We start from the raw sequence: 111,050 nt of genomic DNA on the forward strand, positions 1-111,050 counted from the left end.
AGACCCTGCGGCCGGAGAACCGGGCCAAGCTGGAAGGGCTGCTTGAGCCTCACCGGCGCTTCATGGCGCAGGCGGCGGCGTACGCCGGAACGACCATCGTGGTCCCGGACGTCGACATGCTGCACGCGCTGGGGAACGGCTTTGACGGCGCTCCGATGAGGCAGTCGTTCCGGGGGCGAAACAACATCGGCGTCATCGCCTTCGAAGACACGCGGTTCGACGCGGCGGTTCTGGAGCGGGCACGCTCCTTCGACCGTCTGGTGGTTCATTCCACCTACAACCGCGACCTGCTGGTCGAACAGGGTTTCACCGACGTCGGTCTGGCGTTCCAGGGCATCGACCCGACCGAGATCCGGCCGCTGCCGCCGACCGGGCGTTTCGGCGACCGTTTCGTCGTGTTCTCCGGTGGCAAGCTGGAGTTCCGCAAGGGGCAGGACATCGTCCTGTCCGCCTTCCGCGCGTTCCAGCAACGCCATCCGGAGGCGCTGCTGGTCACCGCGTGGCAAAGCCCGTGGCCCGGCCTGGCCGAGAGCATCGCGGAATCGCCGTTGACCCGCGTCCCGCCGGACATCGGGCCCGACGGGCGCCTGGACGTCGTCGGCTGGGCGACCCGCTACGGCATCCCGCCCGACGCCGTGGTCGACCTGGGCATGCTCGGCCGTGGCGACATCGCGTCGGTGCTGGCCGACTGCAACGCGGCGGTGTTCCCCAACCGGTGCGAGGGGGCGACCAACCTCGTCGCGATGGAGGCGATGGGCTGCGGCGTGCCGGTCGTGCTGTCGGCCAACACCGGCCATCTCGACCTGATCGGCCCGGCCGACGCCCCACATTGCTGGCCGCTGACCCGGCAGACCCAGCTGTTCAGCCCGCAGGGGCGGCGCAAGGGCTGGAAGGAGTCCTCGGTCAACGAGACGGTGGCCCATCTGGAGACCATCCACGCCGACCGCGAGGAGGCGAAGCGCCGCGCCCAGCGCGCGCTGGCCTTCATCCACGGCCAGCGCACCTGGAGCCGGTTCGCAGAAACCTTCATCGAGGCGTGCAGCGTCTGACCCGGCCACAGCCGGCCAGTCGGCGGGAGACTACGTTGCCGGCCGCTCCACCACGAACAGCAGGCCGGCGACCGGCACGCCCTTTTCCCGGCGCGGCGCGCAAGGCTCGATCAGCCGGATGGTGAATCCGGCCGCCGCGGCGGTGTCGCGCACATAAGCCTGGGTGTGGGCGTAGCGGCGGGTCGCCCCCAGGATGATGGGGTCCGGCGACTCGTCGGGCAGACGCTCCACCGTGGCGGCGAAGCGGCCACCCGGCACCAGCGCCCGCGCCGCCGCCGCGAAGACCGGCGCAAGGTCGCCGATGTAGACCAGCACGTCGGCCGCCACCAGCAGGTCCCAGGCGCCCAGCGCATCGCCGGACCCAGGGGCCATCGCGTCCACCACGTCGCCGACGCCCAGCGCGTCGTAGAGGCCACGTTGCCGGGCCTTCTCCACCATGCGTGGCGACAGGTCGACACCGGCCAGATGCCCGGCCAGCGACCGGAACACGACACCGGCCAGCCCGGTGCCGCAGCCGAGGTCGAGCACCCGCGAGCCCGCCGCTGGCGCAGGACCGCCGAGCCGGTCCACCGCCGCCCGCAGCAACTCCGGCGCGGCGTATCCCAGCTTGCCGACCAGATCCTGGTCGAAGCGGTCGGCGTAGCGGTCGAACAGGGCACGGACATAGGCGGCGGACAGGTCGGCACCCTCCCCGGCTTCCAGCGCCGTGATCAGCCGTTCAATGGCGAAGGCGTCATCTCCGTCGGCCAGCGCGCGGGCGTGCCGCAACGCCGCCAGCGCCTTCACCGGCTCCTGCAGCGCCAGCCAGCCGCGGCCCAGCGCCTGATGGACCGCCGCGTCGTCATCGAACCGGTGCGCCAGCGGTTGCAGCAGTTCAACCGCCGCCAGCGCGTCGCCGGCCTCGGTCAGCGCCTCGGCCAGAGCCAGGGCGGCGTCGCGGTCGTCGGGACGCAGGGCCACCGCCTCCCGGAACTCATCCAGCGCCTCTTCTTTATGGCCGGTGGCGGACAGGCAGCGCGCCAGCCCGAGTCGGGCCGGGGCCGAATCGCTCCGCTCGGCCGTCAGCGCCGCGTAGATCGCGTGCGCAGCATCAAAATTTCCGCAACGCAGCAGCGCTTCGGCATGGCTGAGCCGCCACGACCAGCCGGTGGGATCCAGGGCGACGGCGCGTCCGAAAGCCAACGCCGAAGCCGCTGCGGCGGTGCCGTCGGCAATCCCGCCGAAAGCGTCGGCCAGCGCGGCCCAGGCCTCGCCGTTCGTCGGATCGGCGGCGACGACCGCCTGGAATCCACGAGCGGCTGCGGTGAAATCCCCGGCATAGAGCCGGTCGTAACCCAACCGGAACAGTTGATCGAGATCGGGGGCGGACGGCACTCCCGCAATGGACGGCTCCGCGGACACGGATGTGATCCCTCAAAGATCGGGCTTCGGCCGGAGGAAAGCCGTCGGCCCGGAGATCCCGCATCCGCCCGTCGCCGGGGCCATCCCGGCCGTCCCTGCGGCACCACCCACGCCGCCGGCATCGAGTCCGGGGCAATGGGGCGGCAAATCTTACTGCCCCAACATGCTGCGCTGCGCAAGGGGGTGGTGAAAATCGTCCGAACGTGTGATTCCGGCGACACGCGGTCGCAGTAGCCCCTTTTTCATAGGGTCTCCGGCCGACGTCCATGGCCGATCGAGCCACCCCTTTCGAATGTGTCGGCGACCGAGGGGATTCAAAGGCTTACCAGCCGGTCCCATGGGCCTAGACCGTCCGTCCTGCACCCCCGGGTGACATCGGTCGGACGAAAGCTGTGGTATTACCAGGGTGCAATCGTGTTGACGATGGATCAAATTTTTGGAAGTGTGGCCCCGGCGCCCGATTGGGAGGCGCTGAACACTTGGGTAGGAGGCGGTCACCGTAAGCGACTCGGTGACCGGAACAACGGCCCCGCGCAGGGGGTCAAACAGCTGCCGTGACAGCCGATTGGGCAACGGGGCGACACACAGAAGGAGATCAGGGATGCAGGGACGAAAACAGCGCGTGAGCACCACAAGGGGTGGACGCTTCGCACTGGCTGCCGGACTGCTGACGGCTCCGCTGGTGACCCTGGCGGTCGCGACGCCCGCGATGGCCCAGTCGAAGGAAAGCTGCGTCACCCACGCCGTCGAGGCCGAACAGCAACTCGGCATTCCCTCCGGCATGCTGGTGGCGATCGCGCTGGTCGAAAGCGGTCAGGACGGTGCCCCCCATCCCTTCGCCATGAGCCTTCAGGGCCGCGCCTATTACGCCCGCAGCGTCAGCGACGCCGCACGCCATCTGCGCGACCAGCGCGGCCAGATCCGCTCCAACACCTTCGTCGGCTGCATGCAGCTGTCGGTGGCCAGCCACCGCGGCGAGTTCCAGCCGGTGGAACGCATCGTGGAGCCGCGCGACAACGTCTTCTACGCCGGCCAGATGCTGGTCCGCTTCCATGGCGAGGAAGGCAACTGGAAGACCGCGCTGGCGCGCTACAACGGCGGTTCCGGCCGTCGTGCCCAGGCCTATGTTTGCAAGATCTGGCAGAGCCTGTCCGAGCTCGACCCGCAGAGCGCCAAGCTGCTCGCCTCGTCCCGTTGCGAGGACACCGATCCCGTCAGCGTCGCCCCGCGCACCCGCCGCAGCTTCCGCAACGCGCAGCAGGTCGCCGCGATCAACTGAGCACACCGTCCGAGCACTCCCCAAGAGCCCCGTCCCGCCGCTGCCGGTTCATCCGGCAGTCATCGCCCGCACCGTGGGGCTGGCGCCGTGGGGCTTGATCGGGTAGATCCCGGCGTATGAACTACCGCCACATCTTCCACGCCGGCAACCCGGCCGACGTGATGAAGCACGCCGTCCTGGCGCTGATCCTCGATCACCTGCGCGCCAAGCCGGCGCCCTTCTGCGTGATCGACACCCATGCCGGGATCGGCCGCTACGACCTGACCTCCGACGCGGCCCGCAAGACCGGGGAGCATGAGGACGGCATCGGCCGGCTGTTCGGCAGGACGCCGCCGCACGCGGCGCTGACGCCCTATCTGGACGCCGTCGGCGCCCTCAATCCCGATGGCTCACTGCGCTGGTATCCCGGCTCCCCCCGCATCGCCCGCGCCGCCTTGCGCCCGCAGGACCGTCTGGTGCTGGTCGAACTGCACCCGGAAGACGCCCGCAGCCTGAAGGCGGAGTTCGCCGACGACCGGGCGGTCGCCGTGCACCAGGGCGACGCCTACACCGCGCTGAAGGCGCATCTGCCGCCCAAGGAGAAGCGCGGGCTGGTGCTGATCGACCCGCCGTTCGAGCAACCGGATGAGTTCACGCGCATGGCCGAGGGGCTGGCCCTGGCCCACCGGCGCTGGTCCAACGGCATCTTCGCCCTGTGGTACCCGATCAAGGAGCGGGCGGCCGTCTGGCGTTTCCAGGACGCGGTCGAGAAGACCGGCATTCCCAAGATCCTGATCGCCGAACTGACCTGGCACCCCGAAGACACCCATCTGCGCCTGAACGGCTCCGGCCTGCTGATCGTCAACCCGCCCTGGCGGCTGGACGAGACGCTGCGCGCGATGCTGCCGGCCCTGCACGATGCCCTGCCGTCGACCGGCGGCGGCAGCGCGGTGAGTTGGCTGACGCCGGAGGCGCCGTAGAGGGCGGCCGCCCGGCCACAGAAAAACCGGCGACAGAAAAACCCCGGCCGTTGCCGGCCGGGGTCCAGGTCAGGATGGAAGTCGTTGCCGCCCGGCCCGCTGCCGGGCGGCCAAGCGATCAAACGGGGCGGTCGGCCTGCTGTGCGGCCGCGTCAACGCCGGCGTTCAGCTTGCTGACGGCATCGCTGGCGGTGCGGGCCGACATCTCGGAAATCTTCACGCTGCGGTTCAGCACCATCTGGACGCTGTCCTTCAGCATGCTGCTCTGCGCGGCGTAAAAATCGGGGACGGTACGGCTGCGCATCAGCGCGCCGACCCCCTCGGCGTTGCGGGTGGCGACGTCCTGCGCCAGCCCCAACCATTCGCGCACGGCGCTCTGCCAGCCACCGGCCAGCACGCTGCCGCACTGGACCATCACGTCCATGGTTTCGCGCGCCTTGCTGGCGACCTCCCCCTGGGCGTCACGGGACAGACCCAGCGCGCGCTGAAGCTGCCCGGACTGGCGGCCGGCCGCCTCGGTCATGGTGTCCGCAACCGATCGCGCGGTGTCGGCTCCCTGATCGGCGGCGCGGCGCCCGGCGTCGGCCGCCTCGTTGCCGATGGAGCGCGCCGCGTCGGCGGCCCGGTAGGTCGTGGCCTCGCCGTCCCGGGCCATCTGGTCGACCGCCCCCTGGGTGCGGGCAACGCCCTCACGGACGATGGAAGGCATGTCTTTGTCGGTAGCCATGCGGGATGCTCCTTGAATTGCTTCGTCCAGTTGGACGCTTCTTTCCAACGCTCGCGCCGGTCATTTTGCTGCACCGCCACACGAGATGCATCCTATAACACCGCATAAGCAGAACGTTCCAGAACGCAAAATAATAGGTTGCATACTTTCTTGCGAGGTACATGACGACTTGCAACCATTGTGTCGTCGATCTGCAATGAGTTTCGCGACATCTGCCGAAGGCTATTAAGACTCTTAATTACTTCGCCTTTTGCTGCCCCATCCGCGCCAGAACCTCGCCCGCGATGCCGCGGCGGAACAGCAGGACGCAGACGACGAAGATGACGCCGATGACCACCGGCACCGGCAGGCTGGTCGCCGCCAGATAGTTCTCCAGCGCCACCACCAGCCCGGCACCGACCACCGGGCCGAACAACGTGCCCATGCCGCCCAGCAGCGTCATCAGCACCACCTCGCCCGACATCTGCCACGTCACGTCGGTCAACGTCGCCAACTGGAAGACGATGGCCTTGGTCCCGCCGGCCAGGCCGGTCAGCGTCGCCGACAGCACGAAGGCCAGCAGCTTGTAGCGGTCGGTGCGGTAGCCAAGCGAGATGGCGCGCGGTTCGTTCTCGCGGATCGCCTTCAGCACCTGCCCGAACGGCGAATGCACCGTCCGCCAGATGATGGCGAACCCGATCAGGAACACCGCCAGCACGGTGTAGTACATCGCCAGCGGGTCGTTTAGATTGAACAAGCCGAACAGCGTGCCGCGCGGCACCGCCTGGATGCCGTCCTCGCCGTGGGTGAAGGGCAGTTGCAGCGCCAGGAAGAACACCATCTGGCTCAGCGCCAGCGTGATCATGGCGAAATAGATCCCCTGCCGGCGGATGGCGATGGCGCCGAAGGCGAGCCCCAGCACGGCGGCGGCGGCGGTGCCGAGCAGGATGCCCAGCTCCGGCGGCAGCCCCCATTCCTTCACCACATGGGCGGTGACGTAGGCGGCCGAGCCGAAGAAGGCGGCGTGGCCGAAACTGAGCAGTCCACCGAAGCCGATCAGCAGGTTGAAGGCGCAGGCGAACAGGGCGAAACACAGCACCTTCATCAGGAAGACGGGGTACAGCAGGAAGGGTGCGCCCAGCAGGACCGCCAGTGCGACCAGCGCCGCCAGCCGCCCGACCGTCGCTCCACCACGTCCGGCCGCCTCGCCAGCCGCCCTGCCGGCCGCGGCACCGGTCGCGGCGGGGGGCGCGCCCCGGGTGCCGCGCTGCGCGCCGCTTTGCGAATGAAGGCTCATGACGTCACCTCTCGCGTCCGAACAGGCCGGCGGGCTTGATCATCAGCACCACCGCCATGATGACGAAGACCACGATGTTCGAGGCCTCCGGATAGAACACCTTGGTCAGCCCCTCCAGCAGGCCCAGCCCATAGCCGGTCAGCACTGCCCCCAGGATCGAGCCCATGCCGCCGATCACCACCACCGCGAAGACGACGATGATCAGGTTGGAGCCCATCAGCGGCGACACCTGGTAGATGGGGGCCGCCAGCACGCCGGCCAGCCCGGCCAGGGCGACGCCGAAGGCGTAGGTCAGGGTCACCATCCGGGGCACGTTGATGCCGAACGCCTGGACCAGAACCGGATTTTCGGTCGCCGCGCGCAGGTACGCGCCGAGCTTGGTCTTCTCGATGGCGAGCCAAGTGCCGAGGCAGACAACCAGAGAGGCGACCACGACCCAGCCGCGGTAGTTCGGCAGGAACATGAAGCCCAGATTCTGGCCGCCGCGCAGCATCTCCGGGATCGGGTAGGGCTGGCCCGACACGCCGTACTGGTGACGGAACGCCCCCTCCACGATCAGCGCCAGCCCGAAGGTCAGCAGCAGCCCATAGAGATGGTCGAGCTGATAGAGCCGCGACAGCAGGGTCTTTTCCAGGATCACCCCGAACAGCCCGACGATCAGCGGCGCCAGCAGCAGCGCCCACCAATAGCCGATGCCCAACTGCGTCAGCAGCAGCCAGGACACGAAGGCGCCCATCATGTACAGCGCACCGTGCGCGAAGTTGATGACGTTCAACATGCCGAAGATCACCGCCAGCCCAAGGCTGAGCAGCGCGTAGAACGACCCGTTGATCAGCCCCAGCAACAGCTGTCCGAACAGCGCCTGGGGCGGAATACCGAAAATCGTCGCCATCATGAGCGTCGCTCTCCCCAACGGCATCGCCACCGTCCCGCGTCAGCAGCGCGGAAGCGGCGACGACGCCGTGTCCTCACGTCCGTCAGGCCCGCGCTTTACTTGGCGGCCAGCTTGCAGCCGCTTTCCTCCAAGGACGCGAAGGCCTCCTTGCCGGGAATGGTGCGCAGGATCTGGTAGTAGTCCCACGCCCCCTTCGATTCGGACGGCTTCTTGACGCGGGCCAGATACACGTCGTGGACCATGCGGCCGTTCGGCAGGATGGTGCCGTTCTTGGCGAACATGTCGTTGACCGGCATCTCCTTCATCTTCGCGGCGACGGTGGGGCCATCGTCGGTTCCAGCCGCCTCGACCGCCTTCAGGTAGTGGCGGACGGCGGAGTAGCTGCCGGCCTGCACCATCGTCGGCATCTTGCCGAAGCGGTCGAAGAACTTCTTGGACCAGGCGCGGGTCTCGTCGTCACGATCCCAGTAGAAGCCGGTGGTCAGCACCAGATCCTGCGCCACCGGCAGCCCAAGCGCGTGCACGTCGGACAGGAAGATCAGCAATCCCGCCAGCTTCTGCTGCCCGCTCTGGGTCAGGCCGAATTCCGACGCCTGCTTGATCGAGGTGATGGTGTCGCCGCCGGCGTTGGCCAGCCCGATGATCTTGGCACCCGACGACTGGGCCTGCAGCAGGAAGGAGGAGAAGTCGGCGGTGTTCAGCGGCGCCTTCACCGACCCGACCACCTTGCCGCCGGCCTTCTTCACTTCGGCCGATGTGTCGGCCTCCAGCTGATGGCCGAAGGCGTAGTCGGCGGTGATGAAGAACCAGCTGTCGCCACCCTCCTTCACGATGGCCTGACCCGTGCCGACGGCCAGCGCGTGGGTGTCGTAGGCCCAATGGAAACCGGTGGGCGAGCAGGCATCGCCGGTCAGGCGCGAGGTCGCCGGCCCTTCCATCAGGAAGATCGTCTTCTTCGCCTTCGTCACTTCCTGCACCGCCAGCGCGACGCCGGAGTTCGGCACGTCGACGATGGCATCGACCCCATCCTGGTCGATCCACTGCCGGGCGAGGTTGGAGCCGATGTCCGGCTTGTTCTGGTGGTCGGCGGTGATGATCTCGATCGGCTTGCCCAGGATCTTGTTGCCGAATTCCTCCGCCGCCATGCGGGAGGCGACGACCGATCCCTCACCGCCAAGGTCGGCGTAGAGGCCCGAACGGTCGTTCAACACACCGATCTTGACCGTGTCGCCGGACAGCTTGCCCTGCTGGGCCGCGGCCGGCCCGACGGACAGGGCACCGATGGTCAAAGCGGTCAGGGCGGCACCGGTCAGAAGACGTGCGATCATGCGTGATTTCCTCCCCCTCAGCGTTGCGTTGCGCGTGGTTGCGGGTGATCGGACAGCGATCCCCGGACGGTCGCGTCGACGCACGGCAAAGGTTTCATCGGAAACCGTTGCGGCGTCCGCGCCGCCCCTTCCCATTCACTATGCAGGCGCAGCGCCTTGTAAGCGAAGCGGAATTTCAGCTTCACGAACAATTTTCATCAAGGGTCGGGCGAAACGCGGGCTTTTTCCATTCGGGGGTGTATGGCGCGGCCGGGCGGCGCGTCGACGGCGCGACGGCGCTGGTCGACTCGGCGCATCACCGGGGTCACGGTGGTGCCGTGGACGATGATCGACAGCAGCACGATCACCCCCGTCACCGCCCAAAGCGCGTTCGGAACGTCGAATTCAGCCGCGTTCAGCGCATAGGCGATGTAATAGACGCTGCCGATGCCGCGGATGCCGAAAAAGCCGATCGCGAGCTTCTCCCCCAGCGGCATGCGGACACCGGCCAAGCCGGCCAAGCCGGCCAGCGGACGCACGACGAACAGGATCACGACGGCCGCGCCGATCGCGCCCCAGGACAGCGGGTCGATCAACCCGTGGGCCAGCGTGCCGCCGAACAGCACCAGCATCAGCATCATCAGGAGCCGTTCGGTCTGTTCGATGAAGTCGTGCAGGCGCTCGTGATAGTGGCTGTTGCGCTCCGCGTCGCGCAGGGCCAGCGCCGCCACGAACACCGCCAGGAAGCCATAGCCGCCGACCAGTTCGGTGATGCCATAGGCGATCAGCGTGATGCCCAGCGACACGAACCCGTCGCCGGTGCGCGACAGGTTGGCTCGATTCGGAACGCGGAAGGTGACGAAGGCCAGGAGCTTGCCCACCAGCCACCCCATCCCGATCCCGGCCGCCAGCTTCCACACCACGTCCAAGCCGAACCAGTGCAGCAGCGCCCCCCAGGGCTGGTTGCCGTTCAGCAGCGCCACCGCAATGGCGAGATGCACGAAGGGAAAGGCCAACCCGTCGTTCAGCCCCGCTTCGGAGGTCAGGCTGAAGCGGATCTCGTCCTCCTCGCCCGAACGCGGCGGGCCGACCTGGATGTCGGAGGCGAGGACCGGATCGGTCGGGGCCAGCGCCGCACCCAGCAGGATCGCCGCCGCCGGCGGAAAGTCCAGCCACAGCCAGCCGATCAGCGCGATGGCCAGGATCGACAGCGGCATGGTGATGCCCAGCAGCCGCCAGGTTATCATCCAGGTCCGCCAGCCGATGCGGCGGTCCAGCTTCAACCCGGCGCCCATCAGCGCGACGATGACGATCAGTTCGGTCAGCCGCTCGGTCGCGTCGGGGAAGGCCAGCGGTTCGGGGTTTTCCAGCGGGAAGAAGGTGAAGGCCGCGTATCCCAGCCCGACGCAGATGATCGGCAGCGAGAGCGGCAGTTCCTTCAGCACCATCGGCAGCCACGCCACCAACAGCACCAGGACCCCGACCCCCACCAGCATGACGACGTAAGACATGCACCATCCGTTTCCTTGGCGCCCCTTGCGCACTGGTCGGACGCGCAAGCAGGCAAACCCTTCTCAACAGGCGATCACACCGGATGGTTCACCAATGGGATGCACCGGAGGGTGATGGGCCGTCGGATGCGGATTTTGAGAAACGGAAAGGCCGGCTCGGTTGGCGCTGCCCCTTCGTCTTGCGACCACCCGAACAGCAGGGCGTTGCAGGAGTCGGATGAAGAGGCGTTGCCAGAGATGCCGCCCGCGGGAGCCGGAAACCGCGGGGGCCGTCTGACGGTGAAACGAGAACGCGGCGTCAGGCCGCGGAGGTCATCGGAAAGCCGCTGTAATCGAGCGAAGCCGACCAGAAGCGCTCCAGCTTGCGCAGGGTTTCGTTCGCCTTGGTCAGTTCCTCGTCGCTGAAACCGGCCTTTTCCAGGGCGGTCAGGTGACGTTCGAACATGATGCTGATCTTTTCGCGCAGATCGAGACCCTTCTCCGACAGGCGGACGCGCACCGACCGACGGTCGTGCGGCGAACGTTCCTGGCCGAGATAGCCGTTCTCGACCATCTTCTTGACGTTGTAGGAGACGTTGGAGCCCAGATAGTAACCACGCGCGGTCAGTTCGCCGACCGTCATCTCATCTTCGCCGATGTTGTACAGGATCAGGCTTTGGACGTTGTTTATGTCCTGGATCCCCAACCGGTCCAACTCGGTCTTAAGCACCTCGAGAAAATGGCGGTGAAGCCGTTCAATCAACAGGATGCTTTCGTAATAGGGTTTGCGCACCGCGGTCTCCTTTGGCTCTAACCGGCCGTTCCCCGCGCAAGGACGTTACCGGGACCTTAGGGCGAGATTAACCGATCATTCGTCGGCAATCATCCTAATAATTCCGGAAAAAGCCATGCACAACCGGTGTTTCCTTGCAGATTTATAGGTTTCCCCCACCCGAACGTTCAGGAACGGGTGGGGTGGTATTAACTTACGACCTATGCGGGACTGGCCGGCGGTGTGATTCAGTCGCGGAACACCAGGTCGCCGCCCGCCGGCTCGGCGAAATGACGCTCCACGTCGGACGGGCCGACATCGGCCAGACTGGCCGGCTTCCATGCCGGATTCTTGTCCTTGTCGACCAGAACCGCACGGATGCCCTCGTAGAAGTCGTCGCCGGCCAAGCAGGCGAGACTGAGGCGCAGTTCCTGGACCATGCAGCCTTCGAAATCCAGCTTGGCCCCGCGGCGCAGCGCCGCCAGCGTGATCTTCAGGCTGGTCGGCGACACCCGGCGCAGCGTGGCGAGCTGGCCGGCGGCCCAGTCGGTGCCCTCCGCCTCCAGCGCCGTGACGATGGCCTCCACGCTGTCGAAGGCGTAGCAGCGGTCGACCGCCGCGCGGACCGCGGTCACCGCCGCCTCGCCGGCGTCGCCGCGCCGGGCCGCGACCACCTCGTCCGCCGGGGTGCCGGCGGCCAGATCGTCGATCAGCGCGTCGAGTCCGGCGCTGGGCACGAAGGCGTCGGCGGCGCCGATCGCCAGCATGTCCGCCGCCTTCAGCCGGTCGCCGGTCAGGCCGAGCCAGACGCCGACCTGCCCCGGCAGGCGCGGCAGGAAGTAGGTGCCGCCGACGTCGGGATAGAGGCCGATCCCGGTTTCCGGCATGGCGAACAGCGTGCGTTCGGTGACGATGCGGTGGGTGCCGTGCTCCGACAGGCCGACGCCGCCGCCCATGGAGATGCCGTCGATCAGCGCGACATAGGGCTTGGACAACCGCTTGATCCGGCGGTTCAGCACATACTCCTCGCTGAAGAAGGCGCGGATCGGCGCCCCGTCGCCCGTCCCCTGCTTGGCCGCCTTGCCGGCCTCGTACAGGCTGACGACGTCGCCGCCGGCGCAGAAGGCCTTCTCGCCCGCGCCGCGAATCACCACGGCCTTGACCGCCGGATCGGCGTCCCAGGCCCGCAGCTGCGGATCGAACAGCCGGATCATGCCGAGGGTGAGCGCGTTCAGCGCCTTCGGCCGGTTGAGCGTGACGAGGCCGATGGCGCCCCGACGTTCGAACAGAATCTCAGCAGCGTCGCTCATCGTCTTGGTTTTTCTCGGTTATCGTTGTGGCTTCGGGCGGTGGCGGGCCGGTCCCCGATCGCAAGCGCCCACAAGGGGCCTTGCGGCGGCACGGGAGCCGACCGGCGCCGATGATACGGGACCGTGCGGCGCTGTCAAACCAACCATACGGATGCGGATGTTCAGGCGCTGCGCAACCATCGGGCCGCGCCGGCAAAAGGAACATCGCGCCTCTTGGACCGTTGCGCCCACGCTCACATCTGTTGTCGATCCATCCCAACGAAAGCCCGACGCCGATGCCTGTTTCCCTGACGCCGCGGCCCCGATCATGAAGGTCGGCATCATCCTGAACCAACAGGCCGGATCGCTGGTCGGTCGGCCGATCGACGCGGCCAAGGAGACGATCCGCACCGCCTTCGAACGCCACGGCGCCACGGTGGATCTGCACGCGGTCGACGGACCGCAATGCACCGAGACGATTCGCCGGGTGCTGGACTCGGACGCCGAGATGGTCGTGGTTGGCGGCGGCGACGGGACGCTGCACAGTGCGGTCACGCTGGCGCTGCCGACCGGCAAGGCGCTGGGCGTCCTTCCCCTGGGAAGCCTCAACCTGTTGGCGCGTGATCTTCATATTCCACTTGAGCTTGAGGCCGCGGCCCAGGCGCTGGCGGAGGGGCGGTTGCGTGCCATCGACATCGCCGAGGTGAATGGCGAGCCCTACACCAACAGCTCGATCCTCGGTTTCTACCCGTCGGTCGTCCAGGAGCGCGAACGCCAGCGCAAGCAGCACCGGCTGCTGAAATGGCCGGGCGCGGCGCTGGCACTGGCCAAGACGCTCTATCGGCTGCCGATGCTCGACGTCCGGCTCGATTGGGGCGACGGGCCGCGCCGCATGCGGACGCCGATCCTGGTGGTGTCCAACAACGTCTATGACGACGGATTCGGGCTGATCCTGAGCCGGCAGGCGCTGGACGCCGGAAAACTGGGCGTCTATGTGGCGCGGGAACGGAACGCCTTGGCGATGCTGCGGTTGATGGGGCGTCTGGTCGCCGGGTCCTGGAAGCAGGACGAGGCGCTGGACACTTACGCGGTCACCAGCCTGACCGTCCACAGCCGCCGCCATCATCTGCGGATGGTCAACGACGGCGAGGTCCGGAAGATGGTGGCACCGCTGCATTACCGGATTCGTCCGGGAGCACTGAAGGTTCTGGCGCCCTCTTGAGACAACGGATGAGGTTGGCGTGAAACGGCTCGCTCACATCTCCGACCTGCATTTCGGGCGGATCGACCAACGCGTCGTCGATGGGCTGCTGGCCGACCTGACGGCGCAGAGCCCCGACATGATCGTCATCTCCGGCGATCTCGTGCAGCGCGCCAAACCGCGCCACTTCGAGGAGGCGCGGGCCTTTCTCGACCGATTGCCCTTTCCTTACATGGTCGTACCGGGAAATCATGACATCCCGGTTTACAATGTGTTCCGCCGCTTCACCAACCCGTTCGGCCATTACCGCCGCTACATCAGCAGCGATTTCAGCCCGCTGCACGTCGACGATGAGCTGGCGGTGCTGGGCATCAACACGGCGCGGCCGGTGATCATGGACTTCTCCGAAGGGCGGATGAACCACCGGCAGATCGAACGGGTGCGCGAGGTGTTCTGCGACATGCCCGACACCGTGTTCAAGGTGCTGTTCACCCACCACCCGTTCCTGCCGCCACCCGACCTGCCCCGCACCCGGCTGGTCGGCCGGCATAAGCTGGTGCTGCCGGCGTTGGAGCATTGCGGCGTCGATCTGCTGCTGGCCGGCCACCTGCACAAGGCCTACTCCGGCGACATCATGAGCTTCCACACCCAGGTCGCCCGGTCGATCCTGGTCGCCCAGGCCTCCACCGCCACCTCGACCCGCCTGCGCAACGAGGCCAACGCCTACAACCTGATCACCGTCGACCAGCCGCAGGTGACCTTCGAGGTGCGGTCGTGGGAGGGGGCCTTCTTCACCGGCGGGCTGGTGTCGACCTACCGCAAGCACGGGCAGCGCTGGGCGCTGCAGGCGCAGGACACCGGATTCCGTCCGGTCGCCGGACGGTCCCTGGGCGCAGTGGCGGGCGCAGCCGGGGGCGCGGCGGAAAGTCCGGCGGCATGAGACGCATGCAACGCAGCAGCCGGTGGTCCGAAGGTGCCGGGCACGGCCCAACGGCTTGAGTTCCCTCTGCGGGAAGGCGTAGGATCGCCGCACTCGTACTAAGTGCATGGTTTCCGCGATGCCGATCTCCCTGCCCGCCTCCTTCCCGCGCACCCGTCTGCGGCGCAACCGTGCCGACGCCTGGACGCGCCGTCTGGTCGCCGAGAACACCCTGACCGTCGACGACCTGATCTGGCCGGTCTTCGTGATCGAAGGCGAAAACCGGCGGGAGCCGGTGGCTTCCATGCCCGGCGTCGAGCGCCTGACCATCGACCTGCTGTGCGAAGCGGTGGCGCAGGCCGGCTCGCTCGGGATTCCCTGCGTCGCGCTGTTCCCGGTCGTCGGCTCCGACTGCAAGTCTGAGGACGCGGCCGAAGCCTATCGCCGGGACAACCTGATGAACCGCGCCATCCGCGCGGTGAAGGCGGCGGCGCCCGACGTCGGCATCCTGGGCGACGTGGCGCTCGACCCCTACACCAGCCACGGCCATGATGGCATCCTGCGCGACGGCTACATCCAGAACGACGAGACGGTCGAGGTCCTGGTCCGCCAAGCGCTGTCGCAGGCGGAAGCCGGCGTCGACATCATCGCCCCGTCCGACATGATGGACGGCCGCATCGGCGCGATCCGCGACCGGCTGGACGCCGAAGGGCACCAGCTCGTCCGCATCTGCTCCTACGCCGCCAAATACGCGTCGGCCTTCTACGGCCCGTTCCGCGACGCGGTGAACTCCGGCGGGTTCCTGAAGGGCGACAAGACGACCTACCAGATGAACCCGGCCAACACCGACGAGGCGCTGCGCGAAGTCGCCTGCGACCTGCAGGAGGGCGCCGACATGGTGATGGTGAAGCCCGGCCTGCCCTATCTCGACATCATCCGCCGGGTGAAGGACGCCTTTGCGGTGCCGACCTTCGCCTACCATGTCTCGGGGGAATACGCGATGCTGCGCGCCGCCGCCGGCAACGGCTGGCTGAACTACGACAAGGCGCTGCTGGAGACCCTGATGGGCTTCAAGCGCGCCGGCTGCGACGCCATCCTGACCTACGGCGCCGTCGACGCGGCCAAGCTGTTGCGGCAGGGCTGAGCCGGGCGGAACTGAACAGTTCCGGATCGTCTTTGAGCAGATCGGGGCCGCGGAGCGATCCGCGGCCCCGTATCGTTCGGCCATCCCGTCATGGATGGAGACCTTCCCGATGGCCCCGATTCGCACCGCCCTGCTGACCGCCGCCCTGCTGTCGGCCGCCACGCCCGCGATGGCGTTCGAGCTGCGCAGCCCCGACTTCACCGCCAACACCCCGATCCCGGAGCGCAATGTCTTCGCCGGATTTGGCTGCACCGGCGGCAACCAGTCGCCGACCCTGAGTTGGAGCGAGCCGCCCGCCGGCACCCGCAGCCTCGCCGCCACCGTCTACGACCCCGACGCGCCGACCGGCAGCGGCTGGTGGCATTGGGTGGTGTTCAACCTGCCGGTCCAGACCCGCGCTCTGCCGGCCGGCGCCGGCGACCCGGCCAAGCCGGCCCTGCCGGCTGGCGCGGTGCAGAGCCGCACCGATTTCGGCGGCCCCGGCTATGGCGGCCCCTGCCCGCCGCAGGGCGACACGCCGCACCGCTACATCGTCACCGTCCATGCCCTCAAGGTCGAGTCGCTGCCGCTGCCGGCCGACGCCTCCGGCGCCATGGTCGGCTTCAACCTGAACGCTGCCACCATCGCCAAGGCGACGCTGACCGCCCGCTATGGCCGTTGATCGCGCCGCGGCGGCGACCGTAGAGTGATCGCCATGGGTCCCGACCTCCTCGCTCGCCTGTCCCGCTTCGCCGCCCGCGACCATCGCCCGGACGGAAGCGACCGGCCGCAGCGCCCGGCGCTGTGGTCCTTCGTCGCCCACGACCGCGAGCGGATGGCCGACGTGCGGATCGAGCGCACCGCCCTGATCGCCGTGCTGGAGGGCACCAAGGAGGTCGTCGATCCCTCCGGCACGCTGCGGCGCTTTCCCACCGGCACGGCCATGCTGCTGCCGCCGGGCTGGTTGGGATCGGTGGTGAACGAGCCCAGCGACGGCGGCCGCTACCGCGCCCTGGTGCTGGAGTTTCCCGCCGACATGGTGCGCCGGCTGCTGCGGGCCCATGGCACCGAGGGCTTGGGCCCGCGCGCCCGGCCGGGGGAATGGCGGGTCACCCTCACGCCGGGGCTGACCGACGCCATCGACCACGCCGCCGCCGGCCTGACCGCCGACCCGGCCCTGCCGCCCAAGCTGGCCCAGCATCGCTGCATGGAGGTGCTGCTCGCCCTGCTGGAGGATGGCGTGTGGTGGCTCGGCCCCATCGCGCCGACCGGCGCCGCCGACGCCGTGCGCCAGTTGGTGCGCACCCGACCCGACCACGCCTGGACGGCGGAGGGGGTGGCCGGCGCGCTGAATCTCAGCACCGGCACGCTGCGCCGCCGCCTGTCGGACGAGGGCAGTTCCGTCCGCCGCATCCTGACGGAGGAACGGGTCGCCCACGCCCGCGACCTGCTGGAACGCGAGGGTCTCAGCGTGCAGGAGGCGGCGGAAGCCTGCGGCTACGCCAACCGTTCCCACTTCGCGCGGCGGATCCGGGAATCGACCGGGGTCAATCCGTCGGGTCTGCGGGGCGGCTGACCACGCCACCACCGGCGGCGGTGCCATGGGCGCGCAGCAGCGCCGCGACCGAGTCGGCGACCACCCGCTCCGGGTCGGCGGTCACCGGCAGGCCGAGCATGGTCGGCCAGAACAGCACCTCCTTGATGCCACCCAGCAGTTGGGTCGCCACCACATGCGGGTCGGGCGCGTTCAGCCGGCCGCGCGCGTGCTGCGCCGCCAGATAGCCGTCGAGCAGCGCGTAGGCGTGGCTCTTGCCGCCCTCCAGATAGTCCTGCGCCAGTTCGGGAAAGCGCTGGTGCTCGGCGATCACCAGCCGCAGCAGCCCGCGCACCTCCGGCCGGCGCATGTGGATGAGCAGCGACCGCAGGAAGGCCGGCAACGCCTGCTCCGGCGGCTGGTCCGGCGGCATGGTCAGTCCGCCGTCGGTGTAGAAGCCTTCATAGAGGCGGGACACCACGGCCTGGAACAGGTCGCGCTTGCCAGGGAAATGGTTGTAGACGGTGCGTTTCGACACCCCGGCGTCGGCGGCGATGGCGTCCATCGACGACGCCTCGTACCCGTGCGTCAGGAAGGCGCTGGTCGCCGCCTCCACCACCGCGTCCCGTTTGGCCGATCCGCGCGCACCCGCCTGAGCTGTTGACATTCCCCATCCCCGAAGTACACTGCACAGTGTAGTGTATTTGTTGCCGACGGCTCCCAGGGTAATGCGCCCGGCCGCGGCACGGGAGAGGGAAAGCGATGAAACAGCGCAACATCGGTGGAGTTTTGCCCGTCGCGGAGATCGGTCTCGGCTGCATGGGCATGTCGGAGTTCTACGGCCCGACCGACGACGCCCAGTCCCTGGCGACTCTGGAACGGGCGTTGGAGCTGGGGGTGTCGCTGTACGACACCGCCGACATGTACGGCGCCGGCCACAACGAGACGCTGCTCGGCCGTTTCCTGGCCGGCAAGCGCGACCGGGTGGTGGTCGCCACCAAGTTCGGCATCGTCCGCCAGCCCGGTGACTACGCCCGGCGCATCGACACCAGCGCCGCCTATGTGCGGCAGGCCTGCGACGCGTCGCTGAAGCGGCTGGGGGTGGAGACCATCGACCTCTATTACGCCCACCGCCTGAACCCCGACACCCCAGTCGAAGAAACCGTCGGCGCGATGGCGGATCTGGTCAAGGCCGGCAAGGTCCGGGCGCTCGGCCTGTCGGAGGTGTCGGCCGCCACGCTCCGCCGCGCCCACGCGGTCCATCCGATCGCCGCGGTGCAGAGCGAATATTCGTTGTGGACCCGCGACGTCGAGGAGTCGGTGTTGCCGGCCTGCCGGGAGTTGGGGGTGTCGCTGGTCGCCTACGCGCCGCTCGGCCGCGGCATGCTGACCGGGACGGTGAGCAACCGCGACCAGCTCGCCGAAAACGACTTCCGCCGCATCTCTCCCCGCTTCGCCGAGGGCAACCTCGACCGCAATCTTCACCTGGTCGAGTCGGTGAAGGCGCTCGCGGCGCAGAAGAGCTGCACCCCCGGTCAGGTCGCGCTGGCTTGGCTGCTGGCCCAGGGCCCGGACATCCTGCCGATCCCCGGCACCAAGCGGATCAAGTATCTGGAGGAGAATGTCGGTGCCGCCGCGGTGACACTGACCGATGCGGAGGTGAAGGCGCTGAGCGACGCCCTGCCGCCGGGCGCCGCGGCCGGCGACCGCTACACGGCGGAGGGGATGAAGGGGTTGAACGCGTAAGTCGCCAATAGGCTGACGTTAGACCCCCACCTATCCTCCCCCGCTGGGCGGGGGAGGGATTGCCGCCACTCTCCCGAACAAGCACTTGCTCCCTCCCCTGCGAAGCGGGGGAGGGTTGGGGTGGGGGCAGTGTCGGCGCTTACTTCGGCGTCCCCGACCACACCTGGAACTGCGGGGTTTCCAGCAGCATCTCGCTGTGGCCGAAGGCGGTCTTGAACAGCTTGCCGACGCCCGCGGTGCGCTGGGTCACCGCGACCAGCGCGCCGCGCAGCTTCAGGTACTGCTTGGTCCCCGTCACCAGCGCGTCGAGCATGCCGAAATCCTCGTCCTTGCCACGGTGGAGCGGCGGGTTGGACAGGATCAGGCCGAAGCGTTCGCGGGCGCCCAGACCCGACAGGCCGTCGCTCAGCACCAGTTCGGCGCCGGGGACGTTCTGGCGGGCGGCGTGCAGCGCCACCGCGTCGATGTCCAGCAGGGTCAGCGGCGCGTCGGGCTGGCGTTCCTGCACCGCGCGGGCGATCACCCCGGCGCCGCAGCCGAAATCCAGCACGCGGGTGCCGGCCGCGACCTCCGGCAGCACCCGCAGCAGGCACTCCGTGCCGGCGTCGAGGTGGCCGTGGGCGAACAGGCCGGGGTAGGACACCAGCTCCAGCGTCCGGTCCGGCAGCGTCACCGTGACGGTCTGCCGCCAGTCCTCCAACTCGCCCTTCGCCGGCGCGTTGGTCCGGCCGGTCTGGAGCAGGCGGGCGCGGCGCTTGATGATCAGCGTTTCCGGATCGGTGACCAGCCCGTCGAGATGCTTCGACGCGCTGGTGATCCCCTCGTCGTTGCCGCCGGCGATCCACAGCGGCGCTCCCGGCGACAGTCGCGACGCCAGCGCGTGCAGCGCCATGTCGAAGCCGGCCCAGCCGCGCGGCAGCCGCAGGACGGCGCCGTCGAAGGCACCCTCCGCCGGCCAGGGCGTGGCGTACTGCCCACCGGTGGCCAGCCGGTTCCAGGCGACCACCTCCGCCCCGCCGTCGCGCAGCGCCTCGGCGATGACGCCGTCGCTGTCGAAGGCGACCAGGATGCGGCCCTGCGGACGGATGTCGGACAGGGCTTCGGCGGCCACGGCGGCGACGGTGGAGTCGCGGTCCGTGGCCCGGTTGTCGAGACGTGCCACCCGGGTCAGCCCTTGTCGCGCATCAGCCGCGCCTTGTCGCGCTGCCAACTGCGTTCTTTCTCGGTTTCACGCTTGTCGTGCTTCTTCTTGCCGGTGGCGACGCCGATCTCGACCTTGGCCATGCCGCGGTCGTTGAAATAGACCGACATCGGGATCAGCGTCACGCCCTTCTGCTTGATGCCGGCCGCCAGCTTGTCGAGTTCGCGGCGACGGATCAGCAGCTTGCGCGGGCGTTTCGGCTCGTGCTGCAGCCAGCGGCCGGCCTGGAGATATTCGGGGATGTACGCGTTGAACAGGTACAGCTCCCCACCCTTCAGGCCGGCATAGGCCTCGTTCACGCTGGCGCGGCCGCCCCGCAGCGATTTCACCTCGGTCCCGGTCAGCATGATGCCGGCCTCCAGGACGTCGTCGATGAAGAAGTCGAACCGCGCGCGGCGGTTCTGCGCCGCGTATTTCTTAACTTCCTGGTCGCGCGGGGACAATGCTCTCTCCTTAAGGACCTGGGCCGTGCCTTACGACAACAGGCCGGCTTTGGTCAGGGCACCGCGCACGGTGGCGCGGGCGGCGTCGGACGCGGCGACCAGCGGCAGCCGCACCTCGTCGCTGCACAGGCCCAACAGGCTGGCGGCGAACTTCACCGGGACCGGGTTGCTCTCCACGAACATGGAATCATGCAGCGGGGTCAGCAGGTCGCGCAGGCGATAGGCTTCGGTCAGGTTGCCCGCCGCCCAGGCGTTCTGCATTGCCGAGCACAGGCCCGGCGCGATGTTGGCGGTGACCGAGATGCAGCCGACGCCGCCCTGGGCGTTGAACGCCAGCGCGGTCACGTCCTCGCCCGACAGCTGGATGAAGTCCGGGCCGGCTTCCACCGCCATGCGGGCCGGGCGGGCCAGATCGGCGGTCGCGTCCTTCACGCCGACGATGTTCGGCAGCTTCGCCAGCCGGGCCATCGTCGCCACAGACATATCCACGACACTGCGGCCCGGAATGTTGTAAATGAAGATCGGCAAGTCCGCCGCGTCATGGATCGCCTTGAAATGCTGGTACAGACCCTCTTGAGTTGGCTTGTTGTAGTAGGGCGTGACCACGAGCGCCGCCTGCGCGCCCGCTTGGCGGGCGTGGCGGGTCAGCGCGATCGCCTCCTCGGTCGAGTTGGAGCCGGTGCCGGCCATCACCGGCACCTTGCCGCCGGCCGCCTCGATGCACAGCTCGACGACACGGTTGTGCTCGTCGTGGGACAGCGTCGGCGACTCGCCGGTGGTGCCGCAGGGGACCAGACCGTGGGTGCCCTGGGCGACCTGCCACTCCACAAAGGACTGGAAGGCCTTCTCGTCCACTTTCCCGCCCTTGAACGGAGTCACGAGGGCGACGATGGAACCGTGGAACATGGCTGCCTCCTCAGTCGGCTTAGCTGGAAAAAAGAGTTGCGCACATTATCCCTCCCCGCCGCCCTGGGCAAGAGCGCCCGGACCACTGTTTTCGCGGGTCTCCTGACCCTTTTCGCCGGCCTGCCCGGCGCGCTTCCCGCCACGGCGGCGCTGCTCAGCCCGCAGGACATCGCGATCTACCGCGACGCCTTCAAGCTGGCCGATGACGAAAGGCTGGTCGACGCGCAGGCCGCGGCGGCCCAGGCCCGCGACCCGCTGCCGGCCAAGGTGATCCGCTGGATGGCGCTGGCCAGCCCCGGCGGCGGCAGCTTCGCCGACATCGCCGCCTTCCTGCGCGACAACCCGGACTGGCCCAACCAGAACGGCCTGCGCAAGCAGGCCGAGATGGCGATGCCCGACCTGCCGCCGGCCGAGGTGACGGAGTGGTTCCGGCTGTACCCGCCGCTGACCAACGACGGCTTCGTCCGCTACGCCGACGCGCTGATCGCCACCGGCAGCGCCGAGCGCGCCACCCCGCTGATCCGCAAGCAGTGGGCCGACGCCACCTTCACCCCGGACGAGGAGGCGACCTTCCTCGCCCACTACACGCCCTACCTGCGCCAGCAGGACCACAAGGCGCGCATCGACCGGCTGCTGTGGGCCAGGCAGGACGGGCCGGTCCGCCGGATGCTGCCCTTCTTCGACGACGCCTACGACACGCTGATCGAAGCGCGCATCGCGCTGGATGGCGACAGCGCCGGGGCCGAGGCGGCGCTGTCGCGCGTCACCCCGTCGCTGCGCGACGATCCCGGCCTGATGTTCGACCGTGCCCGCTACCTGCGGCGCAAGGGCGACGATTCGGGCGCGCTGGAGATCATCGCCCGGGCCGGCCAGGACATGGGCCGTCCGCAATCCTGGTGGTCGGAACGCCACCTGCTGGCCCGGCGCGCCATGGAGCGCGGTGACCACAACCTCGCCTACCGGCTGGTCAGCGCCAACGGCATGAGCGAGGGCAGCGCCTTCGCCGACGCCGAGTTCCTGTCGGGCTTCCTGGCGCTGCGCTTCCTCGACAAGCCGTCGGAAGCCTTCGCGCATTTCCACAAGCTCTACCGCTCGGTCACCGCGCCGATCAGCAAGGCCCGCGGCGCCTATTGGTGCGGCCGCGCGGCCGAGGCGCTCGGCCAGTCCGCGCCGGCGCGCGAGTGGTACGGCAAGGCGGCGACCTACCCGACGACCTTCTACGGTCAGCTCGCCGCCCGCCATGTCTCCGGGGGCGCCGTCACCCTGCCCGCGCCGCCCGCCGTTCCCCAATCGGAGGCGGCGGCCTTCGACCGGCGCGAGCTGGTGCGCGTCGCCCGCCTGCTGGCGGAGATCGGCGGCGGCGACGACCGGGTGACCAGCTTCGTCCGCCGCATCAGCCTGAGCGCCAAGACGCCGGCCGATTACGCGCTGGCCGCCCGGCTGGGCAGCGAACTGGGGCGCCGCGACCTCGCCGTCGCCGCGGCCAAGGACGCCGCCCAGAACGACGTGTTCCTGGTCGAGGCCGGCTACCCGATGATCGACTTCCGCCCGCCGTCGCCGGAATTGGCGCTGGTCCACGGCATCATCCGGCAGGAGAGCACCTTCAACCCGCAGATCGTCTCGTCGGCCGGGGCGCGCGGACTGATGCAGCTGATGCCGACGACGGCGCAGCTGGTGGCGACCAAGCTGGGGCTGAAGCACACCAACGCCCGGCTGACCGCCGACCCCGGCTACAACGTCACGCTCGGCTCGGCCTATCTGGCCGAGCTGATCGACCGCTTCAACGGATCGTGGGTGCTGGCCATCGCCGGCTACAACGCCGGGCCCAACCGGGTGCGCCAATGGATTCAGACCTACGGCGACCCGCGCACCGAGGCGGTCGACGTGGTCGACTGGATCGAGCTGATCCCGATCTCCGAAACGCGCAACTACGTCCAGCGCGTGATGGAGGCCGTGCAGGTCTATCGCGTTCGGCTGACCAGCGAGCGGGCAGAGCCGAACCTCGACCGCGACCTGCGGCGGTAGGGGGACGGCGTAGGGGCGGTCGCCGCCGCCCCCTTCCCCATCAGCCCTTCGGCCGTTCCGACCGGCTGTAGTTGCTGAAATGCCCCTCCCGCGCCGCCATCTTGCGGGCGCCCTGGATGATGGCGCCCGACTTGCCCTCCGCTGCCACATTGGACAGCAGGCGGGCCAGCTCGGCGCTGCCGCAGGACGGGCAGACCGGCGTGTCGGTGGAGCGGACCAGGGTTTCGAAGCCGTGGTCGCAGGCTTTGCAGCGGAAGGAATAGAGCGGCATCGGGACCTCGCGGGACGGTGCGGACAAGGGGCTGGTCCGCCGAGTATCCCGCAATAGCCCTACCAGGAAAACGGTTTTGTTGCACCGCACCAGAAACCGGTCGGCGGCTTCGGTCAGGCGGGGCCGCCGAAATCGAAGCCGGCGGCCTCGACCGCCGCGCGGACGGTGTCGGCGGCGATGTCGCCTTTCACCATCACCGTGCCGGCGGCCAGATCCACCGTCACCACGGCGTCGGGCGCCGCCTTGGTGATCGCGTTGGAGACCGATCGGGCGCAGCCGCCGCAGGTCATCCCGTCCACCCTGTACGCATCCGCCTTATACGCATCCGCCATCGTCACGACTCCCTCAGACCCGGAATTCGGGCCCCGGGATCAACCGCCGGCGTGGTGCGTGCGCACCACCGCGCTGACCGGGACCAGAACGAAGCCACGCTTTTGCACCTCCGGCAGCCAGGATGCCAGGGCTTCGATTGTCGCATCGTGCGGATGACCGATGGCGACGGCGTAACCCTGGTGCTTGGCGACCTGCTCCACCTTGGCCAACTGGGCGCGGACGGCGGCCACCGTCTCCTCGTTGTCGAGGAAGACGTCGCGGCCGACCCAGGGCATCTTCAACTCCTGGGCAAGGCCAAGGCCGGCGCTGTTGGGCGTCGTCCGGCTGTCGAGCCACAGCAGGCCGCGGCGATGGAGTTCCGCCAGCACCGGCGCCAGTTGCGCCCGGTCGGCGGTGAAGCGGCTGCCCATGTGGTTGTTCACCCCGACATAGCCGTCGAAGCTGTCCAGCGCGGCGCGGAACCGCCGCATCACCTCGCCCTTGTCCAGCGAGACCAGCAGCGCGTTGGGCCCCGGATCGGCGTGGACGCTGGGCTCCATCGGCATGTGCAGCATCAGTTCGTGCCCGTTGGCGCGGGCGGCGCGGCTCTGCGCCGACAGGTCGCGGGCGTAGGGCAGCCAGGACAGGGTCAGCGGCCCGTGCAGCCCGGCCATCCGCGTCGAGCGTTTGCGGTCCAGCCCCATGTCGTCGACGACGATGGCGATCATCGGCTTGCCCGGCGGCACCGTCATCGGCAGGGCGTTCCGGCGCCACAGCGCGGCGTTGCCGGCGGGCGGCTGCACCGGCGCGATGGCGGGCGGCACCGGCGGTGGCAGCATCGCGACGGTCGTCGCGGCCGGGCGCTGGGCCGGTCCGTCCGGCACCACCGTCGCCGCCTCCGGCCCGGTTCCCCCCGCGGCGGACGGCGGGGACGCCGGTTGCGCGGCCGCCGGGGCCGCCGGGGCCGGGGCGTCGGTCTTCGCCGCCGGCAGCGGCGGGACCGCGGGCGACTGGACCGCAGCCTGCTGGGTGGCCTGCGGAACGCGCGCCGTCTCACCCCCACGGCCGCTGCGACCGCCGGTCAGCGTCGACACGCCGATGGCCACGGCGAACACCGCGACGACCGCGGCGAGCGCCAGGACGAAGGGGTTGGAGAGAAGGGGCGGAATGCGCGGCTTGCTGGCCTTCGAAGGCGCCTTGCGGGCCATGGTGACGACGTCCATCCTGCGACACGGGGCGGCGCACAGTGGCACCCTGCCGTCCGGGCCGCAATCGCCCAAACGGTCCAAAGCGCCGCGGCCGGCGGCGCCGACGCCCGTCCCTCAAGCCTGCCGCACCGCCTTCCTGCCGCACCGCCTTCCTGCCGCACCGCCTTCCGAGGAGCCTGCCATGCGTCCCATCCTTGTCACCGCCGCGCTCACGCTGGGCCTGACCTCCGGCGTCGCGACTCCGGCGCTCGCCGCCGCGCTGCAATGCCCGCAGACCCTGACGGTGCAGGCGCAGCCGGAGGCCCCCGGCGGCTGGTCGCCCTACCCCGGCAAGGACACCCACAGCCTGACCGGCATCACGCTGGTGGAAGGCGACCGCGCCACCCAGATGACCAGCGCCGCCCCCGCCACGCTCGCCCCCGACCACGAGACGCCGCGCGGGCGCAGCCTGGTCCAGGTCTGGACCTTCGACGCGGCCCGGCGCGAGAACATCATCCTGGTCTGCCGCTACCGCAACACCCAGGCGACGCTGGCCATCGACCTGCCGCGCCACGCCCGCCGCTGCACCCTGACGCTGGAAACCGACCCGCGCGGCCGGGTGATCGAGGAACCGAAGACACCGCTCCAGCTCGACTGCCGGTGAAACCATTGAAGAACGTCGCGGAGGCTGGAAATCCGCCCCCTCAGCCGCTAGGGTGTCGGGCGTTGGAACAGGGCCGGAACGGCCGGCGGGCTTTCCGTCCCGCCGCAGCCCGACCGATCAGGACGAAGGCGGAAGGCGCATGCTGCTGCTCATCGACAACTACGACAGCTTTACCTACAACCTCGTCCATTACCTGGGCGAGTTGGGCGCCGACGTGCAGGTCCGCCGCAACGACGCCCTGACGGTGGAGGAGGCGCTGGGCCTGCGCCCCGACGGCATCGTGCTGTCGCCCGGCCCCTGCGACCCCGACCGCGCCGGCATCTGCCTGCCCCTGATCGACGCCGCCGCCAAGACCGGCCTGCCGCTGCTGGGCGTGTGCCTGGGCCACCAGTCGATCGGCCAGGCTTTCGGCGGCCGGGTGATCCGCGCGCCGGTCCCGATGCACGGCAAGGTCGACAACATCCGCCACGGCGGGCGCGGCGTGCTCGCCGGCCTGCCCTCGCCCTTCCGCGCCACGCGCTACCACTCGCTGATCGTCGAGCGCGACACGCTGCCGGCCTGCCTTGAGGTGACGGGGGAGACCGCCGACGGCCTGATCATGGCGCTTGCCCACCGCGAGCTGCCGATCCACGGCGTGCAGTTCCATCCCGAGAGCATCGAGAGCGAGCACGGCCACCAGATCCTGCGAAACTTCCTGGACCTGACCGGTCCGCGCCAGGAGAGTGCGGCGGCATGAGCGGCGATCTGACCGATATGAAGGCGATCCTCGGCAAGGTGGCCACCGGCGCCGCGCTGACCGAGGCGGAGGCCGGCTTCGCCTTCGACATCATCATGTCCGGCAACGCCACCCCGTCGCAGATGGGCGGCTTCCTGATGGCGCTGCGCGTGCGCGGCGAGACGGTGGACGAGATCGCCGGCGCCGCCCGCGTCATGCGCGCCAAGGCGATCCCGGTCGAGGCCCCTCCCGGCACCATCGACACCTGCGGCACCGGCGGCGACGGCGTCGGCACCTACAACATCTCCACCGCGGCGGCGCTGGTGGTGTCGGCCTGCGGCGTGCCGGTCGCCAAGCACGGCAACCGCGCCATCTCGTCCAAATCCGGCGCCGCCGACGTGCTCGGCTCGCTGGGCGTCAACCTGGACTGCGACTTCGCGCTGGTGCGCGAGGCGCTGTGGGAGGCCGGCATCGCCTTTCTGATGGCGCCGCGCCACCATCTGGCGATGCGCAACGTCGGCCCGACGCGGGTGGAGCTGGGCACCCGCACCGTGTTCAACCTGCTGGGCCCGCTGTCCAACCCGGCGACCGCCAAGCGGCAGGTGCTGGGCGTCTTCGCCCGCCAGTGGGTGGAGCCGCTGGCCCAGGTGCTGAAGCGCCTCGGCTCCGACGCCGCCTGGATCGTCCACGGCTCCGACGGGCTGGACGAGATCACCACCACCGGCCCGACCACCGTCGCCCAGTTGAAGGACGGCGCGGTCACGGTGTTCGAGGTGACGCCGGAGGACGCCGGCCTGCCGCGCGCCCGCATCGAGGACCTGAAGGGCGGCGACGCCCAGGTCAACGCCGCGGCGATCCACGCCCTGTTCGACGGGGTGCGCAGCCCCTACCGCGACATCGTCCTGCTGAACGCCGCCGCCGCCCTGATCGTCGCCGGCAAGGCCGACACGCTGAGGGACGGCGTGGCGCTGGCCGCCGAGGCGATCGACAGCGGCGGCGCCCGCGACCGCCTGCGCCGGCTGGTCGCCATCACCAACGAGGCCCCCGCCGAATGAGCGACGTCCTGACCCGCATCAACGCCGACAAGCGCGCCCTGGTCGCCGCCCGCAAGGCCGCCCGCCCGCTGTCGGAGGTCGAGGCCGCCGCCAAGGCCGCCAACGAGAGCAACCCGCCGCGCGGCTTCATCCGCGCGTTGAGCGCGGCGGTGGAGGCCGGGCGCTACGGTCTGATCGCCGAGATCAAGAAGGCCAGCCCGTCCAAGGGCCTGATCCGCGCCGACTTCGACCCGCCGGCGCTCGCCCGCGCCTACCGCGACGGGGGGGCGAGCTGCCTGTCGGTGCTGACCGACGAGCCCTATTTCCAGGGCAAGGACGAGTATCTGGTCGCTGCCCGCGCCGCCGTCGATCTGCCGGTCCTACGCAAGGACTTCATGGTCGATCCCTACCAGATCGCCGAGGCGCGCGCGCTGGGCGCCGACTGCATCCTGATCATCATGGCCTCGCTGTCCGACGCCCAGGCGGCGGAAATCGAGGACGCGGCCATCGCCCAGGGGCTGGACGTGCTGGTCGAGGTGCATGACCGGGCCGAGCTGGAGCGGGCGCTGCTGCTGCGCACCCCGCTGCTGGGCATCAACAACCGCAACCTGAAGACGCTCGCCGTCGACATCGCGACGACGGAGGAACTGGCGCGCGACGTTCCGGCCGATCGCATGCTGGTCGCCGAAAGCGGTCTCTACAGCCCGGCCGACCTTGCCCGCATGGCGAAGGTCGGGGCGCGCTGCTTCCTGGTCGGCGAATCGCTGATGCGGCAGGACGACGTCGCCGCGGCGACCCGAACCCTGCTGGCCCCAGCGTAACGACGGGCGCAACGCCGATGCCGGACATCACCATCGCCGCGGAAAGCCCACGCCAGGAGGCGGTGACCGCGCTGATCGCGGCGCTGGACGACTATCTGCGCGAACGCTACCCGGACGACGCCTGCCACCTGCTGGACGTGGACACGCTGGCGGCGCCCGATGTGCGCTTCTTCGTCGCCCGCAAGGGCGGCCACCCGGTCGGCTGTGCCGCGCTGCGCATCGACCCGGCCGGCTACGGCGAGGTGAAGCGCATGTTCGTCAGCCCCGGCGTCCGCGGCGGCGGCATCGCCCGCCGCCTGCTCGACCGGCTGACCGAGCAGGCCCGCGCCGAAGGAATCGGCACACTGATGCTGGAAACCGGAATCCACCAGCCGGAAGCCGTCGCGATGTACCGCAAGGCCGGTTTCACCGACCGCGGCCCCTACGCCTGCTACGCCGACCATCCGCTCAGCCTTTTCATGGAGAAGACCCTGTGACCGGCTTCACCCATTTCGACGCCGAAGGGCGGGCCGTCATGGTCGACGTTTCCGACAAGGCGGACACCGAACGCACGGCGACGGCCGCCGCCACGGTCCTGATGCGGCCGGAAACGCTGGCTCTCATCATGCAAGGCGGCATGAAGAAGGGCGACGTCCTATCGGTCGCCCGGCTGGCCGGCATCATGGGGGCCAAGCGCACGCCGGACCTGATCCCGCTGTGCCACCCGCTGGCCCTGACCTCGGTCAAGGTCGACCTGACCTGCGACCCGGCGCGCCACGCCGTGGACGTCACCGCCACCTGCAAGCTGAAGGGCCAGACCGGCGTGGAGATGGAGGCGCTGACCGCTGTCTCGGTCGCGGCGCTCACTGTCTACGACATGTGCAAGGCGGTCGACCGCGGCATGACGATCACCGACGTCCGCCTGCTGCACAAGGCCGGCGGCAAGAGCGGCGAATGGAACGCCACCAAGCCCGAAACCCCGGCGGAGCCGGCCGATGATCTCGGTCGCTGAGGCGCGCGCCCGCATCCTGTCGGCCTTCGCGCCGCTGCCGGCGGAAACCGTCGCGCTGCCCGACGCGCTGGGCCGGGTGCTGGCCGAGCCGGTGGTGGCGCGGCTGACCCAGCCGCCCTTCCACGCCGCCGCGATGGATGGCTGGGCGGTCCGCGCCGCCGACATCGCCGCGGCCACCGCCTTGGCTCCGGTGCCGCTGCGCCGCGTGGGGGAGTCCGCCGCCGGCCACGCCTTCGACGGTACGGTCGGGCCGGGCGAAGCGGCGCGCATCTTCACCGGCGCGCCGCTGCCCGACGGCGCCGACGCCGTGGTGATGCAGGAGGACTGCAGCGCCGACGACCGATTTGTCCGCGTCGGCCGCGCCGTCGTCGCCGGCCGCTTCATCCGACAGGCCGGCTTCGACTTCGCCCTCGGCGACGAACTGCTGCCGAAAGGGCGGCGGCTGACCGCGCGCGACGTGGCGCTGGCTGCCGGCGGCAACGTGCCCTGGCTGTCGGTGCACCGCCGGCCGCGCGTCGCCATCCTCGCCACCGGCGACGAGATCGCCCTGCCCGGCGACCCGCTGGGACCGAGCCAGATCGTCAGCACCAACGCGCTGGGCCTGTGCGCCCTGGTCACCACCCAGGGCGGCATCGCCCACAATCTGGGCATCGCCAGGGACACCGCCGACAGCGTCGCCGCCATGGCGGCCGGCGCGGCGGGCTGCGACCTGCTGGTGACCACCGGCGGCGCGGCGCACGGCGACTACGACCTCGTGCGCGACGTGCTGGCCGGCAAGGGCGTGACGCTGGACGTGCAGACGGTGGCGATGCGGCCGGGCAAGGCGCTGATGTTCGGCCGGGCCGGCGCGGTGCCGCTGCTGGGGCTGCCCGGCAACCCGGTGTCCACCGGCGTCACCGGGCTGCTGTTCCTCCGCCCGATCCTGCGCCGGCTGCAGGGGCTGCCGCCGGAGGACGAGCGCGCGCCGACCCGCGCCCGCCTGACCACCGCGTTGCGGGCCAACGACCGCCGCGAGGATTATCTGCGCGCCACCCTGGCGACCGACACCGACGGCGTTGCCACGGTGACGCCCTTCGCCCGCCAGGACAGCGCCATCACCTCGCTCTACGCCCAGGCCGATTGCCTGATCCACCGGCCGCCGAACGCCCCGCCGGAACCCGTCGGCGCCATGGTGCCGGTCATCCCGCTGTCGGACGGCGCGCTCAGCCTTTAGCGCATTACCTTTGGTGTAGCGACACCGCAGGGGCTTGACGCGTGGCGGGAACCAAACTAGAACATGGGACAACGTTTTGTATTTGTTCCATCTCCAGTGTGGCGACCGCCGGGAGGCATCAATGCTCACGCGCAAGCAGCATGAACTGCTGCTGTTCATCCACGAGCGGCTCGGCCAGGGTGGTGTTTCGCCGTCGTTCGACGAGATGAAGGACGCCCTCGGCCTGAAGTCGAAGTCGGGCATTCACCGGCTCATCACCGGGCTCGAGGAGCGCGGCTTCATCCGCCGCCTGCCCCACCGTGCCCGCGCGCTGGAGGTGCTGCGCCTGCCGGAGGGGCTGGAGGCGGCCCGCACGCGCGCCGCTGCCGCCGCTGCCGCCGCTACGACCAAGCCGAAGTTCCAGCCCAGCGTCATCAAGGGTGACTTCGCCTTCGGTGGCCGCGAGATCGCGGCACCGGTCGCGGCGCCCAAGGCGCCGGCCGCGGCGAACGAGACGATCCAGCTTCCGCTTTATGGCCGCATCGCCGCCGGCACGCCGATCGAGGCGTTGCGCGACAACAGCGCCTTCGTCGACATCCCCGCCTCGATGCTGACCGCCGGTGACCATTACGCCCTGGAGGTCGCGGGCGATTCGATGGTGGAGGCCGGTATCCTCGACCACGACACCGTCATCATCCAGCGCTGCGACGCGGCGGAAAACGGCAGCATCGTCGTCGCCCTGGTCGACGACGGCGAGGTGACGCTGAAACGCCTGCGGCGCAAGGGCAACACCGTCGCTCTGGAGCCGGCCAACGCCGCCTACGAGACGCGCATCTTCGGCGCCGACCGCGTGCGGGTGCAGGGCAAGCTGGTCGGTCTGGTCCGCAAATACTGAGTCGGCAAGGCGGGCTGCGGCTCATGGCCGTCCGCCCGCTGGTCCGCCGGTCCAAGGCCGGTCGCCGCGGCGGTCACGCACCGTCTCCACCCGTATGCTGTCCGGCGTCACCGTCAGCGCGTGCGCGCCCTCTCGGCGCAGGCGCCAGCGGTCGATCACCAGCGGCGCCCGGCAGCCGCGTGCGACGGCCGCGGTCACCACCGCATCGACGACTCCGCAATCCTCGTCCAGCGCATCGCCCAGGCGCGGCAAAGCCACCGTGCGTCCCTTGACGCGGTACAGACAGCCCCAGGCGTCGCAACTCAGTTGCGGACCATCGCCCGACCCAGGATCGGACCAGGCGCCCACCAGTGGCCAGGGGTCGCCCGGCGTCGGATCGCCGTCGCGTTCGCGCCAGATCTCGGCCGCCCGGCCGCCGCTCTTCGCCGAGACGCTGAGGCGCCCGTCGGCGGCGCGCACCGCCATCACCGCTCCGTCGCCGGCAACCAGCAGATCGGGCCGCGCCACCAGCGCCGGGGTGGCAAGACCGACCAGAATCGGCACCATCCCCAGCCATCGCCAGCGTTGCGTCCAGACGCACAGCCAGAGTCCGCCCAGCACCACCGCGGCGAACCCTTCCGCCGGCATCGCCGGCACGGTCAGCGAGGCCCAGGGCAGACCACCGAAGAACTCGGCGGTCCAGATCACCGCGCGGTCGCCCCAGTTCATGGCGATGACCGCCGGCGCCTCCAGCCCCAGGGGCAGCAGCGCGTAGGCGATCAGGCTCCACGGCATCACCCAGAAGGAGGTGATCGGGATGGCGATCAGGTTGGACAGCACGCCGTAGAAGGCGATCTGCTGAAAATGGTAGAGCGCGAAGGGCAGCGTCGCCAGCGTCGCCACCACGCTGGTCAGCACGATGCCGCCGACATAGAACAGCCCGCCGATGATCCAGCCGGAGTCGCGCCGCCACGCCGCCAGCCGGCGGCTGCCGCGTTCGAAGGCGGCGATCAGCGACGCCACCGCGGCGAAGGACATCTGGAAACTGGGGCCGAGCATCCCCTCCGGATCCATGGCGGTGGTGACCAACCCGGCGAAGGCGACCAGCCGCATGCTCAACGGGTCGCGGTCCAGCATGATCGCCCCCATCACCAGCCCGGTCATCAGCACCGACCGCACCGTCGGCAGCGGTGCGCCGACCAGCAGCGTGTAGGCCAGCGCCGACAGGATGCCGAACAGCGCCGCGATCTTCTTGATCGGCCAGCGCAGCGCGATGAAGGGCACCGCCGCCAGCAGCGCCCGCACGACATAGAACAGGATGCCGGCGGCGATGCCGACATGCAGGCCGGAGATCGACAACAGATGGGCCAGCCCGCTGTAGCGGAAGGCGTCGAGCGTCGAGTCGGGAATGCCGAACTCCTCGCCGTTCAGCAGCGCGGTGGTCACGCTGGCCTCGACCGGGTCGGTGATGGTCGCGGCGACCCGTCGGGCGATGTAGCCGCGCGCCTGCTCGAAGGCGACGGCGACGATGCGCCAACCGGTGACCGGCGGCGCCTCCACCAGTTCGGCGGCGCCGATGGCGAAACCGGTGCCGCCCAGCCCCATGAACCAGGCGCGACGCTGGAAATCGAAGGCCCCTGGCTCGGCCGGCGGCTGTGGCGGCGACAGGGAGGCGCGCAGCCGGACGACCGATCCCGGCTCCGGCGGCGGGTGGCGGTCGGACAGGCGGATGCGCAACGCCGCCGGGGTTTCCGCCGCGGCCAAGCGGCTGACAGTGACGTCGTTCAGCGTCAGCCGAGCCGAGCCGGGCCGCCGTTCCACCGCCATCACCCGCCCGGTGACCGTCGCCGCGATGCTGCGGGTCAACACAGGCGCCGCGATGTGGGCGGCCTGCCCCTGCGCGACCAGGAAGCCGGCGGCCATGAACAGCAGCCCGGCGACCACCATTGCCACGGCGAACCAGCGGCGGACGACCAGCGCCACCGCCAGACACCCCGCCACCGCGGCCGGCCCGACCCACCAGGGCGGTTCCTGCCGCAGCGCGAAATACAGCGACGCGCCGCCGCCGAAGGCGACCGGCGCCCACAACACCCAACGCCCGCGCTCCGCCTCCGCCAGGGTGGCGATTCGTCGCCCGGCCCAGCCCAGCGCCCGCCGAAGCGGCCCGCCGGCCACCACCGGACCCTCGGCCTCCTCCTCCCGCCAGCCGGCGGCCGTCACCGGTAACGGATTCCGACGGCGGCACCATTCGGTTTAACTCGTGCCTCTACATCCGCCCATGCGCGCATGGCATTGCCTCCCAACCGGGTGGCTGTGTTAAACCACCCTTGTCGATACCCCGGCGCATCATACCAGCGCCGAACCGAAAATTGAGAGACCGATGACCGTCGTCACCCGCTTCGCTCCGTCGCCGACCGGCTTTCTCCACATCGGCGGCGGCCGTACCGCACTGTTCAACTGGCTGTACGCCCGCCGCATGGGCGGCAAGTTCCTGCTGCGGATCGAAGACACCGACCGGCAACGGTCGACCCAGGCGGCGGTCGACGCCATCCTCGACGGCCTGTCCTGGCTGGGCCTGGACTGGGACGGCGAGGCGGTCAGCCAGTTCGAGCGCAAGGACCGCCACGCCGAGGTCGCGCACCAGATGCTTGCGGCCGGCAAGGCCTACCGCTGCTATTGCAGCCCGGAAGAGCTGGAGCAGATGCGCGCCGCCCAGAAGGCCGCCGGCCAGCCGATGCGCTACGACGGCCGCTGGCGTGACCGCCCCGACTCCGACGCGCCCGCCGGCGTCGCCCCGGTGATCCGCCTGAAGGCCCCGCAGGAGGGGCAGACGGTGCTGAAGGATCTGGTGCAGGGCGAGGTGACGGTGCAGAACGCCCAGCTCGACGACCTGATCCTGCTGCGCGCCGACGGCACCCCGACCTATCTGCTGGCGGTGGTGGTGGACGACCACGACATGGGCGTGACCCACGTCGTGCGCGGCGACGACCATCTGACCAACACCTTCCGCCAGATCCAGATCTTCAACGCCATGGGCTGGGACCTGCCGCAGTTCGGCCACATCCCGCTGATCCACGGCGCCGACGGCGCCAAGCTGTCGAAGCGGCATGGTGCGCTCGGCGTCGACGCCTACCGCGACATGGGCTACCTGCCGGAAGCGCTGCGCAACTACCTGCTGCGGCTCGGCTGGTCGCACGGCGACGAGGAGATCATCTCGACCGAACAGGCGATCGAGTGGTTTGACTTGGAGAGCATCGGCCGCTCGCCGTCGCGCTTCGACTTCGCCAAGCTCGACAGCCTGAACGCCCACTACATGCGGCAGGCCGACGACGCCCGGTTGGTCGATCTGGTGGTGCCGCGGCTGGAAGCCGACCTCGGCCGCGGCCTGACCGACGCCGACCGCGACCTTCTGACGCGGGCGATGAGCGGGCTGAAGCAACGCGCCCGCACGCTGGTCGATCTGGCGCAGAGCGCGCGCTTCTACGTTGCGCCGCAGCCGCTCAGCTATGACGAAAAAGCCGCCGCGCTGCTGGATGAAAAAGGCCGCGGCCTGTTGAAGGAGCTGGCGACGATGTTCGCCGAGGAGCCGGCGTTCACCGCCGCCGCGCTGGAGGGCCGCGTCCGTGCCTTCGCCGAATCGCGTGGCGAGAAGCTTGGCAAGGTGGCACAACCGTTGCGCGCCGCACTGACCGGCTCGACGGTATCGCCGCCGATATTCGAGGTGGCGGAACTGCTGGGCCGCGAGGCGACGCTTTCCCGCATGCGCGACGCAGCGGGTGCAGCATAAAGGTCATTTCCGTGCGTTGCCATCGGGCGGGCATGGAACTATGCTGCGGCGACGAAAAAAGGGCACCAAGCCCGACCCTCAACGATAAGGACGTGCCGAGATGACCCAGACCGAGGACGGCAAGGATACCGTAACCCTCATCGACAACAAGACGGGCAAGCAGGTCACGATGCCGATCCTGCACGGCAGCGTCGGGCCGAGCGTGATCGACATCCGCAAGCTCTACGCCGCGACCGGCTATTTCACCTACGATCCGGGCTTCACCTCCACGGGCAGCTGCGAGTCGGGCATCACCTACATCGACGGCGACGAGGGTGTCCTGCTGCACCGCGGCTACGCCATCGACGAGCTGGCCGAGAACTCGACCTTCCCGGAAGTCTGCTTCCTGCTGCTGAACAACCATCTGCCGACCGCGGCCGAGCGCACGGATTTCGAAAACATCCTGCGCCGCCACTCGATGGTTCACGAGCAGCTGACCAAGTTCTACAGCGGCTTCCGTCGCGACGCCCACCCGATGGCGATCATGTGCGGCGTGGTCGGCGCCCTGTCGGCCTTCTACCATGATTCGACCGACATCGACGATCCGAAGGAGCGCACCATCGCGGCGCACCGCCTGATCGCCAAGATGCCGACCATCGCGGCGATGGCCTACAAGTACTCGATGGGCCAGCCCTTCATGTACCCGCGCAACGACCTGTCGTACGCGGAAAACTTCCTGTACATGACCTTCGGCACGCCGTGCGAGCCGTACAAGGTCAACCCGGTCCTGTCCGCGGCGATGGACAAGATCTTCATCCTGCACGCCGACCACGAGCAGAACGCCTCGACCTCCACCGTCCGTCTGGCCGGTTCGTCGGGCGCGAACCCGTTCGCCTGCATCGCCGCCGGCATCGCCTCGCTGTGGGGTCCGGCCCATGGCGGCGCGAACGAGGCGGTGCTGAAGATGCTGGAAGAGATCGGCTCGGTCGATCGCATCCCGGAATTCGTCCGCCGCGCCAAGGACAAGAACGACAACTTCCGCCTGATGGGCTTCGGCCACCGGGTCTACAAGAACTACGACCCGCGCGCCCAGGTCATGCGCCAGACCTGCCACGAGGTCCTCGGCGAACTCGGCATCAAGAACGAGCCGCTGCTGGACATCGCGATGGAGCTGGAGAAGATCGCCCTGTCGGACGAGTACTTCATCGAGAAGAAGCTCTACCCGAACGTCGACTTCTATTCGGGCATCATCCTGAAGGCGATGGGCTTCCCGACCAGCATGTTCACCGTGCTGTTCGCGCTGGCCCGCACCGTCGGCTGGATCAGCCAGTGGAAGGAGATGATCGAGGATCCGGTGCAGAAGATCGGCCGTCCGCGTCAGCTCTACACCGGTCATTCCAAGCGGCACTTCGTGCCGCTGGCCGAGCGTGGCTAACCGGCCCACAGCCCATAAGGGAACGGGCGGCTCCAACGGGGCCGCCCAGGACCCGACTGCGTACATCGTTCCGGCCCGGCGGGTGCGTCTGCGCCCGCCGGCCAACGACAACCGGGCGCCGTTCGGTTGGCGCCTCCGCCGTCTGGTCGTCTATCTGCTGATCCTGGCGCTGATCGCCGGGATCGTCCTGATCTGAGCCGCACCGTCAGCCGCCGCCAACGGTCCGCTCCAGCGCGAAGCCTTCGTCGATCCAGCCCGTTACGCCGCCGATCATCAGCTTGACCGGCCGCCCGATCCGCGCCAGGCGCAACGCCGCGCGATCCGCCCCGTTGCAGTGGGGCCCGGCGCAATAGACGACGAACAGCGTCCCCTCCGGCCACTCCGCCATCTTCCGTTCCGTGATCTTGCCATGCGGCAGGTTCAGCGCGCCGGGCACATGCCCCGCCGCGAACGCCGCCGGTCCACGCACGTCGAGCAGGACGAAATCCGGGGCAGCGGCCTTCAACGAGTCGTGGACATCCCAACAGTCGGTTTCCAGCGCCAGCCGGCGGGCGAAATGGGCAGCGGCATCCGCCGACGGCGCAGCGGGGATCTCGGTGACGAGGCTGGGCATGGTGCTCTCCAATGGCAAGGCGGGTTTCGCTCGGCCATCACTCTCCCGTTTGGCGAGGCCACTGGAAAGTGGCGCGATGGACAGCTACCGTGCAGTTCATGCCAAACGTCACGCCCCCGCTCGTCGTCGCCCTCGCCTATGACGGACTCTGCACCTTCGAATTCGGCGTCGCCGTCGAGGTGTTCGGGTTGCCACGGCCGGAACTCGGTCCCGGCTGGTACCGCTTCGCCGTCGCCGCGGTGGAACCCGGGCCGCTGCGCGCGGTCGGCGGTCTTCGGGTCGAGGTCGATGGCGGTCTGGAGCGGATCGACGAGGCCGACATCGTCATCGTCCCCGGCTGGCGCGGCGCGCGCGAACCGGTGCCGGCGCCCTTGACGGCGGCGCTGCGCCGGGCCGACGCCCGCGGCGCCCGCATCCTGTCGATCTGCTCCGGCGCCTTCGTTCTGGCCGCCGCCGGGCTGCTGAACGGACGGCGCGCCACCACCCACTGGCGCTATGCCGCCCTGCTCGGCGAGCTTTACCCGAACATCCGGGTGCAGCCGGACGTGCTGTATGTCGACGAGGGCAGCATTCTGACCTCCGCCGGCAGCGCCGCCGGGATCGACCTCTGCCTGCATCTGGTGCGCCGTGACTTCGGGGCGGAGGCCGCCAACAGCGTCGCCCGCCGTCTGGTGGTCCAGCCGCACCGCGAGGGCGGGCAGGCGCAGTTCATCGAAACCCCGGTGCCGACCGCCCGGGAGGGCGCGCGTCTGGGGCCCCTGCTCGACCGGCTGCGGGACACGCTGACCGAGGAGCACACGCTGGCGTCCATGGCCGCGACCGCCGGCATGAGTCTTCGCACCTTCCTGCGCCGCTTCCAGGCGCTGACCGGCATGACGCCCGGCGAGTGGCTGCTGACCGAACGGCTGTCGCGCGCCCGCGACCTGCTGGAAGGCAGCGCCCTGCCGGTGGAGGAGATCGCGACCCGCGCCGGTTTCGGCTCCGCCGCCACGCTGCGTCACCATTTCCGCCAACGCCTCGGCCTCAGCCCGGTGCGCTACCGCGCGCGATTCCACCGCGGCGTCAGCGTTCCGGCAACCGGATAAGGAAAAGGCGCGGACCGTCGCCGGCCGCGCCTTTCTCGTCACCGGTCCCGCCGGTGGATGTCTACTTCCGCTCGATCAGTTCGACCTTGTAGCCGTCCGGATCCTCGATGAAGGCGATGACGGTGCTGCCATGCTTCATCGGGCCGGGCGCGCGCGGGATCTTGACGCCCTCGGCGGCCAGCTTCTCGCAGGTCGCGTAAATGTCCGGCACGCCCAGCGCGATGTGGCCATAACCGGTGCCGATCTCGTACGGCTCCTTCTGATCCCAGTTGTGGGTCAGTTCCAGAACCGCGGTGTCGGATTCGTCGCCGTAGCCGACGAAGGCCAGCGTGAAGCGCCCGCCCTCGTAGTCGTTGCGGCGCAGCAGCTTCATGCCGAGCAGCCGGGTGTAGAAGTCGATGGATTTGTCCAGGTCCAGCACGCGCAGCATGGTGTGCAGCAGGCGGAATTCGCTCATGGTCTCAGTTCTCCCGCATTTGGGTGTTTGGCGCGGTTGTCCGCGATGACGGCGAGGATGGCACGGGCCGCGCGTTCGCTGGGTGGCGTGTCGCCCTGCCCCAGCCAGCGCGCGACCTCCGCAACGCCGTCGATCTGCTCCCGCCGCGCCGTCGGGTCGTCCAGCAGGCGCCCGAGTTCGGCCGCCAGTCTATCGGGCCGGCAATCCTGTTGCAGCAGTTCCGGCACCAGCATCCGATCGAGCATCAGATTGACGAGGTTGACGTACTTCACCCGGATCAGCCGGCGGTACAGTGCGACGGTCACCGGGTTCAGCCGGTAGGCGATCACCGTCGGCAGACGGGCGAGCGCCAGTTCCAGCGCCACGGTCCCCGATGCGGCGAGCGCCACCTCGGCCGCGGCGAAAGCGTCGTATTTCTCCGCATCGCCCTCGACCAGCAGCGTGCGCACCGGCCAGTCGGCGATGGACGCGGCCACGCGGTCGCGCACCGTCGCCACCGTCGGCACCACCGCCACCAGGGTCGGGTGGCCGGGCCGCAACCGCTCCAGAGTCGCGCGGAAGTCCGGCAGCAGCCGCGACACCTCGCCCTTGCGGCTGCCGGGCAGCACCGCGACGATGCGGTCGGCAGGGGCGAGCCCGTGCCGCGCGCGGAAGGCCGCGCCGTCGCCCTTGCCCGCCCCACCCTCGACCACCGAATGGCCGACGAAGGTGCAGGCCAGCCCTTCACGTTCGAAATAGGGCGGCTCGAAGGGCAGGATCGCCAGCAGATGGTCGTAGATCGCGGCGTATTTCGCCGCCCGCTTCGGCTTCCAGGCCCAGACGGTCGGCGCCACATAATGGATCAGCGGAATGCCGGGGTCGGCGGCGCGGACCTTGGTCGCCACCCGGACGGTGAAGCCGGGCGAGTCGATGCCGATCACCGCATCCGGGCGCAGGCGCCGGATCTCGGCCACCGTCTGGTCGATCCGGCGGATCAGGTTTGGCAGGTGCGGCAGCAGCTCGAAGATGCCGAACAGCGTCAGTTCGCCCATCGGGAACAGGCTGACCAGCCCTTCCGCGATCATCTTCTCGCCGCCGATCCCGACGAAACGCACCCGGCCGCCGGTCAGCCGCCGCGCCGCCGCCATCAGCCGGGCGCCAAGCGCATCGCCCGACGGCTCCCCGGCGATCAGGAACAGGGTCGGGCCGTCGCCGGCCGGGTCCGAGTGCGTCATGACGGGATCTCGATGCCGACCACGAACAGGCCGAGCCGGTCGGCCGTCGCGGCCACCGCCTCGCGGTCGACCAGCAGGCTGCCGCCGGCCTCCACCGCGATGCCGCGCAGACCGGCGGCGGCGGCGTTCTCCACCGTGGTGACGCCCATGGTCGGCAGGTCGATTCGGCGGTCCTGCTTCGGCTTCTTCACCTTGACCAGCACGCCGCCGGGTCCAGGCCGCGCCAGAGCGGCGCAGCGGGCGAGCATGGCGTCGGTGCCCTCCACCGCCTCGACCGCCAGGACGATGCCCTGCTGGACCACAGCACCCTGGCCGACGTCGAGCGCCCCCGCCGCACGGGCGACCTCCACCGCGCGGGTGATGTCGCGTTCCGCCTCGGCGTCCGGGGTCAACCGGCCGACCGGGCCGGGCAGCGTCAGCAGATCCTTGAGCAACTCGTGCAGGCCGACGACGCGGAAACCGTCCTCCTCAACCTCGCGGACCACGGCGCGCAGCAGGCCGTCGTCCCCCAGCGCGCGGGTGCCGACGCGGGCGAGAAAGCGCGTGGTGCGCCAGTCCGGCATCAGTTCGGTGAAGGATGGGCGTCGGACCGGGCCGGCCAGCACGACCTCGGTCACGCCCTCATCGTGCAGGCGGCGCAGGATGGTGCCGGCGGCGCCGAAACGGCTCCACACATGCGGCAGCCCGGCCACCGTCTCCGGGTCGGTGTGGCCGTCGAAGGCGACGACGAACACCTCGCGCCCCTGCCCGCGCACCGCGGCGGCGATGCGGGCGGGCAGCGTGCCGCCGCCCGCCATGATCGCCAGCTTTGGGCCGGCCGCTGTCCGGCTTGCCGCCTCTGGGGAATCGGCCATCGGCCGGCCGCCTCAGCCTTCGCGCGGCTGGCAGAGGGAGCGGGCTTCCTTGGCGCGGATGAAGCCAAGCACGTCGGAGATCAGCGCCCGGTCGCCAAAATCGCGACCGACCTCCTCGACCCGCTCGGCAAAGGTGCCTTCCGGACCGAACAACATGCGGTAGGCGGCACGCAGGGCGTGGATGTCGTCCTTCTTGAAACCGCGGCGCTCCAGCCCGACCAGATTGAGCCCGGCCAGACGCGCGCGGTCGCCCATCACCAGACCGAAGGGGATGACGTCGTTCTCGACGCCCGACATGCCGCCGATCATGGCGTGGGAGCCGATGCGCACGAACTGGCGCACCGCCGACAGCCCGCCGATGATGACGTAGTCGCCCAGGGTGACGTGGCCGCCCAGCGTCGCGTTGTTCGCCATGATGATGTGGTTGCCAACGACGCAGTCGTGCGCGACGTGCGAGCCCATCATGAACAGCCCGTCGTCACCGACGCGGGTGATCATGCCGCCGCCCTCGGTGCCGGGGTTCATCGTCACATGCTCGCGGATCTGGTTGCGGGCACCGATGACCAGTTCCGACGGCTCGCCGTGGAACTTCAGGTCCTGCGGGCGATGGCCGATCGACGCGAAGGGGTAGATGACGGTTTCGGCGCCGATGCTGGTGCGCCCGTCGACCGCCACATGCGACACCAGCCGAACGCCGTCGCCCAGCGTGACGTCGGGCCCGACGACGCAGAAGGGACCGATGGCGACCCCCTCACCCAGCTTGGCGGCGGGATCGACGATGGCGGACGGATGGATCGTGACGGTCATTTTTCGTCCAGAATCATGGCGGAATAGACGGCTTCGGCGACGAGGACGCCGTTGACCTTGGCCTCGCCCTTGAACTTCCACACGTTGGCGCGCTGGCGCTGCTTGGTGACGTGGATGTGGATGGTGTCGCCGGGGGTGACCGGGCGGCGGAAACGGCCCTCGTCGACCGTCATGAAATAGACCAGCTTGCCTTCGGCCTCCGCCCCCAGGGTGGCGACCACCAGCACGGCCGAGGTCTGGGCCATCGCCTCGATGATGAGGACGCCGGGCATCACCGGGCGCGACGGGAAATGGCCCTGGAAGAAGGGTTCGTTGCTCGTCACGTTCTTGACGCCGGTGGCGCTGTCGCCCAGCGTCACGTCGATGACCCGGTCGATCATCAGCATCGGGTAGCGATGCGGGATCATCTGCATGATCCGCATGACATCGATGTCGTCGATCTTCTTGCCTTGCGCGTTGTTGTCCGCCGTCACGTCCATAGTCCGGCCGCCCGCCTTTCCAAACACAAACCGAGAGGGTTCAGCGTTCCCGTTGAATCGGGAACGGGCACCGATGCCCCGATGGGGCCCGGCGCCTGTTGATTTACACCGCCTTCTTGCCCCATTTCCGCGGCGACCGCAACCGCCGCAACCCCGAACGGACAAAGCCGCCGCCATCCCGCGCGGGATGGCGACGGCCCTGCCCCAAGTCGGGATTACTGCTTCGGAACGTTCAGCGCAACCTGGGGCAACTTCTTGTTCACCCGCTCCATCACCGTGTCGGTGACGTCGAGCTGGGTGTCGACCAGGACGAACTGCTGGCGCGCCAGCACCAGGTTGGCCCCGCGTTCGCGCGAGATGTCGGCAACCACCTCGACCATCGTCTTGTGGACGACGGCCATCGCCTCGTTCAGCGCCGTTTCCAGAACGCGCTTGCGGTTCTGGACGGTCTTCTGGACGTCGGCGACCTGCTTTTCGAAGTCGCGGCGCTTGGCGGCAAGGGCCTCCGGCGCCAGAACGGTCTGCTGCTTGCGCAGCTCGTCCTCGTTCTTGCGCAGCTTGTCCTCAAGCGACGAGATTTCCTTCTGATAGGAATCGCGCAACGCTTCAAAGGACTTGGTGATGCCCTTCGACGCGCTGGATTCCTGCATGATCTTCTGGACGTCGATCACCGCGATGACCGGAGCCTTCAGATCGGTGTGCACCGCGTCGGCCGCCTTGGGGGCGTCGGCCTTCGGAGCCTCGGCCTTGGGCGCGGTCTGCGCCTGGACCGACGTCGCGGCGAAGAGAAGACCGGCGGTCATGGCGACCGACAGGGCGGCGACGCGGAGCGACGCCTTGGACTTGATGGGTTGCATCTTAGAACCTGGTTCCAAAGCTGAAGCGGATGAGTTCTTTCTTGTCGTAGCTTTCCTTGCGCAGCGGCAGCGCAACGTCCAGCCGGATCGGGCCGAACGGGGACTTCCACGACACACCGGTGCCGACCGACACACGGATGGACTCGTCGTCCTTCACGTTCGGGTCGTTGATGTCGGCCTTGCCGAGGGTGCCGACGTCGGTGAAGGCATGACCGAGCAGACCGAACTCCTCCGGCAGGCCGAAGGGGAAGCTCATCTCGACCGACGCACGGGCGTAGCGCGTACCGCCCAGCGCGTCGCCGGTCGAGGTGTCGCGCGGGCCGATGCCGGCGGTGTTGAAGCCGCGCAGCGTGTCGCCGCCGATGAAGAAGCGGTCGCCGAGCGCGACCTTCTGGCCGAGGCCGAAGATGTAGCCGACCTCGCCCGTGGTGCTCAGCACCCAGCTGTCGGCGCCCAGCGGCAGGTAGTAGCCACCGGCCAGCTTGTTGCGCAGGAAGCGGACCGAGCCGCCCAGACCGGCGATGTCGTTAGTCAGGCGGATGAAATAGCCTTCGGTCGGCGTCAGCTTGCTGTTGCGGGCGTCGTAGGTCAGCTCCTGGCCGATCAGCGAGGTCAGGCGCTCACCGCGCTGCTCCTGGATGTACTTCGACGCGGTGGTCGGCACTTCCTCGATCAGCGTGTCCTGCAGCTGGTAATAGACGCGCTGGCGCAGGCGTTCGGTCAACGGGAAGCCCAGGCGCAGCGCGAAGCCGGTGTTCTTCTCGTTGAACGAGCTTTCGTCCTGGTAGTTGTAGCGCGTCCGGAACACGTCCACGCCCGCCGACAGGTCGCGGTCCATGAAGTACGGTTCCGTGAAGGAGAGGTCGTACAGCTGGCGCCGACCGGACAGGGTCGCACCCAGGCGCAGATCCTGGCCGCGGCCGAGCAGGTTGCGCTCGCGGATCGAGAAGTCGCCCAACGGGCCGTCGGAGGTCGAGAAACCGGCACCGATCGAGATTTCACCGGTCGACTGCTCGGCCACGTCGACGTTCACGACGGTGCGGTCGGGGGCGGCGCTCTCCGCGGTCGTGATGTTCACGCGCTCGAAGAAGCCAAGATCCTTGATGCGCTGTTCGGAGCGCTTCAGCTTCGACGCGTTGAAGGGGTCGCCTTCCGACAGCAGCATCTCGCGACGGATCACCTTGTCCAGCGTGCGGACGTTGCCGGTGATGTCGATGCGGTCGACGAAGGTGCGCGGCCCCTCGTTGATCTCGTAGGTGATGTCGATCGAGTGGTTTTCACGGTTGCGCGTGATGCGCGGCCGGACGTCGACGAAGGCGTATTGCAGGTCGCCGACGGCGGTCGTCAGCTTGGTGATGGTGTTCTCCACCTCCTGCGCGTTGTACCAGTCGCCCTCGCTGGTGGTGACGCTGTTCTGCAGCACCGCGGGGTCGAGCTGCTTCAGCGAGGTCTTGATGTCGACCTTGCCGAACTTGTAGCGCTCGCCTTCCTCGATGGTGAAGGTGATGAAGAAGTCCTCGCGGTCCGGCGTCAGCTCCGCCACGGCGGACACGACGCGGAAATCGGCGTAGCCCTCCTTCAGGTAGAAGCGGCGCAGCAGGTCGCGGTCGAAATTCAGGCGGTCGGGGTCGTAGTTGTCGTCCGACGTCAGGAAGCGCCACCACGCCGATTCCTTGGTCTGGATCGACTCGCGCAGCGTGCCGTCGGAAAAATGCTCGTTGCCGATGAAGGTGATGCCACGCACGCCGGTGCGCACACCCTCGTTGATCTCGAACACCAGATCGACGCGGTTCTGGTCGAGCTGGATGATCTTGGGCTCCACCGTCGCCGCGAATCGGCCCTGGCGGCGGTAGATGTCCTGGATGCGCTGCACATCGCTCTGGACGCGGGTCCGGGTGTAGACGACGCGGGGACGAAGCTGGATTTCCTTTTCCAGATTCTCCTTGTCGATGCGCCGGTTCCCTTCGAACGCGATGCGGTTGATGATCGGGTTCTCCGCCACCGTCACCACCAGCGTGTCGCCCTCGCGCTTCAGCACCACGTCGGCGAACAGCCCGGTGTTGAACAGCGCCTTCAGCGACTGGTCGACCCGGTCGGTTTCGAACGGGTCGCCGGGCTGGATCGTGAGGTAGGAGCGGACCGTGGAGGGTTCGATTCGCTGGGTGCCCTCGACCCGGATGTCCCGCACCGTGCCGCCGTTGAACACCTGGGCGATGCCGGAGCTGGCAGCGGCCATCGGCGCCTTCCCGGGCGGCGTGGATTGGGCGTGGGCGACAGACACCGTCGTCATGGCGCAGCCGGCCAGCAGGCCCGCCACCAGAACTTTGCTCGACACCGGCAAATCACGCTCCCTGGCAAGGGGCTGGCTTAGGACACCAGTCCCCGGAAGAAATCGACCACGCGCAATTGAACAAGGTCGTTCCACGTGGCGAAGACCATGAGCGTTAATACCAAGGCCAATCCAATTCGGAAACCGTATTCTTGCGCTCGCGCTCCAAGCGGCCGACCGAGCAGCTTTTCGATGCCGTAGAACAGCAGGTGCCCGCCGTCCAGCATCGGCACCGGAAACAGGTTGATCAGGCCCAGGTTCACTGACAGGAAGGTCATGAACCAGACCAGCGGATACCAGCCGGATTGCGCCACCTCGCCCGACATCTGGGCGATGCGCAACGGCCCGCCCAGCTCCTCCGTCCCGCGCGATCCCTGGACCATCTGGCCCAGCGCGGTGAAGGTGCCGGTGACCATGCCTGCGACTTCACGTCCCGCCTGCCAGACCGCGGTCAGCGGGTCGTGACGCTTCATTCCGACGCTGCCGCGGCTGATGCCGAGCAGCCCGACCTGGTGCGCGTTGCCGAGTCGGTCGGTGATGGTCTGCGACTCCGGCGTCGCGGTGACCGTCATCAGGCGGTCGTCGCGCTTCAGCTCGATCGCCAGCGGCTCGCCCGGACGGATCGAGACGATCTGCCGGATCTCCTCGAAGCGCTGCACGGCGGTGCCGTCGACGGTGACGATCAGGTCGCCCGGCCTGATCCCCGCGCGCTCCGCCGCGCTGCCCGGCTGCACGCCGCCGACGTCGGCGGGCGTGAAGGACTGGCCGGCGGTGGCGAACAGCAGCGACAGGACGACGATGGAAAAGACGAAATTGGCGATCGGCCCGGCGGCGACGATGGCCGCGCGCTGCCCCAGCCGCTTGTGATGGAAGGAGACGGCCCGCTCGTCGGCGGTCATGCCGGTCAGGTGCGCGCCGGGCGTGCTGGCCGGGTCGGCGTCGCCGAACATCTTGACGTAGCCGCCGAGCGGAAGGGCGCTGAGCTTCCAACGGGTGCCGACGCGGTCGGTGAAACCGAACAGCTCCGGCCCGAAGCCGATGGAGAAGGTTTCGATCCGCACGCCGTTGCGCCGGGCCACCAGGTAATGGCCAAGCTCGTGCACGAAGACGAGCACGGTGAGGACCAGCAAGAAGGCCAGCACCGAGGTCCAGAAACCGCCGATAACGTCCATACTACCCTTTGCGCCTTCCAGCGCCTCGAACGCGGATCATCGGCTGCCAACCGCCGTCGCACCGCCGGCCAGGACGCGCCCGGCGGCGTCGCGCCGGGCCTCCGCGTCGGCCTCCCGCACGGCGGCGAGATCGCGCAGCGGGCGGTGGGGCAATGCCGTCAACGTCTCCTCGACGATGCGTTCGATGTCGAGGAAGCCGATCCGGCGGTCGAGAAACGCCTGAACGGCCACCTCGTTGGCGGCACTCAGAATAGTAGGGGCGCCACCCCCGCTTTGCAAGGCGGCGCGGGCCAGCCGCAGGGCGGGAAAGCGGACGGGATCCGGCGCCTCGAAGGTCAGGGTGGCGGCCTTGGTCAGGTCCAGCCGCTCCGTCGGGGTGGCGATGCGGGCCGGCCAGCCCAGCGCGTAGGCGATCGGCGTGCGCATGTCGGGCGTGCCGAGCTGCGCCAGCACCGAACCGTCGACATACTCGACCAGCGAATGGATGACCGACTGCGGGTGGACCAGCACGTCGATCCGGTCCTCCGGGATGGCGAACAGGAAATGAGCCTCGATCAGCTCCAGCCCCTTGTTCATCATCGTGGCGCTGTCGACGGAAATCTTGGCGCCCATGTCCCAGGTCGGATGCGCCACCGCCTGCTCGCGCGTCGCCGTCGCCATGAAGGCGCGGTCGCGGGTGCGGAACGGGCCGCCCGACGCGGTCAGGATCAGACGCGCCACGCTGTCGATCCGGTCGAAATCAAAGACCTGATAGATCGCCGAATGTTCGCTGTCCACCGGCAGCAGCGTCGCGCCATGGGCGCGGACCTCCTCCATCATCAAGGCGCCGGCGCAGACCAGCACCTCCTTGTTGGCGAAGGCGACGATGGCGCCGCGGCGCACCGCGGCCAGCGTCGGCTCAAGCCCGGCGGCACCGACGATGGCGGCCATCACCCAGTCGGCCGGCCGCTCCGCCGCCGCGGCGACGGCCTCCGCCCCGGCGGCGACCTCGATGCCGGTGCCGGACAGCCGGTCCTTCAACTCCGCATAGGCGGTCGGATCGGCCACCACCGCCAGACGGGCGTTGAGCCGCCGGGCCTGGTCGGCCAGCAGGACGGCGTTGCGGTTGGCGGTCAGCGCCTCAACCGGGAAACGCTCCGGATCGCGGGCGACGAGGTCCACCGTCTGGGTCCCGACCGAGCCGGTCGACCCGAGGATCGTCACGCTGCGCGGCGTGTCCGACCCCACTCCCGCCTTTACCACCATGAGAGAACCGTTCCGAGGGTCGCGTGGAACAAGGCCAGCACCGGAGCCGCGACCAGAAGCCCGTCGATGCGGTCGAGAATGCCGCCATGCCCAGGGATGAGCTGGCCGCTGTCCTTCACGTTGTAGCGCCGTTTGACCGCCGATTCGAAGAGGTCGCCGATCTGCCCCACCACCGCGATCGCGGCGCCGACCGGCAGGGCGATGTCCGGGCGGGCCGCACCGGAGACCAGCGCCACCAACCAGCCGACCAGCGCCGCCGACAGCATGCCGCCGATCAGGCCGGCCCAGGTCTTTTTCGGGCTGATGCGCGGCGCCAGCTTCGGCCCGCCGATGCTGCGGCCGGCGGCGTAGGCGCCAATGTCGGTCGCCCAGACCGCCAGCATGGCGAACAGGAACAGCGCCAATCCGATAGTGGGCAGGTCGCGCAGCCACATCAGGCCGACGATGCCGGCCGCGACATAGACAACGCCGAAGCCCAGCAGACCGCGGTCGTTGCCGCCGCCGGCGATCGCGGTGATGACGGAAAAGGCGATGGCAAGCCCGATCGCCGCGGCGGGGCCGGCGGCGATCTGCGCCATCAAAGCAAGAAGGATGCCGAAGGTCGACATCAGCCGCGCCGGCAGCCGGCGCGCGCTGGGAACGAGGTTGCCCCACTCCGACACGGCGACCACGGCGCCGAAGGCGATCAGGGCGTGGAAGACCCAGCCGCCGGCCCAGACGGCGCCCAACACGATGGGCGCCATGACCAGGGCGGACAGCACGCGGACCTTGAGGTCGCCGGCCTTCGACGGCGCCTTGGACGCGGTTGCCGCCGGGTCGCCCGGCGGCGTCGCCTCAGCGGCTGCCGGCTGTGGTGGCGCCGAAGCGGCGTTCCCGTCGGTGGAACTCTTCAATCGCCGCCTCCAGGTCGCGCTTGGTGAAATCGGGCCAGAGGGTGTCCACGAAGACCAGCTCGGCGTAGGCCGCCTGCCACAGCAGGAAGTTGCTGATCCGCTTCTCGCCGCTGGTGCGGATGATCAGGTCGGGATCGGGGATGTCGGCGGTGTAGAGCCGCCCCGACAGCGCCGCCTCGTCGATGGCGTCGGGCGACAGCCGGCCGGCCGCCACCTCCTCGGCCAGCCGCCGGGCGGCGTGCACGATCTCCTGCCGGGAACCGTAGCTGAGCGCCACCACCAGCGTCATCACCCGGTTGCCGGCGGTCAGACCCTCGGCGTTGGCGATCAGGCGGTTGATGTCGTCGGACAGCCGGTTGCGGTCGCCGATCACCCGCAGGCGGACGCCGGCCTTGTGCAGTTCGGCCACCTCGCTGCGCAGGTAAAAGCGCAGCAGACCCATCAGGTCGCTGACCTCTTCCTCCGGCCGGCGCCAGTTTTCCGACGAGAAGCTGAAGATCGTCAGAGTGCCGATGCCAAGCTCGCGCGCCGCTTCCACGGTGCTGCGGACGGCGTCCACGCCCTTCTTGTGTCCGGCGGTGCGCGGCAGGCCACGCGCCTTGGCCCACCGCCCGTTGCCATCCATGATGATGGCGACGTGCGCAGGGGCCGTGTTGGACCGGTTGTCGTCCGCGTCGCGCATTCCGGATCAGACCTGCATGATGTCCTTTTCTTTTTGCGCAAGCGCGTCGTCAACCAGCTTGATGTGCTGGTCGGTCAGGGTCTGCACCTTGTCCGACAGGCCCTTGAGCTCGTCCTGGGTGATCTCGCTGGCCTTCTCGGCGCGCTTCAGCCCGTCCATGCCGTCACGACGGATGTTGCGGACGGCGATGCGGGCCTGCTCGGCGTACTTGTGGGCGACCTTCGCCAGCTCGGCGCGGCGCTCCTGCGTCAGGTCCGGCAGCGGCACGCGGATGACCTGACCCTCGGTCTGAGGATTGAGGCCCAAGCCGCTGTCACGAATGGCCTTTTCGACCGCCTTGGACATGCCGCGGTCCCACACCTGCACGGTGATCAGGCGCGGCTCCGGAACGGACACCGTCGCGACCTCCTTCAGGTGCATGCGGTTGCCGTAGGCCTCGACGGTCACCGGCTCCAGCAGGCTGGACGAGGCGCGGCCGGTGCGCAGGCCGGTCAGTTCCTTGCGAAACGATTCGAGCGCGCCTTCCATGCGGCGCTTCAGATCCGATAGGTCGGGCGCAGCCACGGGCCTACTCCCTTTCTTCCGTTATGATGGTGTGCTTGCCACGGCCCTGCATCACTTCGGCGAAGGCGCCGGGCGTGTGGATCGAGAAGACCAGGATGGGAATGTGGTTCTCGCGCGCAAGCGCGATCGCCGACGCGTCCATCACCTGAAGGTCCTTGGTCAGGACGTCCATGTAGCTGAGACGGTCGTAGTGGGTGGCCGTCGGATCCTTCTTCGGATCGGCGGTGTAGACGCCGTCGACCTGCGTCCCCTTCAGCAGACCGTCACACCCCATTTCCGAGGCGCGCAGCGCCGCGGCGGTGTCGGTGGTGAAGAAGGGGTTGCCGGTGCCGGCGGCGAAGATCACCACCCGGCCCTTTTCCATGTGACGGACGGCGCGGCGCCGGATGTAGGGCTCGCACACCGACGACATGGGGATGGCCGACTGCACGCGGGTGATGACGCCCATCCGCTCCAGAGCGCTCTGCATCGACAGGGCGTTCATCACGGTGGCGAGCATGCCGATGTAGTCGGCCGACGCGCGTTCCATGCCGCCCGCCGCACCCTTCACACCCCGGAAGATGTTCCCCCCGCCGATGACCAGACTGACCTGGACGCCGAGGCCGATCACCGTCTTCACCTCGTTGGCGATCCGGTTGACCATCTCGGGGTCGAGGCCGTAGTCGCGCTGACCCATCAGCGCCTCGCCCGACACCTTGAGAAGGACCCGCTTGTAGCGGGTCTCCCCGACCGGTGCTGTGGTCCCGGTGGTCTCGGCCATGGGGGGAACGCTCCCTTGCTGTTTCGGAATGCGGTGGTCGGCGCGGACCGTCAGGCCTGGCCGCCGGCGGCGGCGGCGACTTCGGCGGCGAAGTCGGACTGGGCCTTCTCGATGCCCTCGCCCAGGGCGAAGCGGGCGAAGGCCGTGACCTTGACCGGGGCGCCGATGTCCTTGGCGGCGTTCTCGACCACCTTGCGGACCTTGGTCTCGCCGTCGATCACGTAGGTCTGCTCGAGCAGGCAGACTTCCTCGTAGAACTTGCGGACGCGGCCTTCGACCATCTTCTCGATGATGGCTTCCGGCTTGCCCGAGGCGCGGGCCTGTTCGGCCAGCACGCTGCGCTCACGCTCCAGCGACGAGCTGTCGACGTCGGCGATGTCCAGGGCGTCCGGACGGGCGGCGGCGATGTGCATGGCGACCTGCTTGCCCAGATCGGCCAGCTTGGCGGTGTCGCCGGTCGACTCCAGCGCGACCAGCACGCCGATCTTGCCCAGGCCCGGCGCGATGGCCGAGTGGACGTAGCTGACCACCACGCCGGCCGAGACCGACAGGGTGACGGCGCGGCGCAGGTTCATGTTCTCGCCGACGGTGGCGATCAGGCTGGTCAGCTCGTCCTGCGCGGTGTGCGCGGTGCCCGGATAGGCGGCGGCCTTCAGGGCCTCCACGTCGCCGGCGCTGGTCAGGGCCAGTTCGGCGCAGGTGGCGGCGAAAGCCTGGAACTTGTCGTTGCGGGCGACGAAGTCGGTCTCGGCGTTCACCTCGACGACGGCACCCTTGGTGCCGGCGGTGGCGACGGCGACCAGGCCTTCGGCGGCGACGCGGCCCGACTTCTTGGCGGCGGCGGCAAGGCCCTTCTTGCGCAGCCAGTCGACGGCGCCCTCAAGGTCGCCCTGCGTCTCGTTCAGCGCCTTCTTGCAGTCCATCATGCCCGCGCCGGTCTTCTCGCGCAGTTCCTTGACGAGCGAGGCGGTAATCTCGGCCATGTTGCGCCCTCTTCTTTCCAAGCGATCCGGCAGGCGGATCGGATTGAGTCACAAAGTCAAAACGGGTGGCAACCCATAAAAAAGGCAGCCGGGCCATAGGTCATAAGGCCCGGCTGCCCTTCAACCGTCAGGGTCAGGCCTGAGCGGCGGGCTCGGCAGCGACCTCTTCTTCCGGCAGCTGCTCGGCCGGAGCGTCCTCGGCGGAACCGACGTCGATGCCGGCGGCGCTCATCTCGGCCTGCAGGCCGTCAAGCACGGCGCCGACCGTCAGGTCGCAGTACATCTCGATGGCGCGCAGGGCGTCGTCGTTGCCCGGGATCGGGAAGGCCACGCCGTCCGGATCGGAGTTGCTGTCGAGGACCGCGATGACCGGGATGCCCAGCTTGTTGGCTTCCTTGACCGCGATCGACTCCTTGTTGGTGTCGATGATGAAGATGACGTCCGGCAGGCCGCCCATCTCCTTGATGCCGCCCAGCGCGCGCTCCAGCTTGTCGCGCTCGCGCGTCAGCTCCAGGACTTCGCGCTTGGTCAGGCCCGAGGTGTCGGCGCCCAGGCGCTCTTCCATCTCGCGCAGGCGCTTGATCGACTGGGAGATCGTCTTCCAGTTGGTCAGCATGCCGCCGAGCCAGCGGTGGTTGACGTAGTACTGGCCGCACTTGGCGGCGGCCTCGGCGATGCGCTCCTGGGCCTGGCGCTTGGTGCCGACGAACAGGACGCGGCCACCGCCGGCGACGACGTCACGCACGGCCTGGAGGGCGCGGTGCAGCATCGGGACGGTCTGTTCCAGATCGATGATGTGCACGCCGTTGCGCACGCCGAAGATGTACTGGTTCATCTTCGGGTTCCAGCGGCGGGTGTGGTGACCGAAGTGGACACCGGCCTCGAGCAGCTGGCGCATGGTGAAGGTGGGCATGGTCATGTGGAAAAAATCCCTTTTTCCGGTTGCTCCGCCGCGGGCATTGTCGACAGCGCATGAGAACCATGGCTGACGACACCGGATCGGGCCATCGGGGTAAAGCCGAGGGTCCGCCAGCCCGCGTGAGGTTTTGACGACGGCGCTTACATAGCCCCGCGCACCTGGGTTGACAAGGAAAAAGGCCACGCAGGGCGCGCCCCGCATGGCCTTTTTCCCAAAGCACAAATGGCCGGCGACGACCCGTTACGCCTGCGGCGCGGCGACCTTCGGCTTCGGCAGGTCGAGCTTCAGGTGCAACTCGCGCAGGCGGGCGGTATCGACCGAGGCGGGGGCCTGCATCAGGAGGTCTTCGGCCCGCTGGTTCAGCGGGAAGGCGATGACCTCGCGGATGTTCGGCTCGTCGGCCAGCAGCATGACGATGCGGTCGATGCCGGGGGCCGAGCCGCCGTGCGGCGGGGCGCCCAGCTTGAAGGCACTCAGCATGCCGCCAAATCGGGCTTCCAGCTCTTCCGGCGGGTAGCCGGCGAGCGCGAAGGCCTTGTACATCACCTCCGGCAGATGGTTGCGGATGGCGCCGGACGACAGCTCCACACCGTTGCAGACGATGTCGTACTGGTAGGCCTTGATGTCGAGCGGGTTCATCTCCTCCAGCGCCTTCAGGCCGCCCTGCGGCATGGAGAAGGGGTTGTGGCTGAAGATGACCTTGTTGGTCTCCTCGTCCAGCTCGTACATCGGGAAGTCGACGATCCAGCAGAAGCGGAAGGCGTTCTTCTCGATCAGGTCCAGCTCCTCGCCGATGCGGGTGCGGGCGAGACCGGCCAGCTTGGCCGCCGGGCCGGGCTGGTCGCAGACGAAGAAGACCGCGTCGCCGTCCTCGAGACCCACCAACTCGCGCAGCGCCGCCTGGGCGGCCTCCGGCACGAACTTGGCGATCGGGCCCTTGCCGCCGCCGGCCTCCATGATGATGTAGCCGAGGCCGGGGGCGCCGAGCCCGCGGGCCCAGTCGTTCAGCTTGTCGAAGAAGCTGCGCGGGCGGTCCGACACCTTCGGCGCGCGGATGGCGCGGACGACGCCGCCCTTCTCCACCGTCTGCTTGAAGGCGCGGAACTCGACGTCGTCGCGCTTGAACACCGCGGTGACGTCGGTGATGACCAGCGGGTTGCGCAGGTCCGGCTTGTCGTTGCCGTACTTCAGCATCGACTCGGCGAAGCTGATGCGGCGGAACGGCGGCTTGTCGATCACCGGCACCGATTCGCGGCGGAAGCCGCCGAACTCGTCGAACAGGCCGAACAGCACCGGCTCGATCGCGGCGAACACGTCCTCCTGGGTGACGAAGGACATCTCGAAGTCGAGCTGGTAGAACTCGCCCGGGCTGCGGTCGGCGCGGGCGTCCTCGTCGCGGAAGCAGGGGGCGATCTGGAAGTAACGGTCGAAGCCGGCGACCATCAGCAGCTGCTTGAACTGCTGCGGCGCCTGCGGCAGCGCGTAGAACTTGCCCGGATGGTTGCGGCTGGGCACCAGGTAGTCGCGCGCGCCTTCCGGCGACGAGGCGGTCAGGATCGGCGTCTGGAACTCGGTGAAGCCCTGGTCGATCATCCGGCGGCGCGCCGACGCGATGACGCGCGAGCGCAGCAGGATGTTCTCGTGGATGCGCTCGCGGCGCAGGTCGAGGAAGCGGTAGCGCAGGCGCACGTCTTCGCCGGCGTCGGTGTCCTGGTTGACCTGCAGCGGAACCTGCTCCGCCTCGCCCTCGACCGTCATCTCCTGGATCTGGAGTTCGATCCGGCCGGTCGGCAGCTTGTCGTTGATGGTCTCGGCCGAGCGCTTCACCACCTTGCCGGTGACGGTGATGACCGATTCCAGCTTCAGCCGGTTGGCGACCTCGAAGGCCGGGTTGGACGTATCGACCACGCACTGCGTCAGGCCGTAATGGTCGCGCAGGTCGATGAACAGCAGCTGTCCATGGTCGCGCTTGCGGTTCATCCAGCCCGACAGACGGACGGTCTCACCGGCATTCTCTTCACGAAGCTGGCCGCAGGTGTGCGTGCGGTAGGGGTGCATGGGTCGAAACACCTTGAAAAGGTCGGATTCCGGCGGAAAAAGCGGTCCGACACACCACACCGGACGCGCCCGAAAGTCAAGCTGCCATCCGGCCGCCATCCGGCGGAACGGCCAGCCCCCGGGGCGCCGATGGTCGCATCGCGGTGCCGGCCACCCCGGCAGCCCCCGCCGCCGCGCGCGTCGGCTCCGCGTTTCGGCGGACTTTCACGCGCCCGCACGGTCGTGTATGAAGCAACCATGACGCTCATCACGACAAACGACGCCCTCCAGGCCTTCTGCCAGTCGCTGGCCGGGGTGGACTACATCACGGTCGACACCGAGTTCCTGCGGGAAAAGACCTATTGGCCCCAGCTCTGCCTCGTGCAGATCGGGGCGCCCGACGGCGCGGTCGCCATCGACCCGCTGGCCGAGGGCATCGACCTGGCACCGCTGTTCGCGGTGATGAGCGACCCATCGATCCTCAAGGTCTTCCACGCCGCCCGCCAGGACGTCGAGATCTTCTGGCACCTGTCCGGCCAGATCCCCACCCCGCTGTTCGACACCCAGGTCGCGGCGATGGTCTGCGGCTTCGGTGAAAGCGTCGGCTACGAGACGCTGGTGACCAAGCTGGCCGGCGCGCGCATCGACAAGTCGAGCCGCTTCACCGACTGGTCGCACCGGCCGCTGACCGAGCGGCAACTGACCTACGCGCTGTCCGACGTCATCCACCTGCGCCCGGCCTATGAGAAGCTGAAGCGCCGCCTCGCCCGCACCGGCCGGTCGCACTGGCTGGAGGAGGAGATGGCGATCCTGACCGACCCGCGCACCTATCAGGTCGATCCGGACAGCTCGTGGCTGCGGTTGAAGGTGCGCACCAACAAGCCGCGCTTCATGGTCATCCTCAAGGAGCTGGCGGCGTGGCGCGAGCGCGAGGCGCAACGCCGCGACCTGCCGCGCTCCCGCGTGCTGCGGGACGAGGCGCTGCTGGAGATCGCCGCCCACGCCCCCACCAGCGTCGACGACCTCGCCCGCACCCGCGGCATGGGCCGCGGCTTTGCCGAGGGACGGCAGGGCGCGGATGTCCTGGCCGCGGTGCAGGCCGGGCTGGACCTGCCCGACAGCGCCCTGCCCCGCGTCGAGCCGCGCGACGAACCGCCGCCCGGCCTGCAGCCGATCGTCGAGCTGCTGCGCGTCCTGTTGAAGATGAAGTGCGACGAGAACAACGTCGCGGCAAAGCTGGTGGCATCCTCGGCCGATCTGGAAGCGCTTGCGGCTGACGACCAAGCCGTAATTCCGGCGATGCAGGGCTGGCGGCGCGAGTTGTTTGGCAACGACGCGCTGGCGCTGAAGCACGGGAAGATCGGCTTGGCGGTCATCGAACGCCGCGTCCGCATGGTCCCGGCGGCCGAACCCCTCCCGTCGGCACCACCGGCCGAAACGGAACCTTGACCTTTTCGCATGGCGTCGGTTCGATGATCAAGGCGACCGGATGACCGACGGGGTGCCGATGCGCCCGGTTGACGGTCTTAAGGGCTTTTTAAAGAAAGTTACGGTTAATGTAAGTTCGGCTGCGTAGGATCGCGTTGGGAACGATCGATTCCGATACGGTTCCTGCGTCCAGCCGGACCGTGGATGTCGGACGGGTATGATCCGGGGCCACGGGAAAGAGCCGCAAAAGCGGCCGGTCATACAGGTGGTGGACAGGCGTGACGCTTGTTGTGGGAGTGAACGACTGATGAGCAGGTTTGGCGGCAGACCGCCGATGGGACGCGACCGGGTCCGGCTTTCCACAACGGAAAAGCAGGCTGCCGTCGCCGCCGCCAAGGATCAGAAGCCGGAGTTCGACAACGACAAGCTGCTGAACCTGCTGCGCTCCGCCAAGAGCGAGCTGCAAGGCATGCGGCTGATCCACATGCACCTGTCGCTGTTGAAGGATCGCGACCCGACCAGCCAGATGATGGTGCGCAGCATCATCCAGGAACTGGCGAGCAAGGCGTCCTACCTCCAGTCCTTCAACATCTCCAACGGCGACGTCATCATCCTCTACAAGGGCCTGAAGCTGACCGGCGTCACCGACGTCTGCCAGACGGTGGAACAGGTCTTCCTGTCGAAGACGACGCTGACCGGGCCGAACCCCTACAAGGAATATTCGCTCTATTCCATCATGGAACTGGCGTTGAACTTCATCAACGTCATCCGTTTCATCGAGGAATTGCAGGCGAGCGAGACCGGCACCCACGTCACCGAGACGAAGCCGCCGATCACGCTGGAAGAATTGGGCAAGCTCGAACGCTCCATGCAGATGTTCGATCTGTCGCCGTTCCTGTTCAACCAGGGCATCGCCAACATCGGCGGCGGCGAAGCGGACATGGAGTATTACGAACTCTACATCTCGATCAAGCTGCTGCAGGAACGGCTCTGCCCGGACTACGACATCACCGCGAACAAGTGGCTGTTCAACTACTTCACGGCCAATCTGGACCAGTCGGTGCTGCGGGCGCTGAACCACGGCCTCAGCTTCATGCGCGGGCGGCGGATCGGCATCAACATCAATCTGTCCACCGTGATCTCGACCGGTTTCGTGAAGTTTGACGAACGGCTGCCGATCGACTTCCGCGGGCAGGTGGTGCTGGAGGTGTCGAAGGGCGACCTGATCGAGAATCTGTCGCTGTTCAACGAGGTGGTGGAGTTCGCGCAGGACCGCCGCTACCAGATCGCGGTGGACGGCCTGAACCCGTTCTGGGTGACGAATTTCGACCTGGAATACCTGAACGCCGACTACGCCAAGATCTTCTGGTCCAACGACATGCTGGAGATGGACCCGACCTTCGAGAAGTATTTCCGCGACCGCATCGCCGAACAGGACCGCTGCAAGTTCATCCTGGCGCGCTGCGACAGCGTGTCGAGCCTGGTCTACGCCCACAAGATGGGCATCAACCTGGTCCAGGGCCGCGCCGTCGACAACATCCTGCGCAAGGGCGTCAGCGTCCGCGAGGCGATCGCCCACGCCAAGGTCGACTGAGGCTCACGGCTTGCGCGGGGCCTGCCGCAGCAGCCGGTCGGTCCAGGCCGGCGGCAGCAGCGCCAGCAGCCACACCGCCGCGACCATCGGCAGCGGAAAGCCGATTCGCGCCGCGTTGCGCGCCAGCCCGCGGCGGATCACCCGGGCGGCGGCGTCGGTCTCCATCAGGAACGGCATGGGAAAGCGGTTGACCGCGGTCATCCGGCTTTTGACGAACCCGGGACAGATCACCGACAGCTCAATACCCTCCCCGGCCAGATCGCCGCGCAACGCCTCGCCATAGACCCGCACCGCCGCCTTGCTCGCGCAATAGGCCGGCGCCCCCGGCAACCCGCGGAACCCGGCCAGCGAAGCCATCAGCGCGATTTGCCCGCGCCCGCGCGCCCGCATCGCCGGCAGCAGCGGATGGACGCTGTTCAGCACGCCGTCCAAATTGACCGCCAAAATGCGGCGCGCCTGTTCCTCGGTTTCGCCGCCGTCGCCGGTGCCGGCCGACACGCCGGCGTTGGCGATCAGCAGATCGACCGGCGTCCGCGCGTCCACGCTGCGCAGCCAGTCCGCCATCGCCACCCGGTCGGCGGCGTCAACGACCGCCGTGACGACTCCGGCACCAGTGGCGCGGCAGTCGGTTGCCACCGCCTCAAGCCGCGCGGAGTCGCGCCCGGTCAACGCCAGCGACACCCCGGGCGCGGCGTAGAGCCGGGCCAACGCCGCGCCGATCCCGCTGGAGGCGCCGGTGATGACGATGGAACACGGCTGTTTCATGAAACATGGTCCTTGTGCGCTTGTTGCGGGATCATGGGGCCGGTATAACGGGCGCCACACCCATCCGCCGCGTTTGAACCCACCGCTTTCCAGAGAGGCCGCCTTGCCCGCTCATCGCCCCGTCATCGCCAGCATGACCGGATTCGCACGCGTCGATGGGCACGGCGACGGCTATTCCTGGACCTTCGAGGCCAAGAGCGTCAATGGCCGCAGCCTGGATCTGCGCTGCCGGCTGCCGTCCGGCTTCGACAGCGTCGAGGCGATCGCCCGTGCCGAGGTGCCGAAGCGGCTGGCCCGCGGCAACGTCAACCTGACGCTGACCGTCAACCGCGCCCAGGCGGTGTCGCAGCTTCGCATCAACCGCGACCTGCTGGCGCAGGTGCTGGAGATCGCCCGCGAGATCGAGGGCGCCGGTGCCGCCGCACCGCGGCTGGATTCGCTGCTGTCGGTCCGCGGCATCATCGAACCGGTGGAAGAGGACGAAACCGAAGCGCGCGAGCGTGTCGAATCGGCGCTGAAGGGCGACCTGACCCGGCTGATAGACCAGCTCGTCGTCAACCGCCTCGCCGAAGGGACCCGCATCGCCGAGGTGCTGAACGGCCATCTGGACGAGATCGCGCGGCTGGTGGATGCGGCGTCGGCCTGCGCCTCGACCCAGCCGGAGGCGCTGCGCGAGAAGCTGCGCGCCCAGGTCGCCGCCATCCTCGGTTCCTTCCCCGCCCTGTCGGAGGATCGGCTGGCGCAGGAGGCCGCCATCCTGATCGGCAAGGCCGACGTTCGCGAAGAGCTGGACCGCCTGCGCGCCCACATCCAGGCCGCGCGCGACCTGATGGCCGAAGGCGGCGCCATCGGCCGTCGGTTCGATTTCCTGTGCCAGGAATTCAACCGCGAGGCCAACACGCTCTGCTCCAAATCGGCGGACGTCGAACTGACCCGCATCGGCCTGTCGCTGAAAGCCTCGATCGAGCAGCTTCGCGAGCAGGTCCAGAACATCGAGTGACCGCCATGGCCCAGACCACCACCTCCCTTATCCACCGGCGCGGCCTGATGCTGGTGCTGTCCTCCCCGTCGGGCGCCGGCAAGACCACCATCGCCCGCGGCCTGCTGGAACGCGATGCCGGCATCACCATGTCGGTGTCGGTCACCACGCGGGCGATGCGGCCCGGCGAGGCCGAGGGCCTCGACTATTACTTCATCGACCAGCCGCGCTTCGACCGCATGGCCGAGACCGGCGACCTGCTGGAACACGCCCGCGTCTTCGGCAACTGCTACGGCACGCCGCGGCACGCGGTGGAGGACGCGCTGGGCGCCGGCCGCGACGTGCTGTTCGCCATCGACTGGCAGGGCGCGCAGCAACTGGCGCAGAACGCCCGCGACGACCTGGTCAGCGTCTTCGTCCTGCCGCCGTCGGTGGTGGAACTGGAACGCCGCCTGCGCGGCCGCGGCCAGGATTCCGAAGAGGTCATTGCCAACCGCATGGCCAAGGCGTCCAACGAGATCAGCCACTGGCCGGAATACGACTACGTCATCGTCAACAACGACGTCGACGAGAGCATCGCGTCCGTTGAGTCGATCCTGCACGCCGAACGCCTGCGCCGCCGCCGGCAGGTCGGCCTGCCGGAGTTCGTGCGGAGCATCCAGGACACGCTGTAAGGCGCCGCGCCGCCCCTGCCCAGGGCCGTCTCAGCGCCCCGGAAAGGGCTTCGGCCGCAGCTTGATCTCGTGCTCCGGCGGACCGTCGCTGCCGTCGGGGTGTTTGCCGCGGTAGTAGCCCTTCTGCCAGCGTTCCTGCGCGGCGGGGCTGCCGGGGGTCTTCAGGTCGGTGTTGAACTGGCTGCGCGCGGCCGCCCACTGGCGGTAGCGCGCCGCCGTCTCCGGGTCGCTGTCGAGGTCGCGGACCTCCGGCGTCAGGCTTTCCAGCAAGCCGCGCTGGATCGGCATCAGGTGGGCGAACGGTTCGCCCTTCTCCCAGGTCACCGGCACGTCCGGCGCCGTGAACTTCCAGTTCATGGTGAAGGGATAGGGCGACCAGTCGGTTTCGATGATCCCGGACAGGCCGGCGACGCCGTGCTTCGGGTGGTTCAGCGGACCGGTCACCATCAGGTTGACGCCCGGCGGGGTGCGCAGCAGCGCCGCGACGTGGAAGGTCAGCACGCCGCTGCCGAAATGGCTGGCCGGCAGCAGAGGATGCCGCTCCTCCGCGGTGATGCGGATGGCGTCGACGCCGGTGCCGCCGTCCCACACCGCCGTCGCCCGAACCGGGCAACACACCTCCCACCCGTGCATGCTGGCGATGTTCAGCGGCAGGCAACGGTAGCCGTACTGTTCCGGCAGGGCGTCGATCCAGTCGCGCGTCGGGCGCGCCGGGCGGATGTCGGGGAGTGCGCCCGACAGTGGGTAGGCGATCAGCGTCATGGCACCGCATCCTGCCAGACTTACCCGCCCGGCGTAACCCGGCTGACGCCCAAGATCACAACCCGCAGCGTGTCGGTTGGGGTAATCCCCAGCTATCCTTTAGAGGGTATACAGAGCGACCATATTCCAGTATGAGCGACGCTCTGCATCAGAAATTCATCATTTAGCAATCAATGATGTACGGACGGACCGGAGCGGCAACGCGGTGTCCCCAACCGTACGTCACCGTATGGGGCGGTGTTCGAGCCATGGCCATCACACTTCACAGCATCAAGGCGAAGCTCCTGGTTCTCCAGGGGCTGTTCCTCATCACCATTCTCGTGGCCGGGATCTGGTCGGCGACGTCGAAGCGCGCGACGATGGTCGAGGGCTACCAACACTCGATCCAGGCGGTGGTGCAGACCTCGCTGTCGATCCTGAAGTCCTACGACGAGCGCGCCGCCAAGGGCGAGTTCAGCCAGGACGAGGCGCAGACCCGCGCCAAGGCGACGCTGCGGGCGCTGCGCTTCTTCGGCAGCGAATACATGTTTGCTTACACCTTCGACGGCACCAACATGTTCCACGGCGTTCGCCCCGACCTGGAGGGCACGCGCAAGCTGGCCGACTTCAAGGACAGCAACGGCGTGATGGTCATCCGCGAGCTTCTGAACACGGCCCGCAGCGGCGACGGTTTCCTGATCTACAACTTCCCCAAGGCGAGCGGCGGCGAGCCGATGCCGAAGCTGGCCCACGCCGCGATCTATGAACCCTGGGGCTGGATGATCGGCACCGGCGTCTACATCGACGACGTCGACGCCGCCTTCCGCGCCACGCTGCTGAACACGCTGGCGGTGACGCTGACGGCGGCGCTGCTGCTGGGGCTGTTCGGGTTCCGCCTGGTGTCGCGCATCACCGCCGGCCTGGACGGAATCGGCCGCGCCACCGACCGCATCGCCAAGGGCGACCTCGCCACCGAGGTGCAGGGCGCCGAGCGCCGCGACGAGGTCGGTGGGCTCGCCCGCTCGGTCGAGATGCTGCGCCGCACCGCCATGGAGGCCGACGCGTTGCGCCGTCGCCAGACCGCGATGGAGGCCGAGGCCGAGCAGGAGCGCCGCGCCGCCATGGCCCGTTTCGCCGACGAGTTCGAAAACAGCGTCGGCGCCCTGGTCCGGTCGGTGGCGGAGTCGGCCGGCCAACTCACCCAGACCTCCGGCGCGATGAGTGCGGGAGCGGAGCAGACCACCCGCCTGATGGACGGCGCCGCCCAGGCCGCCGGGAACACCTCCGGCAACGTCCAGGCGGTCGCCGGCGCCACCGAGCAACTCGCCGCGTCGATCCGCGAGATCGCCCAGCAGGTCGCCGAATCGACCAGCGGCTCGGCCCGCGCGGTGGAGGATGTGCGCCGCACCTACCAACTGATCGAACAGCTCGACGGCGTTGCCCGCCGCACGGTCGAGGTGGTCGACCTGATCCGCTCCATCGCCGCGCAGACCAACCTGCTGGCGTTGAACGCCACCATCGAGGCGGCGCGGGCCGGCGAGGCGGGCAAGGGCTTCGCCGTCGTCGCGCAGGAGGTGAAGAGCCTCGCCAACCAGACGGCGAAGGCGACCGACGATGTCCAGGCCCAGATCGCCGCGATGACCGACGCCACCTCCTCGGTGGTGGAGGCGATGCGCGGAGTCGGCGGGGCGATCGAGACGGTGAACAGCGTCGCCTCCAGCATCTCCGCCGCGATCGAGGAGCAGGGGGCCGCCACCCGCGACATCAGCCAGAACGTCAACGAGGCGGCGCAGGGCGTCACCTCGGTGTCGAACAGCCTGACCCTGGTGTGCAGCCACGCCACCGCCACCGGCCAAGCCTCCACCGAGGTGGCCGCCGCCGCCCGCAAGGTGGGCGAGCGGGCCGACCGCATGCTGTCGGAAGTGTCCGCCTTCGTCGCCCGCATCCGGCAGGGCTGAAGGCAGAGCTGAACGGCCGGCCGGAGGAGGCGACAAGAGGGGGCGGAGCGCGGGCCGGGTGCATTCCGCAACAATCCGCGCTATGGATGAACCCGGCCCATCGCTGGACAGGAATCCATGACCACCCCCTCCCCCGCCCTCCGGGGCTGGCTCGACGAGGCGCTGCGGCGCATCGAGGCGGACGTGAACCGCTCCGCCGACACGCACCTGCTGCGGCTGCCGATCCCGTCGGTGCCCGGCGTCACGCTGTACCTGAAGGACGAGTCGACCCACCCGACCGGCAGCCTGAAGCACCGGCTGGCGCGGTCGCTGTTCCTCTACGCCCTGTGCAACGGCTGGGTGCGTGAAGGCACCACGGTGATCGAGGCGTCGTCGGGCTCCACCGCCGTGTCGGAGGCCTATTTCGCCCAGCTGCTCGACCTGCCCTTCGTCGCGGTGATGCCGCGCGGCACCTCGCCGGCCAAGATCGCGCAGATCGAGTTCTACGGCGGCCGTTGCCACATGGTGGAGCGCGCGGCCGACGTCTGCGCCGAGGCGCAACGGCTGGCCGAGGCCTGCAACGGCCATTTCATGGACCAGTTCACCTACGCCGAGCGGGCGACCGACTGGCGCGGCAACAACAACATCACCCAGTCGATCTTCGAGCAGATGGCGCAGGAACCGCACCCGATCCCCGACTGGATCGTCTGCGGCGCCGGCACCGGCGGCACCTCGGCCACCATGGGGCGCTATGTGCGCTACCGGCGGCTGCCGACGCGGGTCTGCGTCGCCGATCCGGAGCATTCCGCCTTCTTCGAGGGCTTCCGCGACGGCAACCCGCAGGCCACCGTCCCGCGTGGTTCCGGCATCGAGGGCATCGGCCGGCCGACGGTCGAGCCGTCCTTCCAGCCGGGCGTGATCGACCGCATGATCCGGGTGCCCGACGTCGCCAGCATCGCCGCGGTGTGGGTGCTGCGTGACCGGCTGGGCCGGGCCTGCGGCGGTTCCACCGGCACCAACCTGGTCGGCGCCATCGACCTGATCGCCGACATGCGGCGGCGGGGCCGGCAGGGCAGTATCGCCACGCTGATCTGCGACCCCGGCGACCGTTACCGCGGCACCTACTTCAACCGCGACTGGCTGTCCGCCGCCGGCATGGACATCGGCCCGTGGATGGAGCGGATCGACGGCTTCTTCCGCACCGGGGCGTGGACCGGCGACGGCCTCGCCACGGCCGAGCGCTGACGGAGGGCGGCCGGCATGACCCGCATGCGGATCCGCATCGACTTCGAGTCCGGCGGCTCGATCGGCCCGGGCAAGATCATGCTGCTGGAGCGGATTCGCGAAGCCGGTTCGATCTCCGCCGCCGGGCGGGCGCTCGGCATGTCCTACCGCCGGGCGTGGCTGCTGGTCGACGACCTCAACCGCATCTTCCGCGAACCGGTGGTCAGCGCCGCGGTCGGCGGCAAGCATGGCGGCGGCACCGTGCTGACCGCCTTCGGCGAGCAGGTGATCGACCATTACCGCGCGGTCGAACGCGAAGCCGCCGTCGCCACCGCACACCGGCTGGCGGCGTTGCAGGCGGGGGTCAACCCCGACTACGGCGTCGACAAGTCGGTCGACGACGGCAGCTTCGCCAGCGATCCGGTGGTGAAGCCGGGCTGCGCGACCGAGGGGTAGCCCGTGCTCACTCCGCCGGAACCTCGCGCGGCTTGCGGTCCTCGCCGATGGCGACGTAGGTGAACACGCCCTCCGTCACCTTGATCGGGTCGGATCCCGACCGCTCGCGCCGCACCCAGGTTTCGATCCGCACGCGCAGCGAGGTCCGGCCGATCTTCTCGATCCGGGCGAAGCAGCTGACCTCGTCGCCGACGAAGACCGGCTTGTGGAAGGTCATCGCCTCGATGCCGACGGTGGCGACGCGGCCATGGCAGCGGCGGACGGCGACGGTGCCGCCGGCCAGATCCATCTGGGCCAGCAGCCAGCCGCCGAAGATGTCGCCGTTGGGGTTGGTGTCGGCCGGCATGGCGATCGCCCGCAGGGCGGGGCCGCTCTCGAAGCTCGCGGGGTTGAAGTCGAAACCGTCCGTCGTGCCCATGGTCCCTCCGCCGTCACGAAAATTTCGCGCACAAACGCTTGTGGCATCGCACTATAAACGCCACAGGATGCGCTTGCGCACCCCTGACGAAATTCCTATCATCCCGGCATGAGCGATCTTTTCGAGAACAAGGCCCCCAAGGCCGACAGCTATTCCGCCCAGGATATCGAGGTTCTGGAGGGGCTGGAGCCCGTTCGCCGTCGACCCGGCATGTACATCGGCGGCACCGACGACCGCGCGCTGCACCATCTGGTGGCCGAGGTGCTGGACAACGCCATGGACGAGGCGGTGGCGGGGCACGCCAGCCGAATCGACCTGGAGCTGTTCGCCGACGGTTCGGTGATGGTGCGCGACAACGGGCGCGGCATCCCGATCGACGACCACCCGAAATACCCCGGCAAGTCGGCGCTGGAGGTCATCGTGACCACGCTGCACTCCGGCGGCAAGTTCTCCAACAAGGTATACGAGACCTCGGGCGGCCTGCACGGCGTCGGCCTGTCGGTGGTGAACGCCCTGTCGGACCGGCTGACGGTGGAGATCGCCCGCGACAAGCAGCTGTTCGTCCAGGACTACAGCCGCGGCCTGCCGCAGGGGCCGCTGACGCCCAAGGGCAACGTCAACCGCCGCGGCACCACCATCCGCTTCCATCCCGACCCGGAGATCTTCGGCGATACGATGCATTTCGAACCGCACCGGCTCTACCGGCTGGCGCGGTCGAAGGCCTACCTGTACCGCGGCGTCGAGATCCGCTGGAGCTGCGACCCGGCGCTGCTGTCGGTCGACGCGACGACTCCGGCGGCGGAGACGCTGCATTTCCCCGGCGGCCTGCTCGACTACCTGACGGCGGCGCTGAAAGACCGCAAGATGCTCACCCCCTCGCCCTTCGCCGGGTCGGTGGACTTCCCGAACGGCCAGGGCCGGGTGGAATGGGCGGTGGCGTGGCCGGACGACGACGAGGGCTTCTCGCACACCTACTGCAACACGGTGCCGACTCCGCAGGGCGGCACGCACGAGGCCGGGCTGCGCGCCGCGCTGACCCGCGGGCTGAAGGCGTACGGCGACCTGACCAACAACAAGCGCGCCGGGCAGGTCACCGCCGACGACGTGGTGGGCGACGCCTGCATCCTGCTGTCAGTCTTCATCCGCGAGCCGCATTTCCAGGGCCAGACCAAGGAAAAGCTGGTGACGGCGGAGGCCCAGCGCCTCGTCGAAACCGCGCTGAAGGACCATTTCGACCATTGGCTGTCGGGCAACCCGCCCAGCGCCAACGCCCTGCTCGAACACCTGATCGAAAAGGCGGAGGAGCGGGCGCGGCGCAAGCAGTCCAAGGACATGACGCGCAAGTCGGCCACCCGCCGGCTGCGGCTGCCCGGCAAGCTGGCCGACTGCTCGCGCAACTCCCCCGAAGGCACCGAACTGTTCCTGGTGGAGGGCGACTCGGCCGGCGGTTCGGCCAAGCAGGCGCGCCAGCGCGAGACCCAGGCCATCCTGCCGCTGCGCGGCAAGATCCTGAACGTCGCCAGCGCGTCGGTCGACAAGATGAAGGCCAACCAGGAGCTGAACGACCTGACCCAGGCGCTGGGCTGCGGCATCGGCAAGGATTTCTCGACCGACAAGCTGCGCTACGAGCGGGTCATCATCATGACCGACGCCGACGTCGACGGCGCGCACATCGCCTCGCTGCTGATGACCTTCTTCTACCGCGAGATGCCTGGCCTGATCCAGGAAGGCCACCTGTACCTGGCGCTGCCGCCGCTCTACCGGCTGAGCCACGGCAACAAGCAGGTCTACGCCCGCGACGACGCCCACAAGGACGAGCTGCTGTCCAAGATGTTCAAGGGCAAGAAGCCCGACATCAGCCGCTTCAAGGGCCTGGGCGAGATGATGCCGGCGCAGCTGCGCGACACCACCATGGACCCGCGCAAGCGCTCCCTGCTGCGGGTGGTGGTGCCCAACGCCGCCGACCCGGAGGAGAAGCCGGAATGTGAGCGGACACGCTCCCTGGTCGAAGATCTGATGGGCAAGCGGCCGGAACTGCGCTTTAAATTCATTCAGGACAACGCGAAGTTCGTGAAGGCGGACGACATCGACGTGTAAAGCCTGCGGCACCCCGCCTTTGGGAGGGCGTCCGCCGGCGACGCCACCCCAAAACCGCAGGAGCGCCGCATGTTTCCCGTCCACGCCGTTCCCGGAGCCGAAGCCGCCCTTCAGGCGCTGCTGCAGCCCTACGAAACCGATCTGTTCGTCCCGACCTACCGGCCGTGCGAGATCGGCCGCTGGCGGATTCAGCTCGCCCCGACCCTGCTGAGCGCCGGCTATTGGAGTCCGACCACGGTGTCGACCGACATGGCCGCGCTGTTCCGCCGCGAGGCGGACGGGGAGTTCCGCTGCTGGATGTCGATGACCCCGATGGAGATGGAAAGCCAGGAGATCGGCGTCCGCGCCGCCACCGGGCACACGGTGGTCATGGGCATGGGCATGGGCTGGGCGGCGGTCAACGCGGCGCTGCGGCCGGAGGTGACGCGCGTCACCGTCGTCGAGCTGGACCCCGACGTCATCGAGGTCAACAGCCGCATGGGCCTGTTCGACCAGCTTCCCGGCCGGGCGGCGGACAAGATCACCATCGTCAACGCCGACGCGCTGGCGTTCCGCACCGACGAGCCGGTGGACACGCTGATGGCCGACATCTGGCTGCCGCTGAACGGCGACGAGCGGATGGAGCAGTCGCGCGTCATGGCGGCAAACACCGGAGCGCGCCGGGTCTATGTCTGGGGCCAGGAGATGGCCATCGCCCGCCGCGCCCGCGCGCTCGGCCTCGACCCGCTGGACGCCGCCGGCGTCGCCCGCATCGTCGCGGAGTTCGGGCTGCCGTTGATCGGGCCGGAACGCCCGGACTACCCGGACATCGTCACCGCGGCGGCAACCAAGTGGCTGCGCTGAGCGTGACGGACGGCCAAGCGATCCCCATGTCTGTGGGAGAGACATCCAAGGACGGCCCGACCATGCGCATCCCCCTGCCGCTCGCGCTCCTGCTTCTGGGATCCGCCAGCCTCGCCGCCTGCTCCAACGAGCGGGTGGTGGCCGGCGAACCGGCGCCCGCCTACACGTTGAGCGAGGTCGCCTACGCGGCGGCGAACCGCGACCTGCGGGTGGTGCTGCACGGCGACCCCTTCGGCCTGCCGCCGGACCGCTTCGCGCAGAAGGTCCTGCCCCACATGCAGAACCGCGTCACCGGCGTGGTCACCCGCCTGACGACCACGCCGAACGACACGGCGCGGCGCGACTACAAGGTGGTGCTGGCCTTCAACGTGGCGGAGACGATGCTGAACTCCTCGCTCTGCACCGAGGGGCCGATCCCGACGCGGCCGCCGGGCGGCGCCATCGTCGTGCAGGGTGCCTTCTGCCGCGGCGGCGGCGCCATGACATCGGCGACGGGGTGGCTGGACCGGCCGCAGGGACCGGACGATCCCGATTTCGCCTCGCTGATCAGCGACATGACCTTTTCACTGTTCCCGACGCGGAACGCCGAGCTTTTCTGCGGCGCCCCCGATTGCTGAGGCATCCACGCTGAGCATCGGGGGCGGACGTCGGCAACAACGCGCCTAGGGCCGCAGCAGCCAGTCGCGCATCAGCGCGGTGACCGCCTGCGGCTGCTCCATCGCCGACAGATGGCCGCAATCCTCGATCAGCACCAGCCGGGCGCCTGGAATGGCGGCGGCCATCTCCTCGTGCAGCGCCGGCGGGGTCAGCGCGTCTTGCCGGCCGCACAGGATCAAGGTCGGGCAGCGGATGGCGCCAAGGCCGGGACGGCTGTCCGGGCGGTTGATGATCGCCTCCTGCTCGCGGGCGTAACCGTCGACGCCGACCCGCTCCATCTGCGCCAGCACCGACTGGACGAACCCTTCGTCGGCCAGCCGGTCAGGGTGGACCAGCCGCGGCAGGGCGGCGCGGGCGACGTGGCGGTACTTGCCCTGGCGGGCGAGCGCCACCGCGTCGCGCCGGTTGGCGGTCGCCTCCGCCGTGTCGGGGCGGGCGTTGGTGTCGAGCAGGGCCAGCCGCTCCACCCGCTCCGGCGCGCGGCGCAGGATCTCCAGCGCGACATAGCCGCCCATCGACAGGCCGGCGACGGCGAAGCGCGGCGGCGCCGCGGCCAGAACAATGTCGGCCATCGCGGCGACCGAATCGCAGCCCGCCAGTTCGACCACCCGCGGGTCGACGACGTCGGCGAGGTGGCGGAGCTGATGGTCCCACAGCGCCGCGTCCAGCGGCATGCCGGGCAACAGGATCAGGGCGGGGCGCTCTTTCACGGCGGTGCCGGCGGTCATGGCAACTCCTCCTGCGCTCATTTCACCAGCGCGCTGACGACCTTAAAGACCGGCGTGCCGGCCCGCTCCATCCACTCGAACAGCACCATCTCGGTGGTGACGATGGTGACGCCGGCGGCGCGCAGCCGGTCGATGGCGGCGGCATGGTTGGCCGGCGTGCGCGAGGACACCGCGTCGGCGACCAGATGCACGGCGTAGCCCAGCTGCCGCAGCCCCAACGCGGTCTGCAGCACGCAGACATGCGCCTCCGTCCCGCACAGCACGACCTGCGGGCGGGACAGTTCCTCCAGCGCCGCGGTGAAGGCCGGTTCGCCGGTGGAGGCGAAGGTGATCTTCTCGATCACCGGGGTCGCGGCGGGAAGCAGGGCACGCACCGCCTCCACCGTCGGCCCCAGGCCGCGGGGGTATTGCTCGGTCACCAGCACCGGCACCGACAGGGCGTCGGCCGCCTTCAGCAGCATGCCGGCGTTGCGGACGACCCGTCCGGATTCGTGGATGGCGGGCAGCAGACGCTCCTGCACGTCGACCACGACCAGCACCGACTCCTGGGCACGAAGAATCATCACGAAGGCTCTCGACCGTTCCGAAGGGGCGCTCGGCCCCCCGATGTTGGGTTCGGCAATCACCGCGACTCGCAGCATTGCCCGCCGACACCCTACCCCAGCGCGCCCATTTCGCCAACGCGGCGTCTTTTCACGGCTATTTTCGGTACCGGAACATCGGGTCTATTGACATACCGCTTTGACTTCCTATTCTGCGGCCTTATCCAGGCGTCGAGCGTTGCCCGCTCGATTTGCGCACTCCAGAACAGAAACAGGTTGGATGCTTTTTTCGGAACTTGGGCTTGGCCCTGACGTCCTGCGCGCTATCGAGGACAAGGGTTACACCCAACCGACGCCCATTCAGGAACAGGCCATTCCCTGTGTCCTGCAACGCCGCGACGTGCTGGGCTGCGCGCAGACGGGCACCGGCAAAACGGCGAGCTTCACCTTGCCCATGATCGACATCCTGGCGTCGGGCCGTGCCCGTGCGCGGATGCCGCGGTCGCTGATCCTGGAGCCGACGCGCGAGCTGGCGGCCCAGGTGTCGGAAAGCTTCGAGACCTACGGCAAGCACCACAAGCTCAGCATGGCGCTGCTGATCGGCGGCGAAACCTTCACCGAACAGGTGAAGAAGCTCGACCGTGGCGTAGATGTGCTGATCGCGACTCCGGGTCGACTGATCGACCTGTTCGAGCGCGGCAACATCATGCTGAACGACATCAAGGTCTTCGTCATCGACGAAGCCGACCGCATGCTCGACATGGGCTTCATCCCCGACATCGAGCGGATCGTCAGCAAGCTGCCGAAGAACCGCCAGACACTGTTCTTCTCGGCGACCATGCCGCCGGAAATCCGCCGGCTGGCCGACGCCTTCCTGAACGAGCCGGTGGAGATTTCCGTCGACCCGCCCGCCTCGCCGGCCGAAACGGTCACGCAGGCGATGGTGCTGGTGCAGGAGATGGACAAGCGCCGGGCGCTGCGCCACCTGCTGCAGACGGAAGACGTGAAGAACGCCTTCATCTTCTGCAACCGCAAGCGCGACATCGCCGAGCTGCAGAAGTCGCTGGAACGCCACGGCTTCAACGTCGGCTCGCTGCATGGCGACATGGTCCAGTCCAAGCGCACCGAAACGCTGGAGCGTTTCAAGCAGGGCGAGATCTCGCTGCTGGTCTGCTCCGACGTCGCCGCCCGCGGCATCGACGTGCAGGGGTTGAGCCATGTGTTCAACTACGACGTCCCGCTGACGCCGGACGACTACGTCCATCGCATCGGCCGCACCGGTCGCGCCGGCAAGCAGGGCCGCGCCTTCATGCTGGCCACGCCGGACGACACGAAACTGGTCGGCGCCATCGCGCGCCTCATCAAGCGGGAGATCCCCATGATCGCCATCGACGGCCTGGAATCGGCCGAGTTCGGCGAGGAAGACAGCTCCCGCCGGCGTGGCCGTGGCGGTCGTGGCGGCAAGCCCGAAGCCCGCGGCCGTGCACCGCGCGAGGCCGCTCCGCGTGAGGAACGCGCTCCGCGCGAGGAGCGTCCCGTCCGCGAGGAACGCCCCGCCCGTGACGAGCGCCCGATCCGCGAGGAGCGTGCTGCGGTTCGTGAGGAACGTCCGGCCCGTGAGGAGCGTCCGATGCGCGACGAGCGTCCGGCCCGTGAAGAACGCCAGCCGCGCGAATCGCTGGCCGCCGCCGAGAGCCGCCGCAACGCCGATCCGCGCCGCGACCGCGACCGTGACCGCCGTCGTCGCCGCGACGAGGACGAGGACGACGTGCCGGTGATCGGCTTCGGCGACCATATGCCGGCCTTCATGCTGCGCTCCGCCCGGCCGCGTCCGGCGGCGGGCAGCACGACCGAAGCGCCGCAGGAGGGCTGAGCCCGTGCAGACCATCTTCGTCATGGTCAAGTGCGATCTCGGCAAGGCCTATGAGGTTGCCGACCAGGCGGTGCAGTTGATCGAGCGGGTGTCTGAGGTGCATTCCATCTCCGGCCAGTACGACCTGCTGATGAAGTGCTACCTGCCGGAAAACGACGACATCGGCCGCTTCGTCACCGAACATGTGCAGACCCTGCCGGGTGTGCGCGACACCTTCACGCTGATTGCGTACAAGGCGTTCGCCTAGCATCCCGACAGACTCCGGACAGGGAAAGGCCCGCGACGGATCATCCCGCCGCGGGCTTTTTGCCGTCAGGTGCCGGGCGCCTTCACGAAATGCTGATGGCCGTGGTCGCACTGGCCGCGGGCGTGCTTGTCATCGCAGCTCTCGCCAGAGGTCATGCCGATCCAGGCGTGCAGGGTGTTGGGATCGAAGCCGGCCTCGCGGCGGTCGCCGGACTGGATCAGCGGGCGGCGGATCAACTCGCGGTCGGCCAGCATGGCGGACAGCGCGGCAGCCTCGTCGATCGCGTCCGGCTTGACGCTGCCGTTCTTCACCGCGGCGGCGCGCCGGTTGAACCAACCATCGACCTCCTTGTCGCCGAAGAAGCTGCGCAGTTCAGCGGCCGTCAAATCGGCGGTCGCCAGATCGCGTTCGACCAGCCGGTGGCCGGCGGCGGTCAACTGCTGCTTCTGCTTGGCGTTCGCCGGACAACCGGCCATTCCGTAGAAAATCACCTCGGCCATTCGGGCACTCCGCAAACGGGGTGGCGGTCGCGATCGGGGCTCAATCAGGACCAATTCCGTCCAGTCTAACGGCGGCGCAGCATGAAAAAGGGCGCGACAAAATGCCGCGCCCACATTTTTTCTATGGGTATTCCCTCTCCCGCCAACCGGCGGGCGGGCCGCTCACTTCGGCAGGCGCTTCAGCGCGTCGGCGACATACTGGTTGGTGTAGGTCTTCGACAGGTCGATGTTGGCCGAGGCCACCGCCGGATCGAACGCCTTCAGCACCGTCAGGGCGGCCTTGGCCCCCGCCTCGGTGAACTGGCCGTCCGGCGAATAGGTCGGCTTGGAATGCTCGAAGGCCTGGGCGTAGAGCGACTTGTTGCCCAGGAAATACTCCTCCGGCAGCACCTTCAGCACATCCTCGGTCGAGGCCTTGTTCAGCCACAGCATGGTGCGGACGAACACGTCGGCCAGCGCCTGGGTCGTCTTCGGGTTCTCCTTGACGAACTCCGGCTTGGCGTAGAGGACCGCCGCCGGGTAGGGGCCGCCATAGACCTCGATCGTGCCCTTCTCGGTGCGGGTGTCGGCCAGGATGGTGATGTCGCCGTCGGCCTGGGCCTGGCTGATCACCGGGTCGAGGTTGACGATGGCGTCGATCTCGCCGCGCTTGATCGCCGCGATGGCGCTGGGGCCGCCGCCGACGCCGATGATCGACACATCCTCCGGCTTCATGCCGATCGAGGTCAGCACATAGTTCAGCATGAAGTTGGTGGAGGAGCCGGGGGCGGTCACGCCGACCTTCTTGCCCTTCAGGTCCTTCACCGACTTGATGGTGTCGGCCCGGTTCACCGCCGCCAGCACGATGCCGGGATAGCGGCCGAGCTGCGTCAGGGCGACGATCGGCTGACCCTTCGCCTGCATCTGGATGGTGTGGTCGTAGGCGCCGGTCACCACGTCGGCGGACCCGCCGACCAGCGCCTGCAGGCTCTTCGACCCGCCGCCGAAATCGCTGATCTCGACGTTCAGGCCGGCGTCCTTGAAGTAGCCCAGCCGTTCCGCCAGCGTCAGCGGAAGATAATAGAGCAGCGGCTTGCCACCGACCGCGATCTTGATGTCGGTCTTCTCCAGCTTGTCCTGGGCGGACGCCGGCGTGACGGCTCCCAGCGTCAGGGCGACCGCGGCGGCCGCGATCAAGGCTTTCAGGTTCATTGGTTTTCCTCCCCCTTGGATGGTCAGTGCTGCCCGCTGTGCTGGTCTTGTGGACGCCAGTGCAGCAGGCGCTTTTCGATGACGGTCACCGCCGCGTCGATCAGGACGACGAAGATGGTCAGCACCAGCATGCCGGAAAAGACGCCGACGGTGTCGAACACGCCCTCGGCCTGGTGGATGCGGTAGCCGAGCCCGGCGGCGGAGCCCAGATACTCGCCGACCACCGCACCGACCATGGCGAAACCGACCGCGGTGTGCAGCGACGAGAAGACCCAGGACAGCGCCGACGGCAGATAGACGTGGCGGAACAGGTGGCGCGAGTTGGCGCCCAGCATGCGGGCGTTGGCCAGCACGACGGGGCTGACCTCCTTCACGCCCTGGTAGACGTTGAAGAAGACGATGAAGAAGACCAGCGTCACCCCCAGCGCCACCTTCGACCAGATGCCCAGCCCCAGCCACAGCGCGAAGATCGGCGCCAGCACGACGCGGGGCAGCGCGTTCACCGCCTTGATGTAGGGGTCGAACACGATCGACACCAACGGCGCGCGGGCGAACCAGAAGCCGAAGGCGATGCCCGCCACCGTGCCGATGGCGAAGGCCAGCGCCGTCTCCAGCAGCGTGATGCCCAGATGGTACCAGATGACGCCGGACGCGAAGTCCTTCCAGGTCCGCTCCAGCACCGCGCCCGGCGTGCCGAAGAAGAACGGGCTGAGAATCTTGGTGTCGGTCAGGACGTGCCAGATCAGGAAGAACGCGATCAGCACACCCAGTTGCAGCAGCAGGATGACCGGGCGGCTCGGCAGGCGTTTGGCGTGGGATCTCATGATGTCGTCACCGCAGCTTGGTCTGGGCGTAGCCCTTCAGCACTTCGTCGCGCAACTGGCCCCAGATCTCCCGGTGCAGCGCCAGGAATTGCGGGGTCATGCGGATGTCCGCCACGTCGCGCGGCCGGTCGAGGTCGATGCGGTATTCACCGATCAGCCGCGATCCCGGCCCGGCCGACAGCACCAGCACCCGGTCGGACATGGCGATCGCCTCCTCCAGGTCGTGGGTGATGAAGACCACCGACTTGCGGTCCGCCGCCCACAGGTCGAGCAGCTCGTTCTCCATCATCTGCCGGGTCTGGACGTCGAGCGCCGAGAAAGGCTCGTCCATCAGGATGATCTTCGGGTCGACGATCAGCGTCTGGGCCAGCGCCACGCGCTTGCGCATACCGCCCGACAACTGGTGCGGAAAGCGGTCGCCGAATCCCTCCAGCCCGACACGGGACAGCCAGGGCCGTGCGCGCTCCCGCGCCTGCGCCCGCGCGACGCCGCGGAACTCCAGCCCGGCGGCGACGTTGTCGAGCGCCGACTTCCACGGCATCAGCGCCTCGGCCTGGAACATGTAGCCGGCCTTCGGGTTGATCCCGGTCACCGGCTGGCCAAAGGACAGCGCCCTGCCCTCGCTCGGCTTCAGCAGCCCGGCGGCGACGTTCAGCATGGTCGACTTGCCGCTGCCGGTCGGGCCGACGATCGACACGAACTCCCCATCGGCGACGGTGAAGCTGGCGCCCTGTACGGCGGTGTAGGAACGTCCCCGGCCGTCGGGTGAGGGAAAGGTGCAGGTCACGCCCTCCAATTGGAGGGCAGGCGCCGGTGCGGCGGCCTCGGCCATGGCGGTGTGGTCCTTATCGTTCGGGCAGTGCGCTATCGTTCGGGCGATGCGCTTTGGTTGGGATGCCATACTGTCGGAACTGAAGCTTATCGGCAACCGCTTGAGATCTCCCTTGGATTCGGAAGGGAGCCATTCGGCAAACGCACCGCTTACGGTGTCAAAGAAGGGACACGGGCCCTTATCGGTTGCCGCGGCGGCAGGCTGTCCCGCATCAATGGCCCCATCAATGGCATAGACCGAAAGCCAGTCCTTCCCCCTCGCGGAGCCGACATGCCCACGCTGCCGAAACGCCCGATGATTGCGCTCGCTGCCCTGGCCGCCCTGCTGGCCGCGTGGCTTGGCTTCGCGGCCTGGTACGACCATGCCCAGCGGGCGGGTGAACAGCCGGCAACCTACAGCGCGCTGATCGAGCGGGCCGGCCGGGGCGAGATCGCGTCGATCACCTTCAGCGACGACACCGGGCATGCGGTGGCGACCGACGGAACCCGCAGCCGCATCGTCATGCCGGTGACCGACGATCTGCTGAAGGAACTGCGCAGCCACAAGGTCGCCATCGCCTTCGACGACGGCCCCGTGGGGCTGATGGCGCAGACGGTCGGCGTGCTCGACCGGGCGGCGCCGTTCCTGGTGGTGGCGCTGCTGGTCGGCGGGCTGGCGCTGAGCGGCGGGCAGTTCTTCGGGATGGGCCGCGCCACCCGCATCCGGCCGGAGGACACCGGCACCGTCTTCGCCGACGTCGCCGGCGTGGACGAGGCCAAGGAGGAACTGCGCGAGACGGTGCAGTTCCTGAAGGACCCGCGCCGCTTCGCCATGGCCGGCGCCCGCGTGCCGAAGGGCATCCTGCTGGTCGGTCCGCCCGGCACCGGCAAGACCATGCTGGCCAAGGCGGCGGCCGGTGAGGCCGGCGTGCCGTTCTTCGCCGCGTCGGGGTCGGACTTCGTCGAGATGTTCGTCGGGCTGGGCGCCGCGCGCGTCCGCAACCTGTTCAAGGCCGCCCGCGCCAACGCCCCCTGCCTGCTGTTCATCGACGAGATCGACGCGCTGGCCGGCAAGCGCGGCGAATCCAATAGCCATTCCGAACGCGAACAGACGCTCAACCAGCTGCTGGTCGAGATGGACGGCATTGTCGAGGGCGGCGACGTCGTGGTGATCGCCGCCACCAACCGGTCGGAGATGCTGGACGCCGCCGTGCTCCGCCCCGGCCGATTCGACCGTCACATCCATGTCAGCCTTCCCGACGTGGCGGGGCGCGAGGCGATCCTGGGCGTCCACGCCGGCCGGCTGACGCTGGCCCCCGATGTCTGCGCCCGCACGGTGGCGCGCGGCACGCCGGGCTTCTCCGGCGCCGAACTCGCCAACCTCGCCAACGAGGCGGCGCTGTCGGCGGCGCGCCAGGGCCGGGTGGTCGTCACCATGGCCGATTTCGAAACCGCCAAGGACCGCGTGCTGATGGGGGTGGAGCGCCGCAGCCTCGCCCTGTCGGCTCACGAACGCCGCCTGACCGCCTACCACGAGGCCGGCCACGCCCTCGTCTCGCTGCGCTGCCCGGAGGCCGACCCGATCCACAAGGCGACGATCATCCCGCGCGGCCGCGCGCTGGGCATGGTGGTCCGGCTGCCGGAGGGTGACCGGGTGTCCGTGTCGCGCGCCAAGCTGCTGGCCGACATCGCCGTCGCCATGGCCGGCCGCGCGGCGGAGGAGATCGTCTTCGGCCAGGACCATGTCACCACCGGAGCCGAGGCCGACTTCCGCGCCGCCACCGACCTCGCCCGCCGCATGGTCGCCGCCTGGGGCATGAGCGAGGCCATCGGCTTCGTCGCCCACGCCGGCAGCGAGCCGGGCGTGCGGTCGGAGCGCACCGCCTGGCGCATCGACGAGGAAATCCGCCGCATCACCGACGAGGGGATGGAGCATGCCCGCCGCCTGCTGCGCAGCGACCGCACCGCGCTGGACAGCATCGCCCGGGCGCTGCTGGAACGCGAGACGCTGACCGGCGACGAGATCACCGGCCTTGCCGACCAGGAGGTCGAACGGGCAACCGAAGCCGCCTGACATCATGCGTTCCGCAACCTGGTGCTTTATTGCCGCGTTGCGGTCACGTTGCATACCGGAGTAAAGTATCGCCACCACGAATGGGGTAATGCGAGAGGGGCGACATGACGGGGCCGGTTTCCCGCCGCACGGCGCTGACGGTTGCGCTGCCCCTGCTGTCCGGACCCCTCCTGTCCGGCTGGCCGACCCGGTCGGTGTTGGCCGCGGCGGTCGAGGACGCCCCCGCGGTGGTGCCGGCGACCGGCCCGGTGGTGGTCAATGTCGGTGCCTACGAATTCCCCCCTTACGTCGATGAGACGGGCGACGGCGTGACGCGCGATCTGCTGGATCTGCTCAACGCCGCCCAGTCCGAACGCCGGTTCCGGCTGGTCGCGACCGCGCCGCAGCGCCGTTACGACGACCTGGAACAGGGGCGGTTCGACATGATCGCCTTCGAATGCCTGACCTGGGGCTGGGAAGGCCGTCCGGTGGAGGCCACCCGCCCCTTCCTGCGCGACGCCGAGGTGTTCGTTGCCAAGGCCGGGCCGGGCATCGACCAGTCCGTGTTCGACGATCTGAGCGGCAAGACCATCCTGGGCCGGCTGGGCTACCACTACGCCTATGCCGACTTCCACGCCGATCCGAAGCTGCTGGAGCAGCGCTATCACACCCGCGTCACGGTGACGCATGAGGGCAACGTGCGCAGCGTCGCCGCCGGACGGGCCGATCTCGCCATCGTCACCCGCTCCTTCCTGACCCGCTTCCTGAAACGCGAGCCCGAACTGGCGCAACGGCTGCTGGTGTCGGAACGCACCGACCAGATCTACGAACACACCATCCTGGTGCGCCGCGGCGGGCCGGTCGGCGCGGCGTGGCTCGACGGGTTGCTGGAGCGCCTTGCCGCCGATGGCCGGCTGGAGTCGCTGTGGCGCCGCAGCGGCATCCTGTCGTGAAGCGCCGCTCCTCCCTGCTGGCGCGGGTGGCCGGCGCCATCCTGGTGACCACCGCCACCATCGGCGCCGCCGCCGTGCTGCTGTCCGAGCGCATCGTCGAGGGACAGCGGCACCAGGATCTGCTGCGCCGGGCCGAGCTGGTCGCCGCCACCCAGGCCGACGCGCTGAGCGGGCCGCTGTGGGAACTCGACACCCGCAGCGTTCAGCGCATGATCGACGCGCTGACCGCCCGTGACCTAGCCATCCGCTCCATCGCCGTGTACGAGGTCGGCCGCGACACGCCACTGGCGCAGGCCACCGCCGGGGCCGCCGATCCGGCCAACCGCGTCGCGGTGGAGCGGCCCATCGTCCTGCACGGGCGGGAAGGCGGGGTCGAGACGGTCGGGCGCCTGCGCGTCGCCTATTCGACCGCGGAGGTCCGGCAGGCGACGCTGGACGCGCTGGTCCCGGTGGTCGGGCTGCTCCTGTTGTCGCTGCTCGGGGCGATGGCGGCGCTGGGCCTCACGCTGAACCGGATCGTGCTGCGCCCGCTGCGCCGGCTGACCCAGTTGGCCGGCGTCCTGGCCCGCGGCGACTACGGCGCCCGCATGAACGCCGACCGCGCCGACGAGATCGGCGTGCTGGCCGACGGCTTCAACCGGATGGCTGGGACGGTGCAGGACCACACCCGCACCCTGGAAAGCCGAGTCCAGGAACGGACGGAGGCGCTGGCCGCGACCAACCGCGCCATCATGGACAGCATCAACTACGCCCAACTGATCCAATCCTCGATCCTGCCGGCGCCGGAGACGCTGCGCGCCGGGCTGACCGAGCATTTCGTGCTGTGGCGCCCGCGCGACGTGGTCAGCGGCGACTTCTACCTGTGCCGCGAGGTGGCGGACGGCTTCGTCGTCGCGGTCGCCGACTGCACCGGCCACGGCGTGCCCGGCGCCTTCATGACGATGACGGCCAGCGCGATGCTGAACAACGCGCTCGACCTGCTGGGCGCCGACGACCCCGCCGCCATCCTGGCGGTCGTCGACCACAAGGTGCGCGCCGCCCTGCACCAGGAGGGGGACGTCCGCAACCTGACCGACCTGTTCGACAACGGACTCGATCTCGCCCTGTGCCACATCCGGCCGGCCGACGGGCGGCTGGTCTACGCCGGCGCCCGCATCCCCCTGCTGATCGCCAGCCGTGACGGCGTCACCGAACTGCGCGGCGACCGCCGCAGCCTGGGGTATCGGCGGGATCCGGCGCAGGCCGACGCGCCCTTTGCCAACCGTACGGTGACGCTGCGGCCCGGCCAGACCTTCCTTCTCGGCACCGACGGGCTGACCGACCAGAGCGGCGGGGAGCGGGGTCGCAGCTTCGGCAAGCACAGATTGCGCGACGCGCTGCTGCGCTGTGGGGATGGGCCGCTCGACCGGCTGAAGATGGAGTTGGAGGACACGCTCCACCGCTTCCAGGGGGAGCGGGAGCAGCGTGATGACATCACTCTGTTCGGCTTCCGCGTGCGACTGACCGACGCAGCCATCCTCCCAGGCGACGGGTCGGCGCGGCGTGCCGCGTAAAATCCCTGGACCCTGCCAGCAAATCTGTTACAGACATGTCACTGGTTGTGACGGTTTGTGACATCGATCGGTAGGCGCAACTTTGTTTTAAAGTTTAGGCAATCTGCGGTATGGTCCACCCGTTGAAGTGGTGATGGGAGGGTACGGGATGGCGGGTCCGACGATCATCGTGGTCGAAGATGAGAACTCTCTGCGCTCCGACATGGTCGAGTATCTGTCGAGCTGCGGTTTCGACGCCATCGGCGCCCGCGACGGCGCCGAGTTGGACCGGCTGCTCCAGACCCGCGACGCCGCCATCGTCATCCTCGACGTGAACCTGCCGGACGAGGACGGGTTCAAGATCGCCGCAAGGCTGCGCGACCATCACGGCGCCGGCATCGTCATGGTGACGGCGCGCGGTTCCACCGTCGACCGGGTGGTCGGGTTGGAGATCGGCGCCGACGCCTATCTGGTGAAGCCGATCGAACTGCGCGAGCTGGAAGCGCAGGTGAAGTCGCTGCTGCGCCGCCTGAGCGAGCGCGCCGCCGAATCGGCCGTGCCGTCCGCCGCCAACGGGACCACGGTCGGCGACACCGCCGATGGGGGCGACGAGGCGCGCTGGTCGCTCGATCCCACGGAATGGTGCCTGACCAACCCGGCCGGCGTCCGCATCAGCCTGACCAGCATGGAAATGAAGCTGACCAGCCTGCTCGCCGCCCAGGCGCGCAAGCCGGCGACGCGCGACCAGATCTCCCAGGCGCTGTACAACCGCCGCTGGAACCCGGAAGACCGCTCGATCGACACCGTCGTCGGACGCCTGCGCCACAAGGTGGAAGGGGCGATCGGCGGCCCGGCCCCGCTGAAATCGGTGCATGGCGTCGGCTACGTCTTCTCCGCCCCGGTTCGCGTCGTCGGCAGCGGCCAGCAGAGCTGAGCCTCTCCTCCGGGACGCTCAGTCCTCCGGCGTGCAGCGCGGGAACAGCAGGGTGAAGCTGGTGCCGCGATCCACCGCGCTGTCCACGGCGATGGTGCCCTTCAACACCCCGACCACCAGATTGTGCACGATGTGCAGCCCCAACCCGCTGCCGCCACGGCCACGGCGCGTGGTGAAGAAGGGTTCGAACACACGGGACCTGTGCTCCTCGCTCATGCCGCGGCCGGTGTCGGTGAAGCACAGGCGGACCATGTCGGGGGCGGGCTGGTCGACGACGACCGCCATGTCCCCGTCCCGCCCGTCGGCGAAGGCGTGGGTCAGGGCGTTCATCACCAGGTTGGACAGGATCTGCGACAGGACGCCGGGATAGCAGTCCAGTTCCAGGTCGCCGGGGCAGGTCACCGCCACCCCATGGCCGGCGGGGCGCAGCTTCGGTTGCAGGCTGACCAGCGTGTCCTGGATGTAGGCGGCGAGGTTGACGCGGCGGCGCACGGCGCTGGCCCGGTCCACCGCCACCTGCTTGAAGCCGGCGATCAGCTGCGCCGCCCGCTCGCAATTGCCGAGGATCAGGTCGGTGGTGTCGATGGCGGTGCCGAGGTAGCGGGCGAAATCGCCCTTGCTCAGTTCCCCCTCCTCCGCCCGCCGCCGCATCGCCGCGGTCGCGTCGGCGAGATGGGAGGCGCAGGACACCGCGATGCCGACGGGGGTGTTGATCTCGTGCGCGACCCCGGCGACCAGCGCGCCGAGCGAGGCCAGCTTTTCGGACTGAACCATCGCCTCCTGCGCCTCGCGCAGCCGGTCCAGCGCCGCTTCCGCTTCGGTCCGCCGCCGTTCCAGTTCGCGGTTGGCGTCGTTCAACTGCCCCTGCAGCCGGTCGCTGACCCGCACCAGACGCTGCTGTTCCCGCGTGCTCCGTTCGAACGCGGCGATCAGCGCGTTGAATTCGGCGACACAGTCCGGCGCATCGGCCTCCAGCCTCTTCCCCAGCGAGCGGGCCTTGGCAAGGGCCTCCTCCTCCGCGGCAAAGAGGTTGAAGCTCATGCGCCGCCGCCGGCGGGGATCTCCCGCAGATCGAAGACGACGGCGCGCAGGTCCTCGGCGAAATCCTCGCCCAGTTCGCGCATCGAGTCGTCGTTCTCCTCGACACACCAGGTCACGGTCACCGGGCGCCCGTCCCGCGCCACCGTCTCCAGCATCTGGAAGATGTTCATCAGCGCCTTGGCGCTGGAGCTGTTGAAATACAGCAGTTCCATGTCGAACCGGATGGCCCCGCGTTCCGGCCGTGCCAGAAAGTCGTGCAGGGCGCTGAAGACCGGCCCGAAGAAGCCGGCGACATCGTCGGGGTAGGACTCGCCGGTCAGTCGTAAATGACCGGCGGCGAAATCGAAACTGACGCCGGGCGTGCGTCCGGTGGCGGGGATGATGAGGGAGTCCATGGCGTGTCGCTCGGTTCGGCCGCTCAGACGCGGACCTTGAGGCAGAAGAAGCTGCGGTCCGTGTCCATCGGATCGAAGTCGTAGTCGATGGGTTCGCTGGCCCGCCGGGCGATCTCGATCAGTCCCAGGGTGGCGCCGCGGCTGCCGCTGTCGGGCTCCTCCCGCAACTGCTCGCGGTAGTAGGTCTTGATGCCGTCACGGTCGAGGCTCTTCAGGTGGTCCAGCCGATCGCGCAGACGGGCGACGTCGTCGTTGCGCACCGTGTTGCCGCAGACGATGAAGACCTTTCCACCTTCCATGCCGATGGTCACCATGCCGGCGCTGAGTTCGACGGTGCCGCCGGGACGCCCCCTCACCTTTTCCGCCGAATAGCGGATGATGTTCTGCATCTGCTCGACGAACACCGAGAAGACCCGGCGGACGGTGGGGCCGTCGGCATCCTCAAGAGTCAACTTCTCGCGCAGCGCCTCGCCCAGGGAATAGAGTATCCCTTCCGACAAGTAACCGCTGAACGAGAACACGATACCTTTGTCGTCAAGGTCGCGTTTGATCGCCGCGTATTGCTGGGCAAGCATGACGGTCGCCTGTTGTCCCACCGGTGCCGGATTGACGCTGACTATCTCACCTCTTCCCCAAAAGGGCTATAGCCTTTCGGATGAGCTTGGCCGGCGACCCTGGGGCATTTCGCCCCGCCGGTCAGACCGGCAGCACCACCCGGAAGGTGGAGCCCTGGCCCGGAACGCTGTCGACCGCGACGGCGCCGCCATGCAGCATCACGATCTGCTGGACGGTGTGCAGGCCGATGCCGGTGCCGGGCACGCCGGACGCCCCCGACCCGCGGAAGAAGCGGTCGAACAGACGCGGGATTTCCTGCTCGGGGATGCCGCGCCCGCGGTCGACCACCTCGATCACCGCCATCGCCCCGTCGGTGTCGCCCCGCAGCAGGATCGGGCTGTTCGAGCCGGAGTATTTGACGGCGTTGTTGATCAGGTTGGTCAGGACCAGCCCGATCAGGTGGGCGTCGACCTCCGCGCGGCGCGGCAGAGGCCCGATGTCGAAGCGGAACTCGCGGTCGGGATAGGCGACGCGGAAAGGCTGGGCGACGCTGCGGATCAACTCCTGCAGATCGACCTCGCCGCGCTCCACGACCAGCGCGTTGCTTTGCAGCCGTTCGTCGGTCAGATGGGCGTCGATCAGGCCGGTCAGGCGCTGGACGCTGCCGCGGATCACCGCCAGCCGCTCCAGCATGTCGGGCTCCACCTGTTCGGCCCGCATCGCCAGCAGCTGGGCCGCGCTGTCGATGATGGCGAGCGGCGTGCGGAACTCGTGGCTGACCATGCCCAGGAACTGGCGCTGGCTGTCGCGGGCCAGCAACTCGCGCTCCAGCGCCCGCTCCACCCGCTCCTTCGCCAGGATCAGCGCCTTCTGGTTGGCCGCCAGCTCGGTCGTGCGCTCCTCCACCCGGTGCTCCAGCGAGCGGTTCAGCGCCACCAGTTCCTCGTAGAGGCAGACATTGTCGAAGCCGATGGCGACACGGTTGCAGAACAGCTCCAGCAGGCGGTGCTCGTCGGCGGTGTAGCGTTCCGCCCGCTCCAGCCACAGGATGGTCACGCCATGCTCGCGGGTCCGGAACACCAGGACGCAGTGGTCGTCGTCGTAGACGTTGCGCTGCGACCGCAGCGCGTCCTCGACCTCCGCCGCCGGACCGGCGGCCAGCGCCTCGGTCACCGGCAGCCCGACCGCGAGGCCGAAGCGGCCCAGACCGGCGACCACGGCGGCGTGGGAGCTGCCGTCCCCCCGCTCCATCCGGCGGCAGGCCATCACCGCCGGCGCGCTGCCCGGCTCGACGACGCGGGCGATCTGCTCCACCAGCCGTTCGACGAAGGCCCGCATCGACCGGATTTCGAACAGCGAGGCCGAGGCGCTGAGGATGCGCTCCAGCCCCAGGCGGTTGCGTTCGATGGTGACGATGTCGCGCCACGCCCGCAGCGCGCTGACCAGCGTGGTGAACAGCCGCTGGGCCGTCAGTTCGCTCTTGGCCTTGTAGTCGTTGATGTCGTAGCCGACGATGACGTCCCGTTCGGGGGCCTGCCCCGGCTGACCGGTGCGCAGGATGACGCGCATCCGGCGGTTGCCCAGGTCGTCGCGGATGTGGCGGACCAGCCGCAGACCGGCGTCCTCCGTCTCCATGACGACGTCGAGCAGCGCCACCGGCAGGTCGGGCCGTTCGGCCAGCACCGCCTTCGCCTCCTCCGCCGACAGGGCGCTCACCACCTCGAAGGGGCGGCCGTCGAAATCGAAGTCGCGCAGCAGGACCGCGGTCATGGCGTGGACCTGCGGATCATCATCCACCACCAGGATCGGCCAGGGGTCGCCGCTCGGCCGTAGGGGACGCGCCGCCGTGACCGCGCCGTCATCCGGCCCGAACAGCAGTTCGTCGTCCAGCTCCGCATCCGTACCCGCCATACCCCGCCTCCCGACCCGACGCCGATCCACGCATACCCCGTTCGGCTGATGGAACCATCGGACGGCCGCGCTTCCAAGCGTGATCTGCATCACCATGCAGTACTGGTTTCAATTTGTCGCAAATCAGCGAAGATCGTTGCGGCCCGCCGCCAGTGCTTTCCAAGACGCCGCTTCATTGCACAGCAACGGACCGTATAGCATCGAAATGTTCGGGATGACGAAGACCCTCCTGTTCGTCAAACGCCGGCTTGCGGCCCCGGCCTGCTGTTGCGGTGTCTGCCCCGATGCCTCCGGCGACCGGCCCCTTTCACGGTGCGGCTTGGCGCCGGGTGCGAACACGCCCCAAGCCCACCGGTCCGGTTTCGGGGAGCGCGGACCCGGGAGGGCTGCATGATGACGCGGCGCCCGCCATGCGCTATGCTTGGCCGTCAACGCTTCCCCACCCATGACCGGATCGCCTCGCCCGATGACCCCTGTCGGCCTCGACCATGACGCGCGTGCTGCGCGGGCGGGAGCCGGCCTGCCGGACGATCCTCTGCCGACACCGGCAACCAGCGGCCGGCATTCGCGTCAGGCGGTGTCGCCGGCCGTGGTGGCCCTGCTGGTGGTTGCCATCGCCCTCACCGCCGCCCTGCTCGGCATCGCCGCTCACCAATACCGCAAGCAGGTGATGGAGGAGGCGGAGAGCCGCTCCGTCGCCATCGCCCGGGTGCTGGAGGAGCATGCGGCCAGGACGCTGGGCATCCATGCGGCCTCGCTGCTCCGCGTGGAATGGATGGTCGATGATCTGGGGTGGAACCGCGTCGACGACTCCCCCCTGCTGTTCGAGCGGCTGAAGGCGATGAGCGGGTCGGCGCCGGAGGTGCAGTCCTACTGGATCACCGACGAGACCGGCCGCGTCCGCGCCAGCAGCTACGAATGGCCGATTCGCCCGCTGAGCGCGGCGGACCGCGAGTATTTCCAGGTCCATCGCCTGGGCGGCGACCGCATCCACATCGGCACCCGTCTGACCGGGAAGATTCTGCCGGAAGCGTTCTTCACCCTCAGCCGGCGGATGACCTACGCCAACGGCACCTTCCAGGGGGTCGCGCAGGTCTCGCTGCTGCCAAGCTATTTCGCCGATTTCTACCGCTCGGTCCTGCATGATTCGCACGACGTCATCCTGCTGATGCGCGAGGACGGCACGGTGCTGGTCCGCGAACCGCTGGACGGCGACCGGAACACGGTCGACATCGGTCACTATCCCAACCTGATCGCCGCCGCGGACGACAACGGCGTGTTCCGCGCCGTGACGCCGTTCGACGGGGTGGAGCGGGTCATGGCGCGCCGCAAGGTGCCCGACCTGCCGATCTATGTGCTCTACGGCACCGATCTGCGGTCGATCGAGGCGGCATGGCGCGACCGGGTCCAGCCCTACGTGCTGTTCGCCGCGCCGGCGGCGGCGCTGCTGATCCTGCTGGGCCTGATCGCGCTGCGCCGGTCGCGGCAGGCCGTCGAGGCCCAGGAGGCGCTGCACCGCGCCAACGAGGCGCTGGAGGATCGGATCGCCGAACGCACCCGTCACCTCGACCAGGCGCTGACCGACAAGGAAGTGCTGCTGCGCGACATCCACCACCGGGTGAAGAACAACCTCCAGGTCATCCTCAGCCTGCTGGAGTTGCAGGCCCAGCGGGCTCCGGAACTGGAGGGGCCGTTCAGCGAGGCGCTGAGCCGCATCAACACGATGGGCCTGATCCATGAGCAGATCTACCGGTCGACCGGGGTGTCGGTGGTCCGGCTGGACGAGTTCATCGAGGCGCTGGCCGGCCATCTGCGGAGCTTCCACCGCCGTCCGGGCCGCGACATCGCCATCCAGCACCGGGTGGAGCCGCTCAGCCTCGACCTGAACCGGGTGGTTCCCTTCGCGCTGATCCTGAACGAGGTGGTGTCGAACGCCTTCAAGCACGCCTTTGCCGACCGTGCGTCCGGCACCGTCACCATCGCTCTCATCGAAGAGGGCTCGGTGCTGCACCTGACGGTTCAGGACGACGGCACGGGGAGCGCCGAGCCGATTCCGGCGGCGGGCGGTACCGGTCGGCCGTCGATGGGCATGGACCTGATCCGCGCCTTCACCCGGCAGATTCGCGGCGACTATCGCTTCACCCGCGACGGCGGCACCCGCTTCGACCTGACCTTCCCGAAAGACGCCGACCCCGAATAGACGGGGCGTCAGCGCTTGGCGCGTTTCGGCGTGCCGTTGGTGGCGGCGCCGTTGACCTCGTCCGACTTCGGCAGCTTTTCGGCGATGCCGAACGCGAGTTCACGGCGTCGCAGCTCCGCCATCACCTCGTCGGGGGCGATGTCCAGGTCGGCCAGCAGGACGACCAGATTGTAGAACAGGTCCGCCGCCTCCAGCACCAGCGCGTCGCGATCACCGCGCATGGCTTCGATGGCGACCTCGATCGCCTCCTCCCCCACCTTCCGCGCCATCCGGGCGCGGCCCTGCGCCAGCAGCTTTGCCGTGCGCGATCCGTCGGGTACGGCCGATGGCTCACCGCGCAGGACCTGCACGGCGTCATACAAGCTGCGAAGGGGATCGGGGCCGATGTACTGGACCATGGGACTGAAGTCGTTTCCGCGGCCGTCGCTGTCAAGAGTTCCGTTGGCCCCGCAAACCATCCCATTCAGCGGCGACGGCGGTTCCGACGAGCGCAGCGACGGGCACCCGCAACACCGTCAGTATAACTGACGATCTGTATCGGCGATGATCAGCCAAAGAAAATCTTGGTCAAGCCGTAATTTTTCCGGCATCCAGCAATGCAAAGGGAGCGTATTTGGCATTGGGTATACCAGTGTAAAGTCCTCTCAACAGCCTGATGGAGAGCATCATGAACAGCACGACCTTCCACCCCGGCTCCAACGACCACACCTCGTCTGACGCGCTGCATGCGGTCGCCGAGTTCCCCGTCGCTTGGTTCGAAGCCACCCCCGCCTATCTGGTCCTGCGTCCGGTCGCCGCCTTCCTGCGCGAGTGGGCGGCCGCCACCCCGGCCGGCGTCGTCCTGGGCCTGCTGAAGCGCTGACACCCGGCGCATCACCACACGCACCTCTCACCCCGTCAATCGGAGGGTATCATGAGCATTCTCAGCCTTCACGGCGCCGGCCACCACAGCGTTCATGGCGAAACGCCGTCCCTGCACCCGGTCCGCGACTTCATCGCCGACTGGCTGGAAGCCACCCCGGCGGCGATCATGCTCCGTCCGGTCGGCGCTTTCCTGGCCGATTGGGCCAAGGCGACCCCGGTCGCGATCCTGGCCCGTTCGCTCCACCGCTGACATCCCGGTCCCGCACCGATCCAGGCACCAGGCCTGACGACCGGAGCGCAGCGACCCCAAAGGCAACCGCGGCAAGGCCCGTCACCCGACGGGCGGCCGCGGCCTTTTCATGTTCGGGCTCGGCCCATCACACGCCGCCGCGCACATCCTCGACCAGCATTTCCAGTCGGCCCAGGTCGCAAACGACCAGGGCGTCGGGCCGGCGTTCGACCAGCCCGTCGCGGGTCAGGTCGCTCAGCACGCGGGCCACGGTCTCGCGGGTGGTGCTGACGCGGGCGGCGATGTCGGAATGGACGGGGATCGGCGCGATGATCGCCGCGAGCCCCTGCCGCTTCCCGCGCTTGGCCAGACGCAGCAACTCGGCATGGACCCGGTTGTTGGCGCCCAGAGTCGACAGCTCCATGATGCGGTCGGTCGCGCCGCGCAGCTTGTCGCACAGCCGCAGCATCATCGCCATCGCCAGTTCGGGATGCGCCGTCGCCAGCTCTTGGAACGGTCGGGCCGGCAGGAAGGCGACCAGCGCCCCCTCCGTCAGCGCGACGACGGAGGCGGACCGCGGCCGGCCGTCCAGCGCCGACATCTCCCCCACCAGTTCACCGGCCTCGATGTCGCTGAAGCTGATTTCGCGCCCGCCGGCCGAATGGCTCAGCACCCGCACCCGGCCTTCGACCACGAAGCCGACGTCGCGGGTGTCCGCCCAATGGTCGATCAGTTGCTCGTCCGCGGCGAAGCGGCGCCAGCGGCACTGACGCGCCACGGCGGCCCGCTGTTCGGGCGTCAGCGACCGGAGAAGCGCGATGCGCTCCAGTCCGCCGGCCTCCGGCCCGCCGGTCGCGGTGTCGGGCAGCGGCTCCGGCGGGCGGCTTGCGAGCTTTGACGGTTCGCCTTTCGACACGGGACTGCTGTGGCCTCCGGCCCGAACTGTTCATTACGCAAAAGAATACCCTGACCTGCGCAAAAGTGGGAAGGGGTGTGACCATCGGCCGATGTCAACCCTCCGTTAACGCCGGTGGCGGAGAAGGGATCAACGCCCCACGAGCCAGCCCGGCCCCCTGCTCACCCTTTCGCCGTCGGAGCACCCCCATGCCGTCCCTGCCCTCCGTGCCCACCGCCCGCCATGTCGACAGCCAGCGGCTGATGTCCGTGGTCGCCATCCCCTTTGCCGCGGCCATCGCCATGGCCAGCACGGTCGCCGCCACCGGCGTCACCGCCACCCCGCTGGGCGAGACGCACAGCACGCTGGGCTTCCTGCTGGACTTCACGACCTTCTGCTACCTTGCCGTTGCCATGGCCCATCTGTCGGGCGCCATCGCCGAGCGCACCTGCGGCGGCATGGCTGCCGGGCTGTCGATGGACGAGTTCGACGCGCCGGAGCCGATGTCGACCGACGAGTTCTGGGGCGCCTTCCCCAACCACGTCGACGGCGCCGCCATCGCCGGGGCGGTCACCCTGCTCTGCACCCTGGCCGGAAGCTTCCTGAGCTGATTTCCAGGCCTGATTTCCGGGCCTGACACGCCACGTCACGCCGCAGTGCACAGCACGGTTGAGCATGGGCAGCGCTTGCCCCACTATGGCGCCGAAAGACGATCAGCGGGTGGACGGGCGTGGAGCGGGAGCACACTGAAGCGGCGGGTTCCGGTGATCCGGGGCCAGGGAAAGGCTCGGCGAAGGGGTCGGTGAAGCCGGCCGCGGAGCCACCCCGCCAACGCCGCGAGGGCATCGGGCTGATGGGGCGGCTGCGGGCCTATTTCCTGGCCGGCATCCTGGTCACCGCTCCCATCGCCATCACCGCCTACATCGCCTGGTGGTTCGTCTCGCTGATCGACGGCTACATCCGGCCCTTCATTCCATCCTATTACAATCCCGAAAACTACCTGCCCTTCTCGATCCCCGGCATCGGCGTGCTGGTGGTCATCCTCGTCGTCACCCTGATCGGCGCCTTCGCCGCCGGCTATGTCGGCCGGCTGGTGCTGAGCGTCGGCGAGGGGGTGGTCGGGCGCATGCCGGTCGTGCGCTCGGTCTATGGCGCGGTGAAGCAGATCTTCGAGACGGTGCTGGCCAAGAAATCCAACGCCTTCCGCGAGGTGGTGGTGATCCAGTACCCGCGCCCCGGCGTGTGGTCGCTGGGATTCATCACCGGCAACGCCCATCCCGAGGTGCAGATCCATTTCCCCATCGGCGGCGAGGGCGAGGAGATGGTCAACGTCTTCATCCCCTGCGCCCCCCCCACCGCCGGCTATCTGGCGATGGTGCCGCGGCGCGACGTCACCGTGCTGAACATGAGCGTGGAGGACGGGCTGAAGCTGGTGATGTCCGGCGGCATCGTCGTTCCGCCGGAACGCCGCCCGAACGACCCGGCATCGCCCGGGGCCACGCTGATCGAGGCCTCGGCCGACGACGATCAGCCCGACCGCAAGGTCTTGGCCGCCGCGTCGCGTTCGAACAGGTAGAGCAGCGTCCGCAACGCCTGCCCGCGCGGGCTCGACAGGTCGGGGTCGCGGTCGACCACCAGCCGGGCGTCGTCGCGCGCCACCGCCAGCAGGTCGCCATGCACCGCCAGATCGGCCAGCCGGAAGCCCGGCAGCCCGGACTGTCGCGTGCCCAGCACCTCGCCGGCGCCGCGCAGCCGCAGATCCTCCTCCGCGATGACAAAGCCGTCCTCGGTGTCGCGCAGCGTCTTCAGCCGCGCCCGCGCCGTCTCGGTCAGGTGCGGGTCGAACAGCAGCAGGCAGCTCGACGCCTTTTCGCCGCGCCCGACCCGGCCGCGCAGCTGGTGCAGCTGGGCCAGCCCGAAGCGCTCGGCGTGCTCGATCACCATCACCGTGGCTTCCGGCACGTTGACGCCGACCTCGATCACCGTGGTGGCGACCAGCACGTCCAGGCTGCCCTCGGCGAAGGCGGCCATCACCGCGTCCTTGTCCGGCCCGCGCATCTTGCCATGGACCAGCCCGACACGGTCGCCGAAGGTCGCGCGCAGATAGGCGTGGCGTTCGGTGGCGGCAGCAAGGTCGCTCTGTTCCGATTCGTCGACCAGCGGGCAGACCCAATAGACGCGCGCGCCCTCCACCACCTTGCGCTGGACGCCGCCCACCACCTCCTCCAGCCGGTCGAGCGCGATGGTGACGGTCTGCACCGGCTTGCGGCCGGCCGGCTTCTCGGTCAGGCGCGAGACGTCCATGTCGCCGTAGGCGGTCAGGGTCAGCGTGCGCGGAATCGGCGTCGCCGTCATCACCAGCACGTCGACCGCCCGGCCCTTGGCCGACAGTTGCAGCCGCTGGTGGACGCCGAAGCGGTGCTGCTCGTCGATCACCGCCAGCGCCAGATCCTTGAAGGCGACATCCTCCTGGAACAGCGCGTGGGTGCCGACCAGCAGCGGCAGTTCGCCCGACGCCAGCCGGTCGAGCACCGCCTGACGCGCCTTGCCCTTGTCGCGGCCGGTCAGCAGCCCGATCTCCACCCCCGCCGCCGCGCACAGCGGGGCGAGGCTTTCGGCGTGCTGCCGCGCCAGGATCTCGGTCGGCGCCATCAGCGCCGCCTGGGCGCCGGCCTCCACCGCGTTCAGCATCGCCATCAGCGCGACCACCGTCTTGCCGCTGCCGACGTCGCCCTGCAACAGCCGCAGCATGCGCCGGTCCGCCGCCATGTCGGCGTGGATGTCCTCCAGCGCCGCCACCTGCGACCCGGTCAGCGAGAAGGGCAGCGCCGCCAGCGCCGCGCGCCGCAGACGGCCGTCCCCCTCCGTCACCCGCCCGACCAGACGGCGCTGGCTGGCGCGCACCAGCATCAGCGCCAACTGGTTGGCCAGCAGCTCGTCGTAGGCGAGGCGGCAGCGGATCGGCGCGGTGGCGGCCAGATCGCCCTCGTCCTCGGGCGTGTGGGCGCGTTTCAGCGCCTCGTCCCAGCGCGGCCATTGCCGGCGGGCGAGCCACGCCGGGTCCTGCCATTCCACCAGTTCCGGCACCTCGCCCAGCGCGGCGCGCACCGCCTTGCGCAGCGTCTTGGCCGGCAGCCCGGCGGTCATCGGATAGACCGGCTCCACCATCTCCAGCTCGTCTTTCGAATCGAGCGGGACGACGGCGTCGGGGTGGGTGATCTGCGGGGTGTCGTTGAACCACTCGACCTTGCCGGAGACCACCATGGTGGTGCCCACCGGGATCTGCTTGCTCAGCCAGTCGCCGCGGACGTGGAAATAGACCAGCTCCAGCACGCCGGTGTCGTCGGTGCAGCGGATCTTGTAGGGGTGGCGCGGGTTCAGCGGCGCCGCGTGGGAATCGATGCGGACGGTCAGCGTGGCGATGCGGCCATGCGGCGCCTGCGCGATCTTCGGCGAATAGCGGCGGTCGACCACGCCGCAGGGCAGATGCCACAGCAGGTCGACGACATGGGCGCCGGCCAGCTTCTCCACCAGCTTGCCCAGCCGGGGGCCGAGGCCGGGGAGCGCGGTGACCGGCTTGAACAGCGGAAACAGAATGGCGGGACGCACGGGCGGGACGCTACCGGTAAGGCTTCGACGATCCACAGAAAGCCGGTTGGCCGGCGCGGCGTCAAGGCCGCAGCGTCGTGCCCCGCGAAAGCGGCGGTTGGCGACGTCGAGGAAGGAAGGAAGGACGGCGGAGCGCGCCGGGACCGGCGGCCTCAGGTGGGGGGCAACGTTGGCCGAAACAGGGCCAGCGGCGCGCTCCGCCGAAAGGTGCCGTCCGGAGGCAAACGGGAGGACCGGACGGCCGATCCGATGGCTGGGGACCATCGGGGAGAGACACCAGAAGAGAAGACGCTCTGGATGAGCGGCCGGATGTCGGGGGGCTGGTCCGACCGCGTCACAGGACAGACCATAGCCCCACCGCCCTGATCCCAACCTGACCCGCCCATGAAATCGGGTTCATGAACCGCGGGCCTCGGCGACGCCGATTTTCTGCGCCGCCGCCGCCAGCCGGTACAGCTCGTCGCCGTCGAGGATGATCACGATCCGCCCGTCGTTCAGCAGCGAGACGCCACCGACCCCCGGCACCTCGGCCAGGCCGGGATGGCTTTCGCGGACGAACAGGTCGCCACGGCGCAGCAGCGTATCGATCTCCAGCCCGATGCGGCGGTCACCATGGCGCAGCACCACGATCAGGCGCTGTCCGGACCCGGCGGGCGGCCAGTCGCCGTCGGCGGGGAAGCCCAGCGCGTCGGCCAGCCGCACCACCGGCAGCACCCGCTTGCGGCGCAGCACCGTCCAGCAGCCGGACACCCGGTGGAAGTCGTCGGCGGTGAAGCCGCAGACCTCCTCGACGAAGCGGTCGGGAATCGCCAGCACCTGGTCGCCGACCTGGACCAGCAGGGTGCGCAGGATCGCCGCCGACAGCGGCAGGTCGATGGCGAAGGCGGTGCCCGCCCCCTCCCGCGTCCGCGTGGCGATGCTGCCGCCCAGCCGGGTGATGGCGTTGCGCACCACGTCCATGCCGACGCCGCGGCCCGACGTCTCCGTCACCGCGTCCGCCGTCGAGAAACCGGAGGCGAAGATGAACTCGCGGACGGCGTCGGGCGGCAGCCGGTGGCTGTCCTCCTCACCGACCAGCCCCTGGCGCACCGCCTTGGCGCGCACCGCCTCCGTCGCAATGCCGCGGCCGTCGTCGGCGATCTCCACCACCACGCGGCTGTTGCGCTGGATGGCGCGCAGGCACAGCGTCGCCTGGGCCGGCTTGCCCGCCGCCTCGCGCTCCGCCGGCGCTTCGATGCCGTGGTCGATGGCGTTGCGGACCATGTGCATCAGCGGGTCGTAGAGCGTCTCCACCATGCTCTTGTCGATGCGGACCTCGCCGCCCTCCATGGCGAAGCGCACCGACTTGCCCTGCACCCGCGCCAGTTCGCGAACGACGCGGGGGAACTGGTTGAACAGCGTTTCGATCGGCACGACGCGCAAATCCAGCGCCGCCTCGCGCAGCCGGTCGACCGAGCGGCTGAGCTGGGTGTCGAGTTCGCCCAGGTCGCGGCGGTGATGCTCCACCGCCTCCTGCAGGGCGCGCAGGTCGGGATCGCCGGCGCCCAGCCGCTCGGCCAGCGCCGCCAGCGCGCGTTCCAGCCGCAGGTCGTTGGCGGTGGCGTTCAACTCGCCGGATAGCAGCACCATGCCGTCGATGCGCGCCATGAAGCGGTCGACCACCGCGCCCGGCACCCGCAGCACGCCGCCGCCGGGGACCGGCGCCGACTGCCGCGCCGGGCCGGACGGCGCGGTGGCGGGTGGGCCCATGGTCGGGAGCGCTGGCGACGCGCCGGCCGCCGCGAGCGCCGGCAGGGCGGCACCGGCGGCCGACGCTTCGGGCTGCCGCTCCACGGCCTCCGGGGCGCCCTCCGGATCGCCGCCCTCCGTCGCCGGGACACAGCGGCGGATGCGCAGGAACTGCCCGCCGGGGTCGATGGCCGACAGCGCGTCGGCCAGCACCGACCGTTCCTGGGGCGAGGCGACCAACACGCGCAGCCAGGTCTTGCCGTCGATGAACTCCGGCCAGTTGGTGATCGCCCGCACCCGGCTGCCCAACCATTGGACGAAGCCCGACGCGACCTCCGCCGAGGTTTCCAGGAAGGCGGTGACCTCGTACAGCCGCGTCTGCGGATCGGCGACGGCGGCGCGCAGGTCGGCGGTGCTGTCCGGCGACAGGAAACGCAGCAGGCCGGGGTCGAGGCCGAAGGCCGCCAGCTCGTCGGCGGTCAGCGGCCGGCGCGCCTCCCCGGCGGCGGCCTCGGCCGACACGGCGTCGACGAAGGCGCGCAGACGGGTGTCCAGGCCGGACGCGGTGTCGGCGTCCAGATCCTCGGCCGGGTCGCGCACCGCCCGCTCCGCCAGATCGACCAGCGCCGCGCGGGCGTCGGCGAGCAGCGGCGGCCAGTCGGCGTGATCGCCGGCAGGCACCCGCCGCACCACGTCGGCCAACACGCGCACCAGCGCCGCGCCGTGCGGCAGCCGGACGATGTCGAGCGTCGCACCGATGCGATCGAGCAAACCGGCCAGCTCGGCGGCAGCCGCCGGCTCGGCCAGCGCCGCCCGATCGGCCATCAGCGCCGCGGCGCGGGCGCTGCCCTGCGCCAGCACCTGCGCGTTGTGGTCGGCGAGCAGCGTCGCCAGGATCGCCGCCCCGGCGTCCTTGCCGGTCAGCCGGCCGACGCGAGCACTGGCGGTGGCGACGCCCTGAAGCTCGCGCAGGATGCCGTCGGCGTCGCGGGCGGCCAGCGCCGCGCGGAAGCGGCGCAACGTGTCGGCGAAGGGCAGGAAATTCAGCCGCTCGCAGGCGATCTCCAGCCGCTCCGCCGCGTCGTCGACGCTGCGCGTCCCGTCCTCGTCCAGTCCGGACAGGTCGAGCGCGCGGGTCAGCGTCGCCATGCCGTCGTGCAGCAGCCCGACGAACAGGCCCAGCATCCGTTCGTTCTCATGCAGCCGCACCGGCGGGGCGGCCGGCGGGGCCGCGGCCGGCGTGGGCACCGCCACCTCGCCGCCCAGCGCGTCCAGGCGGGCCAGCAGGTCGGCCGGCGCCTGCCCGTCGCGGCGGTCGCGGGTCGCTGTCTCCGCCAGCCCGCGCAGGGCGTCCAGCGCCTCCAGCAGCGGTGCGGTCACCGCATCGCTCAGCGCCAGCGCGCCGCCGCGCACGCGGCCCAGGATCGTCTCCGCCCGGTGGGCCACCGCCTCCATCGCGAACAGGTCCATGGCGCGCGCCGCGCCCTTCAGCGAGTGGAAGGAACGGAACAGCGCGGCCACCCGTTCGCGCTCCGCCCCATCGCCGGCGTCCCCGGTGGAGGGCGCGGACAGCAGCTTTTCAAGCAGGTCGAAATGCTCGCCGGCCTCGATGCCGAACTGCCGCCACAGGGTTTCGATCAGCTCGCTGCTCATGGGTGCCGCCGCGCGCGCGTCAGGGCTTCGCCGGCGGGGGCAGGCCGGCGGCGCGGCGGATGGCGGCGACGATGTCGTGGCCCTTCTTGTGGGCGAGGTCGAGGCTCATGGTGCCGGACGGCTTGGCGATGATCTCCACCGCGCCCAGCGCCCGGGCCTCGTTCGCCTCGGGCGATCCGACCTGCGCGACCGACGAGATGATGATCACCTTGGCGCGCGACATCAGCGACAGATGCTCCATCACCTCCAGCCCGGACATCTCCGGCATCTCGATGTCGAGCAGCACGATGTCGGGCTTCAGGCTCTTGACCATCTCCAGGGCCACCTTGCCGTTTTCGGCCGCGCCGACGAGCGACAGCTCGTCGTCCGCGCGCACGATGTCGCCGATGATGGTGCGCATCAGCACCGAGTCATCGACCAGCAGGATCGTCGGCTTCGCCATGGGTGAAGGGTTCCTATGCGTTTCTCGGGTCGAGGGTAAGATATCAGGTCAGGGTGAAGAGTGCGTTCAGCTTGCGGGCGATGTCGGCGACCGGCAACACCTCCGTCGCGATGCCGGCGCGGATCGCCGCCTTGGGCATGCCGTCGACGGCGCAGCTTGCCGGATCCTGGACCAGGACCGGCAGGCGCCGCCCGGCGAAGGCGGTCCCGCCGGCGCTGCCGTCGTCGCCCATGCCGGTCAGCACCACCGCCACCGGCGATTCGGCAGACTCCGCGGCGGAACGGAACAGCCGGTCGGCCGACGGGTGGTAGATGGAGCCGCCGTCGTCCTGCGCGTGCAGGGTGAAACGGCCGCCGGGGCCGCGTCGGACCACCCAGTCGCCGCCGCCGCGCAGCACAGTGACCGTCCCCGGTTCCAGCATCTGCCCATCGCCACCCTCGACCACCGGACGGTCGAGCGACCGGGCGAGCGACGCCGCGAATCCGGCGGTGAAGCTGGCCGGCATGTGCTGCGCCACCACCAGCGGACAGGGCAGCGGCCCCAGCTCCCGCAGCAGCTCGACCAGCGCCACCGGCCCGCCGGTCGATACGCCGACCACCACCAGATCCGGCCGATGCCCGCTCACCGGGGGGCGCGGCGGCTGAGCGGACACCGCCATCACCGGCGGGGGCGCGGGAGTCTCGGGCGCCTCCCCGGTCGCGGCCATGCGCCAGCGGCCCCAGTGGCGCACCTTCTCGGTCAGCTGGCGTTCGATCGACGCCATGTCGAAGGTGATGAAGGAGCTGTTCTTGCAGACGAAATCGACCGCCCCGGTTTCCAGCGCGCGGATGGTGGCCGCCGCCCCCTCCGACGTCTCGTTGGACACCATGATGCAGGGCGGGCCCTTTTCCGCTGCGATGGCCTGGACCGACTCGATGCCGTCCATGATCGGCATGTTCAGGTCCATGGCGACGACGTGCGGCTTCAGCTTGCGCGACAGGCGCAGCGCCTCCGCCCCGTTGCGCGCCTCGCCGACGATCTCGATGTCGGACGCCGGCTCCAGCATCTTGCGCAGCGCGATGCGGACGAAGTTGCTGTCGTCGACCACCAGCAGGCGGATGCGGGGAGGGCTGCTCATCGCGCGACGCTCCCGCCCGGCAGGGAGCGGACGTTGCCGGGTTCGGGTGCGGTGGCGGTCAGCCCCTCCGGCCGCAGCACAGGGATCAGCGCGTGGTCCAGGCGGATGACCGCGGCGGTCAGCCGGTCCGACAGCGGGTCGATGTCGTCGGCGGCGATCTTGCGGATGCGCTGGATCTCGTCGGCGATCACCGCGACGGTGCCGCCCTCGATCTCGACCAGGATGGCGACGCCGGGTGCGGCCGGGGTGCGGCCGACCGGCCCCTGCGCCAGCAGGCGCCGCAGGTCGATCACCGGCAGGATGCTGCCGTCGACGTCGGTCAGCCCGTCGAAGCTCGCGGTGCCGTCGGGCAGGCGCAGGCGGTCCGACGACTCCACCACCCGGCGGACCTTCTCGAACTCCAGGGCATAGACCCGCGCCTCCACCACCAAGGTCAGGAAGCGGCGGTAGAAGCGGCGCGGCAGCCGGCTGTCCGCCATGTCGCCGTCGGGGTCGGCGCCTTCCGGCACGAAGCGGCCGATGTCGTCGAGATGATCGCCCAGCATGCGCGCTCCGCTCCTCACGTCGAGCCATGTCCCATCGTAATCCACGATTTCCGCCGGCGCACCGGCTTCGCCGGCGCGGATGCGGTCGAGCGGAAAGCGCACCACCCCGCGCACCCCGTCCACCCGCACGCCCACCGGCCCGCAGCGCGTCCGCAGCACCACGGCGTAGCCGCCGGAGGCGTCGGCCTTGCTTCCCACGCCCAGCGGATCGGTCACCAGCACCGACCGCCGCTGAACCCGCGCCACCCCCTGCACCAGGGCCGGGGCGTTGGGCAGCGGGCGCAGCGTGCCCAGCGGGAAGACCAGCAGCACGTCGGCCATCGCCAGCGCCTGGGGCCGGCCGCCGGCCTCCACCACCAGCAGGCGGACGCTGGCCCGCTCGCGCGACGGGTCGGGCGGGTCGGCGGCGGCCCCGGTCAGCGCGTCGCCGCCGGTGGTGCCGGCCAGCAGCCCGGCCATCGTCCGGCCGCAGCCCAGCTCCATCCGGTCGGGGTCGAGCAGCCGCAGCGAGCGGTCGCCATGCCGCAGCCGCCCGGCCACCGGCGCGCCCTCGTCCTCCGCCTCGGCTCCGGCCAGCGTGACCCGCTCCGGCGGCAGCGTTCCGCCGATCCGCCCGGCGCGCAGCGCCAGCAGCCCGGCCCCGGCGCGCAGCACGATCAGCAGCCCGCCACGCCGCCCTCCCCCCCAGGCCAGACCCAGCGACGCGTAGCCGGTGACGTCCAGCACCGGCAGGATGCGCCCGGCGACGTTCGCCAGCCCCTCCACCTGCGGCGGGGCGAAGGGCAGCCGGGTGGTGCCGGTCGATTCGGCGACCTCCTCCACCCGGTCGGACGGCACGGCGAACGGCACACCGGCGATGTCGAAGGTCAGGAATCCGCCACCGGGCAAGGCCGCCGTCATGGCCCGCCCCCTCGCCGCCGATAGGCGAGCGCGCGGTCGCCGCGCACCCGCTCGAATCCCGTTTCGTCGCCCAGCCGGTCGGTGGTGCCCAGCACCAGCCAGCCGCCGGGCGCCACCGCCGCCGTCAGCAGGCGCAAGGCGCGATCCCGGCTGTCGTCGTCGAAATAGATCATCACGTTGCGGCAGGACACGAGGTCGAAGCCGCCATCGGGCGCCCCCGCCGGCAGCCCGTCGTCCATCAGATTGTGGCGGTCGAATCGCACGACCCGCCGGGCGTCGGCCCGCACCCGGCGGTGCAGCGGCGCCTCGTCCCCCAACGGCACGAACCAGCCGGCGTATTCCGGCGGCAGCTCGCGGAACGGCCCCAGCCCCTCGCCGCCATAGCAGGCGTTGCGGGCCTGCCGCACGGCGACGCGGCTGAGGTCGGTGCCCAGGACCTCCACGGTCCAGCCGGTCTCCAGCCCCTGCACGGTCCGCCGCGCCTCGCCACAATCGGCCAGCGCCTCCAGCGTCACGATGGCGAGGCTGTAGGCCTCCTCCCCGGTGGCGCAGCCGGCGCTCCACAGCCGCAGCATCCGCTCCGCCCGCCGCGCCGCGATCATCCGCGGCAGGACATGGCGACGCAGATGCTCGTGGTGCGGCAGATCGCGGAAGACATAGGTCTCGTGGATGGTCAGGTTCTCGATCAGGCTCAGCCAGTCCGGGCTGTCGGCCGGCGCCCGCTCGATCAAATTCACCCAATCCTCCAGCACCGGCAGCGGCATCGCCGCCAGGATGCGCGCCAGCTTGCGCTCCAGCGGGCGGTCGTGACGGATGCCGGCCTTGCGCCGGACGTCGTCCAGCAGCCGCCGCGCCAGCGCGTCCAGCGTGCCGGCACCAACGGAGGGGGGATGCGCGTCGCCGTCGCTCACGGCGCCCGGAAGCGGTCGGCCTGCCGGCGGGTCTCGTCGGCCAGCCGCGACAGGTGGACCATCGTCGCCGTGATCTCCTCCGACGCGGCGGCGTTCTTGGAGGCGACGGTGCGGATGTTGCCGACGTTCGATTCGATCTCGACGATGTCATCCTGCTGCCGGGCCATCGCGGTGGCGACCGACTGCACCATGCGGTCGAGCTGGGTCACCCGCTCGGCGATGCCGTCCATCATCTGCACCACCTCGGCGGTGGCGGCCATGCCCTCCTCCGCCATGGCGGCGGCGGCCTCGACGATCTCGGCGATCTGGCGGGCGCTTTCCACCGCGTTGTCGGCAAGCTTGCCGACCTCCTCGGCGACCACCTCGAAGCCCTTGCCCTGCTCGCCGGCGCGGGCGGCCTCGATTGAGGCGTTGACGGAGAGGATGTTGGTCTTCACCGCGATCTGGGTGATCGCCTCGGTGATGCGGCCGATGCGGCGGCTGTTCTCCGCGATGGTCTGCGACACGCGCAGCAGGCGCGCCATGTCATCCTTGCCCTTGTCGGCGAAGCCGGCGGCGTCCTTCACCATGTCCGACGCGTCGCGGGTGCTGTCGGTGACGTGGGCGATGGCGCGGGCCGACTGGCCGACGGCGGTCGCCACCTGGTCGAGGTCGTCGGTCTGCTCCGACGCGCCGTCGGAGACGTGGGCGATGGCGGTGCTGGCCTGGCCGGCGGCGACGGCGACCTGGGTTGCCTGCTCCCCGATGGCGCGGAAGGCGGCGCCGGTGTCCTGCAACAGCGCCACCATCTCGCCATAGGCGCCGTGGAAGGCGGCAGCCGGGGCCGGGGCCGTGGCAGGGGCGGCGTCGGACGACGGCGCCAGCGTCCGGCCCGACAGCCGGTGCATCTCGCCATGCAGGCCGTGCAGCACCTGGATGACTGTGGCGATGGCGCGGCCGATGGAGCCCAGCTCGTCGCGGCGGCCGGTGCCGGGCACCGCCACGGTCAGATCGCCGTCCGACAGCCGCTGGATCGCGGCGGTGGTGGCGGCGATCGGGCCGGTCAGGCTGCGGGCGATCAGCACCGACAGCAGCGCGCCGGCCGCCAGCGCGCCCAGCGCGCCGGTCCACATCAGCAGCAGGGCGCGGGCGCGTCCGGCCTCCCGCTCCGCCGTCTGTTCGGCGACCAGGGTGGCGACCCGCTCGCTGACCGTGCCGGCGGCGTCGCGCATCACCGCCCGGGTGGCGACGCGGCGCTGGACGATGTCGGCGACCAGCAGGAATTCAGTTTCCACCCCCATCACCGCGGCGGTCAGGTTCTCGGCGCCGCGCAGCGCGTCGTCGTCGTTGGCCGCCTTGCGAACGTCGGCGATGATGTAGAGCAGCTTGTCGATGCTGCTGTTCAGCGAGTTGCGCCCGCCACCGCCCTGGTCGATCAGGAACTGCTGCACGTCCAGCATCGCGCCGCGGGTGTCCTGGATCAGCCGCCCGGCGATCGTCGTCAGCAGGGCCGATGATTCGAGCATGGTCACCGCCGCGCCGTCGGACGGATCGGCCTTCACCCGCGCCAGCGCCGCGGCGTAGCGCTGCGACTGGTCATGGGTCAGGGTCTGGGCGACGACCAGCAGGGCGGCGGTCTGCTTGCGCAGCTTCGCCAGGCTGGCGAACTTGTCGACCTCCAACTGCACGACCTGGTCGAAGGCCTTGCGGTAGGCGGCCAGCTTGTCCAGCACCTCGTTCAGGGCGTCGGGGGCGACGGGGTGGTTCGGCAACGCCAGCAGCGCCTCGGCATCGATCTTCAGCTCGTCGACCAGTTGCCGCACCTTCCGGCTGGCCGCCGGGTCGATGTCGATCAGATAGCGCGCTTCCTCCTGCCGGGCGCTCAGCAGCAGGGTGTCGAGCCGGGCGGTGCGGGCGGCGATGTCGACGCGCGTCGCGTAGGTGTTCAGGCCGCTCCAGCCGACGATGGCGACGGCGACGGTCAGCAGCAGGACGGCGGCAAAACCGAGGGCGATGCGGGTGGCGATCGACATGCCGGAGGGGTCCCGTATGGCGGCGTGGCGACGGTGACGCCGGGTGGAAGGACTGGGCGGGACGGGTGCGCGGAGCCGTGTTGTCGGCCCTCGCCGCCATCCCACGGAATCACCTTGCGTCGGTTGGGGTGCTTCCGGCAAGTCATAAGGGCGCGTGTGTTGACCGCGGGTTGTCGCGGGCATCCGCCGGTCGATCGTGAGGAGCCATCATCCATGTCCGCCCCGGTCACTTTGCGCATCCTTCCCCGTTGCGGGCTGATCGCCCTGCTTCCCGCCATGGCCGCGCTGGTGCCGCTGCTGCTGCCACGCGCCGTGCCGGGCATCGACCCGCAGATCGTGTGGTTGGCGACCGGCGGTGCCCTGGCGGTGGCCCTGCTGGCCGGGCTGGTCCTGGCGCTCGACCTGTCCGACGCGCTGAAACGGCTGGAGGCGGCGGCGGTGCGGCTGGCGGACGGCCGGGCGGATGAGGACGGCGCGCCACCGCTGTCGGCGGCCCTGCCGCTGCGCGGCGACGAGGTCGGCACGGTCGGCGCCGCGCTGATCCGGCTGGCCGGGGTGCAGGACTCGCTGCACGCCGCCCTGCGCCGGCTGGCGCAGAGCGAGGGAACCGATGGGACGGACGGCGACGAACCGATCAGCCCGGCGGCTCTGCCCGGGCGGTACGCCGACATGGCGGCATTGGTGGAGGAGGCCCGGGCATCGTTCCGCCGCATCGGGCAACAGGCGGCCCAGGTCGCCGTCGCCGCCGGACAGGCCAGCACCGCGGTGTCCCAGGTCGCCGACGGCGCCTCGATCCAGACGGAGGATCTGGACCGGGTGGTGGGCGCGGTCGGCCGTTCGGTCCGCGCCATCGCCGACGTGACCGACAGCACCCGCGCGGCGTCGGACATGGTGCGGGCGACCGCCGGATTCGCCGACAAGGGCAAGGCGGAGATGGCGCGGCTGGTCCGGGTGTCGCAGACCATCGGCGACAACAGCCGCCGCATCGGCCGCATCACCGAGGCGATCACCCAGATCGCGGTGAAGACCAACATCCTCTCCGTCAACGCCTCGATCGAGGCCGCCCGCGCCGGCGAGCAGGGCAAGGGCTTCGAGGTCGTGGCGGAGGAGGTCGGCAAGCTCGCCGACAACGCGGTGGAAAGCGCCCGCCAGATCGCCGAGATCATCGAGGCCGCCGCCGCGCTGGCGGAAGAGGGCAAAACCGTCACCGAACAGGCCCGCCGCCGCATGGACGGGCTGGCGGAGCGGGTCGACCGCATCGACGGCGCGTTCCAGTCGGTCGCCGTCGCGATGGAGGAGCAGCAGGCCTCGGTCCGCGAGATCGAACGCTCGGTGGAAAGCGTGCGCACCGTCGCCTCCAAGAACGCCGCCGCGTCGGAGGAGATCGCCGCCACCATGGTCCATCTCTCCCGGCTGGCCGACGAGACCCGCCGGCAGGTCGACCGCTTCCAGGCAACCTGACACCGGTTGCCGTCCAGACGCCGGCTTCCCTTTGAAGAACAGCCACGGCACCGGCCAAGCAGCCGGCCGCACAGCGGCGACGAATCACTGACGCGGTGCGCGCCCGAGAGCACTCAATGCTCTGAAGTGGTAATTCTTATTCCCCGTGAAGGGATAGCTGGCATTTAAAGTTCTTTTAACCGTGCTGGACGCCTAATCGGCTCACGGGAACATCTGGTCCCGGCGAACACCCCCCGTGATTGTTCAGACCCACACGCCACCCAAGGGAGCTTTCGATGCCCGTACAGAAGGTCGCCGACGAAGTCCGTTTGGCCAGCCGCATCCACGCGCGCCTGTTGGACGCCTTCATCGACTTGACGGAGCGGGAACTGTCCGCCCTGGCGCCGGGCTTCGCCGAGGAAAGCCTGCTGGAATCGCTGGAGCGGCTGCGCGCCGCGCGCAAGTCCTACGGGTCGACCGCTGGGGTGATGGTGGTGTCCAACCTGTCGATCCCGCAGGCGTCGAACGCCGCCTGATCCCGGCTCGGGTCAGGCCGTCACGGGCTTGCGCGTCCGCGGCTTGCGCGCCTTGGCGGGCACGGCTGGTTCTCCCACCGCCTCGGTGGGCATGGTCGTCACGGACGCCTTCTTCGCGGTCGTCCTGCGCGGAGCTTTCACCGCGACGCCGTCGGCCGCCAGTTCCTGCTCGGCCAGCCGCCAGTGGTCGGCATCCCGACCATGGGGACAGCCCTCCTCAAGCCAGATCGCGTAGGCGCGTTCACGGATGCGCTGTTCGACATCCACGCTCATCACACACTCCCCCGATGGTTTGGGACGCTTTGCTGCAGTGCAAAGATTGCCGAATTCCGAGGGGGTGTGCAACCGGGCAGAACGCCGTCAGTCCGGCGACGTCTCGCCGCGTTCGGCCGGTCGGCCCTGCTGGACTTCCCGCCATTTGGCGACGTTGCGGTTGTGGTCCGCCAGCGACTTCGCGAAGACGTGCCCACCGCTGCCGTCGGCGACGAAATACAGAAACTCGTGGCGCTCCGGCTTCATCACCGCCTGGATCGACGCCTTGCCCGGATTGGCGATCGGCCCCGGCGGCAGGCCGGTGATCTGGTAGGTGTTGAAGGGCGACTCGAGCTTCCAGTCGTTGCGGGTCAGGGCGCGGCCCAACTCGCCGCTGCCCTCGGTCAGGGCGTAGATGACGGTCGGGTCGGACTGCAGCTTCATCCCCGCCTCCAGGCGGTTGATGAAGACGCCGGCGACCTTGGGCCGCTCCGCCGCGATGCCGGTTTCCTTCTCGACGACCGAAGCCAGCGTCAACGCCTGCTGCGGCGTCTCGAACGGCAGATTGGCGTCGCGCCCCTTCCAGGCTTCCGCCAAGGCCTGGGTCATCGCCGTCTGCATGCGCTCGACCAGCGTCGCCCGGCTGTCGCCATAGGCGAAGTGGTAGGTTTCCGGCAGCAGGGAGCCTTCCTTGGGCGGCGTGGCGATCTCGCCGGTCAGCGCCGACTCACGCGCCAGCAGCGCCACCACCTGGGCCGAGGTCAGCCCCTCCGGCACGGTGAAGCGGTGCACGATGGTGTGGCCCTGGCGCATCTGCTCCAGAACGCCTTCGATGCTGATTCCCGCCGGGAACTGGTACTCGCCGGCCTTCAGGTCACCGCCGGCCTTCTGGTCGCGGAGAAGCCGGCTCAGCTTGGCCGATGCCACGAACAGCAACGGCGAACCGATCACCCCCGCATCGCCCAGCGTGATGGCGATGGTTTCAAGCCCGCTGCCCCGGGGAATGACGACCGTCTCGGCCTGTTCAAGCGGACCGGGGGCGGTGTAGCGCTGGAACCCCCAGACACCGACCCCCGCCGTGGCGGCGGTCGCAAGGACCAAAGTCCCGGCAACAATCCGGAGGCCCCAGCCCATCGACCACCCCTCACCCGCTTATGCCGCCACGGTCGCTGATATCGCCGGCGGAACCCGCTTACGCGAATTCCTTGAACACCAGCGATGCGTTGGTGCCGCCGAAACCGAACGAGTTCGACAGGGCGGCGCGGACGCGACGCTCCTGCGCCACCTTGGGCACCAGATTGACGCCCAGGCAGCTCTCCGACGGGTTTTCCAGGTTCAGCGTCGGCGGAACGACACCGTGGTTGATCGCCTTGATCGAATAGATCGCCTCAACCGCACCGGCCGCGCCCAGCAGATGGCCGATCGCCGACTTGGTGGAGGACATCGCCAGCCCGTCGATGGCACTGCCGAACAGGCGCTTCACCGCCCCCAGTTCGATCTCGTCGCCGAGCGGCGTCGAGGTGCCGTGGGCGTTGACGTAATCGATCTCGGACGGGTCCATGCCGGCGCGCTTCAGCGCCGCCTTCATCGCCCGGAAACCGCCGTTGCCGTCTTCGGCCGGGGCGGAGATGTGGTGCGCGTCGCCCGACATGCCGTAGCCGACGATTTCGGCGTAGATGGTGGCGCCGCGCTTCTTGGCGTGCTCCAGTTCCTCCAGCACCACGACACCGGCGCCCTCGCCGATGACGAAGCCGTCGCGGTCCTTGTCGTAGGGACGCGACGCCTTTTCGGGCGTGTCGTTGAAGCTGGTGGACAGCGCGCGCATGGCGGCGAACCCGCCGACGCCGAGCCGGCTGACCGCCGCTTCGGTGCCGCCGGCGACCATGACGTCGGCGTCGTCCCACATGATCAGGCGGGCGGCGTCGCCGATGGCGTGCGCGCCGGTCGAGCAGGCGGTGACGACCGCGTGGTTGGGGCCCTTGAAGCCGTGCTGGATCGAAATATGGCCGGAGGCCAGATTGATCAGGCAGGCCGGGATGAAGAAGGGCGACAGGCGGCGCGGGCCCTTTTCCTTCAGGGTGATCGCGCCCTCGGCGATGCCGGGGAGACCACCGATGCCGGAACCGACCATGACGCCGGTGCGCTCGCGCTCCTCATCCGTCTGGGGCGCCCAGCCGGAATCCTTGATGGCTTCGGTCGCCGCGCCGATCGCGTAGAGGATGAAATCATCCATCTTGCGCTGGTCCTTCGGCGGCACGACGGCATCGGCGTTGAACTCGCCGTCGCCGGTGCCGCGCGGGACCTGCCCGGCGACCTTGGAGGCAAGGTCCGAAGCGTCGAACCCCGTGATGGCGCGGATTCCCGACTGCGCGGAAATCAGCCGCTCCCAGTTCAGCGTGTGGCCCACGCCCAGCGGCGTGGCCAGACCGAGTCCGGTGACGACAACACGTCTCATGAGGCTGTTCCTTGACCTTTCCTCGAAAAACTCGTCGACGGCCAGGCCCCGCAACGCGGTTCGCCTGGCCCTCGGAGGCGCAATGCCCGCAGCCCGATCAGGCGGCGGCGTTGGCCTTGATGAAGTCGATGGCGTCCTTCACCGACAGGATCTTCTCCGCGGCGTCGTCCGGGATCTCGACACCGAACTCCTCCTCGAAGGCCATGACCAGCTCGACCGTGTCGAGGCTGTCGGCGCCCAGGTCGTCGATGAAGGAGGCGTTCTCCACCACCTTCGACTCCTCGACACCCAGGTGGTCCACAACGATCTTCTTCACGCGCTCGGCGATGTCGCTCATCTTTTAAGACCTTCCAATCCTTGAAACCGCTCGGGATAATCCGGTCGGAGCAACACGCGAAGAACGTGCCGTCCTGCCGCGAAAAGCCCCGTCCGATAACACATTTCAACAGGCTTGACCAGCGCCCGCGCGGGCGTGGTCGCCACCGTTCTTCACACGCGTTCTACACACATGGCGATACCGCCGTCAGATCATGGCCATGCCGCCGTTGATGTGCAGCGTCTGGCCGGTGACGTAGGCGGCCTCATCGCTCGCGAGGTACACGACCCCGGCGGCGATTTCTTCCGGCTGGCCCATGCGGCCGGCCGGAATGGCGGGGAGCAGCTTCTGCTTCTGCTCGTCGTTCAGGGCGTCGGTCATCGCCGTGGTGATGAACCCCGGCGCGACGCAGTTGACGGTGATGTTGCGCGAGGCCAGCTCGGCGGCAAGGGCCTTCGACATGCCGATCAGGCCGGCCTTCGACGCGGCGTAGTTGGCTTGGCCCGGGTTGCCGGTGACGCCGACGACCGAGGTGATGTTGACGATGCGGCCCCAGCGGCGCTTCATCATGCCGCGCATGGCGGCGCGCGACAGGCGGAAGGCGGCGGTCAGGTTCACGTCGATGACGGCCTGCCAGTCCTCGTCCTTCATGCGCATCGCGATCTGGTCGCGGGTCAGCCCGGCGTTGTTCACCAGGATGTCGATCTTGCCCAGCGCCGCGTCGGCGTCTTTCGCAAGCTGCTCGGTCGCGGCGGCGTCGGCGAGGTTGCCGGGCACCACCACGGCGCGCTCGCCCAACTCGGCGGCCAGCGCCTCCAGCGGGGCGACGCGGGTGCCGGACAGCGCCACGGTGGCGCCCTGGGCGTGCAGCGCGCGCGCGATCGACGCGCCGATGCCGCCGGATGCGCCGGTGACGAGGGCCGACTTGCCGGTCAGGTCAAACATGGAAGGCCTCACGAGGCTGATCTGTTCACAGGGTCTTCAGGAACGACTCGACGTCCGCCGGCGTGCCGACCGACACCGCCACCAGATCCTTGTCGATGCGCTTGGTCAGCCCGGCGAGCACCTTGCCCGACCCGACCTCGACCAGCCGTTCGACGCCCTGCTCCTTCATGAAGAGGACGCATTCACGCCAGCGGACCATGCCGGTCACCTGCTCCACCAGCAGGCGGCGGATGGTGTTGGGGTCCGACACCGCCGACGCGGTGACGTTGGCGACCACCGGAACCACCGGCGCGGAAATCGTGACGTTGGCCAGCGCCTCGGCCATGGCGTCGGCGGCGGGCTGCATCAGCGAGCAATGGAACGGCGCCGACACCGGCAGCCGGACCGACCGCTTCAGGCCGCGCTCCGCCGCCAGCGCGATGGCGCGGTCGATGGCCTCGGCGCTGCCGGAGATCACCAGCTGCCCGACCGAATTGTCGTTGGCGACGCTGCACACCTCGCCCTGGGCGGCGTCGGCGGCGATCGCCTGCGCCTGCTCCAGCTCGGCGCCCAGCAGGGCCGCCATGGCGCCCTTGCCGACCGGAACCGCCTTCTGCATCGCCTGCCCGCGCAGCTTCAGCAGGCGCGCGGTGTCGCCCAGCGTGAAGGCGCCGGCGGCGCACAGCGCCGAATATTCGCCCAGCGAATGGCCGGCGACGAAGGTGGCGTGCTTCGACAGGTCGACCCCGCCCTCGCTCGCCAGCACCCGCATGACCGCGACGCTGACCGCCATCAGGGCGGGCTGCGCGTTCTCGGTCAGGGTCAGGTCGGCCTCGGGTCCCTCGACCATCAGCCGCGACAGCCGCTGGTTCAGCGCGTCGTCCACCTCTTCGAAGGTGTGACGCGCGACTTCGAACGCCTCGGCGAGTTCGCGGCCCATGCCGACGGCTTGGCTGCCCTGCCCCGGAAAGACGAACGCCCTGGTCATGCTTCGGTGAAACCCTGGATGAAAGCGCCCCGCCCCCTGCGGCGGCACCATGGATTGGGCGACAGTCATACCCTCACTTTTGGGCAAGTCAAGCGACGCGCGATGAGCAAAGCGTCGGCGACGCGATATTCTGCACCGCTTGCACCGAAAAACGCCGGAGTAGCGGGATCAAAAGAGCTTCTGTGACCGAAGGTCCGGTGCGGTTCTTCCGTATTTGAAGGACGCGGTGCCTGCGCTGTCGCGACGACGGTCTTGTCGGGGGCCGGCAACGCTGGGGATGCGACAGAGCGGCCTGATCACAAGGCGGGTGATATTGCGCTATACGCACGTCTCATCAGCTTTTTCTTTTTAGGGCAAACCCATTTGATGGCCGACCTGAACGCAGCGACGACATTCTTTCGCATCGATTCCGTCCACCGCCTGATCACACGACTGCTCCTGGCGGCCGTGGCGTTGTGCGGCGTCACGCACCTGGCGCTCCTCCCGCCCTGGGAGGGATTCGACGAATATGCCCATTGGTCCTCCATTCAACAGATCGCCGACACCGGAACCGTGCCGTTCTATGGCCGGGACCGCGTTTCGATCGATGTCGACGGCTACCCTGGACCGATGCCGTACGCGAGTGCCCCGCCGTTTGACGAGACGGGCCGGCTGACCTATCGCAGCTTCCGCGACCTCGGGCACCCGGCCTTGCCCGAATCGGTCGACCGCGGGTTCCGCCCGGGACGGGAGCTGAATTGGCAGGCACAGCATCCGCCCCTCTATTACATGGTCCTGGCACCGGCCTACCATCTGACGAAATCGCTCTCCTGGACCCGGCATCTTCTCGTCCTGCGGTCGCTCTCCTGGACCTTCGCGTTCGCCGGGCTGGCGTTGGGTGTCCTGGCGACCGAGCGCTGGGCCGCGGCCAAGGGGTCACGCGTCGCGCCGTTCATGGCCGCCTACCCGTTCCTGGTCCCGCAGTTCTTTCCGGAAATGGCGCGGCTGGGCAACGATGGCCTGTGTTTGCTGATCGCCGGCGCGGCGTGGTTCCTCCTCCTGAACATCCTGGCGGAGAAGCCGGGTGTTTGGGCGGCTCCGGCCCTCGGCCTGGTTCTTGGGCTGGGGCTGCTGACCAAAGCGTTCTTCCTTCCGATAACGGTCGGCGTGACCGCGTTCCTCGCCCTTCGCTGGCTGCTCCAACGGCAACGGGTTCATGCGCGGCACCTGCTTCTTTGCGCGACCGTCGCCGCGACGGTGGGCGCGGCCTGGTACCTGCGCAACCTGCTGCTCTTCGACAACCTGCTGGGAACCAACGACTTCATCAGACTGGCGCATGGTGTCGGCCTGCGGGCCGGGCTGGAGCAGAATTTCTCGCTGCCCGCCTATGCCCGCGGGCTGGCGGCGATCGCCGGGACCTACATTTGGGCCGGTTCCTGGTCGCTCGCCCAACCGCCCGAATACCTTCTGGTCCCTCCGGCCCTGCTGATCCTGCTGACCCTCGCCGCGTGGCTGTCGGGCCTGCAGCGTTGCCGTTTCGTCGAGAAGCCGGCGCAATGGCTGCCGCTGTTCCTGGTGGTTCCGGTGGCCGGCGGGTTGGCGTACCACCTGCTGACCGCCATTGCGGAAACCGGCCGCGGCGCTGGCACCCCGGGCTGGTATCTGCACATCCTCGCCGCGCCGATCAGCTTCGCCATGGCAACGGGATGGGAGCGGCTGCGATCACAGCGTTTCCGGCGCGCGGCCTTGCGTTTCCTGGCGGTCGGATCGATTGCGCTGGGCCTGGTGGGGCACGGCATGCAACTGGCTCTGTTCAGCGGTTGCGCGGTGAAGGCGGGCACCAACAAGTATTACGACCTCGCGACGGATGCGTGCTGGGTCGACTGGACGCAGCTGAGCGAGCTTGGCTTCCCATGGGTCGGCCTGTTGTCCCTGGCGTTCGGATCGTCCCTCGGCATGGCCGCCGCGCTCCTCGGCTTGCGGACGCCCGCCCCACGGGACGCGGTGCGGGCGGCGTGACGAGGTGGCGCCGCCGCGGCCGTCACGCCTTGCCGATCAGCGCCACCCGGGTCCACGGCCGCATCTGCGCCAGCACCTCCAGCACCATCGGCCCGCCCAGCCCGGCCGCGAGCGCCGCGCAGAAGATCACACCGTCGCCGACGGCGACGTGGTGCAGCGCCACGCGGGTGCCGGCGGCGAACAACGCATGGTGCAGGTAGATGGCATAGGAGGACTTGCCCACCGTCCGGAACACCGCGCTGGACGGCATGGCGTGCAGCAGCGTCACCGCTCCGCCCATGCCGCACAGCAGGGCGACGCTGCTGTTCCAGCCGAAATGATGCGGCAGGACGCCCAGCAGCGACGCCTGGTGCAGCGCCACGCCGAGCGCCAGCGCCGCC

Annotated in this window: 107 protein-coding genes and 1 pseudogene (1 of these 108 only partly in view); 45 read left to right on the forward strand and 63 right to left on the reverse strand. The window is 69.3% G+C overall.

All coding sequences use genetic code 11. The features are described 5' to 3' along the window. On the forward strand, positions 1 to 1,049 hold the 3' portion of the coding sequence (locus tag TSO352_RS17560; RefSeq protein WP_247872224.1) for a glycosyltransferase family 4 protein. 160 nt of this gene lie to the left of the window's left edge; only the last 1,049 of its 1,209 coding nucleotides appear in the window; its start codon lies off the left edge, out of view; the stop codon is at positions 1,047 to 1,049. A gap of 30 nt (positions 1,050 to 1,079) precedes the next feature. On the opposite strand, the gene TSO352_RS17565 is transcribed toward TSO352_RS17560, so the two are convergent. Then, positions 1,080 to 2,423, reverse strand: a complete 1,344-nt coding sequence (locus TSO352_RS17565; RefSeq protein WP_247872225.1) for a tetratricopeptide repeat protein — start codon at positions 2,421 to 2,423, stop codon at positions 1,080 to 1,082. A 649-nt stretch (positions 2,424 to 3,072) separates the two neighbouring features. On the opposite strand from TSO352_RS17565, the gene TSO352_RS17570 reads away from it, so the two are divergent. Both TSO352_RS17570 and rlmJ read left to right on the forward strand, forming a co-directional pair. Further along, positions 3,073 to 3,729, forward strand: coding sequence for a transglycosylase SLT domain-containing protein (locus TSO352_RS17570; protein WP_247872226.1), 657 nt, complete (start codon positions 3,073 to 3,075; stop codon positions 3,727 to 3,729). Positions 3,730 to 3,845: 116 nt separating this feature from the next. Next, positions 3,846 to 4,688 carry a 23S rRNA (adenine(2030)-N(6))-methyltransferase RlmJ gene (rlmJ, locus tag TSO352_RS17575; RefSeq protein ID WP_109108609.1) on the forward strand — a complete coding sequence of 281 codons (843 nt, stop codon included), beginning with the start codon at positions 3,846 to 3,848 and terminating at the stop codon, positions 4,686 to 4,688. Positions 4,689 to 4,806: 118 nt separating this feature from the next. On the opposite strand, the gene TSO352_RS17580 is transcribed toward rlmJ, so the two are convergent. The 8 genes from TSO352_RS17580 to TSO352_RS17610 all read right to left on the reverse strand — a co-directional run bounded on the left by TSO352_RS17580 (position 4,807) and on the right by TSO352_RS17610 (position 12,465). Next, positions 4,807 to 5,415, reverse strand: coding sequence for a phasin family protein (locus TSO352_RS17580; protein WP_109108610.1), 609 nt, complete (start codon positions 5,413 to 5,415; stop codon positions 4,807 to 4,809). A 238-nt stretch (positions 5,416 to 5,653) separates the two neighbouring features. Further along, complete coding sequence (locus TSO352_RS17585; RefSeq protein WP_109108611.1) at positions 5,654 to 6,691, reverse strand: branched-chain amino acid ABC transporter permease; 1,038 nt, start codon at positions 6,689 to 6,691, stop codon at positions 5,654 to 5,656. 4 nt (positions 6,692 to 6,695) lie between these two features. Continuing rightward, a complete protein-coding gene (locus tag TSO352_RS17590) occupies positions 6,696 to 7,583 on the reverse strand; it encodes a branched-chain amino acid ABC transporter permease (RefSeq protein ID WP_109110707.1) in 888 nt (295 codons plus the stop codon). Positions 7,584 to 7,681: 98 nt separating this feature from the next. Then, positions 7,682 to 8,914, reverse strand: coding sequence for an ABC transporter substrate-binding protein (locus TSO352_RS17595; protein ID WP_109108612.1), 1,233 nt, complete (start codon positions 8,912 to 8,914; stop codon positions 7,682 to 7,684). Positions 8,915 to 8,931: 17 nt separating this feature from the next. Continuing rightward, a complete protein-coding gene (locus tag TSO352_RS33265) occupies positions 8,932 to 9,099 on the reverse strand; it encodes a hypothetical protein (protein WP_158284603.1) in 168 nt (55 codons plus the stop codon). Between the two features lie 12 nt (positions 9,100 to 9,111). Then, complete coding sequence (locus tag TSO352_RS17600; RefSeq protein WP_109108613.1) at positions 9,112 to 10,404, reverse strand: cation:proton antiporter; 1,293 nt, start codon at positions 10,402 to 10,404, stop codon at positions 9,112 to 9,114. Between the two features lie 298 nt (positions 10,405 to 10,702). Next, the gene (locus TSO352_RS17605; protein WP_109108614.1) at positions 10,703 to 11,176 is read right to left on the reverse strand and encodes a MarR family winged helix-turn-helix transcriptional regulator; all 474 of its coding nucleotides are present in this window, start codon (positions 11,174 to 11,176) and stop codon (positions 10,703 to 10,705) included. A 227-nt stretch (positions 11,177 to 11,403) separates the two neighbouring features. Continuing rightward, on the reverse strand, positions 11,404 to 12,465 hold the full coding sequence (locus tag TSO352_RS17610) for an enoyl-CoA hydratase/isomerase family protein (protein WP_109108615.1): 1,062 nt from the start codon (positions 12,463 to 12,465) through the stop codon (positions 11,404 to 11,406). Positions 12,466 to 12,772: 307 nt separating this feature from the next. On the opposite strand from TSO352_RS17610, the gene TSO352_RS17615 reads away from it, so the two are divergent. The 5 genes from TSO352_RS17615 to TSO352_RS17635 all read left to right on the forward strand — a co-directional run bounded on the left by TSO352_RS17615 (position 12,773) and on the right by TSO352_RS17635 (position 17,263). Continuing rightward, positions 12,773 to 13,666 (forward strand): diacylglycerol kinase family protein, encoded by an 894-nt coding sequence (locus TSO352_RS17615; protein WP_109108616.1) that lies wholly within the window; start codon positions 12,773 to 12,775, stop codon positions 13,664 to 13,666. A gap of 19 nt (positions 13,667 to 13,685) precedes the next feature. After that, positions 13,686 to 14,585 (forward strand): metallophosphoesterase, encoded by a 900-nt coding sequence (locus TSO352_RS17620; protein WP_109108617.1) that lies wholly within the window; start codon positions 13,686 to 13,688, stop codon positions 14,583 to 14,585. 118 nt (positions 14,586 to 14,703) lie between these two features. After that, positions 14,704 to 15,708 (forward strand): porphobilinogen synthase, encoded by a 1,005-nt coding sequence (gene hemB, locus TSO352_RS17625; RefSeq protein ID WP_247872227.1) that lies wholly within the window; start codon positions 14,704 to 14,706, stop codon positions 15,706 to 15,708. A gap of 169 nt (positions 15,709 to 15,877) precedes the next feature. Continuing rightward, a complete protein-coding gene (locus tag TSO352_RS17630) occupies positions 15,878 to 16,369 on the forward strand; it encodes a YbhB/YbcL family Raf kinase inhibitor-like protein (RefSeq protein WP_199231751.1) in 492 nt (163 codons plus the stop codon). 33 nt (positions 16,370 to 16,402) lie between these two features. Continuing rightward, on the forward strand, positions 16,403 to 17,263 hold the full coding sequence (locus tag TSO352_RS17635; RefSeq protein ID WP_109108620.1) for a helix-turn-helix transcriptional regulator: 861 nt from the start codon (positions 16,403 to 16,405) through the stop codon (positions 17,261 to 17,263). On the opposite strand, the gene TSO352_RS17640 is transcribed toward TSO352_RS17635, so the two are convergent. Next, complete coding sequence (locus tag TSO352_RS17640) at positions 17,235 to 17,888, reverse strand: TetR/AcrR family transcriptional regulator (protein ID WP_109108621.1); 654 nt, start codon at positions 17,886 to 17,888, stop codon at positions 17,235 to 17,237. The genes TSO352_RS17635 and TSO352_RS17640 overlap by 29 nt on opposite strands. A 95-nt stretch (positions 17,889 to 17,983) precedes the next feature. On the opposite strand from TSO352_RS17640, the gene TSO352_RS17645 reads away from it, so the two are divergent. Next, positions 17,984 to 18,967, forward strand: coding sequence for an aldo/keto reductase (locus TSO352_RS17645; protein ID WP_109108622.1), 984 nt, complete (start codon positions 17,984 to 17,986; stop codon positions 18,965 to 18,967). Between the two features lie 139 nt (positions 18,968 to 19,106). Here the strand turns inward: TSO352_RS17645 and TSO352_RS17655 are convergent, their stop codons facing one another. The 3 genes from TSO352_RS17655 to dapA are packed head-to-tail and all read right to left on the reverse strand — an operon-like array spanning position 19,107 to position 21,517. Continuing rightward, positions 19,107 to 20,129, reverse strand: a complete 1,023-nt coding sequence (locus TSO352_RS17655; RefSeq protein ID WP_109108623.1) for a methyltransferase — start codon at positions 20,127 to 20,129, stop codon at positions 19,107 to 19,109. A 5-nt stretch (positions 20,130 to 20,134) separates the two neighbouring features. Then, positions 20,135 to 20,611 (reverse strand): SsrA-binding protein SmpB, encoded by a 477-nt coding sequence (gene smpB / locus TSO352_RS17660; protein WP_109108624.1) that lies wholly within the window; start codon positions 20,609 to 20,611, stop codon positions 20,135 to 20,137. A 30-nt stretch (positions 20,612 to 20,641) separates the two neighbouring features. Beyond that, on the reverse strand, positions 20,642 to 21,517 hold the full coding sequence (gene dapA / locus TSO352_RS17665; RefSeq protein WP_109108625.1) for a 4-hydroxy-tetrahydrodipicolinate synthase: 876 nt from the start codon (positions 21,515 to 21,517) through the stop codon (positions 20,642 to 20,644). A 36-nt stretch (positions 21,518 to 21,553) separates the two neighbouring features. On the opposite strand from dapA, the gene TSO352_RS17670 reads away from it, so the two are divergent. Then, the gene (locus tag TSO352_RS17670; protein ID WP_247872228.1) at positions 21,554 to 23,542 is read left to right on the forward strand and encodes a lytic transglycosylase domain-containing protein; all 1,989 of its coding nucleotides are present in this window, start codon (positions 21,554 to 21,556) and stop codon (positions 23,540 to 23,542) included. A 40-nt stretch (positions 23,543 to 23,582) separates the two neighbouring features. Here the strand turns inward: TSO352_RS17670 and TSO352_RS17675 are convergent, their stop codons facing one another. The 3 genes from TSO352_RS17675 to TSO352_RS17685 all read right to left on the reverse strand — a co-directional run bounded on the left by TSO352_RS17675 (position 23,583) and on the right by TSO352_RS17685 (position 25,348). After that, on the reverse strand, positions 23,583 to 23,813 hold the full coding sequence (locus tag TSO352_RS17675) for a zinc ribbon domain-containing protein (RefSeq protein WP_109108627.1): 231 nt from the start codon (positions 23,811 to 23,813) through the stop codon (positions 23,583 to 23,585). Positions 23,814 to 23,926: 113 nt separating this feature from the next. Further along, a complete protein-coding gene (locus tag TSO352_RS17680) occupies positions 23,927 to 24,145 on the reverse strand; it encodes a heavy metal-associated domain-containing protein (protein WP_109108628.1) in 219 nt (72 codons plus the stop codon). A gap of 39 nt (positions 24,146 to 24,184) precedes the next feature. Continuing rightward, positions 24,185 to 25,348 (reverse strand): divergent polysaccharide deacetylase family protein, encoded by a 1,164-nt coding sequence (locus tag TSO352_RS17685; RefSeq protein ID WP_247872229.1) that lies wholly within the window; start codon positions 25,346 to 25,348, stop codon positions 24,185 to 24,187. A 166-nt stretch (positions 25,349 to 25,514) separates the two neighbouring features. On the opposite strand from TSO352_RS17685, the gene TSO352_RS17690 reads away from it, so the two are divergent. From TSO352_RS17690 to lexA, 8 genes are all read left to right on the forward strand, one after another. Further along, on the forward strand, positions 25,515 to 25,976 hold the full coding sequence (locus tag TSO352_RS17690) for an STY0301 family protein (protein ID WP_109108630.1): 462 nt from the start codon (positions 25,515 to 25,517) through the stop codon (positions 25,974 to 25,976). Between the two features lie 139 nt (positions 25,977 to 26,115). Then, positions 26,116 to 26,712: an aminodeoxychorismate/anthranilate synthase component II gene (locus TSO352_RS17695; RefSeq protein ID WP_109108631.1), complete on the forward strand. Its 597-nt coding sequence runs from the start codon at positions 26,116 to 26,118 to the stop codon at positions 26,710 to 26,712. Next, positions 26,709 to 27,746, forward strand: a complete 1,038-nt coding sequence (trpD, locus tag TSO352_RS17700; RefSeq protein ID WP_109108632.1) for an anthranilate phosphoribosyltransferase — start codon at positions 26,709 to 26,711, stop codon at positions 27,744 to 27,746. The genes TSO352_RS17695 and trpD overlap by 4 nt, the downstream gene beginning before the upstream one ends. After that, the gene (trpC, locus tag TSO352_RS17705; RefSeq protein ID WP_109108633.1) at positions 27,743 to 28,546 is read left to right on the forward strand and encodes an indole-3-glycerol phosphate synthase TrpC; all 804 of its coding nucleotides are present in this window, start codon (positions 27,743 to 27,745) and stop codon (positions 28,544 to 28,546) included. Before trpD ends, trpC begins: the two co-directional genes overlap by 4 nt. Before the next feature lie 17 nt (positions 28,547 to 28,563). Next, positions 28,564 to 29,022: a GNAT family N-acetyltransferase gene (locus TSO352_RS17710; protein WP_109108634.1), complete on the forward strand. Its 459-nt coding sequence runs from the start codon at positions 28,564 to 28,566 to the stop codon at positions 29,020 to 29,022. Next, positions 29,019 to 29,537, forward strand: a complete 519-nt coding sequence (gene moaC / locus TSO352_RS17715) for a cyclic pyranopterin monophosphate synthase MoaC (RefSeq protein ID WP_109108635.1) — start codon at positions 29,019 to 29,021, stop codon at positions 29,535 to 29,537. The genes TSO352_RS17710 and moaC overlap by 4 nt, the downstream gene beginning before the upstream one ends. Then, positions 29,521 to 30,750, forward strand: a complete 1,230-nt coding sequence (gene glp / locus TSO352_RS17720; protein WP_109108636.1) for a gephyrin-like molybdotransferase Glp — start codon at positions 29,521 to 29,523, stop codon at positions 30,748 to 30,750. Before moaC ends, glp begins: the two co-directional genes overlap by 17 nt. A gap of 121 nt (positions 30,751 to 30,871) precedes the next feature. Then, positions 30,872 to 31,624, forward strand: coding sequence for a transcriptional repressor LexA (lexA, locus tag TSO352_RS17725; protein WP_109108637.1), 753 nt, complete (start codon positions 30,872 to 30,874; stop codon positions 31,622 to 31,624). 21 nt (positions 31,625 to 31,645) lie between these two features. On the opposite strand, the gene TSO352_RS17730 is transcribed toward lexA, so the two are convergent. Beyond that, entirely contained in the window at positions 31,646 to 33,823 is a 2,178-nt protein-coding gene (locus TSO352_RS17730; RefSeq protein WP_109108638.1) for a ComEC/Rec2 family competence protein, read from the reverse strand. Positions 33,824 to 33,983: 160 nt separating this feature from the next. Between TSO352_RS17730 and gltX the strand changes: the two genes are divergently transcribed. Together gltX and gltA are read left to right on the forward strand one after the other, a co-directional pair. Next, positions 33,984 to 35,390, forward strand: coding sequence for a glutamate--tRNA ligase (gltX, locus tag TSO352_RS17735; RefSeq protein WP_109108639.1), 1,407 nt, complete (start codon positions 33,984 to 33,986; stop codon positions 35,388 to 35,390). 100 nt (positions 35,391 to 35,490) lie between these two features. After that, positions 35,491 to 36,804, forward strand: a complete 1,314-nt coding sequence (gltA, locus tag TSO352_RS17740; protein ID WP_109108640.1) for a citrate synthase — start codon at positions 35,491 to 35,493, stop codon at positions 36,802 to 36,804. A 205-nt stretch (positions 36,805 to 37,009) separates the two neighbouring features. On the opposite strand, the gene TSO352_RS17745 is transcribed toward gltA, so the two are convergent. Further along, positions 37,010 to 37,417, reverse strand: a complete 408-nt coding sequence (locus TSO352_RS17745) for a rhodanese-like domain-containing protein (protein WP_109108641.1) — start codon at positions 37,415 to 37,417, stop codon at positions 37,010 to 37,012. Positions 37,418 to 37,515: 98 nt separating this feature from the next. On the opposite strand from TSO352_RS17745, the gene ftrA reads away from it, so the two are divergent. Continuing rightward, entirely contained in the window at positions 37,516 to 38,502 is a 987-nt protein-coding gene (gene ftrA / locus TSO352_RS17750; protein WP_109108642.1) for a transcriptional regulator FtrA, read from the forward strand. Between the two features lie 61 nt (positions 38,503 to 38,563). Here the strand turns inward: ftrA and gloA are convergent, their stop codons facing one another. From gloA to aspS, 16 genes are all read right to left on the reverse strand, one after another. Beyond that, the gene (gene gloA / locus TSO352_RS17755; RefSeq protein WP_109108643.1) at positions 38,564 to 38,959 is read right to left on the reverse strand and encodes a lactoylglutathione lyase; all 396 of its coding nucleotides are present in this window, start codon (positions 38,957 to 38,959) and stop codon (positions 38,564 to 38,566) included. Next, complete coding sequence (gene lpxB / locus TSO352_RS17760) at positions 38,956 to 40,173, reverse strand: lipid-A-disaccharide synthase (RefSeq protein ID WP_109108644.1); 1,218 nt, start codon at positions 40,171 to 40,173, stop codon at positions 38,956 to 38,958. Before lpxB ends, gloA begins: the two co-directional genes overlap by 4 nt. After that, positions 40,170 to 41,027 carry a UDP-2,3-diacylglucosamine diphosphatase LpxI gene (gene lpxI, locus TSO352_RS17765; RefSeq protein ID WP_109108645.1) on the reverse strand — a complete coding sequence of 286 codons (858 nt, stop codon included), beginning with the start codon at positions 41,025 to 41,027 and terminating at the stop codon, positions 40,170 to 40,172. Before lpxI ends, lpxB begins: the two co-directional genes overlap by 4 nt. A gap of 12 nt (positions 41,028 to 41,039) precedes the next feature. Next, positions 41,040 to 41,834, reverse strand: coding sequence for an acyl-ACP--UDP-N-acetylglucosamine O-acyltransferase (gene lpxA, locus TSO352_RS17770; protein ID WP_109108646.1), 795 nt, complete (start codon positions 41,832 to 41,834; stop codon positions 41,040 to 41,042). After that, positions 41,831 to 42,313, reverse strand: coding sequence for a 3-hydroxyacyl-ACP dehydratase FabZ (gene fabZ / locus TSO352_RS17775; protein WP_109108647.1), 483 nt, complete (start codon positions 42,311 to 42,313; stop codon positions 41,831 to 41,833). The genes lpxA and fabZ overlap by 4 nt, the downstream gene beginning before the upstream one ends. Positions 42,314 to 42,528: 215 nt before the next feature. Continuing rightward, complete coding sequence (locus tag TSO352_RS17780; RefSeq protein WP_109108648.1) at positions 42,529 to 43,170, reverse strand: OmpH family outer membrane protein; 642 nt, start codon at positions 43,168 to 43,170, stop codon at positions 42,529 to 42,531. A gap of 1 nt (position 43,171) precedes the next feature. Then, positions 43,172 to 45,511 carry an outer membrane protein assembly factor BamA gene (gene bamA / locus TSO352_RS17785; RefSeq protein WP_109108649.1) on the reverse strand — a complete coding sequence of 780 codons (2,340 nt, stop codon included), beginning with the start codon at positions 45,509 to 45,511 and terminating at the stop codon, positions 43,172 to 43,174. 26 nt (positions 45,512 to 45,537) lie between these two features. Continuing rightward, positions 45,538 to 46,671 (reverse strand): RIP metalloprotease RseP, encoded by a 1,134-nt coding sequence (rseP, locus tag TSO352_RS17790; protein ID WP_109108650.1) that lies wholly within the window; start codon positions 46,669 to 46,671, stop codon positions 45,538 to 45,540. Between the two features lie 36 nt (positions 46,672 to 46,707). Further along, a complete protein-coding gene (locus TSO352_RS17795) occupies positions 46,708 to 47,916 on the reverse strand; it encodes a 1-deoxy-D-xylulose-5-phosphate reductoisomerase (protein ID WP_109108651.1) in 1,209 nt (402 codons plus the stop codon). Continuing rightward, a complete protein-coding gene (locus TSO352_RS17800) occupies positions 47,907 to 48,809 on the reverse strand; it encodes a phosphatidate cytidylyltransferase (RefSeq protein WP_109108652.1) in 903 nt (300 codons plus the stop codon). The genes TSO352_RS17795 and TSO352_RS17800 overlap by 10 nt, the downstream gene beginning before the upstream one ends. Further along, a complete protein-coding gene (locus TSO352_RS17805; RefSeq protein ID WP_109108653.1) occupies positions 48,751 to 49,491 on the reverse strand; it encodes an isoprenyl transferase in 741 nt (246 codons plus the stop codon). The genes TSO352_RS17800 and TSO352_RS17805 overlap by 59 nt, the downstream gene beginning before the upstream one ends. A gap of 6 nt (positions 49,492 to 49,497) precedes the next feature. Next, positions 49,498 to 50,055 (reverse strand): ribosome recycling factor, encoded by a 558-nt coding sequence (gene frr / locus TSO352_RS17810; protein WP_109108654.1) that lies wholly within the window; start codon positions 50,053 to 50,055, stop codon positions 49,498 to 49,500. A gap of 4 nt (positions 50,056 to 50,059) precedes the next feature. Beyond that, entirely contained in the window at positions 50,060 to 50,815 is a 756-nt protein-coding gene (pyrH, locus tag TSO352_RS17815; RefSeq protein ID WP_109108655.1) for a UMP kinase, read from the reverse strand. Between the two features lie 50 nt (positions 50,816 to 50,865). Beyond that, positions 50,866 to 51,798 carry a translation elongation factor Ts gene (gene tsf / locus TSO352_RS17820; RefSeq protein ID WP_109108656.1) on the reverse strand — a complete coding sequence of 311 codons (933 nt, stop codon included), beginning with the start codon at positions 51,796 to 51,798 and terminating at the stop codon, positions 50,866 to 50,868. Positions 51,799 to 51,931: 133 nt separating this feature from the next. Then, positions 51,932 to 52,717 (reverse strand): 30S ribosomal protein S2, encoded by a 786-nt coding sequence (gene rpsB, locus TSO352_RS17825; RefSeq protein ID WP_109108657.1) that lies wholly within the window; start codon positions 52,715 to 52,717, stop codon positions 51,932 to 51,934. A gap of 240 nt (positions 52,718 to 52,957) precedes the next feature. Next, positions 52,958 to 54,775, reverse strand: coding sequence for an aspartate--tRNA ligase (gene aspS / locus TSO352_RS17830; protein WP_109108658.1), 1,818 nt, complete (start codon positions 54,773 to 54,775; stop codon positions 52,958 to 52,960). Positions 54,776 to 55,012: 237 nt separating this feature from the next. Here aspS and rnd point away from each other — a divergent pair, with 237 nt between their 5' ends. Both rnd and TSO352_RS17840 read left to right on the forward strand, forming a co-directional pair. Next, on the forward strand, positions 55,013 to 56,203 hold the full coding sequence (gene rnd, locus TSO352_RS17835; protein WP_109108659.1) for a ribonuclease D: 1,191 nt from the start codon (positions 55,013 to 55,015) through the stop codon (positions 56,201 to 56,203). Positions 56,204 to 56,489: 286 nt separating this feature from the next. Then, positions 56,490 to 57,776: a hypothetical protein gene (locus TSO352_RS17840; protein WP_109108660.1), complete on the forward strand. Its 1,287-nt coding sequence runs from the start codon at positions 56,490 to 56,492 to the stop codon at positions 57,774 to 57,776. A gap of 3 nt (positions 57,777 to 57,779) precedes the next feature. On the opposite strand, the gene TSO352_RS17845 is transcribed toward TSO352_RS17840, so the two are convergent. Next, a complete protein-coding gene (locus TSO352_RS17845) occupies positions 57,780 to 58,541 on the reverse strand; it encodes an SDR family NAD(P)-dependent oxidoreductase (protein WP_109108661.1) in 762 nt (253 codons plus the stop codon). 133 nt (positions 58,542 to 58,674) lie between these two features. Here TSO352_RS17845 and TSO352_RS17850 point away from each other — a divergent pair, with 133 nt between their 5' ends. Both TSO352_RS17850 and gmk read left to right on the forward strand, forming a co-directional pair. Further along, complete coding sequence (locus TSO352_RS17850) at positions 58,675 to 59,541, forward strand: YicC/YloC family endoribonuclease (RefSeq protein ID WP_109110708.1); 867 nt, start codon at positions 58,675 to 58,677, stop codon at positions 59,539 to 59,541. 5 nt (positions 59,542 to 59,546) lie between these two features. Continuing rightward, on the forward strand, positions 59,547 to 60,194 hold the full coding sequence (gene gmk, locus TSO352_RS17855; protein WP_109110709.1) for a guanylate kinase: 648 nt from the start codon (positions 59,547 to 59,549) through the stop codon (positions 60,192 to 60,194). Between the two features lie 30 nt (positions 60,195 to 60,224). On the opposite strand, the gene TSO352_RS17860 is transcribed toward gmk, so the two are convergent. After that, complete coding sequence (locus tag TSO352_RS17860) at positions 60,225 to 60,956, reverse strand: DUF6065 family protein (RefSeq protein ID WP_109108662.1); 732 nt, start codon at positions 60,954 to 60,956, stop codon at positions 60,225 to 60,227. A gap of 248 nt (positions 60,957 to 61,204) precedes the next feature. On the opposite strand from TSO352_RS17860, the gene TSO352_RS17865 reads away from it, so the two are divergent. The 3 genes from TSO352_RS17865 (at position 61,205) to TSO352_RS17875 (ending at position 64,552) form a co-directional block, all read left to right on the forward strand. Beyond that, positions 61,205 to 62,893 (forward strand): cache domain-containing protein, encoded by a 1,689-nt coding sequence (locus TSO352_RS17865; protein WP_158284604.1) that lies wholly within the window; start codon positions 61,205 to 61,207, stop codon positions 62,891 to 62,893. A 117-nt stretch (positions 62,894 to 63,010) separates the two neighbouring features. Further along, positions 63,011 to 64,117 carry a PLP-dependent cysteine synthase family protein gene (locus TSO352_RS17870; RefSeq protein WP_109108664.1) on the forward strand — a complete coding sequence of 369 codons (1,107 nt, stop codon included), beginning with the start codon at positions 63,011 to 63,013 and terminating at the stop codon, positions 64,115 to 64,117. Between the two features lie 15 nt (positions 64,118 to 64,132). Further along, positions 64,133 to 64,552 carry a winged helix-turn-helix domain-containing protein gene (locus TSO352_RS17875; RefSeq protein ID WP_109108665.1) on the forward strand — a complete coding sequence of 140 codons (420 nt, stop codon included), beginning with the start codon at positions 64,133 to 64,135 and terminating at the stop codon, positions 64,550 to 64,552. 7 nt (positions 64,553 to 64,559) lie between these two features. Here TSO352_RS17875 and TSO352_RS17880 read toward each other — a convergent pair whose 3' ends face one another. Beyond that, on the reverse strand, positions 64,560 to 64,970 hold the full coding sequence (locus TSO352_RS17880; protein WP_109108666.1) for an acyl-CoA thioesterase: 411 nt from the start codon (positions 64,968 to 64,970) through the stop codon (positions 64,560 to 64,562). Between the two features lie 108 nt (positions 64,971 to 65,078). Between TSO352_RS17880 and parE the strand changes: the two genes are divergently transcribed. The 3 genes from parE to TSO352_RS17895 all read left to right on the forward strand — a co-directional run bounded on the left by parE (position 65,079) and on the right by TSO352_RS17895 (position 68,527). Beyond that, positions 65,079 to 67,067, forward strand: a complete 1,989-nt coding sequence (parE, locus tag TSO352_RS17885) for a DNA topoisomerase IV subunit B (protein ID WP_109108667.1) — start codon at positions 65,079 to 65,081, stop codon at positions 67,065 to 67,067. 69 nt (positions 67,068 to 67,136) lie between these two features. Then, positions 67,137 to 67,910, forward strand: a complete 774-nt coding sequence (locus tag TSO352_RS17890) for a hypothetical protein (RefSeq protein ID WP_109108668.1) — start codon at positions 67,137 to 67,139, stop codon at positions 67,908 to 67,910. Positions 67,911 to 67,972: 62 nt separating this feature from the next. Beyond that, positions 67,973 to 68,527 carry a hypothetical protein gene (locus TSO352_RS17895; RefSeq protein ID WP_109108669.1) on the forward strand — a complete coding sequence of 185 codons (555 nt, stop codon included), beginning with the start codon at positions 67,973 to 67,975 and terminating at the stop codon, positions 68,525 to 68,527. Between the two features lie 45 nt (positions 68,528 to 68,572). Here TSO352_RS17895 and TSO352_RS17900 read toward each other — a convergent pair whose 3' ends face one another. Both TSO352_RS17900 and TSO352_RS17905 read right to left on the reverse strand, forming a co-directional pair. Then, positions 68,573 to 69,295, reverse strand: coding sequence for an alpha/beta fold hydrolase (locus tag TSO352_RS17900; protein WP_109108670.1), 723 nt, complete (start codon positions 69,293 to 69,295; stop codon positions 68,573 to 68,575). A gap of 17 nt (positions 69,296 to 69,312) precedes the next feature. Then, entirely contained in the window at positions 69,313 to 69,858 is a 546-nt protein-coding gene (locus TSO352_RS17905) for a hydrolase (protein ID WP_109108671.1), read from the reverse strand. 259 nt (positions 69,859 to 70,117) lie between these two features. On the opposite strand from TSO352_RS17905, the gene TSO352_RS17910 reads away from it, so the two are divergent. Beyond that, positions 70,118 to 71,710 (forward strand): DEAD/DEAH box helicase, encoded by a 1,593-nt coding sequence (locus TSO352_RS17910; protein ID WP_109108672.1) that lies wholly within the window; start codon positions 70,118 to 70,120, stop codon positions 71,708 to 71,710. A 4-nt stretch (positions 71,711 to 71,714) separates the two neighbouring features. Further along, positions 71,715 to 71,957 carry an Lrp/AsnC ligand binding domain-containing protein gene (locus TSO352_RS17915; RefSeq protein WP_109108673.1) on the forward strand — a complete coding sequence of 81 codons (243 nt, stop codon included), beginning with the start codon at positions 71,715 to 71,717 and terminating at the stop codon, positions 71,955 to 71,957. Positions 71,958 to 72,022: 65 nt separating this feature from the next. Here the strand turns inward: TSO352_RS17915 and TSO352_RS17920 are convergent, their stop codons facing one another. The 4 genes from TSO352_RS17920 to TSO352_RS17935 form a co-directional block, all read right to left on the reverse strand. Continuing rightward, positions 72,023 to 72,457: an ArsC/Spx/MgsR family protein gene (locus TSO352_RS17920; RefSeq protein ID WP_109108674.1), complete on the reverse strand. Its 435-nt coding sequence runs from the start codon at positions 72,455 to 72,457 to the stop codon at positions 72,023 to 72,025. A gap of 162 nt (positions 72,458 to 72,619) precedes the next feature. Then, entirely contained in the window at positions 72,620 to 73,648 is a 1,029-nt protein-coding gene (locus tag TSO352_RS17925) for an ABC transporter substrate-binding protein (RefSeq protein WP_109108675.1), read from the reverse strand. Between the two features lie 23 nt (positions 73,649 to 73,671). Then, positions 73,672 to 74,472 (reverse strand): ABC transporter permease, encoded by an 801-nt coding sequence (locus TSO352_RS17930; protein ID WP_109108676.1) that lies wholly within the window; start codon positions 74,470 to 74,472, stop codon positions 73,672 to 73,674. Between the two features lie 7 nt (positions 74,473 to 74,479). Further along, positions 74,480 to 75,304, reverse strand: a complete 825-nt coding sequence (locus TSO352_RS17935) for an ABC transporter ATP-binding protein (protein ID WP_109108677.1) — start codon at positions 75,302 to 75,304, stop codon at positions 74,480 to 74,482. A 270-nt stretch (positions 75,305 to 75,574) separates the two neighbouring features. Between TSO352_RS17935 and ftsH the strand changes: the two genes are divergently transcribed. From ftsH to TSO352_RS17955, 4 genes are all read left to right on the forward strand, one after another. Then, the gene (gene ftsH / locus TSO352_RS17940; RefSeq protein WP_109108678.1) at positions 75,575 to 77,356 is read left to right on the forward strand and encodes an ATP-dependent zinc metalloprotease FtsH; all 1,782 of its coding nucleotides are present in this window, start codon (positions 75,575 to 75,577) and stop codon (positions 77,354 to 77,356) included. A 104-nt stretch (positions 77,357 to 77,460) separates the two neighbouring features. Continuing rightward, on the forward strand, positions 77,461 to 78,288 hold the full coding sequence (locus tag TSO352_RS17945; RefSeq protein WP_109108679.1) for a transporter substrate-binding domain-containing protein: 828 nt from the start codon (positions 77,461 to 77,463) through the stop codon (positions 78,286 to 78,288). Then, on the forward strand, positions 78,285 to 79,841 hold the full coding sequence (locus TSO352_RS17950) for a SpoIIE family protein phosphatase (protein ID WP_109110710.1): 1,557 nt from the start codon (positions 78,285 to 78,287) through the stop codon (positions 79,839 to 79,841). Before TSO352_RS17945 ends, TSO352_RS17950 begins: the two co-directional genes overlap by 4 nt. Positions 79,842 to 79,989: 148 nt before the next feature. Continuing rightward, positions 79,990 to 80,754: a response regulator transcription factor gene (locus TSO352_RS17955; RefSeq protein ID WP_109108680.1), complete on the forward strand. Its 765-nt coding sequence runs from the start codon at positions 79,990 to 79,992 to the stop codon at positions 80,752 to 80,754. 18 nt (positions 80,755 to 80,772) lie between these two features. Here TSO352_RS17955 and TSO352_RS17960 read toward each other — a convergent pair whose 3' ends face one another. The 4 genes from TSO352_RS17960 to TSO352_RS17975 form a co-directional block, all read right to left on the reverse strand. Next, complete coding sequence (locus TSO352_RS17960; RefSeq protein ID WP_109108681.1) at positions 80,773 to 81,795, reverse strand: HAMP domain-containing sensor histidine kinase; 1,023 nt, start codon at positions 81,793 to 81,795, stop codon at positions 80,773 to 80,775. Then, positions 81,792 to 82,190 (reverse strand): DUF1987 domain-containing protein, encoded by a 399-nt coding sequence (locus tag TSO352_RS17965; protein WP_109108682.1) that lies wholly within the window; start codon positions 82,188 to 82,190, stop codon positions 81,792 to 81,794. The genes TSO352_RS17960 and TSO352_RS17965 overlap by 4 nt, the downstream gene beginning before the upstream one ends. Before the next feature lie 23 nt (positions 82,191 to 82,213). Next, a complete protein-coding gene (locus TSO352_RS17970) occupies positions 82,214 to 82,765 on the reverse strand; it encodes a SiaB family protein kinase (protein WP_109108683.1) in 552 nt (183 codons plus the stop codon). A 121-nt stretch (positions 82,766 to 82,886) separates the two neighbouring features. Further along, a complete protein-coding gene (locus TSO352_RS17975; RefSeq protein WP_109108684.1) occupies positions 82,887 to 84,656 on the reverse strand; it encodes a DUF3369 domain-containing protein in 1,770 nt (589 codons plus the stop codon). A 466-nt stretch (positions 84,657 to 85,122) separates the two neighbouring features. Between TSO352_RS17975 and TSO352_RS17980 the strand changes: the two genes are divergently transcribed. Next, positions 85,123 to 86,856: a histidine kinase dimerization/phosphoacceptor domain -containing protein gene (locus TSO352_RS17980; RefSeq protein ID WP_109108685.1), complete on the forward strand. Its 1,734-nt coding sequence runs from the start codon at positions 85,123 to 85,125 to the stop codon at positions 86,854 to 86,856. Between the two features lie 8 nt (positions 86,857 to 86,864). On the opposite strand, the gene hisE is transcribed toward TSO352_RS17980, so the two are convergent. Beyond that, positions 86,865 to 87,254 (reverse strand): phosphoribosyl-ATP diphosphatase, encoded by a 390-nt coding sequence (gene hisE, locus TSO352_RS17985; RefSeq protein WP_109108686.1) that lies wholly within the window; start codon positions 87,252 to 87,254, stop codon positions 86,865 to 86,867. Between the two features lie 269 nt (positions 87,255 to 87,523). Here hisE and TSO352_RS17990 point away from each other — a divergent pair, with 269 nt between their 5' ends. Together TSO352_RS17990 and TSO352_RS17995 are read left to right on the forward strand one after the other, a co-directional pair. Next, the gene (locus TSO352_RS17990) at positions 87,524 to 87,718 is read left to right on the forward strand and encodes a hypothetical protein (RefSeq protein WP_109110711.1); all 195 of its coding nucleotides are present in this window, start codon (positions 87,524 to 87,526) and stop codon (positions 87,716 to 87,718) included. Between the two features lie 51 nt (positions 87,719 to 87,769). Then, complete coding sequence (locus TSO352_RS17995; protein ID WP_109108687.1) at positions 87,770 to 87,970, forward strand: hypothetical protein; 201 nt, start codon at positions 87,770 to 87,772, stop codon at positions 87,968 to 87,970. A 127-nt stretch (positions 87,971 to 88,097) separates the two neighbouring features. On the opposite strand, the gene TSO352_RS18000 is transcribed toward TSO352_RS17995, so the two are convergent. After that, on the reverse strand, positions 88,098 to 88,817 hold the full coding sequence (locus tag TSO352_RS18000) for a Crp/Fnr family transcriptional regulator (RefSeq protein WP_109110712.1): 720 nt from the start codon (positions 88,815 to 88,817) through the stop codon (positions 88,098 to 88,100). A 236-nt stretch (positions 88,818 to 89,053) separates the two neighbouring features. Here TSO352_RS18000 and TSO352_RS18005 point away from each other — a divergent pair, with 236 nt between their 5' ends. Together TSO352_RS18005 and TSO352_RS18010 are read left to right on the forward strand one after the other, a co-directional pair. Beyond that, positions 89,054 to 89,455: a hypothetical protein gene (locus TSO352_RS18005; RefSeq protein WP_109108688.1), complete on the forward strand. Its 402-nt coding sequence runs from the start codon at positions 89,054 to 89,056 to the stop codon at positions 89,453 to 89,455. A 191-nt stretch (positions 89,456 to 89,646) separates the two neighbouring features. Further along, on the forward strand, positions 89,647 to 90,420 hold the full coding sequence (locus TSO352_RS18010) for a DUF502 domain-containing protein (RefSeq protein WP_348770641.1): 774 nt from the start codon (positions 89,647 to 89,649) through the stop codon (positions 90,418 to 90,420). Here the strand turns inward: TSO352_RS18010 and recG are convergent. From recG to TSO352_RS18045, 7 genes are all read right to left on the reverse strand, one after another. Beyond that, positions 90,372 to 92,453 carry an ATP-dependent DNA helicase RecG gene (recG, locus tag TSO352_RS18015; RefSeq protein WP_109108689.1) on the reverse strand — a complete coding sequence of 694 codons (2,082 nt, stop codon included), beginning with the start codon at positions 92,451 to 92,453 and terminating at the stop codon, positions 90,372 to 90,374. The two genes, TSO352_RS18010 and recG, sit on opposite strands and share 49 nt — an antisense overlap. 396 nt (positions 92,454 to 92,849) lie before the next feature. Beyond that, on the reverse strand, positions 92,850 to 95,834 hold the full coding sequence (locus TSO352_RS18020) for an ATP-binding protein (RefSeq protein ID WP_109108690.1): 2,985 nt from the start codon (positions 95,832 to 95,834) through the stop codon (positions 92,850 to 92,852). 19 nt (positions 95,835 to 95,853) lie between these two features. Then, positions 95,854 to 96,276 carry a response regulator gene (locus TSO352_RS18025; RefSeq protein WP_109049771.1) on the reverse strand — a complete coding sequence of 141 codons (423 nt, stop codon included), beginning with the start codon at positions 96,274 to 96,276 and terminating at the stop codon, positions 95,854 to 95,856. Positions 96,277 to 96,319: 43 nt separating this feature from the next. Further along, the gene (cheB, locus tag TSO352_RS18030; RefSeq protein WP_109108691.1) at positions 96,320 to 97,393 is read right to left on the reverse strand and encodes a chemotaxis-specific protein-glutamate methyltransferase CheB; all 1,074 of its coding nucleotides are present in this window, start codon (positions 97,391 to 97,393) and stop codon (positions 96,320 to 96,322) included. Further along, positions 97,390 to 98,838, reverse strand: a complete 1,449-nt coding sequence (locus TSO352_RS18035; protein WP_247872230.1) for a chemotaxis protein CheW — start codon at positions 98,836 to 98,838, stop codon at positions 97,390 to 97,392. The genes cheB and TSO352_RS18035 overlap by 4 nt, the downstream gene beginning before the upstream one ends. Continuing rightward, positions 98,835 to 99,749: a CheR family methyltransferase gene (locus TSO352_RS18040; RefSeq protein ID WP_109108692.1), complete on the reverse strand. Its 915-nt coding sequence runs from the start codon at positions 99,747 to 99,749 to the stop codon at positions 98,835 to 98,837. Before TSO352_RS18040 ends, TSO352_RS18035 begins: the two co-directional genes overlap by 4 nt. Further along, the gene (locus TSO352_RS18045; protein ID WP_109108693.1) at positions 99,746 to 101,761 is read right to left on the reverse strand and encodes a methyl-accepting chemotaxis protein; all 2,016 of its coding nucleotides are present in this window, start codon (positions 101,759 to 101,761) and stop codon (positions 99,746 to 99,748) included. The genes TSO352_RS18040 and TSO352_RS18045 overlap by 4 nt, the downstream gene beginning before the upstream one ends. A 213-nt stretch (positions 101,762 to 101,974) precedes the next feature. Between TSO352_RS18045 and TSO352_RS18050 the strand changes: the two genes are divergently transcribed. Together TSO352_RS18050 and TSO352_RS18055 are read left to right on the forward strand one after the other, a co-directional pair. Then, positions 101,975 to 103,222: a methyl-accepting chemotaxis protein gene (locus tag TSO352_RS18050; protein WP_109108694.1), complete on the forward strand. Its 1,248-nt coding sequence runs from the start codon at positions 101,975 to 101,977 to the stop codon at positions 103,220 to 103,222. A 275-nt stretch (positions 103,223 to 103,497) separates the two neighbouring features. Further along, positions 103,498 to 103,737 carry a hypothetical protein gene (locus tag TSO352_RS18055; RefSeq protein WP_109108695.1) on the forward strand — a complete coding sequence of 80 codons (240 nt, stop codon included), beginning with the start codon at positions 103,498 to 103,500 and terminating at the stop codon, positions 103,735 to 103,737. A gap of 12 nt (positions 103,738 to 103,749) precedes the next feature. On the opposite strand, the gene TSO352_RS18060 is transcribed toward TSO352_RS18055, so the two are convergent. From TSO352_RS18060 to fabD, 6 genes are all read right to left on the reverse strand, one after another. Then, positions 103,750 to 104,010 carry a DUF2934 domain-containing protein gene (locus tag TSO352_RS18060; RefSeq protein ID WP_199231645.1) on the reverse strand — a complete coding sequence of 87 codons (261 nt, stop codon included), beginning with the start codon at positions 104,008 to 104,010 and terminating at the stop codon, positions 103,750 to 103,752. 87 nt (positions 104,011 to 104,097) lie between these two features. Continuing rightward, the gene (gene mltG / locus TSO352_RS18065; protein ID WP_109108697.1) at positions 104,098 to 105,123 is read right to left on the reverse strand and encodes an endolytic transglycosylase MltG; all 1,026 of its coding nucleotides are present in this window, start codon (positions 105,121 to 105,123) and stop codon (positions 104,098 to 104,100) included. 58 nt (positions 105,124 to 105,181) lie between these two features. Further along, positions 105,182 to 106,444, reverse strand: coding sequence for a beta-ketoacyl-ACP synthase II (gene fabF, locus TSO352_RS18070; RefSeq protein WP_109108698.1), 1,263 nt, complete (start codon positions 106,442 to 106,444; stop codon positions 105,182 to 105,184). A 97-nt stretch (positions 106,445 to 106,541) separates the two neighbouring features. Next, a complete protein-coding gene (locus tag TSO352_RS18075; protein ID WP_014247969.1) occupies positions 106,542 to 106,781 on the reverse strand; it encodes an acyl carrier protein in 240 nt (79 codons plus the stop codon). A 186-nt stretch (positions 106,782 to 106,967) separates the two neighbouring features. Next, a complete protein-coding gene (gene fabG, locus TSO352_RS18080) occupies positions 106,968 to 107,705 on the reverse strand; it encodes a 3-oxoacyl-[acyl-carrier-protein] reductase (protein WP_109108699.1) in 738 nt (245 codons plus the stop codon). Positions 107,706 to 107,730: 25 nt separating this feature from the next. Continuing rightward, on the reverse strand, positions 107,731 to 108,672 hold the full coding sequence (gene fabD / locus TSO352_RS18085; RefSeq protein WP_109108700.1) for an ACP S-malonyltransferase: 942 nt from the start codon (positions 108,670 to 108,672) through the stop codon (positions 107,731 to 107,733). A gap of 366 nt (positions 108,673 to 109,038) precedes the next feature. Between fabD and TSO352_RS18090 the strand changes: the two genes are divergently transcribed. Continuing rightward, on the forward strand, positions 109,039 to 110,670 hold the full coding sequence (locus TSO352_RS18090) for a hypothetical protein (RefSeq protein ID WP_109108701.1): 1,632 nt from the start codon (positions 109,039 to 109,041) through the stop codon (positions 110,668 to 110,670). Between the two features lie 22 nt (positions 110,671 to 110,692). Here TSO352_RS18090 and TSO352_RS18095 read toward each other — a convergent pair. Continuing rightward, positions 110,693 to 111,050: pseudogene (locus tag TSO352_RS18095) on the reverse strand (acyltransferase); the annotation flags it as partial.

The sequence above is a fragment of the Azospirillum sp. TSO35-2 genome (genome assembly GCF_003116095.1).
In the GTDB taxonomy this organism is placed as follows: Bacteria; Pseudomonadota; Alphaproteobacteria; order Azospirillales; family Azospirillaceae; genus Azospirillum.

Coding starts and splice junctions, on each gene's coding strand:
- TSO352_RS17960 (WP_109108681.1), bottom strand. CDS start 81,795: ATGAGCTTCAACCTCTTTGCCGCGGAGGAGGAGGCCCTTGCCAAGGCC.
- ftrA (WP_109108642.1), top strand. CDS start 37,516: ATGCCAAACGTCACGCCCCCGCTCGTCGTCGCCCTCGCCTATGACGGA.
- mltG (WP_109108697.1), bottom strand. CDS start 105,123: ATGGGCTGGGGCCTCCGGATTGTTGCCGGGACTTTGGTCCTTGCGACC.
- TSO352_RS17645 (WP_109108622.1), top strand. CDS start 17,984: ATGAAACAGCGCAACATCGGTGGAGTTTTGCCCGTCGCGGAGATCGGT.
- ftsH (WP_109108678.1), top strand. CDS start 75,575: ATGCCCACGCTGCCGAAACGCCCGATGATTGCGCTCGCTGCCCTGGCC.
- cheB (WP_109108691.1), bottom strand. CDS start 97,393: ATGAGCAGCCCTCCCCGCATCCGCCTGCTGGTGGTCGACGACAGCAAC.
- TSO352_RS17910 (WP_109108672.1), top strand. CDS start 70,118: ATGCTTTTTTCGGAACTTGGGCTTGGCCCTGACGTCCTGCGCGCTATC.
- TSO352_RS17795 (WP_109108651.1), bottom strand. CDS start 47,916: ATGGTGGTAAAGGCGGGAGTGGGGTCGGACACGCCGCGCAGCGTGACG.
- TSO352_RS17850 (WP_109110708.1), top strand. CDS start 58,675: ATGACCGGATTCGCACGCGTCGATGGGCACGGCGACGGCTATTCCTGG.
- TSO352_RS17595 (WP_109108612.1), bottom strand. CDS start 8,914: ATGATCGCACGTCTTCTGACCGGTGCCGCCCTGACCGCTTTGACCATC.
- TSO352_RS17865 (WP_158284604.1), top strand. CDS start 61,205: ATGGCCATCACACTTCACAGCATCAAGGCGAAGCTCCTGGTTCTCCAG.
- TSO352_RS17860 (WP_109108662.1), bottom strand. CDS start 60,956: ATGACGCTGATCGCCTACCCACTGTCGGGCGCACTCCCCGACATCCGC.
- TSO352_RS18055 (WP_109108695.1), top strand. CDS start 103,498: ATGCCCGTACAGAAGGTCGCCGACGAAGTCCGTTTGGCCAGCCGCATC.
- TSO352_RS17870 (WP_109108664.1), top strand. CDS start 63,011: ATGACCACCCCCTCCCCCGCCCTCCGGGGCTGGCTCGACGAGGCGCTG.
- TSO352_RS17980 (WP_109108685.1), top strand. CDS start 85,123: ATGACCCCTGTCGGCCTCGACCATGACGCGCGTGCTGCGCGGGCGGGA.
- TSO352_RS17685 (WP_247872229.1), bottom strand. CDS start 25,348: ATGGACGTCGTCACCATGGCCCGCAAGGCGCCTTCGAAGGCCAGCAAG.
- gltX (WP_109108639.1), top strand. CDS start 33,984: ATGACCGTCGTCACCCGCTTCGCTCCGTCGCCGACCGGCTTTCTCCAC.
- TSO352_RS17970 (WP_109108683.1), bottom strand. CDS start 82,765: ATGCTTGCCCAGCAATACGCGGCGATCAAACGCGACCTTGACGACAAA.
- lpxB (WP_109108644.1), bottom strand. CDS start 40,173: ATGACGCACTCGGACCCGGCCGGCGACGGCCCGACCCTGTTCCTGATC.
- gmk (WP_109110709.1), top strand. CDS start 59,547: ATGGCCCAGACCACCACCTCCCTTATCCACCGGCGCGGCCTGATGCTG.
- TSO352_RS17695 (WP_109108631.1), top strand. CDS start 26,116: ATGCTGCTGCTCATCGACAACTACGACAGCTTTACCTACAACCTCGTC.
- hisE (WP_109108686.1), bottom strand. CDS start 87,254: ATGGTCCAGTACATCGGCCCCGATCCCCTTCGCAGCTTGTATGACGCC.
- TSO352_RS17580 (WP_109108610.1), bottom strand. CDS start 5,415: ATGGCTACCGACAAAGACATGCCTTCCATCGTCCGTGAGGGCGTTGCC.
- TSO352_RS17745 (WP_109108641.1), bottom strand. CDS start 37,417: ATGCCCAGCCTCGTCACCGAGATCCCCGCTGCGCCGTCGGCGGATGCC.
- lpxA (WP_109108646.1), bottom strand. CDS start 41,834: ATGACCGTCACGATCCATCCGTCCGCCATCGTCGATCCCGCCGCCAAG.
- TSO352_RS17890 (WP_109108668.1), top strand. CDS start 67,137: ATGTTTCCCGTCCACGCCGTTCCCGGAGCCGAAGCCGCCCTTCAGGCG.
- fabG (WP_109108699.1), bottom strand. CDS start 107,705: ATGTTTGACCTGACCGGCAAGTCGGCCCTCGTCACCGGCGCATCCGGC.
- TSO352_RS17690 (WP_109108630.1), top strand. CDS start 25,515: ATGCGTCCCATCCTTGTCACCGCCGCGCTCACGCTGGGCCTGACCTCC.
- TSO352_RS18045 (WP_109108693.1), bottom strand. CDS start 101,761: ATGTCGATCGCCACCCGCATCGCCCTCGGTTTTGCCGCCGTCCTGCTG.
- TSO352_RS17845 (WP_109108661.1), bottom strand. CDS start 58,541: ATGAAACAGCCGTGTTCCATCGTCATCACCGGCGCCTCCAGCGGGATC.
- trpC (WP_109108633.1), top strand. CDS start 27,743: ATGAGCGACGTCCTGACCCGCATCAACGCCGACAAGCGCGCCCTGGTC.
- TSO352_RS17615 (WP_109108616.1), top strand. CDS start 12,773: ATGAAGGTCGGCATCATCCTGAACCAACAGGCCGGATCGCTGGTCGGT.
- TSO352_RS17640 (WP_109108621.1), bottom strand. CDS start 17,888: ATGTCAACAGCTCAGGCGGGTGCGCGCGGATCGGCCAAACGGGACGCG.
- TSO352_RS17585 (WP_109108611.1), bottom strand. CDS start 6,691: ATGAGCCTTCATTCGCAAAGCGGCGCGCAGCGCGGCACCCGGGGCGCG.
- TSO352_RS18050 (WP_109108694.1), top strand. CDS start 101,975: ATGTCCGCCCCGGTCACTTTGCGCATCCTTCCCCGTTGCGGGCTGATC.
- TSO352_RS18075 (WP_014247969.1), bottom strand. CDS start 106,781: ATGAGCGACATCGCCGAGCGCGTGAAGAAGATCGTTGTGGACCACCTG.
- tsf (WP_109108656.1), bottom strand. CDS start 51,798: ATGGCCGAGATTACCGCCTCGCTCGTCAAGGAACTGCGCGAGAAGACC.
- hemB (WP_247872227.1), top strand. CDS start 14,704: ATGCCGATCTCCCTGCCCGCCTCCTTCCCGCGCACCCGTCTGCGGCGC.
- fabZ (WP_109108647.1), bottom strand. CDS start 42,313: ATGGACGTGACGGCGGACAACAACGCGCAAGGCAAGAAGATCGACGAC.
- TSO352_RS18025 (WP_109049771.1), bottom strand. CDS start 96,276: ATGGCGAAGCCGACGATCCTGCTGGTCGATGACTCGGTGCTGATGCGC.
- TSO352_RS17925 (WP_109108675.1), bottom strand. CDS start 73,648: ATGAACCTGAAAGCCTTGATCGCGGCCGCCGCGGTCGCCCTGACGCTG.
- TSO352_RS17905 (WP_109108671.1), bottom strand. CDS start 69,858: ATGATTCTTCGTGCCCAGGAGTCGGTGCTGGTCGTGGTCGACGTGCAG.
- rnd (WP_109108659.1), top strand. CDS start 55,013: ATGACGCTCATCACGACAAACGACGCCCTCCAGGCCTTCTGCCAGTCG.
- TSO352_RS18060 (WP_199231645.1), bottom strand. CDS start 104,010: ATGAGCGTGGATGTCGAACAGCGCATCCGTGAACGCGCCTACGCGATC.
- glp (WP_109108636.1), top strand. CDS start 29,521: ATGATCTCGGTCGCTGAGGCGCGCGCCCGCATCCTGTCGGCCTTCGCG.
- TSO352_RS18005 (WP_109108688.1), top strand. CDS start 89,054: ATGCCGTCCCTGCCCTCCGTGCCCACCGCCCGCCATGTCGACAGCCAG.
- TSO352_RS17955 (WP_109108680.1), top strand. CDS start 79,990: ATGGCGGGTCCGACGATCATCGTGGTCGAAGATGAGAACTCTCTGCGC.
- TSO352_RS17610 (WP_109108615.1), bottom strand. CDS start 12,465: ATGAGCGACGCTGCTGAGATTCTGTTCGAACGTCGGGGCGCCATCGGC.
- gltA (WP_109108640.1), top strand. CDS start 35,491: ATGACCCAGACCGAGGACGGCAAGGATACCGTAACCCTCATCGACAAC.
- TSO352_RS17895 (WP_109108669.1), top strand. CDS start 67,973: ATGCGCATCCCCCTGCCGCTCGCGCTCCTGCTTCTGGGATCCGCCAGC.
- TSO352_RS17965 (WP_109108682.1), bottom strand. CDS start 82,190: ATGGACTCCCTCATCATCCCCGCCACCGGACGCACGCCCGGCGTCAGT.
- TSO352_RS18020 (WP_109108690.1), bottom strand. CDS start 95,834: ATGAGCAGCGAGCTGATCGAAACCCTGTGGCGGCAGTTCGGCATCGAG.
- gloA (WP_109108643.1), bottom strand. CDS start 38,959: ATGAGCGAATTCCGCCTGCTGCACACCATGCTGCGCGTGCTGGACCTG.
- TSO352_RS17710 (WP_109108634.1), top strand. CDS start 28,564: ATGCCGGACATCACCATCGCCGCGGAAAGCCCACGCCAGGAGGCGGTG.
- lexA (WP_109108637.1), top strand. CDS start 30,872: ATGCTCACGCGCAAGCAGCATGAACTGCTGCTGTTCATCCACGAGCGG.
- TSO352_RS18090 (WP_109108701.1), top strand. CDS start 109,039: ATGGCCGACCTGAACGCAGCGACGACATTCTTTCGCATCGATTCCGTC.
- TSO352_RS17680 (WP_109108628.1), bottom strand. CDS start 24,145: ATGGCGGATGCGTATAAGGCGGATGCGTACAGGGTGGACGGGATGACC.
- TSO352_RS17995 (WP_109108687.1), top strand. CDS start 87,770: ATGAGCATTCTCAGCCTTCACGGCGCCGGCCACCACAGCGTTCATGGC.
- TSO352_RS17805 (WP_109108653.1), bottom strand. CDS start 49,491: ATGCGCGACGCGGACGACAACCGGTCCAACACGGCCCCTGCGCACGTC.
- trpD (WP_109108632.1), top strand. CDS start 26,709: ATGAGCGGCGATCTGACCGATATGAAGGCGATCCTCGGCAAGGTGGCC.
- TSO352_RS17600 (WP_109108613.1), bottom strand. CDS start 10,404: ATGTCTTACGTCGTCATGCTGGTGGGGGTCGGGGTCCTGGTGCTGTTG.
- parE (WP_109108667.1), top strand. CDS start 65,079: ATGAGCGATCTTTTCGAGAACAAGGCCCCCAAGGCCGACAGCTATTCC.
- TSO352_RS18035 (WP_247872230.1), bottom strand. CDS start 98,838: ATGACGGCGGCCTTGCCCGGTGGCGGATTCCTGACCTTCGACATCGCC.
- TSO352_RS17930 (WP_109108676.1), bottom strand. CDS start 74,472: ATGAGATCCCACGCCAAACGCCTGCCGAGCCGCCCGGTCATCCTGCTG.
- TSO352_RS17840 (WP_109108660.1), top strand. CDS start 56,490: ATGAGCAGGTTTGGCGGCAGACCGCCGATGGGACGCGACCGGGTCCGG.
- fabF (WP_109108698.1), bottom strand. CDS start 106,444: ATGAGACGTGTTGTCGTCACCGGACTCGGTCTGGCCACGCCGCTGGGC.
- aspS (WP_109108658.1), bottom strand. CDS start 54,775: ATGCACCCCTACCGCACGCACACCTGCGGCCAGCTTCGTGAAGAGAAT.
- TSO352_RS17780 (WP_109108648.1), bottom strand. CDS start 43,170: ATGCAACCCATCAAGTCCAAGGCGTCGCTCCGCGTCGCCGCCCTGTCG.
- TSO352_RS17990 (WP_109110711.1), top strand. CDS start 87,524: ATGAACAGCACGACCTTCCACCCCGGCTCCAACGACCACACCTCGTCT.
- rpsB (WP_109108657.1), bottom strand. CDS start 52,717: ATGACCATGCCCACCTTCACCATGCGCCAGCTGCTCGAGGCCGGTGTC.
- TSO352_RS17935 (WP_109108677.1), bottom strand. CDS start 75,304: ATGGCCGAGGCCGCCGCACCGGCGCCTGCCCTCCAATTGGAGGGCGTG.
- fabD (WP_109108700.1), bottom strand. CDS start 108,672: ATGACCAGGGCGTTCGTCTTTCCGGGGCAGGGCAGCCAAGCCGTCGGC.
- lpxI (WP_109108645.1), bottom strand. CDS start 41,027: ATGGCCGATTCCCCAGAGGCGGCAAGCCGGACAGCGGCCGGCCCAAAG.
- TSO352_RS17900 (WP_109108670.1), bottom strand. CDS start 69,295: ATGACCGCCGGCACCGCCGTGAAAGAGCGCCCCGCCCTGATCCTGTTG.
- TSO352_RS17920 (WP_109108674.1), bottom strand. CDS start 72,457: ATGGCCGAGGTGATTTTCTACGGAATGGCCGGTTGTCCGGCGAACGCC.
- rlmJ (WP_109108609.1), top strand. CDS start 3,846: ATGAACTACCGCCACATCTTCCACGCCGGCAACCCGGCCGACGTGATG.
- TSO352_RS17630 (WP_199231751.1), top strand. CDS start 15,878: ATGGCGTTCGAGCTGCGCAGCCCCGACTTCACCGCCAACACCCCGATC.
- TSO352_RS17875 (WP_109108665.1), top strand. CDS start 64,133: ATGACCCGCATGCGGATCCGCATCGACTTCGAGTCCGGCGGCTCGATC.
- rseP (WP_109108650.1), bottom strand. CDS start 46,671: ATGGACGTTATCGGCGGTTTCTGGACCTCGGTGCTGGCCTTCTTGCTG.
- TSO352_RS17945 (WP_109108679.1), top strand. CDS start 77,461: ATGACGGGGCCGGTTTCCCGCCGCACGGCGCTGACGGTTGCGCTGCCC.
- TSO352_RS17880 (WP_109108666.1), bottom strand. CDS start 64,970: ATGGGCACGACGGACGGTTTCGACTTCAACCCCGCGAGCTTCGAGAGC.
- TSO352_RS17590 (WP_109110707.1), bottom strand. CDS start 7,583: ATGGCGACGATTTTCGGTATTCCGCCCCAGGCGCTGTTCGGACAGCTG.
- pyrH (WP_109108655.1), bottom strand. CDS start 50,815: ATGGCCGAGACCACCGGGACCACAGCACCGGTCGGGGAGACCCGCTAC.
- TSO352_RS17635 (WP_109108620.1), top strand. CDS start 16,403: ATGGGTCCCGACCTCCTCGCTCGCCTGTCCCGCTTCGCCGCCCGCGAC.
- TSO352_RS17675 (WP_109108627.1), bottom strand. CDS start 23,813: ATGCCGCTCTATTCCTTCCGCTGCAAAGCCTGCGACCACGGCTTCGAA.
- TSO352_RS17975 (WP_109108684.1), bottom strand. CDS start 84,656: ATGGCGGGTACGGATGCGGAGCTGGACGACGAACTGCTGTTCGGGCCG.
- dapA (WP_109108625.1), bottom strand. CDS start 21,517: ATGTTCCACGGTTCCATCGTCGCCCTCGTGACTCCGTTCAAGGGCGGG.